This window comes from Pelagovum pacificum (assembly GCF_016134045.1).
Classification (GTDB): Bacteria; Pseudomonadota; Alphaproteobacteria; order Rhodobacterales; family Rhodobacteraceae; genus Oceanicola; species Oceanicola pacificus_A.
On the sequence record NZ_CP065915.1, the window covers coordinates 3,649,894 to 3,761,335 of the forward strand.

Sequence of the window (111,442 nt, forward strand, 5' to 3'; positions counted from 1 at the left end):
TCAAAGGTCAAAGACGCAAACACCAGACGGAGCCATTCGATGATCCTCCCCCTCATTCTCGCCACCGCCTCCCTGCTTGCGGCGACGCAGGCGAGCGCGCTGTCCTGCCTTCGCCCCGATCCGGCCACCGCCTTCCAGCGGGCCGCCGATGCGTCGGAGGAGTACGTCGTGCTGAACGGCACCTTCACCTTCGACGAGACGGCAATGCCCGGCGACGTGACGCCCGACGGGCCGGAGGCGCCGCCAGCCCATGTCCCCGCGACCTTCAGCGGCAATTACCTGACGGCGGACGGCTTCGTTGAGACCTACGAGGGGCCGCTGACGCTCGCCCCCGTCTGCGCCGGTCCGTGGTGCGGCTCGCTCGACGCGCCGGCCGACATGCTGGCCTTCGCCCTGCTTCAGGATGGTGCGATGACGGTCGAAATCTCACCCTGCTACGACATGGTCTTCACCGATCCCTCGCGCGAGGCACTGATGAAAGTCGTGTCCTGCATGCAGGGCGGCGACTGTTCGCCGCTTGAGTGAAGGCACTTCCCTAACGGCCCGGGGCACAGTATCCGGGCCGGTATGGCAAAAGAGAAACTTGATACGCGTGCGATCGGCCTCGACGTCGGGCTGAGCCTGATGAAATGGCTCACCGGGTCGGAGAACCTGCATTACGGCGACTGGACCGGCCTGGAGGTCAACGCCAGCAACGTGCTGGCCGCGCAGGAGGCCTATACCGCGCGGCTGTTCTCGCTGCTGCCGACGGAGCCGAGCCGCATCCTCGACATCGGTGGCGGTGCGGGCGTTACCGCGCGGAAGCTGACCGATCTCGGCCACACGGTCGAGATCGTCGTGCCTTCGGCCTTCCTTGCCGAGCGCTGCCGCGTGAACGCGCCCGACGCCATCGTGCACGAGGCGACGTTCGAGGCGGCGGAGCTGTCCGGCAAGTTCGACCTCTGCCTGTTTTCCGAAAGCTTCCAGTATGTCGCGCTCGACGAGGGGCTGGCGAAGTGCCTCACCCTGCTTGCCGACGGCGGATCCATCGTGCTGGCCGACTGCTTCCGTCCCGAGGGTTTCCAGCTCGAGAAGATGCGCGCCAAGGTCGGCGGGGGTCATCGGATGGAACGGTTCCGCGCGGAGCTGGCGAAGCTGCCGCTCGAGATCGTCGCGGAAGAGGACATCACCGAGGCCGTCGCGCCCTCTGTCGAAATCGAGCAGGGGCTGTTCAACGTGGTCGGCCATGCCGTGACCCGGATCGACGAAGAGCTGTCCGCCAAGCGCAAGGGCATCCGCCGGACCATCGGGTTGGTGCTGAAGGCGGTGATGAGCAAGCGCTCCCGCTCGCGCATGTCGCAGCGGCTGATGGAGCAGACCCGCAACCGCGAGACCTTCGCCGAGAACAACCGCTACCTCGTGATGAAGCTCCGCCCCACGGGCTGAGTCGTCAGCCCTCGCGCAGCCGGTCGAGCAGCGCGGTCGACGGGTAGCCGTCAGGTGTCAGACCGACGGCCTGCTGGTAGGCACGGATCGCGCCGATCGTGTTCGGCCCGATCTTGCCGTCGACGCCACGTGTGGAAAACCCTGCCCCGGTCAGCCGTTCCTGCAGTTCGAACCGTTCCTCGTTGGTGAGCGCCCGGCTGTCGCGCGGCCACTCGGCCACGAACGGATCGCCGCCGGTCAGTCGGTCGGACAGGTGTCCGACGGCGATCACGTAGGCGTCCGCCGCGTTGTAGCGCTCGATCACCGCGTAATTGTCGAAGATCATGAAGGCCGCCCCCTCCGCGCCGGCGGGCAGCAGGATCGACGCTTCGCCGTGGTCGGGCACCGGCGCGCCGTCCATGCCCATGACACCGATCTCGGCCCATTGTCCCGGTAGCCGCTCGACGCTTCTGTCTGCGAGGCGATAGTCGAAGCCCTCGGGCAGCGTCACCTCGACGCCCCAGGGTTGGCCGGGGATCCACCCGAACCGGGCGAGGTAGGCGGCCGTGGAGGCGAGCGCATCGGTCGGATCGTCCGCCCAGATGTCGCGCCGCCCGTCGCCATCGTAATCCACCGCGTAGGCGAGGAATGACGTCGGCATGAACTGGGTATGCCCCATCGCGCCGGCCCAGCTTCCGGTCATGTTCGCCGGAGACGTGTCCCCGTTCTGCAGGATGCGCAACGCGGCGAGGAGCTGGCCCTCGAAGAACGCGCCTCGACGCGAGTCGAAGGACAGAGAGGCGAGCGCCGGGATGATCGGTGTCTCGCCGCGGAAGGTGCCGAAGTGACTCTCCAGCCCCCAGATCGCCACGACCACGTCGCGGTCGACGCCGTAGCGCTGTTCGAGCGCGGCGAGCAGATCGGCCTGCGCGGCCATCGCCGCACGGCCCTCGGTCACCCGGTTGGCGGAGACGGCAGTGTCGAGATACTCCCAGATCGGCCGAACGAACTCCGCCTGGTTGCGGTCGCGGTCGATGATCTCGGGCTGGTAGCTGATCCCGTCGAGCGCGGCGTCGAGCGTTTCGGCAGTGATCCCGCGGTCGCGTGCCCTCGCACGGAAACCGTTCAGCCAGTCTGCGAAACCTTCGGACTCGGACGACTGGATCAGGACCATGGGCACCTCGGTTAACCGCAACGCTCCAACTTCAATCGCCGAAGCTCCGCCTGCGGGCAACCCGCCTGCCGTCACGTCACAGGCCAGTCCCAGCAGGGTCAGCGTCGCTGCTGCGGCAGCTCTCGTCGGCACCTGTTGTCCCCTCACCCGTCGCTGCTGACCCTCTCAGCGTACCCGCTGGCGAGAGCCGGACAACCGTGCATTCCCGGCGGTGCGGATTACCGCCGGGTCCGCTTCACCTTGCGTGCTGTCTTTGCGGCCTTCTTCTTCGCCGCGCCGACCTTGCGGCGCGGTGGCTTGCCTCGTCCGCGCGGGGCGCCGCCTCCGCCGCCGTGCCCCTTCGGCATCTTCTGATCCTCGAGCGACAGAAGCTCCACGATCAGGCCACCAGTGACGGGCGCGGCCTCCACCAGCTTCACGGTCACGCGCTGGCCCAGCCGGATGACGGTGCCGCTGTCGGCCCCCATCAGAGACTGGCTGTCGCGGTCGTAGTGAAAGAACTCCGCCCCGAGGGTACGGATCGGGATCATGCCGTCGGCGCCTGTCTCGTCCAGCTTCACGAAGACGCCGAACTTGGCGACGCCGCTGATGCGGCCGCCCATCTCGGCGCCGATCCGGTCGGAGAGGTAAGCGGCGAGGTAGCGGTCCGTCGTGTCCCGCTCCGCTGTCATCGACCGGCGCTCGGTGTCGGAGATATGCTGCGCCGTGTCCTGCAGGCGCTCGATCTCCTCCGGTGACAGCCCGTCCTTGCCCCAGCCATGCGCGGTGATGAGCGCGCGGTGGACGATCAGGTCGGAATAGCGCCGGATCGGCGAGGTGAAGTGCGCGTAGTTCTTCAGGGCGAGGCCGAAGTGGCCGAAGTTCTCCGGGTTGTAGTAGGCCTGCGTCATCGACCGCAGCGTCGCCATGTTGATGAGCTCCGCCTCGTCGCTGCCTTCGGCGGCCTTGAGCAGTCGGTTGAGGTGGGCGGTCTTGAGCACCTGCCCCTTGGCGAGCGTCAGGCCCGCGGCCTGCGCCGTCTCACGCAGCGCGTCGAGCTTGTCGGCGTCGGGCTCCTCGTGGACGCGGAACAGGAGCGGCGTGCGTTTCGCGATCAGGGTCTCGGCGGCGGCGACGTTGGCCAGCACCATGAATTCCTCGATCAGCCGGTGCGCGTCGAGCCGTTCCTTGTAGTCGATCGACGTGACCTCGCCCTCCTCGGACAGGACGATCTGCCGCTCCGGCAGGTCGAGCTCGAGCGGCTGACGTTCCGCCCGCGCCGTTCGCAATGCGTGGTAGGCGGCATAGAGCGGCTTGATCACGTCCTCCATATAGGGCGCGACCTTGTCGTTCGGGTCACCGTCCATGCCCGCCTGCACGTCCTCATAGTTCAGCGAGGCAGGGGAGCGCATGAGCCCCCGGTGGAACGTGTGGTCGATCTTGTGCCCGCTCGCGTCGATCCGCATCCGAACGGCAAGGACGGCGCGTGGCACGCCTTCGTGGAGCGAGCAGAGGTCGCCCGACAGCCGGTCCGGCAGCATCGGTACGACGCGGTCGGGGAAATAGGTGGAGTTGCCGCGCTTGCGTGCCTCGCGGTCGAGCTGCGAGCCGGGCCGCACATAGTAGGCGACATCGGCGATCGCGACCCAGATGACGTGGCCGCCTTCGTTCTTCGGATCGTCGTCGGCCTCGGCGAAGACGGCATCGTCGTGGTCGCGGGCATCCCACGGGTCGATGGTGATGAGCGGCACGTCCCGCAGATCCTCGCGGCCGGTGAGGCCGGCCGGCTTGGCGCGGTCGGCCTCGGCCACGACGTCGTCCGGGAACTGGTCGGGAATGCCGTGCTGATGGATCGCGATGAGGCTGACGGCGCGGGGTTCGGTCGGGTCGCCGAGGCGCGACGTGATCCGCGCTTTCGGCAGGCCGAGCCGGCCTTTCGGTCCGGCCTGCTCCGCCTCCACCAGCTCCCCATCCTTCGCGCCGTGTTCGTTGCCGGCGGGGACGACCCATTGCTTGTCCGAGCCCTTGTCGATCGGCATGATCCGACCGCCTTCGGACCCTTTTCGAAAGATGCCGAGCACGTGGATCGGGTTCGATCCGATCCGGCGGATCAGCCGGGCGGTGTAAGCGTGATCTTCGCCCTTCACCTCCGTCAGGCGGGCGAGGATGCGGTCGCCGCGCCCGAGCGCCGGATCGCTCTCGCGCGGCTGCAGAAGAACGCGCGGCTCCTCGCCCTCGCCGTGCCATTCGAGCGGGCGCGCGAAGAGATCGCCGTCGCCGTCCGGTTCCTGCACCTGCAGGATCGAGACGGGCGGCAGGCGGTCGGGGTCGCGATAGCTTTTCTTGCGTTTCTCGAGGTGCCCCTCGTCCTCCAGCTCCCGCAGGAGCCGCTTGAGGTCGATACGCTGCGCGCCCTTGAGGCCGAAGGCCTTGGCGATGTCGCGCTTTGCGGTCTGGGTCGGATTGTCGGAGATCCACTGCAGGATCTCGTCCTTGGACGGGATACGGGCCATGCGACCGGCGTAACACGGGCCTCGGGGCGCGTCATCGACAAACGCAGGCGTCAGCAACAGAGCGCGGGAGGCCTCCGGCGGGAGGTATTTGGAGCCGGATGACGCGGACGCGTTAAGGTTAACGCGCGACCCGCTCTTTCATCTGGCCGAAAATACCTCCGGGGGGAGCCGCCGCAGGCGGCGGGGGGCAGCGCCCCCCTCAGCTCCGATCGTAGAAGACCCGGAAGCCGGTATTGCTGGCCCCGCTGTCGGCCGCAACGGCGGAGCGGGCGGCGATCCGGTACCGATAGCAGTAGCTGATATGGCACAGGAAGCTGCCGCCCTTCATCAGCCGCAGGTTCTGCGTCTGCGCCGCCGCGTTGCGGGCCTTCGCCGTGCGGGAGGGGGAGCGGATGCGGAACGGCTCGGCGGTCCATTCCCAGACGTTGCCGGCCATGTCATGGATGCCTGCCCCGTTCGGCGCGAAGGCGTTGACGGGGGACGTGCCGACGTAGCCGTCCCGGGCGCTGTTGTCGGTCGGGAACGTGCCCTGCCAGATGTTGCAGGGCTGGAAGTCGGTATCGTCGGGCTCGTCCTCGCCCCACGGGAAACGCGGATCGTCGAGACCGCCGCGCGCGGCATGTTCCCACTCCGCCTCGCTCGGCAGGTGACCACCCGCCCAATCGGCGTAGGCGCGCGCATCGGCGTAGGACACGTGAACCACCGGATGATCCTCGCGCCCGGCGAGGGCCGTACCCTCGCCTTCCGGCGTGTGCCAGCAGGCGCCGTCGATCATCACCCACCAGGGCGTCGAGGATCGTGACGGCGCGACCGCGTCGGGATCGCTCAAAAGGCCCCGGAAGACGACGCCCCACCCGATACGCTCGGCCTCCGTCCGGTAGCCGGTGTCGGACACGAAGGCGGCGAAGCGGCGGTTGGTGACGAGGGTCGTGTCGCAGGCGAAGGGTTTCAGCCGGACCTGACGCACGACGGCTTCGCCGTCCTCCCGGATCTCGGGGCGGCGGGTGCCGGTGAAGCTCTTGCCACCCGTGAAAGTCGCGACGGGCGCGGGCGTCGGCTCGGCGATGTCGGACACATGACCGGGAAGCGGGCGCAGGTCGCCAGCCTTACTCTCACCGGCGAAGGTCGTTCGTGAACCGCAGCAGGCCATCGTCCCTCCTCAGGCTCCGGCGACGCGATCCTCGGCGGTCGCTTCGGAGCGCATGATGCCCTGCACCATCCGATGCAGCATCGCCGCCTTCAACCCCCCGGCGTCCGGATCGTCCCACAGGTTGTTCACCTCTAACGGATCGGCATCGAGGTCGAAGAGCTCTCCCCACGGGCCGTGCCGGTAGGTCGTGATCTTGTGGCGCGCCTCGACGTAGGTCATCGCGTGCGGCATCTCGGGATTGTGGCGGTTCTCGCAGATGGCAAAGTCGCGGGCCGGTTCACCGCCCGCCCAGCAGTCGAGCTGGGACACGCCCTGCATCGCGCCGACCCCGGGTGCGCCGGCGGCGGCGAGGAACGACGGCGCGAGGTCGACGAGGCTCTGGATCGCGTCGCTGGTCTCTCCTGCCGGAACATGGCCGGGCCATGCAACGATGAAGGGGAGGCGCAGCATGTCCTCGTAGTGGAACGGTCCCTTCGCGACGAGACCGTGCTGGCCGAGGAAATGACCGTGGTCCGTGGTGAAGACGATCAGCGTGTTGTCGGTCAGGCCCAGCGCGTCGAGCTTGTCGAGGATGCGGCCGACCTCGGCGTCGATAAAGCTCATCATGCCGTAGTAGACCGCCATGTCCTTCTTCAACTCTTCCTCGGGGTAGAGGTGACTCTCACAGCCATGCGCGTTGAAGGGGCTGTGCCAGTCGCCGAAGTCGGGCTCCTGCTCCTGCGTCTTGGCGAAGTGCGGCGGATTGCGATCGTGCTCTCCCGGCGCGACGCGGCCCGGCTCCATCTCGGCGGGGTCGTACATGGAGGCCCAGGGTTCGGGCACCGTATAGGGCGGGTGCGGGTCGTGGAAACTGGCCCAGAGGAAGAACGGCTGGTCGCCAGTCTCCTCGATGAAAGCGGCGCTGCGCTCGCCGGTCCAGCGTGTGTAATGAAGATCGTCCGGCAGGGCCCAGGCGCGGTCCTTGCGCGCCCAGTAGTGGCCGCTGTCGGACAGGCGCGGGGCCTTGACGGCCGTGTCACCCGGCAGCGGCTGGAAGTAGTCGCGCCAGTCGGCGAGGCCCTTCTCTTCCATCCAGATCGCGTAGTGCTGGCCGACGTGGCTTTCATCGGCATGGTTGCGAGCGAGCTCGATATGCTGAAAGCCATACCAGGGGCCGTTGAAACCCCGCCAGAACTCAAGATCGCGGAGTTTCGGCTGACTCTCCAGCGACGGCGGGGCGAGGGGCTGGAAGTGCGCCTTGCCTATCAGGCCAGTACGATAGCCCTGCGCGGCGAGATGGTCGCCGAGGAACTCCCGATCCTCGGGCAGCGAGACGCCGATGGTCCAGGCCCCGTGTCGCGACGGATACTCCCCCGTGATGATCGAGGCGCGGGACGGCGTACAGACCGGGCTCGGGCAATAGGCCCGATCGAAGCGGGTCCCCGCCGCACAGAGCCGGTCGAGGTTCGGCGTGCTGATCCGGTCGTTGACCGCGCCCAGCACGGTGAAGTGCTGCTGATCGGTCGTGATGAGCAGGATGTTCGGTCGGTTGGTCATCCTCAGCCCCGGCGAGCCGAAGCGCTGTCATGTTCGGGCACATCGCCGATTGCGATCATCTTGGCGTCCAGCTTCGAAAGCATGGTGTCGAAAACCTCCGCGTAGGAGGGATCGCCGGCGACGTTCTTCAGCTCATAGGGATCTTCCTGACAGTCGAAGAGCTCCCACTCGGGCGGGCCGCCGCCGGGGCGGGCGCCGAGCTGGCCGAGGTCGTCGTTGTACCAGTAGATCAGCTTGTAGCGCTGGTCGCGCACACCGTAGTGGGCCCATGCCTCGTGGATGATGTCGTTGTGCATCCAGTAGCGGTGATAGGCGAGCTGATCCCAGTCGTCCGGGGTCTTCCCCTCCAGGACCGGGCGCATCGAGGTGCCCTGCATGTAGCTCGGCACGGGAAGGCCGGCGTAGTCGAGGAAGGTCGGCGCGAAGTCGACGTTGCAGGCGATGTCCTTCGAGGTGCTGCCTGCCGGGATCGCCGCCGGATACCGGCAGAGGAACGGCATCTGGTAGCTTTCCTCGTACATGAAGCGCTTGTCGAACCAGCCATGCTCGCCAAGAAAGAAGCCTTGGTCGGAGGTGTAGATGACGATGGTGTTCTCGGCGAGGCCGAGAGCATCGAGCGTGTCGAGCATACGGCCCACACCGTCGTCGATGGCCTGAACGGTTCGCAGGTAGCGGGACATGTAGCGCTGATACTTGAATTCGGCGAAGGCCTGCGGATCGTCGAAGGTGAAGTTATTGCCCGTTTCAGAGCAGATGACGGTGATCTCCTCGCCCGGCTGAAGCTCGGGGATTTTGCGCATCGGCCAGGGGTCGACCATCATTTCGCCCGCCACGCCGGCCGGCCCTTCGGGCTGGACCAGTGCGAGGTCCTCCCACAGCAGATCCGACTTCACGCGCATCTTGGCGGCCTCGGCGGCGGCGGCGCGGTTCTGGTAGTCGTCGCGGAACGTCTCTGGCAGCGGGATGCTTCCGGGCTCGTGCAGGTCGCGATAGCGCGGGTGATACTGCCAGTTCCGGTGCGGCGCCTTGTGGTGGCACATCAGGAAGAACGGCCGATCCTTGTGGCGCTCGATGAAGTCGACGGACTTGTCTGTGATGATGTCGGTCGCGTAGCCGCTGATCCGCTCGCGCCCCTCCGGGCCGATGAAGGCCGGGTCCCAGTAATCGCCCTGCCCCGGCACGACGGACCATTCGTCGAAGCCCGTCGGTTCGTGCTGCGGCCCTTCGCCGAGGTGCCATTTGCCGAAGATCGCGGTTCGGTAGCCGCCGGCCCTCAGGTGCTTGGCGACGTTGGGCCAGCGGTTGTCGATGTGCGTGTCGAGCGTCGTGACACAGTTCACGTGGTTATGGGTCCCGGTCAGGATCGCCGCACGCGACGGCGTGCAGATCGAGTTCGTCACATAGGTCGCGTCGTGGCGCATCCCCTCAGTCGCGAGCCGGTCGAGGTTCGGCGTTCGGTTCAGACCGCCGCCATAGGCCGAAATCGCGCGCGATGCGTGGTCGTCCGACATGATGAAGATGATGTTGGGGCGCATGGGATCACTCCTCTTCAGGCGGGAACAGGGTGCGGCGCGGCGGCCTGCGCCTTGCCGTTGGCATCGAACAGGTGGGTCCGGCCCGCGAAGGTGAAGCGGATCGGCTCGCCGACCCGGGCGGTGCTTCCGGGGTCGAAGCGGGCGACCATCTCCTGCCCCCAATCGGTGCGGAAGTGGACCAGCACGCTGTCGCCCAACTGTTCGACGACGGTGACGGTGCCGACGAGATCGCCCTCGTCGGACGTCGGCTTCAGCGCGTCGGCCCGCACGCCGAGCGTCCGGGCATGGCCAACGCCGGGGAGGGACACCGTGCGGCCGTCAGGCATCTTCGCGGCTTCGCCGTCCGGGGTCAGTTCGATGAAGTTCATCTTTGGCGAACCTATGAAGCCGGCCACGAACAGATTGTCGGGCCTCTCGTAGAGGTCCATCGGAGCGCCGATCTGTTCGACCCGACCATCGCGGAGCACGACGATCTTGTCGGCCAGCGTCATCGCCTCGACCTGATCGTGGGTGACGTAGATCATCGTCGCCCGCTCCATCGAGTTGTGCAGCTTCGCGATCTCGAGGCGGGTGGCGACGCGCAGCTCGGCGTCGAGATTGGACAGAGGTTCGTCGAACAGGAACACTTCGGGGTCACGCACGATGGCGCGGCCGATGGCGACGCGCTGGCGCTGGCCGCCCGACAGGGCCTTTGGCTTGCGCTGCAGGTAGGGTTCGAGCTGCAGGATGCGCGCGGCCTCGTCAGTGCGTTTCTTCACCTCGGCCTTGGGCATCCCGTTCATCAGCAGGCCGAAGCCCATGTTCCGCTCCACCGTCATGTGCGGGTAGAGCGCGTAGGTCTGGAACACCATCGCCGCGCCACGGTCGGCCGGGTCGAGGTCGTTGACCCGCCGCCCGCCGATCTGGACTTCGCCGCTGGTGATCTCCTCCAGCCCCGCGATCATCCGCAGCAGCGTGGACTTGCCGCAGCCTGAGGGGCCGACAAAGACGCAGAACTCGCCCTCGTCGATGGTGATGTCGACGCCCTTGATGACTTCGACCGCGCCGTAGCGCTTCTTGACGTTGTTCAGGATGACTCCCGACATCTGGGACTCCCCTCGGATCAGCCCTTCACCGCGCCGGCGAGGCCGTCGATGAAGTAGCGTTGCAGGAACAGGAACAGGATGATGACCGGCACGATCGTGATCGCCGACGCCGCGGTCATGCCGCCCCAATCGATGAAGTGCTCGCCCCGGAAGGAGTAGACGCCGACCGACAGCGTGCGCATCGACGGGTTCGCCAGCGTGACGACCAGCGGCAGGAGGAAGTCGTTCCACGCCTGCAGCGTCTGCATCACGATGACGGTCACGATGATCGGCTTCGACAGCGGCAGCATCACGTACCAGAAGGTCTTCACCGGGCCGACGCCATCCATGCGTGACGCCTCCTCCAGCTCGTTCGGAAGCTGGGTGAAGTAGCCCGCGAAGAGCAGCGTGAAGATCACAATGGAATGGCCGCATGTCGCCAGCATCAGCCCCCAGAGCGACTGGCCGAGGCCGAGCGACGTCAGCAGTTCGAACACCGGGATGATCGTGTAGCCCTGCGGTATGAAGAGGGTGAAGACCATCAGCCCCATCAGTACCGCCTTCCCCGGGATCGGCCTGCGGCCCAGCACATAGCCCATCAGCGCCGCCGCGATCGTGGTGACCATCACGGAGCCGACCGTGACGAAGAGCGTGTTGAAGAAGTAGCGCCCGATGTTCGCCTCGACCCAGGCGTTGGTGTAATTCTCGAACGTCGGATTGTCCGGGATCAGGCCCGTGGAGGCGAAGATCTCGTTGTTGGACTTGAACGAGGCCGAGATCATCCAGACCAGCGGGTAGACCCAGACCACGCAGACCGCGGCCAGCACGACCGACGTGATCTGCCGCCTCAGACGCGGTCCGAAGCGGGAGGTGCGCCGCCGGACGGCGGGCGCGCGACCGAGCGTTGCGTCAGACATTGGACGGGTCCTTCCTGCGAGCGTGGCGCACGGCGAGGATCTGGAAGATCGTCAGCACCATGATCGCGAGGCCGAAGAGCACGCCTGCCGCGCTCGCGTAGCCGAGGCGCGGGAACACGCCGGGCGACGGGGCGAAGGCGGTGCGGAAAATGAAGACCTCCATCACCTCGGAGGCGAAGAACGGCCCGCCCTGCGTCGTCGCCTGGATCAGCGGGAAGACGTTCAGCGCCGCGATGGCGGAGATCAGACCGATGACCACCGCGAACGGCGCGACGATCGGCAGGATCACGAAGATCGTTGTCTGCCAGCCTTTCACGCCATCGAGCTTCGCCGCCTCGTACAACTCGTCCGGCACGGTCTGAAGCGCGGCGAGCCAGTAGATCAGCGTCACGCCAGACCACTTCCACACGAAGATCGCCGCCAGCGACCAGAGGACCAGCTGCGGCGAGCCGAGGAAGTCGATCGCGCGCGGGATCAGCCCCCCTTCAAGCAGCAGCCCGTTGATCGGCCCGTTGAAGGGCGACAGCATCAGCGCCATGACGATGGCGATCACCGCGACCGGCGTGACCACCGGCAGGAAGATCATCGTCCGGAACAGCGTCGACAGCTTCAGCAGCTTGTTGTTGAGGATGATGGCGAGCACGAGGCTCAGCACCATCTGCAGCGGCACGGTCGCCAGCGTGAACAGCATCGAGCGCCAGAAGGCGGCGATGAAGAACTCGTCCTGCAGAAGCTCGCGGTAGTTGTCGAGCCCGACGAACACCCGGTTCGCATCGAAACCGGACCAGTCCAGCAGCGAGAAATATTGCGACGCGATCATCGGCCAGAGGATGAAGGCGCCGAAGACGATCAGCCCCGGCACGAGGAACAGGTAGTCGATCCGGTGTGCCCAGATCCTCTGCCCCAGTCCCTTGCGCGGCGGCGTGTCCGGGCGTCCCGGATCGAGATTGCCAGCGGAAGCGGCCATGTTTGTTCCTTGTCAGGTGGTGGCCGGCCCGGCGTGCGGGCCGGCCTGGATCGGGACGGCTCAGCCGTAGTCCTGCATCGGATCCCAGTCCTCGAAGACGAGCATGTCGCGAGTAACCTCGGCACCGTTGCCGTTCGCCTCTTCGATGGCGGCATCGAGCGCCGCGCTCATCGCGTCGTTCACCTTGGTGAGGGTCTCCTGAACGCCCTGAAGCTGACCGGAGAACAACCCCTGAACCGTCTGCGCGAGGTTCGGCGTCGGCTCGATGAAGACCCGGGCGACCTCTACGAAGCCGGTGCTGGCCGAGTAGGGCACCGGCGTCGCGCGGACCTGCTCCTCCTGGATGGCGAGGACCTGGCGCGAGCGCTCGGACAGATCTGCCTGGTTGTTCGCCTCGGGGAAGATTGCCGGGTCGGCAGGGCCGACCACGTTGGCCCATGCCGTCTGGCCCTCGAGCGTGCCCATGATGCGGAACACGTCGGCCGCGTATTCCGGGTTCTTCGAGGCTGCGTTGAGGAACATCATGTTCGCCGTCGCCGGCAGCGAGTCGGTGTAGGTCTTGCCGTTCGCCCCTTCCGGTGCGGGCGTCATCGCCATGCCGAAGTCGAAGTCGGGGTTGTTGGCTTCCCAGATCGGGACGTTCCACGGGCCTTGCAGGATCATGCCCGCGTTGCCCTGCGCCACGAAGGCGCGGGCCTGCGGCGCGTTGAGGCTCATCAGGCCGGGGAAGGTCGACCCGTCGTCCCGCATGGCGAGCAGCAATTCGACCGCGCCGACGAACTCCTCACTGTCGATCACGTATTCCCCGGTCGTGTAGTCGAAGCCGGTGACGAAGCCCGAGGTGCCGCAATGGGCGCCCGCACGCGTGGCGAGGTGGATGGTCGCGTCGCGCCAGCGGTTCACCTGCGCGCCCCCGATGATGAAGCCCGGCGTACGGCCGCCCGAGTTCTCTGTGATCTGCCGTGCGGCGGTGCGGAATTCTTCCCACGTCAGCGGGTTGTCGGGGCCCGGCTGGAAGTCGGTGAGGGACATCGCCTCCTGCCCGAACAACAGCAGGCAGGACGACCGGCGGTCGGAGGTGAAGGGCAGGCCATAGGTCTGGCCGTCCATCATGTTGACGCCCTCGATGAAGGAGCCCGTCGGGAAGCCGGCTTTCCACTCTTCGATGTCGGGGATCAGCGGATCGAGCGGCTGCACCCACCCTTCCGAGATGGCGACGGCGGGCGGCATGTCGAGCGGCAGCGTGAAGGCATCCGGCGCGGTGCCATTGCGCACGCCGAGCGGCACGACGGTCGCGATCTCGCTCCACGGCAGGCCGTCATAGACGACGTCGATACCGTTCTGATTCTTGTATTCCTCAAGAAAGGCCTCGAAAAAGACGGCTTTCTGGTCGCCACTGTCAAGCCAGCGCAGTGGGCCGTCCGGCGCGGGCAGGTCGATCGGCGAATCACCGATGCCGTATTGCTGTGCGACGACGGGTCCGGCGACGGCGGCGAGGCCGGCGGCACTTGCGGTGCCCAGAAACTCGCGGCGCGACAGGCCACGTGGGGTTCGTATCATCTCGTTTCTCCTCCCATTGCCGGTCTCGGCACCCTCTCCCGGGGTTGCGACCAGCCGATGCCCCGGACTTTAGTGATTGCCGGGATGCATACAAAATGCATAATCCGGCAGGAGCGATGCAAGAACTTTATCACTCATGATCGACTTGATGACCCACCTCTTCCGACTCCAGGCCATCGTGGAGGAAGGAAGCCTGCGCCGCGCCGCGCTTCGGCTGAACGTCACCCAGCCTGCCTTGTCGCGCTCTGTCGCGCAGATCGAGGAGCGGCTTGGCCAACCCCTGCTGGAGCGGCACGCGCGTGGCGTTCTGCCGACGCCGTTCGGGGAAAAGGTGCTGACCTCGGTCATGCGCCTGTCGCGGCAATGGGAGCTGGCGGAAGAAGAGCTTCTGTCGACCTCCGTCGATCCGAAGGGCAAGATCAGCATCGACGCCGGTCCGCTCTGGCGGACGGTGGTGCTGCCGCAGCTGTTCGACCCGCTCCAGAAGGCGCATCCCAACCTCGAGATCGACCTGACGAATCTCGCGCAGGGGTCTGGGGTGGAGAAGCTGCTCGACGGGCGCATCGACGCCCTGTTCGGCGGGCTGCAGTTCGCGTCCGATCTGCCACCGCGGCTGGTCGCGCGCGCCTTTACCACCTTCCACGACCGGGTCGTCGCGCGTGAGGATCACCCGATCCTGTCGCTGAGGGGCGACGACGGCGAAATCCCCGTAGAGGCGCTGCTCGACTATCCCTGGCTCGTCTACACCGCGGACCCGATTTACGAGATCGAGACGGTTCACGCCGCGAACGAGCGGCTTGGCCGGACTCCCGACATCCGCATCACGACGCAGTCGCTGATGTCGGCGATCAACATTTTGCAGCGGTCCGACTGCGTGAGCATCCTGCCGGACGCGGCCGTCACCAACACCGTGAACCCGAGCGTGATCGCCCTGCCCGTCGCGCTTGGCCGGCGCACCGCGAAGTCCGGCGTGATATTCCGGGAGGAGATGGCCGAGTGGCCGCCGCTGGTCACGCTGCTCGACCTTTGCGAAGCCCATTTCGGCGGAGCGTCCGCCGCCGTTCAGGCCTGAGGAGCCCTCCATGACGACGCCCCAAGGCCGTCCGCATATCTTCCTCGTGATGACCGACCAGCAGCGGTTCGACACGATCCGCGAGACCGGCGCGAGCTGGATGCATACCCCGACGCTCGACAGGTTGGCACGCGAAGGAGTGGTGTTCGATAATTGTTTCGTCAACGCACCATCCTGCGTGCCGTCGCGTGCCGCGCTGTTTTCCGGCGTCGAACCTCATTGTTCGGGCGTCCTGCGCAACGGTCAGTCTTGGCAGCGGACCTGGGTACCGGCGATGGCCGAAGCCGGCTATCACTGCGTCTCTGTCGGCAAGATGCACACCATCCCCTACGACGCTGACGCCGGGTTTCACGAACGCTTCGTCGTGGAGAACAAGGACCGCTTCTACGAGGGCCGCTGGTTCGCCGACGAGCTCGACAAGGCGATCGCCGCGCACAAGCTGGAGAAGCCCTCCCGCGCCGGCTACCGGACGTTGCCCGACTACCGCGACCGGCTTGGCGCGGTGGACTGGACATTGCCCCGTCACCTGCACCCCGACGTCTTCGTCGCGGAGACCGCCCGCTGGTGGTTGTCGACCCGGCCCCGTCCGGACCGCCTGTTCATGCAGATCGGCCTGCCGGGACCGCACCCGCCCTACGACCCGACCCCCGACGAGGTCGCGCGTTACGAGGCGATGGAGGACCTGCCGCTGCCTGAGGTCACGGAGGACGAACTCGCGTCCCTGCCCGCCTACCTGAAGGAAAAGCGCCGCCACGATGTGGAGGTCGACCACGACGCCGTCGCGTGGAAGCTGGAGCCGACCGAGGCGGAGCTGCGCAGGTTGCGCGCGCATTACTACGCGAATGTCACGATGATCGACGACGAAGTCGGCAAGCTGATCGCGACCCTGGAGGAATCCGGCTACCTCGAGAATTCCGTGATCATCTTCATGTCCGACCACGGCGACGCATTGGGCGATCACGGGCTCAGCCAGAAGTGGTCGATGTATGAGCCGGTTACGAAGGTCCCCGCGATCGTCTGGGCGCCGGGCCGGTGCGCGCCGCGCCGGCTCGACGGTTTGTGCCAGCTGTTCGACTTCGGGCCGACGATCCTCGACCTTGCCGGAGCGAAGCAACCTGTGCCCTGCCATGCACAGAGCTTGCTGCGCGCCTTGAAGGGTGAGCCGTGGGAGGGCCGCGATTTCGTGGTCTGCGAACAGGCAGGCGACGTGTCGATGACCGGAGCTCGGCTGGTCAGCATGATCCGCGACGACCGCTGGAAAGCGGTGTTCATCGAAGGTGCGGAGGATGGACAGTTGTTCGACCTCGCTACCGATCCGGAGGAGAGGCGGAATCTCTGGTCCGATCCCGATCATGCCGAAGAGTTGCGCCGCCTCCGCGATGAGTTCGCGGCATGGCGTACCCGCACGATGCTGGAGGCGATGGACCTGTTCGCCGACGCCCGCTGAAGCTCAGGCGAAGTAGCTGTCGAGTATCCGCCGGTAGACGGCTTTCAAGGTGACGATCTGGTCCGTCGGCACGCGCTCGTCGACGGCATGCATCGTCTTTCCGACGAGACCGAACTCCACCACCGGGCAGTGATCCTTCACGAACCGCGCGTCGGACGTTCCGCCGCTGGTCGACAGTTCCGGCGTGACGCCGGTCTCTGCCTCGACGGCCGCCGCGACGAGATCGGACAGCGGGCCGGGCGGTGTCAGGAAAGCTTCACCGGAAATCTTGGCGTCCATCTCGATCGTCACGCCGTAGGCGTCGGCGACTTTCTCGGCCTCGGACTGCAACAAACGGGTCAGGCTGCTGCCGGTGTGCGTGTCGTTGAAGCGGATGTTCACGGTGGCCCGGCACGTGGCCGGGATCACGTTCGTCGTCGGATTTCCGGTGTCGACCGTCACCACCGCCAGCGTCGACGCGTCGAAATGGTCGGTCCCCTCGTCCAGTCGCATCGACGCCAGCCGGTCCAGCAACCGCACCATCGGCGGCAGTGGGTTGTTGGCCCGGTGCGGATAGGCGGAGTGGCCCTGCGTGCCCTTCACCGTGAACCAAGCGGACATCGAGCCGCGCCGCCCGATCTTGATCATCTCGCCCATGCGATCGGGGCAGGTCGGCTCCCCCACCAGGCAGACGCTCATCCGCTCGCCCGCCTCGTCCATCCACTCGAGCAGCGCGCGGGTGCCGTCGACCGACGGCCCCTCCTCGTCACCGGTGATGGCAAGGATCACCGCGCCGTCAGGCGGCGTCTCGCGAACGAAATCGACGGCGGCGGCCGCGAAAGCGGCGACGCCGGACTTCATGTCGACCGCGCCGCGCCCCCACAGAACGCCGTCCCGCACCTCTGCCCCGAAGGGATCGACGGACCAGTCGGTCACATCGCCGACCGGCACGACATCGGTGTGACCGTTGAAGCCGAAGGACCGCTCCGCCCCTTTCGCGCCCCACCGGGCATAGAGGTTCGCAACACCGTTCCGGTCCACGCGAGTGCAGTCGAAACCGGCGTCCGACAGCAGGTCGGACAGCAGTCCGAGCGCGCCACCCTCTTCCGGTGTCACGGAGGGACAGCGCACGAGCGCGGCTGTCAGATCGACCGGGTTCTGGGGGTCCGACATTGAAGTCTCCTTCGAGGTCAGGGGCTACCGGGGATTCATATCAAAGGCAACGAACTGCGGTCGAACGGTGCCGGCCGGCGGTCGATGTCGGCCGTCACAGCCGGAAGGCCGCGTCGAGATAGCAGGTCGGGCAGCCGACCGGACTCGCCCGCCGCGCGGCCTGACAATCAGTCGAAGAAAGGCGTCATCTGCGCAACGATCACGCTGTTCTCGTCCAGCGCCCGCTGCATCAGCTCGCGCTCTTCGTCGGGGATGTCGTGGCCTTCGTCCAGCCGCTCTTCCAGCGTGCCGTAGCCGGAAACGTCGAGCGGCGCGAGATCGGCCTGTTTCAGGATCGCGACCGTCTCACGCACGGCTTCCGCCTCGTCCACGCCGCTCGCGTAGCACATCAGGGCCGCGCCGGTGCTGTCCTTCGGCAGACCGTCGTCGGGTCGGCGACCGACCTGAACGAGAAGGGTGTAAACGGATTGCTTGGACATCGGACGGCTCCGGCTTCTGATCCGGCTATCCGTTTCCCAGCAAGACCGGCCCGTCAAGCCCGGCGTGTCACGCGCCGAGGCGCCGGACACTCCAGATCAGGGCAGCGGCGCCCAGGGCCGCGATGATTATCTTGAGGAGGTAGGCACTGTCCGCGGGCACTCCGAAAACGCGCAGCAGCGCGCAGCAGACAAGGCCGGCCATGATGCCGAGGACGGTGTTGAGAACTGTTTCTGACCGGTCTCCGGTCACGAGGCTGGTAAACCATCCGACGGCGCCGCCGGCGATAATCGCGAGAATCGGGCCCATTTTGTTCCCCCTCGGGGATTATAAACAGAAAAGCCCGCCACCCGTGCAAGGTGGCGGGCTGAATTGTCGTCACGCGGTGTCCGCGTGTCTCGCGTCAGGTCGAGCGTCGCAGCATTCGACCGATCCAGATCAGCAGACATGCACCGATGAAGCCGATGATGAGCTGCCCGAGCCAGCCGCCGAGCGTTTCGCCGACGATGGCCATGAGAATGGCGTTGAGGATCAGCGCGCCGCCGATGCCGAGGATGATGTTCATGAGAAGGCCCATGTGGGACTTCATGAACTGTTCCGCGAGCCACCCGGCGATGGCGCCGATGATAATGGCCGCAAGCCAGCCGATACCTGTCATGATTTCCGTCCTTTATTGTCGGGTACCGGACATTCGTCCGGCGTCTGGATCCTTAACGACAAAAGGACGCAGCGGTTCCCGAAGGTCAGCACCGGAAATCGGACATCAGTCGCGCAGCAGCTCGTTGATCCCGGTCTTGGAGCGGGTTTTCTCGTCCACGCGCTTCACGATCACGGCGCAGTAGAGGTTCACTCCGTTCTTGGACGGCATGGAGCCGGAGACCACCACGGAATAGGGCGGCACTTCGCCATACATGACCTCTCCCGTCTCACGGTCGACGATCTTGGTGGACTGGCCGATGTAGACTCCCATGCCGAGGACGGAGCCCTCGCGCACGATCACCCCCTCGACCACTTCCGAGCGCGCGCCGATGAAGCAGTTGTCCTCGATGATCGTCGGGCCGGCCTGCATCGGTTCGAGCACGCCGCCGATCCCGACGCCGCCGGACAGGTGTACGCCCTTGCCGATCTGGGCACAGGAGCCGACCGTTGCCCAGGTGTCGACCATCGTGCCCTCGTCGACATAGGCGCCGAGGTTCACGAAGGACGGCATCAGCACCACGCCGGGCGCGATGTAGGCGGACTTGCGCACGACGCAGTTCGGCACGGCACGGAAGCCGGCGGCACGCCAGGCGTTCTCGCCCCAGCCGGCGAACTTGCTGTCTACCTTGTCCCACCAGCCGCCACCCTGCGGACCGCCGTGCTGGATTTCCATGTCCTTGATGCGGAAGCCGAGCAATACAGCCTTCTTCGCCCACTGGTTCACGTGCCAGTCGTCGCCACGCTTCTCCGCGACGCGAAGCTGGCCGCTGTCGAGCGCGTTGAGCGTGTCCTCGATCGCTTCGCGCACCTCACCACCAGTGGAGGGAGTGATTTCGGCGCGGTTCTCCCACGCGGACCCGATGGCGGTTTCGAGCTGTTCGTTGGACATGTGATACTCCTCGGCGTTCGGTCAGGGGGCTTTTGCCCATTTTGGCCGGAGCGCGCAATCCGAAGAACCTTTCGACAAATTCTCGGTAAGGGCCATGGCTCCGCCGTGTTTGGCCCCCACGGGAGACCGGCAGGGCAGGTTTCGTCTGCGGTATCGAGATACCGGGAGACACGAAATGAGACGAACCGCCACTTTCGCACTGGCCGCCCTGCTGACGATCCTGCCACTAGCGGGTCCGGCGGTCGCACAATCCCTGCGCCAGCCGGTCGGCGGCGCCGTGCGGCAGGGCCCGCCAATGAGCTACGGCGCGCGCTACTGGACCGACCCCGCGACGGGCTGCTCCTACTCGCGCGCGCAGGCGCCGGGCTACGCGCCGACGTGGCACCTGATCATCAACGGCACCGAAATCGGCCTGACCGATGCGCACCGCGGGTGCCCGGGGATGCTGGTCTCCGGCGGGTAGGCGTCAGCCGAAGGGACCGGGCGCCGGGTTCGCGCCACAGACGATGACGGCGAGCCGTTCGCCGGAGGCGGGCGTGTAGGCGCCGGACATGATCGCAGCGAGTGCGGCGGCGGCGGCGGGTTCCACCCACTGTCGCAGCCCGCTCCAGAGTGCGACCTGCGCGTCCGCGATCGCGTCGTCCGGCACCAGCAGGCTGTCGATCTTCCGGCTGGAGGCGAGGTCGTAGCAGATCGACCCGATCCGCCGCGCGCCCAGCGCATTCGCGGCGATGCCGCTGACCTCGACATCAACGGGGCCGCCGGCCTCGAGCGCAGCGTTGAGCGTCGGCGCGGTCTCGGGCTCGACAGCGATGATCTTGCGGCTGTCGCCGAACCACGACATCGCGCCGGAGATCAGGCCGCCACCGCCCACGGCGACCAGCACCGTATCGCAGTCGAGGCCCTGATCTTCCCACTCGGCGAAGGCGGTGCCCTGCCCTTCCACCGTCCGGAAGCCATCGTAGGCGTGGATCTGCATCGCGCCGGTCCTGGCCTCATGCTCCAGCGCGGCCTCGAGCGCGTTGGCGTAGGCACCGGGCACGACGGTCAGGTCCGCGCCGGTCGACTGAATGACGCCGATCTTCGACGGGCCCGCCATCTCTGGCACGAAGATTTTGGCGGGGATATCCAGTCGCGTCGCGGCCAGCGCGACGGCGGCGCCGTGGTTGCCGCCTGACGCCGCGACGACCCCGGCCTCCGGCACATCGGCGGACAGCAGGGAGTTGAACGCGCCGCGCACCTTGAAGGAGCCGCTTTTCTGCATGTGCTCCAGCTTCAGGGAAAGCGGCACCCCCGGCACGGCCTCAGTCGTCTCGATAACGGGCGTGCGGTGGATGTAGGGCCGGATGCGGTCCCAAGCTTCGCCGATCTGCGCCGAGTCCGGTGCCTGTGCCATGTGTCTCACCTCGTTGGACAACTTGCGCGGAGCCTGCCATCAAAAGCGCCACGGGAACAAGGAGCCGCCCATGACCGACCGACGCCTCGGCCGACCCTTTCGCAACAGCCGCCAGGACCGCGTCGCGGCCGAACAGAAGCCGAGCATTCCGCAAACGGAATCGCCGACCTACCGGCTCGCCTTCGACGATCCCGACTTCATGCTGCGCGAGGATCTGCGCCCGGTCCGGCTGCAGCTGGAGCTTCTGAAGCCCGAACTCGCGATGAACGAAGCCGGCGTCGAAAGCACCGTCGTGCTGTTTGGTGGCGCGCGCATCCCCTCGCCCGACAAGAAGGACACCGCCCGGACCGAGACGCTGGCGAACCTGTCGGAACACTATGCCGAGGCCCGCAAGTTCGCCCGGATCGTGACCGAGCGGTCGATGAAGAACGGCGGCACGGAAGAAGTCATCGTCACCGGCGGCGGCCCCGGCGTGATGGAGGCCGGCAACCGGGGCGCGGCGGATGCCGGCGGGCGGTCCATCGGGCTCAACATCGTGCTGCCGCACGAGCAGCACCCGAACGAGTACGTCTCGCCCGAGCTGTGCTTCAACTTCCACTACTTCGCGATCCGCAAGATGCATTTCCTGATGCGCGCCTGCGCGATCTGCGTGTTTCCCGGTGGCTTCGGGACGCTCGACGAGATGTTCGAGGCGCTGACGCTGATCCAGACCGGCCGGATGCAGAAGGTGCCGTTCCTGCTGTTCGGACGCGACTTCTGGACGACCATCGTCAACTGGGACGCGCTGAAGGAGGCCGGCACGATCTCTCCCGCTGACCTCGACCTGTTCCGCTTCGTCGAGACCGCGGAAGAGGCGCTGGAGGCGATCGACACCTGGGAGGGCGCCGGCGAGCGTCGGCAGGTCATCCCGGGACGCGAATGATGCAGCGCGCCGTACTGGTCATGGGCACCGCCGGTTCCGGCAAGTCGACGCTTGGCGAACTGCTGGCCGACGGGCTGGGGGCGACGTTCCTGGAAGGGGACTCCTTTCATCCGAAAGAGAACGTGGATCACATGGCCAAGGGCCTGCCGCTGACGGACGAGATGCGCTGGCCGTGGCTCGACAGGCTCGGCAGTGCCGCGGCGGAGGTTCGCGAGACGGGCCCAGTGGTCCTGGCGTGCTCCGCGCTGAAGCGGGTCTACCGCGACCGGCTGCGCGACAACTTGCCGGGCTTGGTCACAGTCTATCCCGAGGCCCCGAAGGAACTGGTGGCGGAGCGCATGGGCAATCGTAAGGGGCACTTCATGCCGCTGTCTCTTCTCGACAGCCAGTTCGCCACGCTCGAGGTGCCCGGCGGTGACGAGGACGTGCTGGTGGTGTCCGCGCGGCAGACTCCGCCGGAGATGGCGGACGAGGTTCTGGCGAGACTGCTGGGCAGCTGACCGTTACCCGTCAAACCACCTCTATCAGACATTCGTAGCGCACGATTAAGCCGTCCGAGGTCCACGCGGACGGCTTAATCACTACTGGATTAGGCAGAGAACCAGCCAGCTTTGAACCGCATCCGCGCGGAACCAAGCCGAAGGCGCCGCGCGAGTGTCGGCCCGTTCCGGTCCGGCGCTCACTCGGCTGATGGCTGAGTTGATGGAGGGGTATCCCGACTGACGTCGGGAGCGGTATGCCCGACCCCGCACCGTGACGGCGGGGGCCGGAACGTTTGTCAGCGAGACACCCAGGTGCCGCCGTTCTTGCTGGACTCGATGCAGGCCTCGATGAACCAGATGCCTTCCATCCCGGCGTCGATGCCCGGCAGAAGCGCACCATCGGACTTGCCCTGAATCAGATCGGCGGCGTCCGTGTAGACGTTGGCAAAGCCTTCGAGGTAGCCCTCCGGATGGCCCGGCGGAATGCGCGTCCAATCACCTGCACCGCCGCCGAGACCGGCGCCGCCACGGGTGATGATCTGCTTTGGCTCACCGAATTTGGTAAAGGTCATCCGGTTCGGATTCTCCTGCGCCCATTCGATGCCGCCCGTCTCACCGTAGACCCGCAGGGTGAGGCTGTTCTCGGAACCGACCGCCACTTGCGAGCACCACAGCATCCCTTTGGCGCCACCCGACAGACGCAGCAGAACGTGCGCGTTGTCATCGACCTGGCGACCGTCGACGAAACTGTCGAGATCGGCCAGCAGCGCCTCGGGGCTCAGCCCGCTCACGAACGTGGCGAGGTTCAGCGCGTGGGTTCCGATGTCGCCGATCGCGCCGCCGCCGCCCGAGCGCGCCGGATCGGTGCGCCACGCAGCCTGCTTGTTGTCGGGATCGGGGACGTCGGCCATCCAGTCCTGCGCATACTCGGCCTGGATCAGGCGAATCTTGCCGAGATCACCGTTGGCGATCATCTGCCGCGCCTGCCGGATCAGCGGGTAGCCCGTGTAGTTGTGCGTCAGGATGAATTTCGCGGACGACTTCTCGATCGCCGCCTTCATCTTGGCGGCCTCTTCCGAGTTCACCGTGAGGGGCTTGTCGCAGATCACGTTGATCCCGGCCTCGAGAAACGCGATGGCCGGACCAGCATGCATGTGGTTCGGCGTCACGATGGACACGGCGTCGATCCCGTCGTCGCGGGCTGCTTCGGCCTTGGCCATTTCCTCGTAGGTGCCATAGGCGCGGTCGTCGGCGACGCCGAGCTCCTTCGCGCTGGCCTTCGACTTCTCCGGGGTGGAGCTGAACGCCCCAGCCACCAGTTCGAAGCGGTCGTCGATGCGGCTGGCGATTCGGTGCACGGCGCCGATGAAGGCGCCCTGGCCGCCGCCGACCATTCCAAGTTTCACACGGTTCATAGTCCCAGCATTCCCTTGATCTGTGCTTCGTCGCGCTCACCGCCGGCGAAATCGTCGAACGCCCGCGCGGGCGCCTCGATCAGGTGGCTGGCGATGAAGGGTGCGCCCTCGGCTGCGCCCTGTTCGGCGGACTTGATGCAGCATTCCCATTCCAGAACGGCCCAGCTGTCGTAGCCGTACTGCGTCAGCTTCGAGAAGATCGCGCTGAAGTCGACCTGGCCGTCGCCGAGCGACCGGAACCGGCCGGCGCGCTGTGTCCAGCCCTGGAAACCAGAGTAGACGCCCTGACGACCGTCCGGATTGAACTCGGCGTCCTTCACGTGGAACGCGTTGATGCGCTCGTGGTAGATGTCGATGAAGGCGAGGTAGTCGAGCTGCTGCAGGATGAAGTGGCTCGGATCGTAGTTGATCATGCAGGCTTTGTGGTTGTCCACGCGCTCGAGCAGCATCTCGAAGGTGGCGCCGTCGAACAGGTCCTCACCGGGGTGCAGTTCGAAGCCGATGTCCTGCCCGTGCTCTTCGTAATGGTCGAAGATCGGACGCCAGCGGCGGGCGAGCTCGTCGAACGCCTCGTCGATCAGCCCCGGCGGACGCTGCGGCCACGGGTAGAGGAACGGCCACGCCAGCGCGCCCGAGAAGGACACCGTGTGGCTGAGGCCGAGGTTCTTCGACGCGACGGCGCATTTCTTCAGCTGATCGACCGCCCATTCCTGACGGGCCTTCGGGTTGCCGTGCACCTTGGCCGGCGCGAAGGCGTCGAAAGCGGTGTCATAGACCGGGTTCGAGGCGATGAGCTGACCCTGAAGGTGAGTCGACAGCTCGGTGATCTCGACACCGTTGCCTTCGCAGATGCCCTTCACCTCGTCGCAGTAGTCCTTGCTCTCCGCGGCCTTGTCGAGGTCGAACAGCGACCCGACGAAGGTCGGGATCTGAACGCCCTTGTAGCCCAGGCCGGCGGCCCACTTGGTGATGTTGTCGAGCGAGTCGTAGGGGGCCTCGTCCCCGGCAAACTGAGCCAGGAAAAGGGCGGGACCCTTGATTTGCGTCGCCATGCGCATTCCTCCCTTGTAAACGTTTTCGGTCCGCACCCTCGCCCTAACCGCTTGGGATGTCGAGACCCTGCATCGGCGGCTCTTCGGGATGAAGAATCGCCTGGAGAACGGCTCGGGCGAGAAACGCCCCTGCCATCGTGACGTTCTCGGACACGGCGATGATCCGTGGCCGGAACAGCGTGAGGATCGGCAGTGATTCCTTGCCGACCACATCGACTTCGATACCGAGTTCACGGCCTTCCGCCTCGAGCGCGGCAACCGCGACCATCGCGCCGGAGGCGCTCGACGAGATGATCGCGTCCGTGTTCGGCGCGATCGCGAGGTGCTCATGTACCGCGCTTTGGATGACGTCGTGCGGGCTGTTTGTTGTTGCGCCGTCGATCACCCGGACCGTCGCGCCGGCGGGCTCCGCGATGTCACGGGTGCCGCTGACGATATGCTGAGCGTAGGTCTGGTCTAGCGGCGGAGCGAGGACAGCGATGTTGCGGCGCCCCCGCTCCAGCAGCTTGCGCGTACCGATTCGACCGTAGGCGAGGTTATCGAAATCGAAGTAGGGATGCGCGTTCGGCGTCTCGGTCCGGCCGTGCGTCGCGAACGGGAAGGCACGGTCCCTGAGATACTGAACGCGCGGGTCCCTCGGCTGAATCTGGTTGAGGATGATCCCGTCGGCGAGGCCGTTCTCGACCACGTGACGCACCGGCTTCATCGGGTCGTCCTCGGGGAAATAGGGCGTGACGTTGAGGTGAAAGGGCGTCTCGCGGAGCGCCCCGGCGATGGATGAGATCATCCGCGCGGTGTGATTCATGATCTCGTGTTCGGTCGAGATGATGAGCGAGATGACCTGTGTCCGCCCGGTTCGAAGTCGGACACCTGCCCGATTCGGAACGTAGCCGATCTTGTCGGCGACCTCGCGGACAAGCTTCTTTGTCTGCATCCCGATATCGGGTGCATCGTTGAGCGCGCGACTCACCGTGGGCACGGCGAGGCCGGTCAGTTCGGCGATGGTCTTCAGTGTCGGCTTCGCCGTCACACCATCGACACCCGACAGCTTTGTCGTCTTCAATTTGACTCACTTGCCCGAAGCGTTCAGGCGCCCCGGACCTCCTCCCTCAAGCCCCCGCGTTCAAATGTTCCGGAAACCCGGTCCGTGGAGACAGAAAAAATCTTGTCAGTCATTTCTAAATCGTTATAGCGTCGCCGACAACGATTTAGAGCCAGGGAGGAGTAAATCGTGAAACTGACCACGAAGCTGATGGCGGTGACCGCCATCGTGAGCGCAAGCGCGGCCGGTGCAGAGGACATGGAGGTCATGCACTGGTGGACGTCCGGCGGTGAAGCCGCCGCTGTCGCCGAGTTCGCCAATGCGCTGAACGAGAACACCGAGCACACCTGGGTCGACGGCGCGATCGCCGGCGGCGGTGACGTGGCCCGGCCCGTCATGGTGTCCCGAATCATCGGTGGCGACCCGCCGGCCGCGTTCCAATTCAACCACGGCCTGCAGGCCCAGGAACTGATCGAAGCCGGGCTCATGCTCGACCTCACCGACGTCGCCGAAGCCGAAGGCTGGGCGGACGTCGTGAACCCGCCGTCGCTGCTGGATGCCTGCACCTACGAGGGCCGCATCTACTGCGCTCCGGTGAACATCCACTCCTGGCAGTGGATGTGGCTGTCGAACCAGGCGTTCGAAGATGCCGGCGTCGAAGTGCCGACGTCCTGGACCGAGTTCGTCGAAGTGGCCCCGGCCCTTCGTGAAGCCGGCAAGGTTCCGCTGGCCGTCGGTGGCCAGGCCTGGCAGCAGAACGGCATGTTCGGCGTCATGGCCATCGCGCTCGCCGGCCAGGAAGACTGGCTCGCGGTGAACCGCGACAAGAATGCCGACGTTGCCCGTGGCGAAAGCTACGCCCGCGTCTTCCAGGCATTCGCCGAAGCACGTGAGATGGCCGAAGGCCTCGACGTCCAGGACTGGAACCAGGCGACCAACGCCGTGATCACCGGCGAAGCCGGCGCGCAGATCATGGGCGACTGGGCGCAGGGTGAATTCGCCATCGCCGACATGGTCGCTGGCGAAGACTATTCCTGTCTGCCCGGCCTCGGTGAGGTTGCGGTTCTCGACACCGGTGGGGACGCCTTCTACTTCCCCGTGACCGGCGACGCCGATCTCGAGGCAGCCCAGAAGGAGCTGGCGGCTCTTCTCGTCGCTCCGGAAACCCAGGTGGCCTTCAACTCCAAGAAGGGCTCGCTGCCGATCCGTGGCGACGTCGACCTGGAGTCGGTGAACGAGTGCACGCAGAAAGGTCTCGACCTGCTGGCCGAAGGCGCAACGCTGCCGTCCGGCAACGAGCTTCTGACGCCCGACACCATCAACCAGGCCAACGACCTGATGACGGAATTCTGGAACACGCCCTCGATGACCGCGGAAGACGCCCAGGAGCGTTACGCCCAGATCATCGAACAAGCTGGCTGATCCAGGGATCATCACTCTGACGGATGGGCCCCTCTCGAGGGGCCCATTCCATAACAAAGCATGCCATTGTGACCTTGGGTCACATCGTGGGAGGAGAGCATGGCTTTAGCAGACGAGGCACGTTCGGTCGGCGGTGCGCGGAGCACGTCCACACCGAAAAAGCCCATCCGGCTATTCAGGAATCTCTGGTCCAAGGTCGCCCTTGTTCCGATGATCGCCACCGCGGTGATCGCGTTCTTCGGCGGCACGATCTGGACCGTGGTCTATTCCTTCACGAGTTCCGGGCTCCTGCCGAAACTCGACTGGGTCGGTCTCGACCAGTACGACCGTCTCTGGAACACGACCAAGTGGATCGTGTCGATCAAGAACCTCGCGTTGTACGGGGCCTTCAGTCTGGTCTTCACGCTGGTCATCGGGTTCGTGCTCGCCGCGCTGCTCGACCGCAAGATCAGGTTCGAGGATACGTTCCGGACGATCTTCCTCTATCCATTCGCGTTGAGCTTCATCGTCACCGGCCTTGTCTGGCAGTGGATCCTGAACCCCGAGTTCGGTGTGCAGGGCGTCGTGCGCTCGATGGGCTGGACCAGCTTCACCTTCAACCCGCTGAACGATCCCGACATCGTCATGTTCGGCCTGCTGATCGCGGGCCTGTGGCAGGGCACCGGGCTTATCATGTGCATCATGCTGGCCGGCCTGCGCGGCATCGACGATGACATCTGGAAGGCATCCCGCGTGGACGGCATCCCGTCATGGAAGACCTACGTGCAGATCATCATCCCCATGATGCGGCCGGTCTTCATCACGGCGGTCGTGCTCATCACCAGCGGCATCATCAAGCTTTACGACCTTGTCGTGGCGCAGACGTCGGGCGGTCCGGGCATCAGTTCCGAAGTGCCGGCCAAGTACGTCATGCAGTCCATGTTCGGCGGTCAGAACCTCGGCCAGGGCTTCGCGGCCTCGACCATGATGCTGGTCTCCGTCGTCATCATCCTCGTGCCATGGGCACTTCTCGAGTTCGGAGGTCGCAAGCGTGGCTAATCCCGGAACCATCGCAACCACCCTCGCCGCCGAGGAGCCCGTGCGTGACCGTCTGGACGCGTCCGGCCCGCGCGGCACGAAACCCAAGAAGGTGTTCAGCCGCCGCAACATCGTCCTCTACGGGACGCTGCTGATCGTCGCGGTCTATTACCTGCTGCCGCTCTACGTGATGCTCGTCACCTCGCTGAAGGACATGACCGAGATCCGGATGGGCAACGTCTTTGCCCCGCCGACGGAGATCACGTTCCAGCCGTGGGTCAAGGCGTGGTCCGAGGCCTGTACCGGCGTGAACTGCGACGGTCTCAGCCGCGGCTTCTGGAACTCCGTGCGGATCCTGATCCCCTCGGTGATCCTGTCCATCTCGGTCGCGCTCGTCTCCGGCTACGCGCTGTCGAAGTGGAAGTTCAAAGGCTCCGAGCTGTTCTTCACCATGCTGCTGGTCGGCGCGTTCATCCCCTACCAGGTGATGCTCTACCCGATCGTCATCATGCTGCGCGAAACCGGCATGTTCCTGTCGAACTTCGATCCGCTGACCTGGACCCGGCAGGGTGTCTGCTTCGCGCTGGGTCCGCTTTCGGAGTGTGACGGCACCGGCCGCATCCAGCTGTTCGGGTCCATCTCCGGCCTGGTGATCGTGCACACGATCTTCGGGATGCCGATCAACGTTCTGCTGTTCCGCAACTACTTCGCCTCCATCCCGGAGGAGCTGTTCAAGGCGGCGCGCGTCGACGGTGCGGGCTTCTGGGGGATCCTGTTCCGGATCATCCTGCCGATGTCCCTGCCGATCCTCGTCGTGGCGATGATCATCCAGGTCACGGGTATCTGGAACGACTTCCTGTTCGGCGTCGTCTACACCCGGGCCGAGCAGTACCCGATGACCGTTCAGCTGAACAACATCGTCAACTCGGTACAGGGCGTGAAGGAATACAACGTCAACATGGCGGCGACCCTTCTCACCGGCCTCGTGCCTCTCACCATCTACTTCTTCTCCGGCAAGCTGTTCGTCCGCGGCATCGCGGCCGGCGCCGTCAAGGGATAAACCCATGAACGACATGACGAACGTCAGCGAAAAGCACTCCGTCGAGATCCGGCATCTCGACCTCCACTTCGGCGCGGTGAAGGTCCTTCAGGACCTGAACCTCGACATCCACGAGGGCGAGTTCCTTGTCCTTCTGGGGTCGTCCGGCTGCGGCAAGTCCACGCTGCTCAACTGCATCGCGGGCCTGCTGGAGATCACCGACGGGCAGATCTTCATCAAGGACAAGAACGTCACCTGGGCCGAGCCGTCCGATCGGGGCATCGGCATGGTGTTCCAGAGCTACGCGCTCTATCCGCAGATGACGGTCGAGGGTAACCTCTCGTTCGGGCTGAAGAACGCCCGCCTGCCGAAGGACGAGATCCGGCGCCGGGTCGCCAGAGCCGCAGAAATCCTGCAGATCGAGCCGCTGCTGAAGCGCAAGCCGGGCGCCCTGTCCGGCGGTCAGCGCCAGCGTGTCGCCATCGGCCGCGCACTGGTGCGGGACGTGGACGTGTTCCTGTTCGACGAGCCGCTGTCCAACCTCGACGCAAAGCTGCGCGCCGACCTTCGGGTGGAGCTCAAGACGCTGCACAACCAGCTGAAGAACACGATGATCTACGTCACCCACGACCAGGTCGAGGCAATGACCCTGGCCGACCGGATCGCGATCATGCGGGGCGGCAAGATCATGCAGCTGGCGAGCCCGGCCGAGATCTACAACAAGCCGCAGAACAAGTACGTTGCGGACTTCATCGGCTCGCCGTCGATGAACTTCCTCGACGGGCAGGTGACGAACGGCGTGTTCAGCGTCGGCGAACTGCGCCTGCCGCTCGAGGGGTACGAGTTCTCTTCCGACAAGAGCCCCGAGGGTCCCGCGATCCTCGGCATCCGGCCCGAGCACGTGGTGACGGGGGAACTCGTCCCCTCCGCGCCCGTGCAGAGCGAAGTCGTGGTCGAACTGGTGGAGCCGATGGGTTCGGACACGCTGGTCTATACCGAAGTGGCCGGCACGCGGTTCCGGATCAGAATGGACGGTCAGGCCGTGGTGAACCCGGGCGACCGGTTGCCGGTCGGCTTCGTTCCTGCGAAGGCTTCGCTGTTCGACAAATCATCCGAGGTCCGCTTGTGACATCCGACACTATTCCCGGGGCGCTCGATCTTTCGGGCCCCTGGGACCTCACCGACGACGCCGGTGAGTATCGCTGCAAGGCTTCCATGCCGGGCGACGTGATTTCCGCGCTTCATGCGAACGGCAAGATCGTCGACCCCTACTGGGGCCGGAACGAATACGACCTGCGCTGGATCGCCGAACGGGAATGGACCATTCGGCGCCAGGTCGATCTCGATCATTCCGATTTCGAGCTCGTCGTCGACGGGCTCGACACGGTTTGCACCGTGAAATGGAACGACACGATCGTCCTAGAGACGCAGAACAGCTTCCGCACCTACCGGGTGGACCTGTCGGACGTGGCCACGACGGCTGCGAACGAGATCGAGATCACGTTTCACTCGAACCTGAAGGCCGCGAACGAGAAGCAGGAGGCGCAGCCCTTCTATATCCCGTCCGTGACCGATCATCCGGTGATGGGCGCGCAATGCCCGATCCCGAACGGCAACATGCTGCGCAAGACGGCCTGCGATTTCGGCTGGGACTGGAACATCGCGCTTGCGCCGATGGGCCTGAACGGGTCGATTTCTCTCCGCCCCACCGCCGTGCCGAAGATCGGCCGGCTGGAGGTGTCGCAGGACCACGGGGCGGACGGCACCGTCAGCCTGACCGTCGCCGCGCACCTAGAGAATGCCGTCGGTCAGAAGTTCGAGATGAGCTTCGCCGGGCAGAGCCTGACCGGCACCGTAGAGAACGGCCTGATCGACGCGGTGTTCGACATCCAGAACCCCGCCCTCTGGTGGCCCGCCGGTCAGGGCGACCAGCGGCTTCACGACCTTTCCATCACAGTCGGCGAGACCAAGAAGGTCCGCCGCATCGGCCTGCGCAAGGTCGAGCTTCTGACCGACGAGGACGAGGTGGGCAGCCGCTTCGCCTTCCGCGTCAACGGTCGCGAGATCTTCATGAAGGGGGCCAACTGGATCCCCGCCGACGCGTTGTCGGGCCGCATCCGCGAAGAGGAGGTGCGCGAGCTTCTCCAGTCCGCGGTCGACGCCAACATGAACATGATCCGCATCTGGGGCGGCGGCCGCTACGAGGCGGACTGGTTCTACGACATCTGCGACGAGCTGGGGCTGATGGTTTGGCAGGACTTCATGTTCTCCTGCAACCTCTACCCTTCGACGCCAGAGTTCCTTGACGAGGTGAAGGCCGAGGTTCGCGAGAACGTCGCCCGGATGCACCATCATGCCTGTCTCGCGCTCTGGTGCGGCGACAACGAACTGGTCGGTGCGCTGACGTGGTTCCCCGCGTCCGTGAAGGACCGCGACCGCTACCTCGTGAACTACGACCGGCTGAACCGCACGATCGAGGAAGAGCTCAAGGCGACCGATCCGACTGCGATCTGGTGGCCCTCGTCCCCCTGCCCCGGCCCGATGAACTTCGGCGACAGCTGGCACGACGATTCCTCGGGCGACATGCATTTCTGGTCGGTCTGGCACGAAAGCAAGGACTTCGAGCATTACCGGGACGTCTCGCCCCGCTTCTGCTCAGAGTTCGGCTTCCAGTCCTATCCGTCGATGGAGGCGATCAAGCGCTTCGCCGAGCCACGCGACTGGAACATCGCCGCGCCGGTGTTCGAAAGCCACCAGAAGAACCCCGGTGGCAACGAGCGGATCGCGGGCACCATGTTCCGCTACTTCCGTTTCCCGCGCCGGTTCCAGGATTTTGTCTGGCTCTCGCAGATCCAGCAGGGCATCGCGATCAAGACCGCGGTCGAGCACTGGCGGAGCCTCAAGCCGCACTGCATGGGCACGCTCTACTGGCAGCTCAACGACACGTGGCCGGTCTGTTCCTGGGCCTCGCTCGATCACGGCGGCAACTGGAAGATGCTGCACCACATGGCGAAGGACTTCTTCGCACCGGTGCATGTCGTCGTCCGGCCCGAGGCCGACGCGCTCGAGATCGTCGGGATCAACGACACGGTCAGCGAGGTCGAAGTCGACATCACCCTGATCGCGGCGAAGATCTCGGGAGAGACCCGCGACCTGCTGACGATCCAAGAAAAGATCGGCAGCGAGTCCGAGATCCTGGCCGAGGTCGATTACGACGCGCTCGCCGACGACGAAGTGCTCGGCTTTTTCTGGACGGCCAGCGACGGCTCGTCCGGCGGGGACATCTACGCGCCGAAGCCGTGGAAGTCCTACGATCTGCTCGCCCCCGCCCACAAGTTCGAGGTGGCGCGGGATGGCGACGACTGGGTCATCACCCTGATCGGCGGCAAGGCGCCCGCCTTCTTCGTGACGGTGGAAGCCGACCAGCCCGGTCGCTTCAGCCAGGGCCCTTCAACCCTGTTCCCCGGCTACTCGGCCGAGGTGCGTTTCACTCCGCGGGATCCGGACGTCGAGCCGGTTTTCACCACGCGGGATCTCCACTCCGCCACTATGGCGTGACAACTTCGAGGTTCGATACATGACGACCATTTCCTACCAGCTCTACTGCTCGCGCAACTTCCCGCCGCTCGAGGACACGCTGTCCATGCTGGCCGGGCTCGGCTTCAAGGAAGTCGAAGGCTGGGGCGGCCAGTACGACGATCCGGTCCGGCTTCGCGAACTGTGCGACGCAGCCGGCGTGACGATGACGACCGGTCACATGGGTCTCGCCATGCTCGAGGATACTCCCGAGAAAGCCGTGACCACCGCCAAGACGATGGGCATGAAGGCCGTCATGGTCCCCGCCATCGGGCCGGACGAGCGCAACATGGACGCCGCCGGCTGGGAAGCCTTCGGCAAGCGCCTCGCCGAGGCCGGCAAGCCGATCCTCGACGCCGGGCTGAAGTTCGGCTGGCACAACCATGATTTCGAGTTCAAGGACCTCGGCGGCTCCGACCTGCCGCTGGACCTGATCGCCGCCGGCAGTGACGATATCTCGCTCGAGCTCGACCTCGGCTGGACGAAGCGTGCCGGCAAGGACCCGATCGAGTGGATCGACAAGTATGCCGACCGGATCATCGCGGTTCACGTCAAGGACATCGCCCCCGAGGGCGAGAACGCGGACGAGGACGGCTGGGCCGACGTCGGGCACGGCGTCATGGACTGGGCGGCGCTGAACAAGCACCTGCAGTCCAAGGGCATCACCCACTACGTGCTCGAACATGACAATCCCTCCGACCACGAGCGGTTCGCCCGCCGGTCGATGGAAACCCTCAAGTCCCTCTGAAGGAAGCAGACCATGGATAAGCTAGGAGTCGGCATCATCGGCGCCGGCAACATCTCCGGTGCGTACCTGCGGCTTGGTCCGCTGTTCAAGGCGCTCGAGATGAAGGCGGTAGCCGACATCAACACCGACGCGGCCGCCGCCAAGGCGGAAGAATACGGGGTCGAGGCGCTCTCGGTCGAGGACATGCTGGCGCGCGACGACATCCATGTCGTCGTGAACCTCACGATCCCGGCCGTGCACTACCAGGTGAGCCACAACATCCTCGCCGCCGGCAAGCATGCCTATTCGGAGAAGCCGCTGGTCCTCACGCTCGAGGAAGGCGAGGCTCTGAAGAAGTTCGCCGCCGAGCAGGGCCTGCGGGTCGGCTCCGCGCCGGACACGTTCCTCGGCGGGGCGCACCAGCTGGCCCGTGCGGCGATCGACGAGGGCCTCGTCGGTCGCATCGTGGGCGGCACGGCGCATGTCATGTCGCACGGCATGGAAGCGTGGCACCCCAACCCTGACTTCTTCTTCCAACCGGGCGCCGGTCCGGTGCTGGACGTCGGTCCCTACTATGTCACCAACCTGATCCAGCTGATCGGGCCGGTGAAGCGGGTCACCGCTTTCGCCTCCGCGACCTTCCCGACGCGCACCATCGGCTCCGGCCCGCGCGAGGGGGAGACGGTGCCGGTCGACACGCCGACGAACATCCACTCCGTTCTGGAGTTCGAGAACGGTGCGATCGTCAGCCACGGCGCCAGCTGGGACGTCTGGTCCCACGGCCATTCGCCGATGGAGCTTTATGGCGAGAACGGCTCGATCTACGTGCCCGACCCGAACTTCTTCGGCGGCGCGGTCGAGGTCACGGGTCCCGACAAGGATCGCCGGGTTCTGGAAGAGCGCGGCCACCCGTTCGGCATCCCGAACCAGGAAGAGCGCGCGAACTATCGCTGCGCGGGTCTCGCCGACATGGCGCAGGGCATCGCGGACGGGCGCAAGCACCGCTGCGACATCGACCTTGCCGTGCATGCCGTGGATGTCATGACGTCGATTCTGAAGGCGGCCGAGAGCGGTGAAGTCATCACACTGTCGACGACCTGCGAGCGTCCCGCCGCACTGTCGCCGGAAGAAGCCACCGCGCTCATGGCGTGACCTATCGATGACCTCGGCCCATACGGGCCGAGGTCACTTGCCGAGTGCGTCCCACTCGGCCTGGAACACCCGGAGCTTCGCGCTCAGGTTCTTGCGGGCGACGTCGCCGCCGGGACCCTGCGGTAGGGCTGCGAGCGCCTGCCGCGATTCCGAAATCCGCTGTGCCAGCGCGGTCCGCCGCACGCCCCGGTTCGCATCCGATCGGGACGGTACGAAGAAGGTCGGCTGCATTGTCCGCAGTCGCGGATCGGCTTCGAAGATCCGATCGAGCGCGTCCTGATCGTGGATCGCCCGGATCTCGCTGTGAAACAGGACTCGGTTTGGCAGGCAGAGGTAACCGGCAAGGTCTTCCGTACGGTTGCGCAACAGAACGACCGAAAAATCGAGGTGATGGCGGACGACGTAGCTCGTCGCTTCCTGCAGCGGCGCAAAGCTTTCGAGCGGGAGGGTCTTGTGCGGCAGGTTCACCAGCCGCGACACCCCGGCGAGCACCTGGTTGATGTCGTCGGCGCCAGTGGCGGTGATGAAACGGCTCGCCATGTTGCGGGTCGCCGCCTCATTGCGGTTCAGCACACCGTTGGAAGACGCTTTGGAGACGAAGAAGATCAGCGCGTTCGGCAGCGGGATGGCGCCCTTGTCGGTCGCCTGCGCCAGCATCCGACCTTCAGTGCCGTTCCATGACCAAAGATCGCGATCCGCTTCCTTCGCGAAGAGCGGGTCGCGCATCACTGCGGTGACCGTCATTTCCGGGACCGGATGTACTTCAAATTCGACCGCGCCGATCTTCAGTCTGCCTGCCATCGCGTATTCCCCGCCTGTCGAAGCCTTTCAGCCCCGATAGCCGCTATCGTGGGAAACGAAAAGCGCTGTCAGGCGCTGCGCAGCTCGGAGTCGGATTTCAGCACTTCGTCGCCGTCGTCCTGCTTGATGAGGTAGGCGGGGCTGCCCTCGCTGGCGTTCCGCGTGATCTCGCTGCCGTTGATCTTGCGGGTAATTTTCCGGGTGTAGACCTTCTCGACCTTGCCCGTGCCTTCGCCGTCGCCCCACTTCCAGGCGACGGTCTGACCTTGCTTGTACGACATGATGCGTCTTCCTTTCGACTACATCACGACAACCCGACCTCTTACGGCGCGGTTCCGGCCTCGGCGCGGGGTCGGCGGGCCTTGCGTTCACGTTCGCTTGCAGACTTGAGCTGACCGCAGGCGGCCGAGATATCCTCACCCCGGGGGGTGCGGATCGGGGAGGCGTAGCCGGCCTTGTAGACGATGTCGGCGAACGCCTTGATCCGCTTCCAGTCGGAGCGTTCGTACGGAGCGCCGGGCCATTCGTTGAAGGGGATCAGGTTGATCTTGGCGGGGATGCCCTCGATCAGCTTCACGAGCCGGCGCGCGTCTGCGTCGCTGTCGTTGATGTCCTTCAGCATCACGTATTCGAACGTGATCCGTTCGGAGTTGGACACCTTCGGATAGGTGCGCAGCGCATCGAGAAGATCGGCGATCGGCCATTTCTTGTTGATCGGGACCAGCTTGTTGCGCACCTCGTCCGTTGTTGCGTGGAACGACACGGCGAGCATGCAGCCGATCTCTTCGGCACAGCGGGCGATTTCCGGCACGACGCCGGAGGTCGACAGCGTGATCCGACGGCGCGACAAGGCGATGCCCTCACCGTCCATCGCGATCTTCATGGCGTCGCGCACAGCGTCGAAATTGTAGAGCGGCTCGCCCATGCCCATCAGGACGATGTTGGACAGCAGGCGTGTCTCGTCCTTGGGCGCCTTCTGCTTCGGCCATTCGCCGAGGTCGTCGCGCACCAGCATGACCTGCCCGACGATCTCGCCCGGTGTCAGGTTGCGGACGAGCCGCTGTGTGCCGGTGTGACAGAAGGAACAGGTGAGCGTGCAGCCGACCTGGCTCGAGATGCAGAGCGTGCCGCGATCCTCTTCGGGGATGTAGACCGTCTCGACCTCGTGGCCGCCGGCGATCCGGACGAGGTACTTGCGCGTGCCGTCGTTGGAGACCTGCTTGCTGACCACGGTGGGCAGCTCGATGCAGAACTTCTCGGCCAGCATGGCGCGGTAGTCCTTGGCGAGGTTCGTCATCTCGGCGAAGTCGCGGACGCCCCAGTAATAGACCCACTGCCAGAGCTGGTTCAGGCGCATCTTCACCTGCTTCTCCGGCGTGCCGGCTTCGAGCAGGGCCGCCTTCATCTGGTCCCGCGTCAGTCCGACGAGGTTCACACGACCATCCTCCCCTTCCGGCAGCTTGCGCGGAATGGTCAGAACGTCCTGGGTGATGGGTGCCTCGGCAGCCATGGTCTCTCCAACGGGTAAGGGGTCAGACCGGGCTCATATAGGAATTCGGCCCGAACTCAAAAGGAATCCGGGACCGAAAAGCCTGATTCAGCCTTGAATCAGCCGCCGCAGCGGCTTGCCGCCTCGTCCACGGCCGGCCCGAACCCGGCGAGCGAGAAGAAATGGACGACCACCGTCCCGCGGGACGAGCTCGACGACAGCCGGAGCTCGTCGGCGCCGCGCATGGCCGAGACGAGCGCCGCGTCGGCGTCCGGATCGGCGGGCCAGGCCCAGATGTCATCGGTGAAGAGCTGCGACTGGCTGTTGCCGACGGTCGCCTCGACCGTGCCGTCTTCCTCGAACGGGAACCCGCCGAGGTAAGCGACCTGCCCCTCCGCGCCTTCGCCGGGGCGATAGACGACGGTGAGGTAGGGCTCGTCCGTGTTGGCCGTGACCTCCGTCCCGTCACGGAAGTACTGCGCGCGGGTGGGGGAGGAGATCGCCATGCACTCGCTCTCGTCGTCGGCGACGTAGACGAACCAGTCGGTGTCCGCGGCCTCCTGAGCGAAGGCCGGGGTCGAAAGGGTCATTGCGGCAAGCGCGGCCGCATGCAGGGCGATCTTCATGGTCGTTGTGTCCTCTGACGTGTTCAGCTGCAGCGGCGCTGCGCCTCGTCCACGGCGGCGGTGAAGCCGAGCAGCGAGAACTGGTCGACCGTCTGGTTGCCGCGACCGGAGCGCGCGCGAAGCGTCGCCTCGGCACCGCGCTTCATGGCCGCGATGATGCGCGCATCGTCATCCGGCGTCGCCGGCCATGCCCATTCGCCTTCGGTGAACAGCTCGAACGCCGTATCGCCGATGCTGAGGGTGACTGTCGACCCGCCCGCGAAGGGGTAACCGCCGGTGAAGGTCACCTGGCCGTTCACGCCAGCACCGGGCCGGTAGAATACGAACAAAAGAATATCGCCACGGCGACCGTCGGTCGCGTTGCCGTTGCTGTCGAGGAGAGCGGTCTCTTTCGGGGCCGAGACGCCCCAGCACTCTCTCGGGTCGTCCTCAACGAACACACTCCAGTCGGTGTCCGCTGCAACCCGGTTCGACGATTCCTGAGCCCATGCCGACGACGCGGCCAATGCGGCCACGGTCAGGCACGCGCCACGCAGAAATCCTGAAATCATTCCTGCAGCCTCCTAGCTGTCCTTGCCTCTGGGTTTCCCGCCGCTCCGAAGGCGCGTTCTTGCGGCACCTTTTCGGCTGGCAGGCATCGGTTCAAGCCGATAGCCATGAACCTAGCAATAAATCGCCAAGGTGGAAAAGCCCCGAACGCTCACGCTGTCGTGGGCCATTTCCACCTGAAAACAGGAAAATGCGACATGGTCGGCGACGAAACGCTTGTCGAACTCACACGTGGCGGGCGCCTCGAGAGCGCGCATCGCGGGCATGCGGTGGTCGTGGATGCCTCGGGACAGATCATCGAATCCTGGGGCGATCCGGAGTTGCTGATGTATCCCCGGTCCTCCTGCAAGATGATCCAGGCCCTGCCCCTCGCCGAAAGCGGCGTTTCCCTGACCACCGAGCAATTCGCCCTGTCCTGCGCGAGTCACCGGGGCGCCGCGATCCACACCGAGCGGGTGAATCGCTGGCTCGACGAGCTCGGCATGAGCGACGACGATTTCCGCTGCGGGCCGCAAATGCCGAACGACCGGGATGCGCGTTACGCGATCATCCGCTCAGGCGAGCAGCCGTGCCAGGTTCACAACAACTGCTCCGGGAAGCACGCCGGGTTCCTGACCATGACGAAGCACATCGGTGCAGGCCCGGAATACGTGGAGCCCGATCATCCGCTGCAGCGCGCGATCCGCACCGCGTTCGAGGAGGTGACGAAAGAGGTGACGCCGGGCTACGGGATCGACGGCTGCTCTGCCCCGAACTTCGCCTGCACCCTCACCGGGCTGGCCCGCGCCATGGCGACTTTTGCCGCCGCCGGCACGGGAAGCAGCGCGCGCGACAAGGCCATGGTCACGCTGCGAGAGGCGATGATGACGCACCCCGAGCTGATCTCGGGCGAAGACGGGGCCTGCACCGCCCTGATGCGCGCCGCCGCTGGCAAGGCCGCGATCAAGGACGGCGCGGAAGGGGTCTACACCGCGATCTTGCCGGAAAAGGGTATCGGCATCGCGCTGAAGATCACCGACGGTGCCGGGCGCGCCGCGGAGTGCGCGATTGCCGCGATCCTCGCGCGGCATGGGGTCATCCCGGACACCCACCCGCTGATCTCGCAAACCCTGACGAACCGCCGGGATATCGACGTCGGAACACTGCGGGCGGTCATCTGACCTGATGCTCCCCGTCTTTCTGGAGACGCTGCCGTTCTTCGCGGTCATCGCGCTCGGCTACCTGTCGGGACGGAGCGGCTTCTTCTCGCCCGAGGCGACGGCCTACCTCACCAAGTTCGTCTTCTACTTCGCGCTGTCGGCGATGCTGCTGCGCTTTTCGGTGAACCTGAAACTGGGCGAAGTCTTTTCGTGGGACTTCGTGATCGCCTACCTGGTCGGGAGCGTCTTCGTCTACGTGGTTGCCACGGTGGTCGCGATGCTGCGCAACCGCGGGATCGAGGAGGCGGCCGTGGAGTCGCAATGTGCCGTGATCGGCAACGTCGGCTTCCTGGGCATCCCCATGCTGGCGATGCTGATGGGCGAGGATGCCGTTGGCTACATCATGCTCGTGCTCGCGGTCGACCTCATCATTTTCGGGTCGCTGATCGTCATCCTCATCACCGGGGCTAGGGACGGGCGGATGTCTCCGGCGATCCTCGGGACGGTCGGACTCGGGCTGCTGAAGAACCCGATGATCGTGTCGATCGCGATCGGGCTATCGGTCTCCGGGTTCGGCCTTCCGGTGCCGGCGCCGGTAAACTCCTTCCTTGTGCTGCTCGGCTCCGCTGCGACGCCGGGGGCACTGTTCGCCATCGGCGCCTCGCTCGCCACCAAGTCGGCGGAGCGGCTGGCCGTCGCCGGCTGGCTGAGCTTCGCCAAGCTCGTCCTGCATCCCGCCGCCGTCACCGTCTGCGCGCTGTTCCTGTTCGACGTGCCGCCTTACGGTGCCGCGGTGATGATCGCCGCGGCGAGCCTGCCGGTCGCCGGCAACGTCTACATCCTCGCCCAGCATTACGGGGTCGCACCGCAGCGGGTCTCGGCCTCCATCCTGATCTCGACGGCGGTCAGCGTGGTCACGGTCTCTGCCGTGATCGCGTGGGTGATGCAGATGACCTGACCGGGCCGCATTGCCCCCACTCCCACCGTTCGGCATGGTGCCGGCGACCTGAACCGGAGGACCGACATGGAAACCAAGTCCGAGAACCGCTGTTTCGGCGGCCTGCAGGGGGTCTATTCGCACCCCTCCAAGTCCACCGGGACCGAAATGACCTTCGGCCTGTTCCTGCCGGAGGAGGCGAACGACGGCCCGGTGCCGGTGCTGTGGTTCCTGTCGGGGCTGACTTGCACGCACGAGAACGCGATGACCAAGGCGGGCGCGCAGGCGTTTGCCTCGGAATACGGGATTGCGCTTTGCTTTCCAGACACCTCGCCGCGCGGTGACGACGTGGCGGATGACGAGGCCTACGACCTGGGAAAGGGCGCGGGCTTCTACGTGAACGCGACCGAAAAGCCTTGGGCCCCGCACTTCCGCATGTGGGACTACGTCGCCGAGGAACTGCCGGAACTGCTGGGCAAGTCCTTCCCGATCGACCTCGACCGGCAGGCGATCACCGGGCATTCGATGGGCGGCCATGGCGCGCTGACGCTGGCGATGGGCCTGCCGGGGCGGTTCCGCTCGGTCTCGGCCTTCGCGCCGATCTGCAGCCCGACGCAAAGTGACTGGGGCACCAAGCAGCTGGGCGCCTACCTCGGGCCGGACAAGTCGACCTGGGCTGCCCACGACGCGACCCTGCTGATGCAGGATCGTGGCCTCGACGCGCCGCTGTTGATCGACACCGGGACCGACGACCAGTTCGGCGACCTGCTGAAGACCGAGGCGCTGGCCTCCGCCATCGCGACGCGGCGCCAGCCGGCGACGTTGCGGATGCAGAAGGGCTACGATCACAGCTACTTCTTCGTCTCGACCTTCATTCCCGACCACCTCGACTTCCACGCCGAAGCGCTGTTCGCATGAGGCCGCAGCGGTGATCTACGTCGATGCCGACGCCTGCCCGGTGAAGACCGAGGTGGAGAAGGTCGCCACCCGCCACCGGGCGAAGGTCGCGGTCGTGTCGAACGGCGGCATCCGGCCCTCCGCCAATCCGCTGCTCGAGACGGTGATCGTGCCCGACGGCCCCGACGAGGCCGACAAGTGGATCGCCGAACGGGCCGGGCCGGGCGACGTGGTCATCACCGGCGACATTCCCCTCGCCGCGAAGGTGGTGGAAGCCGGCGCGCGCGTGCTGAAGCACAATGGCGAGGCGCTGACGGCAGCCAACATCGGCAACGTCCTCGCCACGCGCGATCTGATGGCCGACCTGCGCGCCGCCGATCCGTTCCGGCAGGGCGGCGGAAAGGGCTTCTCCAAGGCCGACCGGTCCCGATTCCTCGACGCGCTGGAGCGCGTGCTGCAATCCCTCAAGAGAGAAACGCCATGAGTGTGAACGCCGTCATCTTCGACATCGGCAACGTGCTGATCGAATGGAACCCGGAACGCTACTTCGACCGGGCCGTGGGCGAGGCCCGGCGCCGCGAGATGTTCGAGGCGCTCGACCTGCACGGGATGAACGACAAGGTCGACATGGGGCAGAACTTCACCGACACGGTGACGGCCTTCGCCGAGGAGAACCCGGCGTTCGCCGAAGAGATCATGCTCTGGCACGACAACTGGATCGAGATGGCTTCCCCGGCCATCGACCACTCCGTCCGGCTTCTGCGCGCGCTCCGGCGGCGCAAGGTGCCGGTGTTCGCACTGTCGAACTTCGGTGTGCAGACCTTCGAGATCGGGGAGCTGCACTACCCGTTCCTCGAGGAATTCGACAAACGCTTCATCTCGGGCCACATGGGCGTCATCAAGCCCGATCCCCGCATCTACGAGATGGTCGAAGAGGACGCCGGCTTCGCACCGGGCACGCTTCTGTTCACTGACGACCGCCCCGACAACATCGCCGCCGCGCGGGCGCGTGACTGGCAGGTTCACCTGTTCGACGGCCCCGCCGGCCTTGCCGCGCGGCTGGTCGAGGAGAGACTGCTGACCGAGGGGGAAGCCGCATGAGCCGGGTCATTTCGTTCGATGAGGGCGACCGCGCGCTCGACTGGCTCGCCCTGACGGACGCGCTGGCGGCGGGGCACAAGCTACCGCGCGCCGAGATCGAGGACGTGTTCCTGTACCGCGATCCGGACACGCTGCTGAACCGCTCCGCCTGGATCGAGGGGCTGGGGCTACTGGTCAAATGCGCGACGATCTTCCCAGGCAACCCGGCGAAGGGCACGCCGATGATCAATGGCGCGGTGAACCTGTTCTCGGACGGGGACGGCACGCTGCTGGCCGTGGTCGATTTCCACCTCGTGACGAAGTGGAAGACGGCGGGCGACTCACTGCTCGCCGCGCGCCGCCTCGCCCCGCCGAAGGTGGCGGACATCCTGATCGTCGGCGCCGGAACGGTTGGGCACAGCCTGCGCGCCGCCTATGGCGCGGCGTTCCCCGATGCGCGCTTCACGGTCTGGAACCGCACAAGCGACAAGGCGGAGGCCTTCGCGGCGGAGCATGATGACACGCACGCGGTCACCGACCTCGCCGACGCGGTGCACGCCGCCGACATCGTGACCTCGGCGACCATGTCCTCCGAGCCAATCATTAAGGGGGAGTGGCTGCGCCCGGGGCAGCACCTCGATCTTATCGGGGCCTACCGGCCCGACATGCGGGAAGCCGACGACGCGGCGCTTACGCGGGCGCGGATTTTCGTCGATAGCCGAGAAACGGTCGTCTCGCACATCGGAGAGTTGAAGGACCCGATCGCCCGCGGCGTGATCGCAGACGGCGATGTGGTCGCCGATTACTATGAGCTCGACAACTTCCGCCGCGACCCTGATGACATCACGTTGTTCAAGAACGGCGGGGGTGCGCACCTCGACCTGATGACGGCGCGGCACATCCTCGACTCGGTCGGTTAGGCGGGAACGGCAACCGGCGTCCGGTTCTCGCGGATCGGCAGGTGGACGATCGCCGAGAAGGCTCCGACCGCGACGCCGACCCACCAGACGGCGTTGTAAGAGCCGTAGAGGTCGTACATCCGGCCGCCGAGCCAGACGCCGAGGAACCCGCCGATCTGGTGCGACAGGAACACGATGCCGTAGAGCGTCCCCATGTAGCGGATGCCATAGAGGTGCGCGACGAGGCCGCTGGTCAGCGGAACAGTGGCGAGCCACAGCGAGCCCATCACGACGGAAAAGATCAGCACGCTCGTCGGCGTCATCGGCAGCAGGATGAAGGCCGAGGCGGCGATGGTCCGGGCGGTGTAGATGCCGGCCAGCAGGTACTTCTTGGTGAAGCGCTTGCCGGCCCATCCGGCCGTGAGCGTGCCGGCGATGTTGGCGAGGCCGATCACCGCGATCGCGACGGCGCCGAGCGCGCTGGTCGTCGTGACCCCGAGCGAGTGCAGCAGGCTCCCGGACGCGATGTTGCCGCAGGCCTCTGCCACGAAGGCGGGGAAGTGCGCGGTGATGAAGGCCAGCTGATAACCGCAGGAGAAGAAACCGACGAAGATGAAGGTATAGGACGGATCGCGGAGGGCGCGGCGCAGGATGGTGCCCATGCTCTCTTCCAGTTCCGCCTTGCTGACGGCGGGCGCGCGCATCATCGGCAGTACGAGCAGCGTGGCGAGGATGGACGCGGCGAAGACCATGAAGACGCCCTGCCATGACATCATGCCGAGCAGGTATTCCGCGACCGGCGGGCCGAAGACCTGCCCCGCCGAGCCGGCGGCGGTCACGATGGCCAGCGACATGGAGCGGTTCTCGGCGCTTGCCGCGCGGCCGACGACGGCCAGGATCACGCCGAAACCGGTGCCCGCAATGCCGAAGCCGACGAGCACCTCGTAGACCTGATGGGCGAGGGGGCTGGTCGCGCCGGCCGACAGGATGAGGCCGGCGGCATACATGAGCGCGCCCATGACGATCGCCTTGCGATCGCCGATCTTCTCGGCGATGGCGCCGAAGATCGGCTGACCGATCCCCCAGGCGAGGTTCTGGATCGCGATGGCGAGGCTGAACTCTGCGCGCGGCCAGCCGAATTCCTCGGCGATCGGGATCTGGAAAACACCAAAGGCGGCCCGGATCGAGAACCCGATCATGATGACGAGACAACCGGCGACGAGAACCGGGGTGATCAGGCGTGACTGGCTCATGGACAGGTTTTGCGCCCGGTCCGACGTGCGGTCAATCGCGTTGGCGTGATGTCAGGTATTTCCGGTGGTGATGGCGGGTGCGCATCGAGCGCGCACCCTACGCGCGGTGATAGGGAGAGCCGGCGAGGATCGTGGCGGCGCGATAGAGCTGTTCGGTCAGCATCACGCGGGCCAACATATGCGGCCAGACCATCTTGCCGAACGACAGGGCCGCGTCGGCGTCCGCCCTGAGGCCCGGGTCGATGCCGTCGGCCCCGCCGATCACGAAGGCCACCTCGGGCCGGCCCTCGTCCCGCCAGCCAGCCAGCCGCTCGGCGAAGGCGGGCGACGTCATCACCTTGCCGCGCTCGTCGAGGCAGCAGATCACGGCACCGTCGGTAATGGATTTGCGGAGCAGAGCCGCCTCGGCGGACATGCCGCCGCCCTTGCGGTCATCGACTTCCCGAAGGTCGCACGGACCGAGGCCGAGAGGCCGGCCCGTCCGGTCGAACCGTTTCAGGTAATCGTCGACAAGCTCGCGCTCGGGACCGGCGCGCAGCCGGCCCACGGCGCAGACGGAAACGCGCAAGAGTCTAGTTGCCGGTAACCGTGGACCGCCCGGCGGGCGCCCACATCTTCTCCAGTTGGTAGAACTCACGCACTTCGGGGCGGAAGACATGGACGATCACGTCGCCCGTGTCGATTAGCACCCAGTCGCCGCTCTCCTTGCCTTCGACCTTGCTGTGGACACCCTGGTCCTGCTTCAGCCGGTCTGTCAGCTTCTCGGCGATCGACGCGACCTGGCGGCTGGACCGGCCCGTGGCGATCACCATCCAGTCGCCCATTTCGGAGCGACCGCGAAGGTCGATCTTCACGACGTCTTCGGCCTTGTCGTCATCCAGAGAAGAAAGGATCGCCGCGAGGATCGAGTCGCTCGTCGGCTGTGAACGCGCAGTCTTCACGCCTGCGCTTTCAGGAGCGGCTGTCGCCGCCATTGCAGTGAAAGACAGATCATTGTCCTCCGTTGGCATTGCGCCTGGACAGCCCCGGCGCCGGGCACGCCATCAATGTAGCAGCCGGAAGGTCTCATTTCAATCTGGGGGCGAAAGACGGTCCGAACGCGGTGCCCCGCCCGCTCAGTCGGCGTCGTCCTCGATCGGCTCGAACGTGCCGACAGACATGCCCGACATCCACCAGCGGTTCTCCTCGAGCCGGAACAGAAGGTCGAAACTGACGTGTTCAGGCTGAAGCGGGAAGTAGCCGGTGAGCTGAAGCTCCCGGTTCTCGTTGCCGAGCTCCGCCTTCAGGATCACCGGGTCGATGGCAAGCGTCTGAAGGAGGTCGATCCCCGTCTGCCGCAGTGGCGCGAGCGCGGCCGCGACCTCGGTCGGGTCGTTGTCGGCCCCGAAGGACGGCGCGGCGTAGTCCCGCAGCACCGTGTAGTTGCCGGTGACGTTGCCGTGATTGATCGCCGTCATCAGGTCGCGAACGAGCGCTTCGGCGAAGCTGCGCTCGATGGTGAGGTCGTCCTGTTGGGCCAGCGCGGGCGTTGCGCCGAGGCCCAACAGCACGAAGGCCGCCGCGCATGCGCGCAGCGGCCTCCGCGTTATGATTCCGGTGATGCTCACCAGTTGTAGGACACGCCGAGCCGGCCACCGACGTCACCCGAGTCGGACCCGAAAGTCATGCCGGCGTCGAACTGGGTATTGGCGTCCATGCGGTAGGCTCCCGAAATCGCGAATGCGGTCGAGCCGCCGTACATCCCGAGACCGGACGACACGGCGAACTGGCTGTCCACCGGAACATAGGGCGCATCGAGGGCCATGGCCATGGCGATGCCTTCCCGGTTGCGATCGATGTCGTCGGCGAGGTCGTCCATGCCGCGCGACAGGCTCGCGATGTCGGACGGACCGTAGCTCGACGTGGCGAGGTTGCCCGCGCGGTCGGAAGTCACGAAGTTGGTCGACCCGCTCTGTGCTGCACGGCTGGCGGACGAAGCGATGCCCGGTGCCGTGTAGGTGTTGCGCGAGTTACCCAGCGTGAACTGGTTCGCCCGCGTCGCGGTGGCGCCGTTACCGATCGCGGCGGAGTTGGTCGCCGTCGCGCTGGCGAGGTTACCGAAGGACAGCGATTCGCGGCCCGATGCCGTCGCGCCTTCACCGACTGCGGTGGAGCGGACGCCCGACGCGGTGGCGAGGTGACCGAAGGCCTGCGCACGCTCGGCCGTCGCGGCGGACTGCCAGCCGATGGCGGTCGCACCCGGACCCATCGCCATGCTCTCACCACCCACGGACGTGGTGGACGGACCAGTGGCGGCGGCCGCGTCACCGATGGCGAGCGCGTCGATACCGTTGGCCGCGGCGAGGTTGCCGATGGCCGTGGAGTTGTCGGAGGACGCGGTCGCGGCCTCACCCACGGCAAGCGAACGCACACCGGATGCGGTGGCGAGGTGACCGAACGCCTGCGCGCGTTCCGCCGTGGCAGCGGACTGCCAGCCGATGGCGGTCGAGCCGGGGCCGTTCGTCACGGATTCGCCGCCGATGGAAGTGGTCGAGGGACCGGTTGCCGAAGCACCCGCACCCAGCGCGATGGCATCGATGCCGTCGGCACTTGCGCCGGCACCTGCGTCGGCCACGCCGTCACCGTCGGAATCGTTATTGCCGCCGATCGCGATCGCACCCAGCTGCGAGGCGGAGGAATCCTCACCGATGGCGATGGATTCAGCGCCCGAAGCGGAGGACTGGTGGCCCAGCGCGTTCGAGAAGGCGCCGGTCGCCATGGACTGCCAGCCGAGCGCGGTGTTGCCGGGTTGGTTCGCGACGCTTTCGCCACCGATGGCCGTCGTCGAGTTGCCGGTCGCGGTCGCGCCGTTGCCGTCCTCGTCGCCACCGATCGCCACGGCATCCACGCCATTGGCGGAAGAGTTGTTACCGACCGCAACGGAGCTGTCGCCCGGCGCTTCCGAGTTCGGACCAAGCGCAACGGCGTTCGAGCCGGTCGCGCTGCCGCCACCGTCGCCATACGCCTGCGCAAACGCCCCGCCCGCGGTCACGCCGAGGGCAAGCACGGCTGCGCCTGAACGGAGGGCGATCAGGTTTTTCCTGGTAATCATATGAGGGGAACTCCCGTTGGATTTATTGCAGTCAGTGCCGCAGACACGACCCCCACGGAAGAAAGTTGCACCCGGGTAATGTTTTCTTGCCTGCTGGACCGGCGGCGCGAGAGCGGCTAGCATCTTTAGATCAGACAGGAGGCGGCCACATGCAGTTTCGCATGGACCCACATCGCACTCGCGGACCTGTCCCTGCCCTGCGGATCCGTTCGCAGGGCTGACGGGACAGACAAGCGCTCTTCCCGGTCAGCCCGGGTCGTCCCGCACGGGACGGCTACCCCGTACCTGACTGACTGCATGAGACCGCGATGTCCCTACTGACCCTGAAATCCCTGTCCCTGACCCTTGGCGCACCGCTGTTCGCCAACCTCGACCTGACGCTGAACGCCTCTGACCGGCTCGGCCTCGTCGCCGCCAACGGGCGCGGCAAATCCTCGCTGCTTCGGTTGATCGCGGAGGGTGGCGAGCCGACCTCTGGCGAGATCACCACTGCCCGCGGCCTGAAGACCGCTCTGCTGGAACAGGATGTGCCCGAAGGCCTGCTCGCCGGCACCGTCCGAGAGGCAGCCTGCGCCCGGCTCGACCCCGAGACGCTGGATTACGAGAGCTGGCGCGCGGAGATCGCGCTCGACGACATGGGCGTCCCGGAGGAGATGCGCGACAGGCCGCTCGGGTCGTTGTCGGGGGGCTGGCAGCGGCTCGTGATGCTCGCCGGGGCCGCCGTGGTCGAGCCGGACCTGCTCCTCCTCGACGAGCCGACCAACCACCTCGACCTCGCGCGGATCGGCCAGCTCGAGGCGTGGATGGCGACGCGTCCGAAGGGGATGGCCGTCATCGTCACCAGTCACGACCGCGCATTCCTGGACGCCGTGACGACCCGAACGCTGTTCCTGCGCCCCGAGGCGAGCCGCGACTTCGCGCTGCCATACACGCCCGCCCGCGCCGCTTTGGAAGAAGCCGACGCCGCGGACGAACGCCAGCATGCGGGCGAGATGAAGCGCGCCAAGCAGCTGCGAAAGCAGGCCGCCAAGCTGAAGAACGTCGGGATCAATTCCGGCTCGGATCTTCTGACGGTGAAGAGCAAGCAGCTCCGCGAGCGGGCGGAGAAGATGGAGGATGCCGCCCGGCCGGCCCATCGCGAAGCCTCTGCCGGTGCGATCCGGCTCGACAGCAGCGGCACCCATGCACGGGCCCTCGTGTCTTTCGAGGCGGGTGAGATCACGACTCCCGACGGGCGCGTGCTCTACAAGATGCCGAAGGCGTGGATCGAGCCGGGCGACCGGGTGGTCCTGCTGGGTCCCAACGGCGCGGGGAAGTCCCGCCTGATCGAGGCGGTGCGCGCCGCCGTACGGGGCGAGGGGCCGGGCATCCGGACTGCCGCCACCCTGCTGCCGGGGGAGATGGGGCAGTCGCTGGACCAACTCGCGGCGTTCCGCACCCCGATGGATGCCGTGACGCGAACGTCGAGCGCAGGAGACGCGCGAGCGCGCGCCGCGCTGGCCGGGGCGGGCATCGCCATCGACCTGCAAACCGCGCCGATGAGCTCGCTCTCCGGCGGGCAGCGGTCGCGGCTGGCGCTGCTGCTTCTCCGGCTTACAGGACCGAACTTCTACCTGCTGGACGAACCGACCAACCACCTCGACATCGAGGGGCAGGATGCGTTGCAGGACGAGTTGCTTGCGCAGGACGCGGGCTGCCTGCTCGTCAGCCACGACCGCGCCTTCGTGCGGGCCGTGGCGACGCGGACGTGGTCCATCGAAGCCGGGAAGCTGGTCGAGCGTGACGATCCCGGACCGGTGCTCGAGGCACTGGCCCGGGGGTAGGCTCAGCTACCGGGGATCAGGCTACCAAGGGCGCGATTTTCAAAAGTCGCGCCCCGCTCCGCCCCGAAGTCGTAGCGGGCGCCGAGCGCGAGGAACGCCTCTTCGCCGCTGTAGCCGCCGATCGAGCCACCGCCCTGTCCGTACTGGCCGGAGAAGGTGATCGCGCCAAAGTCGTACTCGGCGCCGATCGCCGTCCGGTCGAGCTCCAGCCCTCCACCGAAATCGCCATAGGCAGTTTCCAAGGTAAGGCGAATACTCGGGCGGACGCTGAACGCGGCCATCACGCCGGCGATGTCGCCATCGGTATCTTCGTATTCGCCGGTGGCATAGAAGGCCTCGACCTCGCCCCGACCGAATTCCAGGCCGCCCTCGATCCCGTAGAAATCGACGCCGTCGCCCTCGACCTCTTCGCGGCCAGTGTAGACCCCGAACGAGGCGACATCGTTGATGTGATAGATGCCGTGCAGGATAACACTGCTGCCGTCGAGATCGGAAAACCCGTAGTTGTGGAAGGCGAGATCGCCCTGCACCGCGAAGCTGCGGCCGAAGCCGACTTCGACCGCGCCGGACAGGGTGCGCCGATCGAACCGCCGCCCGTCGTAGTCGTCATATTCGGGATCGCCCGGGGAAAACCCGTCCGCCTCTGCGTCATAGGGCGTGTCGAAGCGCGAATAGGTAAGTTCTACCGAGCCCCCGTTCAGTTGCTGCGCGACTGCCGGGTTGGACGACAGGAGTACGGTGGCCAGTACGGCCCCGATCCAGGGTTGTTTCATGACTGCTCCGCCTTTTGGGTCGATGCACCGGTTGATCCGGCACTTGTGGATTATTTTAAGCGACCCACGGCAGCTCAGTCCAATGCTTTCGTGGAAAGCTCCGACCCCTCAAGCACCCGCACTTCGCGCTGCGGGAACGGAATGGAGATACCGTTCTCCTGAAAAGCATCCCACAGGGCGAGGTAGACATTGCCGCGGATGTTGGTCAGCCCGCCGCGCGGATCGTCGATCCAGAACCGCAGGATGTAGTCGACCGAGGAATCTCCGAAGCCGACGATGTGGCAGACCGGAGCGCGGCTGACGAGGACGCGCTCGACCCCCTGCGCCGCTTCGACCGCGATGCGCCGGACAAGGTGAGGATCGTCGCCGTAGGCGGTGCCGAAATAGATGTCGAGCCGGACGAAGTCGTTTGCGTGGGACCAGTTCACCACCTGCCCGGTGATGAGGTCCTCGTTCGGGATCAGGTACTCTTTACCATCTCGCGTCGTGATCGACACGTAGCGCGCACCGAGCGTGGTGATCCAGCCGAAGGTCTCTCCGAGTGATATGACGTCCCCCGGCTTGATCGACTTGTCGAGCAGCAGGATCACGCCCGAGACGAGGTTCGACACAACCTTTTGCAGACCGAAGCCGAGCCCGACACCGATCGCACCCGACAGCACCGCAAGCCCGGTGAGATCGACCCCGACCGTCTTGAGCCCGACGAAGAAGGCCGCGCCGTAAAGCACCGTCTGCAGTGCCTTGGTGGCGAGCACCTGCATGGAGGGGCTGATGTCCTCGTTCGACTGGATGCGAACCGAGCTCTGCGTCGCAAGGAAGCGGGCAATGATGAAGAGCACGCCGATGATGAGGCACGCCTGCAAGACGATCAGCAGCGAGATCCGGGTCGACCCGAGCTCGAACGCCACGCCGTCGAGCAGACTGGCGAATTCTTCCGTCAGTCCGAGGATGCGAAGCGTGATCCAGACCCATGCGCCGTAGCGGACAACCGTCCTCAGGACAGGGTTCTGGATCAGCCGCGTCGTCAGCGCCACGATCAGCCAGGCGAGTGCGAGGTTCGCCACGATGCCGAGGATGTAGGACCGCGAGGGCCAAGTGACCTCGCGCATGATCCAGACGACGATCCAGATCAGGGTCACGAAGAAGATCATCCGCAGTCGGCGCTGCACGACGACCATCACGCGCAACCGCCACTTCGGCCAGCCTTCCCGCGTGTGCATCCAGTGCCGGATACGCGGTGCGAGCGCGATGTTCAGAAGATGGGCCGCGAACAGAAGCGCGAGCACGATCAGGATCTGATACGCGTTCCAGGGGCGCAACAGCGATCCGAGGAAGACCAGCGTCTGCGACCATAGCCCCGCGATCATCTGTATGAATGTGTCGAACTGGTCGCTGATGGGACGGCCTCCCTGCCCTGCCACTGCGTTGAATCATACGTCGCCCGCGGGTCTCGGCAAGCGTGGCTTGCGAGGTCCCCGCACGGGCGTTACCGGGATGGCATGTCACCGCCACGCATTTCGCTGCTGCGCCAGCCCGACCTTCCCGAGGCGGCACGGCTCGTGGCCCTGACGCTTCGGGTCTCCAACCAACCGGACTATGGCGCCGCGAATGTCGAACGGGTTGCGAGCAACTTCCGGGTCGTGCCGCTGTCCCGGCGGTTGCGGCGCGTCTCCCACTTCGGAGCCTGGGAGCGGCGGCGCCTCGTGGGCATGGTGTCTCTGGCGCCTGACGGCGGCGTCGGTGCGTTCTTCGTGCATCCTGCCCGACAGGGGTGCGGGCTGGGCCATCGGCTCCTGTCGACGGTGATCAGGGAAGCGAAGGGCGCTGGCATCCCCGCCTTGACGCTGCGGTCCTCGCTGGCGGCGGAGCGGTTCTACCTCGCTCATGGCTTCGTGGCCGGAGACGATATCTGGCACGGCGACGAACGGACGATCGCGATGCGGCTCGACCTCGCCCCTGCGGCGCTCAAGCCGGCGCGCGCCCGGGCTCGACTCTCTTGAATGAGTCCGAAGACAGGCGTATGTGACCGAGCCATGAAACGCATCTTCGATATGGACGACCGTGCGCGCCTTCCCTGGCGCTTCTACGGTGCGACTCTCTCGATCCTCGCCCGGCTATGAGCCGTCGCGCACGTGTCTGTGCGCCGCGAACCGTTTCACTATTCATGCCAGCTACGGAGAGGACCGATGTCCCCCAAGACGCTCTATGACAAGATCTGGGATGCCCACCTGGCCCACGAGGCCGAAGACGGCACGTCCCTGCTCTATATCGACCGCCACCTCGTCCACGAGGTCACCAGCCCACAGGCCTTCGAAGGTCTGCGCATGGCCAACCGCACCGTTCGGGCCCCCGGCAAGACCATCGCGGTGCCGGACCACAACGTGCCGACAACCGCCGACCGGGTGAACGGGATCACCAACGAGGAATCCCGTATTCAGGTCGACGCGCTCGACAAAAACGCCAAGGACTTCGGGATCAACTACTATCCCGTGTCCGACATCCGGCAGGGCATCGTCCACATCGTCGGACCCGAGCAGGGCTGGACCCTGCCAGGCATGACCGTCGTCTGCGGCGACAGCCACACCGCGACCCACGGGGCCTTCGGTGCGCTCGCTCACGGGATCGGCACGTCGGAGGTCGAGCACGTGCTCGCCACGCAGACCCTGATCCAGAAGAAGTCCAAGAACATGAAGGTCGAGATCACCGGGCAGCTCGCGCCCGGCGTCACGGCCAAGGACATCACCCTGTCCGTCATCGGTCGCACCGGCACAGCCGGCGGCACCGGCTACGTCATCGAATATTGCGGCGAAGCGATCCGCTCCCTGTCGATGGAAGGCCGGATGACCGTCTGCAACATGGCGATCGAAGGCGGCGCGCGCGCCGGCCTGATCGCGCCGGACGAGACGACGTTCGAGTACGTGAAAGGCCGCCCCCACGCCCCGAAGGGCGCGCAGTGGGACGCGGCGATGGCCTGGTGGAAGACGCTGTTCTCCGACGAGGACGCGCACTGGGACAAGGTCGTCACGATCCGTGGCGAGGACATCGCGCCGGTCGTCACCTGGGGCACCTCGCCCGAGGACGTCCTGCCGATCACCGCGACCGTCCCCGCGCCCGAGGACTTCCAGGGCGGCAAGGTCGCAGGTGCCAAGCGCGCGCTTGAGTACATGGGCCTGAAGCCCGGCACGCCGCTTTCGGAGATCGAGATCGACACGGTCTTCATCGGGTCCTGCACCAACGGCCGGATCGAGGATCTGCGCGCCGCGGCCGCGATCCTCAAGGGCAAGAAGGTGAAGGACGGGCTCCGTGCGATGGTCGTGCCGGGCTCCGGCCTCGTCCGCGCCCAGGCCGAGGAAGAGGGCCTCGCCCAGATCTTCCAAGACGCCGGGTTCGAATGGCGTCTGGCGGGCTGCTCCATGTGCCTCGCGATGAACCCCGACCAGCTCGCACCGGGCGAGCGATGCGCCGCGACCTCGAACCGCAACTTCGAGGGGCGGCAGGGCCGTGGCGGCCGGACGCACCTCATGTCGCCGCAGATGGCGGCCGCAGCGGCGATCACCGGTCGCCTGACCGACGTGCGCGACATGATGAAGGAGCCGGAGCCTGCGTAGGATGGGTTCGAAACCCATCCTACCTTCCCAAGGACAGAGACCATGGAAAAATTCGAGACCTTGACCGGCATCGCCGCCCCGCTCCCCATCATCAATGTCGACACCGACATGATCATCCCCAAGCAATTCCTGAAGACGATCAAGCGCTCCGGCCTTGGCGTGAACCTCTTCGACGAGATGCGCTATGACGACGACGGCAAGGAAGTGCCCGATTTCGTGCTGAACCAGCCCGCCTACCGTGACGCGGAGATCCTCGTCGCCGGCGACAACTTCGGCTGCGGCTCGTCGCGCGAGCATGCGCCGTGGGCAATCAAGGATTTCGGCATCCGCTGCGTCATCGCGCCCAGCTTCGCCGACATCTTCTTCAACAACTGCTTCAAGAACGGCATCCTGCCGATCCCGCTCCCGCAGGAGCAGGTCGACATCCTGATGAAGGACGCCGAAAAGGGCGCCAACGCCCGGATGACCGTCGACCTCGAGAAGCAGGAGATCACGACCTCCGACGGCCAGATCATCAAGTTCGAAGTCGACAGCTTCCGGAAGCACTGCCTCCTGAACGGCCTCGACGATATCGGCCTGACGATGGAGAAGGCCGCGGCGATCGATTCTTTCGAAGCCGAGGCGGCGCAATCGCGTCCGTGGGTCTGAGAGAGCCCAAGTTTCCCGATTAGAGACAATTGTCACTATTTGGGGTCGGGTGTCCAAGGCGACATATTTGGAGGGAGGGGCCGCTATATATTGTAGTGGCCCCTTTCTTCATTGCCGCATTTCGGCCCCGAATTAACCCTGTCACTGAGCAGATCCGAAAAGGTTGCAGTTCCGCACCAGTAGCGCCCCAAAAGCGCCAGCTTTGAAATGCCATATATTCCAGACTCTTGATGGGCGAACTGGATGTGGGCAAAACTATGGCAAGATTGAGGCGACCGGCCATGATTGGCCGGCAACAAACTGGAACAAGCGCGCGGCAACGTATCGTGTGCGACCGGGTTGGGGTTTAGAGCAGTGATTCCACGGCTCACAGGTGCGCTTGTCCGCGCGGTGATGGTTGTGTTGCTGATTGCAACGCCCTCTGCGCTGCTGCCCGGCACCCACGCGGAGACGACCCAGATCGTCGCGCTGGTCTCGCTCCTCGCCGCCATCTTCACACTCATCGAATACAACTCGCACTATCCGAGCCTCGTCGAATTCCGGGAAGCGCCGCCGTTCAACCGGCTCCGCTTCTTCGCCCTGTTCGCCGGTGTCTTCCTGCTGTCCGTAATCGCACGCGGACAGGTCTATCCCACGACGATCACCGACTTCTTCACCGTCATCGGACGGCGGGTCGGCGACGTGATCGACTTCCCCTACTCCCCGGTCCGCCTCGTCGTGCTGATGATGCCGGACGAGGCGAGCCGGGCGCTCATCGACTCGGTCCGCACGGCGGCCGGGCTGAGCTACCTGATCTCCATCCTGTCGCTGTCGATCTTCGTCCTGATCCTGCGCCTGCACCACTGGCCGGCCCGTCATGGCGGCTTCAATGTCTGGGTCAACCTGCCGACCTTCGACCCGACCGCAGGCGGTGACGTCGTGGAGCGGCTCAACAGAGACGCGCAAGTTAACCTGATATTGGGATTCCTTCTGCCATTCATGATCCCGGCAATCGTGAAACTGGCGTCGGATCTGCTGAACCCCATCAGCCTCGAGAATCCGCACACGCTGATCTGGATGGTGACAGCATGGGCGTTCCTTCCCGCGTCCCTTTTCATGCGCGGCATCGCGCTGAGCCGGGTCGCACAGATGGTGTCGAACCAGCGCCGCCGCGCCTACGCGGCCGCGCAGGAAGAAGGCATGGCCACCGCCTGATCCTGCTGCTTCTGCTGTTGTGGCCGTTCTCGGCTTCTGCCGACAGCATCCGTCTTGCCGTGTTCGCCGCGCCACTGTCGCGCGATGGCCCCGGTCTTCTTCTTCGCGACATTCTCGATCAGGATCCGCAGGCCGCTGGAGCCGCCCGGATCGTGGCGGAGGCCTCGCCCGACATCCTGTTGCTGACCGACTTCGATTACGATTCAGGACTCGCCGCCCTCTCCGCGTTCGCAGAAGTCGCTGGCGGGTTTGAACATGGGTTCGCCCTGCTGCCGAATGCCGGGATGGCCACGGATCTGGACCTCGACGGCGACGGCCGGGTCGATGCGCGGGATGCCCAGGGGTACGGACGGTTTGCCGGGGATGGTGGTCTGGCAATCCTGTCCCGCTGGCCCATCGACCGCAGCCGGGTGCAGGATTTCTCGGCCCTGCTCTGGCGCGACCTCCCCGGCGCGACGCTTCCGCAGGTTGGTGAAGATCCGTTTCCGTCCGAAGCGGCGCAGACGATCCAGCGCCTGTCCTCCACCGGCCACTGGGTCGTCTCGATAGAGGTGCCGGGCGGGCTGCTTCATCTACTGGTTCACAGCGCGACTCCACCAGTCTTCGACGGACCCGAGGACCGGAATGGTCTCAGGAATCGCGACGAACTCCGACTCTGGACGCATTTCCTGGACGGTGCGCTTGGCCCTCCACCAGGAGATCGCTTCGTGATCATGGCGAACACCAACCTCGACCCCGAAAATGGCGATGGCCGGAGAGAGGCGATGCAATCCATGCTTTCGGATCCCCGGCTGCAAGACCCCCGGCCGCGCAGTGCGGGCGGCGCAGCACTGGCTGATCCGGACCATGCCGGCGACCCGGCGCTCGACACGGCGGACTGGGATGACGACGGCGCGGGCAACCTTCGCGTTGTTTACATCATGCCGTCCCGCGACATGACGGTCCTGAATTCCGAAGTGCGATGGTCTCCGCCCGGAACGCCCGAGGCCGCAGTAGAGGCCGTCGCCGGCCCCCACCGACTTGTTCTCATGGATGTGGAGGTCAGCCCTGACATGACAAACTGACCTCCCGTTGCGCGTCGGATGCGCGGCGCGATAAGTCCTGCGCCAACCGTCAACTCACGCGAAAGTCGCCTTCGCCTTCGAGCTCATGACAGCATCCGGCAGCAGGCTGCGCAGCATGGTGTCCTGCGGCGTCGGCTCGAAGTCGGGCAGCAGCTCGTTGAACAGCCTGTCGTCGAGGCGGTGATCCGTTTCGAACAGGTATCGCATCTCGTTCATCTCGCGAGCGAATTCCCAGAACGGTGAGGCGACCCGAAATATCCACCACGGGAACCCGACGATGCGGAGGCTTCGGCCGGTCAACCGCTGCAGCGCATCGCGGAATTGCCGGGTCGTGAAGGGATGTCCCGGAAAGGGCACATCGACGAAGGCGGGAAGCGTCGCGCGCTTGCGGGCCAGCTGCTCTGCCGCACGCGCCCAGTCGGGGAGGTAGCAGTAGGGCTGCATCACATCCGGACCGCCCGGGCTGGTGATGGTGCCCCGCTTGAACCCGCGCAGCAGGACCAGACCCGCAGCGTCGTCATCCCGATCGGGGTCGAGGAAATTGCCTGCCCGCAGGATGATCGTCTGCACGCCGGAAGCCCGGTAGCTCGCCTCCATCTCCACACGAATCTTGCCCTTCTTCGCGACCGGTCGATGTGGGGTATGCTCCGACCAGACACCCGGGCGGTTGCCGAAGTTGTAGACGTTGCCGGGAATGATAACCGTCGCGCCGGAGGCATGCGCCGCTGCTATGACCTCCGCCGTGATCTGCGGGACGAGGCGATCCCACGCGTGGTAGCTCGGCGGGTTCATGGCGTTGACGATGACATCCACGCCGGACGCGGCGGCGGTCATGTCGGTCCCGCGCGTGAAACGGCGAACGGTCCATCCCGCTGTTTCGAAGGCCCGGGCCGCGTGCGAGCCGACCTTGCCGGACGCACCGAGGATGAGGGCAGTTCCAATTGTCATATCGAACTCCATCGCTGATGACTTGCTCACATCTGGTCGATACATCGCCCTAAAGGAATTGCATGGAATCGGTGGTCAGCTATTCATTATTGAATGGCACTGCCCGGCGATCTCGATTGGACCTTGTTGCGCACCTTCCTTGCCGTGGGCGAGGCGGGCAGCCTGTCGGAAGCGGCACGTCGGCTAGGGTCCAGTCAGCCGACCGTCGGTCGCCAGATCAGGACGCTCGAGGATCAGGTCGGCTCGGAGTTGTTTCATCGGCAATCACGCGGGCTCGTCCTGACGGAAGCCGGCGCCGCGCTTATCGGTCCGGCGCGCAGGATGGGAGACGCCTCTCGCGAGATCGCCCTGAGTGCCGCCGGTCGGGAGGCCCGTCTCGCCGGGCCGGTTCGGATCACGGCCTCGCACGCGATCAGCTACTATCACCTCGGCCCGATCCTCGCGCGGTTCCGGGTTGCAGAGCCCGACATCTCGATCGATCTCGTGCCGTCGGACGCGCCCTCCAACCTGCTGTTTCGAGAGGCAGACATCGCCGTCCGGATGTTCCGGCCGACGCAGCTGGACCTCGTCACCCGGCACATCGGCGATGTGGAGCTGTCGGCCTTCGCCGCCAAGAGCTACGTCGCGCGGCGCGGCCTGCCCGAGTCCCAGCGCGACATGCTCGACCACGACTTCGTCGGGTTCGACCGTAATCCACAGATCATCGAAGGCTTCATCGCGGCCGGTCTCAAGGTCGATCGGGACTTTTTCGCCACGCGGGTCGACGACAACCTCGCCAACTGGGCGATGACGCGGGGCGGCTGCGGCATCGGCTTCCAGCAGGCGAAGGTCGGACGGGCCGACCCGGAGGTCGTCGAGGTCAAGCTCGACTTCCCGCTGCCGACCCTGCCGATCTGGCTCACCGCGCACGAGGCGATGCGCGGCACGCCCCGGATCCGGCGCACGTGGGACGCGCTGGCGGAGGGCCTCGCGGCCGTCGTTCGCTGACGCCCGGGACCCGCTCTGCCCTTGAACCTGCCCCGGGGTCGGGCTACCGCAACGCCGACGCGATCAGACACAGGACCGGACCCATGGCGAACCCTTCCCTGCTCATTCTCCCCGGCGACGGCATCGGCCCCGAAGTCATGACCGAGGTGCGCAAGGTCATCGACTGGTACGGCACGCAAGGCTTCCCCTTCGACGTGAGCGAGGACCTCGTCGGCGGGGCCGCCTATGACGCTCATGGCGCCCCGCTGTCGGACGAGACGATGGAGAAGGCCCAACAGGTCGATGCCGTGCTGCTCGGCGCCGTCGGAGGTCCCAAGTACGACACGCTCGACTTCTCGGTGAAGCCGGAGCGGGGCCTGCTGCGCCTCCGCAAGGAGATGGACCTGTTCGCGAACCTCCGTCCGGCACAATGTTTCGACGCGCTGGCCGACTTTTCCTCGCTGAAGAAGGACGTTGTTGCCGGGCTCGACATCATGATCGTGCGCGAGCTGACCTCCGGTGTCTATTTCGGCGAGCCGCGCGGCATCATCACCGAGAACAACGAGCGCGTGGGCATCAACACCCAGCGCTACACCGAGTCCGAGATCGACCGCGTCGCGCGGTCGGCGTTCGACCTGGCCATGAAGCGGGGCAAGAAGCTCTGTTCGATGGAAAAGGCCAACGTCATGGAGTCGGGCATCCTGTGGCGCGACGTCGTGACCGAAGTCGGCAAGGATTATCCCGAGGTCGAGCTGACGCACATGTATGCCGACGCCGGCGCCATGCAGCTGACCCGCTGGCCGAAGCAGTTCGACGTGATCGTCACCGACAACCTGTTCGGCGACCTCTTGTCCGACCTCGCCGCGATGCTGACCGGCTCTCTCGGGATGCTGCCCTCCGCTTCGCTCGGCCTGCCGATGGCCAACGGTCGCCCCAAGGCGATGTATGAGCCAGTGCACGGCTCCGCACCCGACATCGCGGGCCAGGGCAAGGCGAACCCGATCGCCTGCATCCTCTCCTTCGCGATGGCGCTGCGCTACAGCTTCGACCTCGGCACGCAGGCCGATCAGCTGGAAGCCGCCGTCGAGAAAGTGCTCGCCGACGGGCTGCGAACCGCCGATCTGCTGGGCGAAGAAGGGCGCGACCCGGTCAGCACCTCCGAGATGGGGGATGCAATCGTCGCCGCGCTCGAGGACAGTATTTGACGTTCCTGCCAAGCTGACCGATCAAAGGGGCGAAGCCGCCCCGTCGGCCGCCTGAAAGGTCTTACATGTCCCCCAATGTCCGCGGCGCCCTGCTTGCGCTGATCGCCTTCGGTATTTTTTCGACCAGCGACGTGATCGTGAAGACGCTCGGCGCGTACTACGCGCCGGTGCAGCTCGTGTTCTTCTCGACGTTGCTTGGCTTCCCGCTCGCCACGATGATGCTGATGCGCGACCCGACGCCGGGGACGCTGAAGCCGGCGAACCCCTGGTGGATCGCTGCGCGCGTCGTCGCGACGGTCTTTACCGGGCTCTGCGGGTTCTATGCCTTCTCGGCACTGCCGCTGGCGCAGACCTACGCGATCATCTTCGCCTCGCCCCTGCTTATCACGGTCCTGTCGATCCCGATTCTGGGCGAAAAGGTCCGCATGCGCCGCTGGGCGGCCGTCATCGTCGGCCTGATCGGTGTCGCGGTCGTTCTGCGCCCCGGCTCTGCCGAGCTCGGCCTCGGGCACCTCGCTGCGCTTGGCGCGGCCACCGGCAACGCGGTCGCCTCGATCATCGCCCGCAAGATCGGCACGCAGGAACGGACCGTCGTGATGGCGATCTATCCCTTGATGGGGAACTTCCTGTTCATGGGAGCCGGCCTCGCCTTCTTCTACGAGCCGATGGCGGGCGCGCACTTCGGTCTGGTGGCGCTGATGTCCACGATGGGCTTCATCGCGAGCGTTCTCGTGGTCATGGCCTACAGCACCGGAGAGGCCACTGTGGTTGCCCCGATGCAATATTCCCAGATCATCTGGGCCACCTTCTACGGCTACATCTTCTTCAGCGAGACCATCGACTTCTACACGGCCCTCGGCGCCGCGATCATCATCGCCAGCGGCCTCTACATCGTATTCCGCGAGAGCCGGGCGTCGGAAAATACCCCGGTCCTCAGATCGCGCAGCCGACCGTCGCTCGCGCTCTTCCGTGTCGGCGCATGGGTCCGGCTCGAGCGATCCCGCCAGCAGGCAAAATGATCCTTGCAAACCGGCCGTGGTGGGGCTAGTGCACCCGCCACGGTCGGAGTGTAGCTCAGCCTGGTAGAGCACTGTCTTCGGGAGGCAGGGGTCGGAGGTTCGAATCCTCTCACTCCGACCAATAAATCCAGGCATTCGGTAGTTTCTGAAACGAAAGTTCGAGGTTCTTGAACCTCGGATTAGCGTTCTCTTGGCATTCCGAAGCAGCCCCCCCGGCGCGTGTCACGAGGATGCACCCCGGCCGGGCCACATGCTGGCGAAGACGCCATCCTTCAGCACGACCGCATGAAACAGCGCTGCGCCGATGTGCATCAGGACCAAGGGGATCAGCGCGAAACGCGTGATGGCGTGGATCGACTTGGCCGTCTCCGCCAGCGCTTCGTTAGCGGGGACGAGGGGCGGGACGCCGAGACGGTCCAGAAACTCGATCGGGAAATCGCCCGCGACCACCCGGACATAGCCCGACAGCGCCATCACCAGCAGCGCGGCATAGAGGAGCCAGTGCGTCGCGACCGCGACACGCTGCTGCAGCGGCGGGACGCTGTCTGGCAGTGGCGGTGGCGGGTTGGCGAGGCGATAGGCCAGCCGGACCAGCACGAGGATCAGGATCAGGACGCCGACGTGCTTGTGGTAGATGAACAGTGCGTCCTGAAGGCCCCGGCCGATCCCGTCCTGCACCATGACAAGGCCAGCCGGGATCGTCGACACAACCAGAAGCGCGACGATCCAGTGCAGCGCCTTGGCGGGGCCACGGTAACTGCGCATCCGGTCAGACATCGGTGGACCCCTTTTTCGTTGATCTTGGGAAAGCCTGCGCCATCGGCTGGTGCCAAGTCAAAGACCACGGGCGTGTCATGGCGATTTTGCTTTGGCGGAGGGGCAGTCGGCACGTTTGCAGCACGACTTCCGAAACTTAAGCACCATTCGCCATTGCCGCGATGGGCCGGATCGAACAAGTCGGACCGCCTGCGGACATCCGCGCGAAGCCGGCCAGCGAGTTCGTGCGGGAACTTACGGCAGTCTAGGCTCTACGGTGCACTATTGGTCGCCCGGCAGGCCTGGGCGACCTACCCGGCTCGGGACTCAACGATTGCCGCGACGGACCAGGTCCAGGAACGCCGAGAACCCGGCCGACGGATTGCGACGTCCGGGATAATAGAGGCTGAACCCGGGCCGCTGCGGCGTCCAGTCCTCAAGGAGGCGGATCAGCCGGCCCTCGGCGAGGTCCGCGGCAACATCCTGTTCGATGAAATACCCGATCCCGGTCCCTGCCAGTACTGCGGATCGGGCGATAGCAGGCTCGTCGATGGTCAGGCGGCCCCTGGCGTCGATCAGGACGACGTCGCCGTTTTTCTCGAACTGCCATCGGTACAGGGCACCGTCAGGCAGGCGTACCCGGATGCACGCGTCCACGGGCAGGTCCGCCGGGCTCCTCGGGGTCGCGTTGTGTGTCAGCCATTCGGGAGAGGCCACAACCGCATGTCGCTGCGGCACGCCGATTGGCAGGGCGATCATGTCCCGGGGCACGAGGTCGGCGGATCGAAGGCCAAGATCGAAGCCCTCGGCCACGATATCCACCAGCCGCCCTTCGGTGACGACATCGACCTGCATTTCGGGATACCGGCCGAGGAATTCGACCACCAACGGCGCAAGCGCACGCCCTCCCTGAACGGAGGCATTGATGCGCAGCACACCCGCCGGTGTTTCGCGTTGAGAGCGCGCGGACTCCAGCGCGGCGCCGATCTCCGAAAGCGCGGGAGTGATCGCCTCGACAAACTCGCGGCCCGCGTCGGTCAGGGACACGCTACGAGTGGTTCGGTTGAACAGCCGAACGCCAAGGTCACTCTCGAGTCGTCCGACAGCGTGTGACAGCGCCGAAGTCGACATCTCGAGCTCCCGCGCGGCGACCCGGAACGAACCGTGCCGCGCGACGGCCAGAACCGCCTTGAGACTTCTGAGCCCGGTATTTGTCATTGTCCTGTTTTTGTCATCGTCAGATGCCATTTTATCCCGATTATCAGGACACATGTCGATTTCTATCTGTTGGGCAGTCAACAAGAGGATGACATGAATGAACCTGCCAGCCCCGATTCAAACCTACTTCGCGGCCCGACCTCCGGGCGATTCATCGAAACTTGCGGCGGCCTTCGCTCCTGACGCCGTCGTTCAGGACGAGGGGCAAACATTGCATAGCCCCGGACAGATCGCACCCTGGTGGGAAGCCGCGAAGCAGAAGTACGACCATACCGCCGAGCCGCTAGAGATGGCTGAGGACGCAGGCACCACGATCGTCCGCGCCAGGGTCACCGGCAATTTCCCGGGTAGTCCGGCCGTGCTCACGTTCCGCTTCACACTGGACGGGGAACGGATCTCAAGATTGGCGATCGGTTGACCCTGCAAGGTCGATGGGCGCGCTGAAGTGTGACGGCGAACCGCAGTTTACCGCGCGCCCATCGACCGCCAGGAAATTTTGAAACACCCCAAAGAAAACCTTTGCCTTGGCTCTGTCCTTCCCTCCCGCTCCTGTGCAAATGTCGCTCAACGGAAAGAGGGAGGAGACATGCCGCGCATCCTGCGTGAAACCGGGGCGTTCCCGGACTGGTGCCAGTTGAGCGCCTTCGAAATTCTGCACCCCGACAGTGCCGGCACACGGCTGCAGCCAAAGGCGGCGCGCGAGCGGATCGTCGCGGTGACGGGTGGAATAAACGTCCGCTTCGGGACGGAAGGGACGGTCCTGTCACCGGGCCAGTTTCTCGACCTCCCGCCCGACCTGGATGACATCGAGATCGCCGCGCTGACCGACGGCGCCTGCGCCGTCCGGCTTTCGGGGACGTGGAGCGGACCGTTGGGGGGCTGCGGCGTGTTTCGGGCGGCCGATACCGACTCGCCCTCCGACAAGGGCGACCCGGTCGACTACGAGAAGACCACGAACATCGACAGCCATTACCACGACTGCGACGAATACTGGATCGTGGTCGAGGGGCGCGGAACCGTCGTCGTCGACGGCGAAGCCGCCGAAATGGGGCCCGGCGATTGCCTTTGCATCGGCATGGGCCATCACCACGACATGTCGCGGGCGCCGGAGCCGGTCACCGCAGTCTATTTCGAGACCAGCCTCGAGCGGCAGCAGCGCATCGGGCATCTCTGGGAACATACGCACGGGGCCGCCGAGCCGGCCGAGGGGAGAGATTGATGACCAAGCGAGTCATTCACGTGGGCGTGGGCAGCTTTGGCCGCCGCTGGTGCAGCGAGTTCCTGACCCGCAACATCGCGGACGGCACGATCGAAGTCGTCGCCATCGCAGATGTCGACGCGGAGGCAGTCGCGCTTGGCCAGAAGACGCTCGGCCTGCCCGACAGCGCCTGCCACACCTCGATCGAGGAAGCCTTCGCCACGCACGAGGCGGACTTCTGCACCATCGTCGTGCCGCCGGAATTCCACGAGGCGGTGGTCGACGTCGCCATCGCGCACGGCGTCGACATCCTGTGTGAAAAGCCGATCGCCGCCACGATGGAAGCCTCGGTGCGCATCGCACGCAAGGTGCGCGAGGCGGGGCGCAAGATGGCCGTCACGATGAGCCACCGTTTCGATCAGGACAAGACGACGCTGCGGCAGGTCATCCGGTCCGGCAAGCTCGGCAAGGTCAGCCAGGTGAGCTGCCGCTACTTCTCGGACATGCGCGGGCACATGGAATGGGGCGCCCTGTTCCGGCACACGATGCAGGACCCGCTGTTGATCGAGGGCGCGGTACACCACCTCGATCTGGTCGCGGACTTCGCAGGCGCGAAGTGCAAGACGCTGTTCGCCACCACGTGGAAGCCCGACTGGGCCGAATATGCCGGGGACACCGACGGGATCGTCACGATGGTGTTCGAGAACGGCGTGCGCGGCGTCTACGAAGGCTCATCAAGCTCTGCCACCGGCCTGAACGACTGGACGATGGAATACGTCCGGGTCGAGTGCGAGAACGGCACGGCGATCCTGAACAACCGCGAGATCGAGGTCTTTACCCGACAGGACATCTTCCACCAGCGCTACCGCGAAGGCATGGGCCAGAAGCTGCCCCTGCTTCAGCAGCCGAAATGGCTGAACACCTGGCTGATCGAGAAGTTCTGCAACTGGCTCGACGGCGGGCCGGAGATGGAAACGATCGTCGAGAAGAACGTGCAGGCCAGCGCCCTGATCTTCGCCTCGATCGAGAGCGTTCGCACCAATAGCGCTATCGAAGTGCAGGACTACGTCGGAAGCTTCTCGTAAAGCCGTCTGCCTGACGCGTTCGGGCCGGTGTCACGACAGGCACCGGCCCGAACCCTGATCCAGGTCGCTCCGCTCAACCGACCCGGTCGGCGATGGCGCGGATCCCGGCCGCAAAGGTGTTGCGACCTACGCGTTCACGGATGTCGGCCTCGTCCTCGGGCGACACGTCGAAATCGGCCCACCATTCCACAAAGCTACGGTCGCCTTCGGTGATCGGCGTCACGCGCCACGTGGCGACGTAATTCTCGATCGGCATCGGGCTTTCGAGGATCGTGTAGGTGAAGGTCCGGTCCGTGTCCGAAAAGGCGATCAGCCGCTCCCGCAGGAAGCCGCCGTCGGACACGGTGAAAGCCCGGACGCAGCCGACCTGGTCGGACGGCCTGCCCTCTTCGATCTCGCTCTTCTCGATGATCGGATGCCAGTCGCCGTGCCCGTTGTAGTCGCGGGTGAAGGCCCAGACCTTTTCGGCCGGGGCATCGATGACGTCGCTCACATAGACGTGGGCCATGTTGGCTCCTCCTCAGTTCGCCGGGCGGCGTATGGCGCCGAAGGCGCGGATCTGGTCAGTGATGGCGATCTCGGTCGGCAGCCGCTCCATGCTGCTCGCCCCGTAGAAGCCGTCACATTCGGGAACGTTCGCCAGCACGTGCGCCGCGTCGTCCGGCATCGCGATCGGCCCGCCGTGGCACAGCACCATCACGTCGCTGCGCACGGACCGGGCCGCGCGGGCGATGTCGCCAACAAGGCTGCTGGCGTCGTCCAGCGTCATGGCGGTCTCGGCCCCGATGGCGCCGCCCGTGGTCAGGCCCATGTGGGCCACCACGATGTCCGCGCCGGCCTCCGTCATCGCGCGCGCCTGATCGACGTCGAAGACATAGGGCGTCGTCAGCATGTCCTTCGAATGGGCGAGCGCGATCATCTCGACCTCGAGATCGTAGCCCATGCCGGTCTCTTCGAGGTTCTGGCGGAAAACGCCATCGATCAGCCCGACCGTCGGGAAATTCTGGACACCGGCGAAGCCCTCGGCCTGCACGCGATCAAGGAACGTGTCAAAGTTGCAGAACGGGTCTGTCCCGTTGACTCCGGCCAGCACCGGCGTGTGACGCACCACCGGCAGCACTTCGCGCGCCATCTCCATGACGATGTCGTTGGCGTTGCCGTAGGCCAGCACACCGGCCAGCGATCCGCGTCCCGCCATGCGGAACCGTCCGGAGTTGTAGATGACGATAAGGTCAATCCCTCCGTCTTCCTCGCACTTCGCCGACAGACCGGTCCCGGCGCCGCCGCCGATCAGGGGCAGTCCACTGTCGATCTTGTCGCGGAAGCGTTTCAGCAGGGTCTGCCGGTCGTATCGGGTCATGTCGTCTTCTCTTCCATCATCTTGCGGAGCGCATCGGCCGCCGCATCGGCAAAGGCCGGGTCGTTGATATTGTGGGGCAGCCGCCGGACCCGGCGACTCCCGGTCGTCTCTACGGTCTGCTCGATCGCCGCGAAGAGCGCCTCGCGCGCCTCGGGATCATCGAAAGGCTGTCCGGCGGAGTCGAGCGCCGAGACGCCGCCCTCCGGCAGCAGGAACTCGACGGGTCCTTCGAAGCGATTCAGGCTCTCCCCGATTTCGCGCCCGAGCGCCGCGCTTTCATCGACCGTAGTGCGCATCAGGGTAATCTGTGGGTTGTGGTGGTAGAAGGTGCGATCCGCATAGCGCTCCGGCACAGTTTCCGGCGCGCCGAAGTTCACCATGTCGAGCGCCCCGACAGAGCCGACATATGGCAGGCCGAGCGACGCCAGCCGGTCGATCCGGTCGGGACCGGCGGGCATGATGCCACCGGCCAGCCGGTCGCAAAGCTCGGTCGTCGTCAGGTCGAGGATCCCGTCGAGCCGACCTTGCACGGCGAGGTCCTCCATCGAACGGCCGCCGGTCCCGGTGGCATGGAAGACGATGCAGTCGAAGTCGTCCGACAGCGCTTCGGTCGCGGCGGTCACGCAGGCGGTCGTTACGCCGAACATGGTGCAGCCGATGGCGGGGCGGTCCGCCTCCGCCGCGACGGGCTCGGCACGGACCATGCCGACGATCGCGGCGGCAGCGTTGGCAAGGATCGGGCGCGAGACCCGGTTGAGGCCGCCGATGTCCGTGACGGACGGCGCGAGGATCAAGTCGGACGTGTCGATGTAGGGCGCGGTATTTCCCGCCGCGACGGTCGAGACGATCAGCTTCGGAACCCCGAGCGGCAGGGACCGCAGCGCCGGTGCGATCAGGGCCGTTCCACCGGACCCGCCGAGGCCGATCGCACCCGCGACATGTTGCGTGCCGATCCAGTGCTTCAGCGCATCGGCCATAGCCGATACTGCGCTCCCCCGTTCGCCGGTGAAGACCGCGTCGGCGCCTTTCGGGTGGCAGGCGGCGATGTCGCTGGCGCCGATGTCCGCGCCTCCCCCCTTGGCCGAGGTGGAGACGTCGACAATGCGAACCGTCTCTCCCGCTGCGGCGATGCGGTCGCGGACGAAGGTGAGCTCCGCCGCTTTCGTGTCCATCGTGCCAATGACGAGAATGTCGCCTCGTTCGGTCATCGCAGCGCCCCTCCCCTGGCGTCGTTCAGATCGGCGCGGTCGACCCGAGGGCGCGACCGCCTGTTCCGGCGTAACCTGTTGAGATGATAGTGCGCGTGGTCCCGGATGACCATCGCGATGCCGCCCGGATCGGCGTGGAACCACCGCCGGACCGCGCTGCCGGGCGGAGGCTGATCCTCCGCCCGACGGGATCACTCAGACCAGCAGGTCCTGGATGCGGATCGGGAAGCGGCGAATGCGCTTGCCGGTCGCATGATAAATCGCGTTCGCGATCGCCCCGACGGTGCCGGTGATGCCGATCTCGCCCACACCCTTGATGCCGAGCACGTTGACGTAGGGATCGTCCTCGTGAACGTGGATCACCTCCAGCCCGTGCACGTCGGCGTTCACCGGAACCTGGTAGCCGGCGAGGTCGCTGTTCATGATCCGCCCGGTCCGCGTGTCGTACTTCGCTTCCTCGTGGAGCGCGAAGGACGTGCCCCAGATCATGCCACCCATCAGCTGGCTCTCGGCCAACCTCGGGTTGATGATCCGGCCCGCGGCAAAGGCTCCGACCAGCCGCGTCACGCGAAGCTGGCAGAGGTCCGGGTCCACCTTTACCTCGGCGAAGACGGCGCCGTGGCTGCTCATCGCGTGGCGCTGCGCGTCCTCCGGGTTGCGGGCGGCGTTGCCGTTGCCGACGATCTCCGCCCCGCCGGAGCGGGCGAAGATCTCGGCGAATGTCTCGCCCCGCGACTCATCGTTGTCGAGGAAGATGCGCCCGTCCCGCGCGACGAAGCTGGCGTTTCCAGCACCATGCAACGGCGAATCCGGATCAGCGGCGGCGAGCTCTCCAAGCTGGCGGATCACGTCGCTACCCGCGGCGTGGAGGGCGCCGCCCGCCGTCGCCGTATGACCGGACCCGCCGGCGACACCCCCGTCAGGCAGTGCCGAGTCGCCGGCCCGGAACTCGACCTTGTCGAGCGGCAGGCCAAGACTGTCCGCCGCGATCTGGGCAAGCGCGGTCCAGGCGCCCTGCCCCATGTCGGCGGCGGAGGTTTCCACCAAAGCAGTGCCGTCGGACCGCAGCGTCGCGCGCGCCTCGGCCTGGAACATCGGACAGCCGAACAGCGCGGTCCCCACGCCCCAGCCGACAAGAAGCCCGTTCTCGTCCATCATTTGCCGCGGCTCTCTCGGTCGGGAAGCCCAACCGAACCGCTCCGCCCCCTGCTCGTAACACTCCCGCAGCTTCTTGGAGGAGAACGGCTTGCCCGTCCCCGGCTCCGTCTCGGAGTAGTTGGCGAGCCGGAAGTCGAGCGGGTCCATCCCCGCTGCCTCTGCCATCTCGTCCATTGCGCACTCGAGCGCGGCCGACCCCGACGCTTCGCCCGGCGCGCGCATCGGACCCGGCGTGCCGATGTCGAGCCGGACCCCGCTGTGGGTCGAGCTGAGCGCGGGCGCGGCATACAGCCCCTGTGTCGCGTTCGGAGCAGCCTCCAGGAAGTCGTCGAAGCTCGACGTCGCGGCGATCCCCTGGTGGTCGATGACGGTCAGTGCGCCGCCCGACGCTGTCCCCAGCCGGAGCCTTTGACGCGTGGTGCCCCGATGCCCGACCGGGCCGAACATCTGCTGCCGGGTCAGCGACAGCTTCACCGGACGCCCCGTCGCGCGCGCGGCGAGGATGCCGAGCACGATCGGACCGACAGCGAACGCCTTCGACCCGAAGCCCCCACCAAGGTACGGGCTGCGGATGGTGACGTTCTCCGCCGGGATCCCGAAGAAGTAGGCATAGGCCGCGCAGGACATCGTCAGCGCCTGCGTCGGTGTATCGAGCTCCAGCCGGTCACCCGTCCATTTCGCGACGACTGAATGAGTTTCCATCGCATTGTGAAACTGGCCCGGCGTCTCGTAGGTCACGTCGATGGCGAGGTCGGCGGCGGCATGGCCCGCTTCGATGTCACCGTAGATCGTGGGGCCGGGCTGGCCGAACGCTTGCCCCGTGATCTCGAACGTCTCGTTGTCGTCGATCTTCGTGCGGGGCGGCTGCAGGTCGTAGCGCGGGTCGAGCAGCCGAGCGCCCTCGGTCGCGGCCTCGATCGTCTCCGCGATGACGAGGGCGATCGGCTGACCGGCGTAGCGCACGATGTCGTTCTGCAGCACTTCGATCCGGTTCGAGAACATGGTCGGCTTCTCGTCGGGATCGCCCTGAAGCTCCGGCCGGTTCTCGTGGGTGAAGACACGGACCACGCCGGGATGGGCTTCGGCTGCGGCGGTATCCAGCGTAGCGACCCGGCCCCGCGCGATGGTCGCGGCAGCGTAGACGGCATAGAGCATGTTGTCGGGGTGATTGTCCGCAGCGTAGGTCGCGGTCCCGGTCACCTTGGCCACGCCGTCACGGCGGGTCGCGGGCTGGCCGGAATTCGATCCGAACCGGATCTGGGGGGAGAGGGTGTCAGGCATTCTGCGTCACTCCGGCTGAAGGTCCGAACGGCGAGGCGGGCAAGGCGGGCATCCGTACCGGTGTCCCGGCCGCCGCCATGTTTAGCGCACGCGCCGCCGTGCGGCGGGCAAGCTCGATCTTCCAGGCGTTGTCGTTGGAGGCCGCCGCCCCCGCCAGCGCGGCTGCGGCGGCGCGGTCGAACAGGTCGGCGTCCGGCACCTGGCCGATCAGCAACTCCTCCGCTTCGGCGACGCGCCACGGCTTCGCCGCGACCGCACCCAGCGCCAGCCGGGCCCTGCCGATCCGGTCGCCGTCCATCCTCAGCGCGGCAGCGGCAGAGGCGATTGCGAAGGCATAGGACGTCCGTTCGCGCACCTTCAGATACCGCCCGTTGGCCGCGAAGTCGGACACGTCCGCCGGCAGTCGAACGGCAAGAATGAGCTCGCCGGGCGACAGCGCCGTCGTGACCGAAGGATCGTCACCGGGCAGCAGGTGGAAGTCGACAAGCGGGATGTCGCGTGCCCCATCGGGGCCGAGCACTTCGACGATCGCGCCGAGCGCCGCCAGCGGCACGGCGAAGTCGGACGGCATCGTCGCGATGCATCCGGCGCTGAAGCCGAGGATGGCGAGGTTCTCTTCCGCCCCACCTTGTGCGGCACAACCGGAGCCGGGCGTGCGACGGTTGCAGTCGGACTCGGGAGTCTGGAAATAGGGGCAGCGGGTCTTCTGCATCAGGTTGCCACCCACGGTGGCGGCGTTCCGCAGTTGGCCGGAGGCGCCCGAAAGCAGCGCCTCCGCCACCATCGGCGCATGGGCGAGGATCAGCGGATCGTCGGCGACGTCGGAATTGCGGGCAAGCGCACCAATCCTGATCGCGCCGTCCGCCAGCCGCTCGACGGCGTCGAGGCCCGGAAGCCGGCTGATGTCGATGACCGTCGACGGTGCCATCGCACCGGTCTTCATCAGGTCGACGAGGTTCGTGCCCCCGCCGAGCCACGCAGCACCGTCTGTCCATGCGGACAGGGCCTCTTCCGTGGTCTTCGGTTGCAGGAAGTCGAAAATCTTCATGCCGCGTCTCCCTTCTCTTCCGCCTCGACCCGTCGGGTCGCGTCCTGCACGGCAAGCGTGATCCCGTGGTAGGCGGCGCAGCGGCAGATGTTTCCGCTCATCCCCTCGCGGATCCGCTCGGGATCGTCACCGGCGCGGCCCTCGGCGATCAGCCCGACAGCGCTCATGATCTGGCCGGGCGTGCAGTATCCGCACTGGAAGCCGTCGTTTTCGATGAAGGCGGCCTGAACCGGATGAAGCCGGTCGCCATCGGCGAGGCCCTCGATCGTGGTGACCTCCGCGCCGTCGAGCGTCGCGGCGAGCGTCAGGCAGGAATTGGTGCGGCGGCCGTCGATCAGGACCGTGCAGGCCCCGCACTGGCCGCGATCGCAGCCTTTCTTGGTCCCCGGCAGCGCGAGCCGCTCGCGTAGCAGGTCGAGAAGCGTGACCCTCGGATCTTCGAGCGTGACGTCTCGGGCCGTTCCATTGATGGTGAGGCTTACTGAGAGTGCCATTCGGTCTCCCCTGATGATGCATCTGGAAGGTGGGGCTCTCGCGCCTCGACGGAGAACCGACTAGGTAGGCTGCAAGCGCGGTGCGCTCAGGCGACAATATGCGGAGGCCGCCTCCGTTTTCAAGTGCGAGGTTCAGATTTGGGAGATACGCCCCGTCGAAAAGTCCGCTCCGACGCGCTTCGCAACCGTGAGCGTCTGCTCGAAGCGGCGCGGGACGTGCTCGGAAAGGGTGGTCCCGGTGCGAGTCTCGAGGAAGTCGCGCGGCGTGCCGATGTCGGCATCGGGACGCTCTACCGCCACTTCCCGGACCGCGAAGCGCTGTTCGATGCAGTCTACAGCCGCAGTTTCGAGGAGCTGGCCGACCTCACCGAGGGGCTGGAGGCGCGCGACGATCCCGTCGCCGCGCTGCGCGAGTGGCTGGCGGCGATCGTCTCGATGGTCGAGACGAAGCGCGGGATGCTCGGCGCCTTGTCGATCGTGATGACCGAAGAGAACAAACGCACGTACGACGATGCGTTCAAGCGGGTCTCAGAAGCGACCGAGCAGTTGATCCGACGGGGCATCGAGGCCGGGCGCATCCGGCACGACATCACCGCCGATGACGTCATCCAGACGATCTTCGCGCTTTGCTATTCCCGCCCTCCGGGACCGGAGTGGCGGGAACATGTGCTGCGACTTCTGAACATCTTCGTCGACGGGCTGGCCCGTTAGGCCAGCCGCCGTCCGTTCGCATCGAACAGCAGGACTTTCGAGGGATCGAAGGTCAGCCCGACACGATCGCCCATCGCCACCGGCGCCTCCGGCGGCAGCACCGTCATCAGGCGCTTGCCGCCTGGGGTGTGCAGCTCGGTGATGGTCTGGTCGCCCAGCCGTTCGACGAGGCTGACTTCGCCGGTCAGCATCTCCGTTCCCGGCTCGGCGAGCGCGAACGCCTGCGGTCGGATGCCCACCGTGATTTCCGTTCCCGGAGGCGGAAGCTGCGCTTCAATCGCGGGGCCGGCCTTCAGGTCCGGCGAGTCGAGCCCGTCGCGCCCCGACGACACCGTCGCATCGAAGAAGTTCATCTTCGGTGAGCCGATGAAGCCGGCAACGAACAGGTTCGCGGGATTGCCGTAGAGCTCCAGCGGCGAGCCGACCTGCTGAACCTCGCCGTCCTTCAGGACGACGATCTTGTCGGCCATCGTCATCGCTTCGACCTGATCGTGCGTGACGTAGATCATCGTCGCGCCAAGCTCGGCGTGCAGCTTCGACAGCTCCATCCGCATGTCGACGCGCAGCGCCGCGTCGAGGTTGGACAGCGGCTCGTCAAACAGGAAGACGCGCGGCTGACGGATGATGGCGCGGCCGATGGCGACCCGCTGGCGCTGACCGCCGGAGAGTTCGCTCGGCTTGCGGTCGAGCAGGTGCTCCATCTGGAGGACCTTCGCCACACGCTCCACCCGCTCGCGGATTTCGGCCTTTGGTGTGCGGCTCAGCTTCAGGCCGAACCCCATGTTCCCGGCCACCGTCATATGCGGATAGAGCGCGTAGGACTGGAACACCATCGCGGTGCCACGCTCGCGCGGCTCCACGTTGTTGCACTTGCGGCCCCCGATACGGAGTTCGCCGCTCGTGATGTCTTCCAGCCCCGCGATCATCCGCAGCAGCGTGGACTTGCCGCAACCGGAGGGGCCGACGAAGACGACAAACTCCCCCTCCTCGACGGAGAGGTTGAAGTTGCGGATGACTTCGACGGCTCCGAAGCTCTTGCCGACGTTTTCGAGTTCGAGTTCGGCCATGGCCCCTCCCCCTTCGTTCAGGACAGATCGATCACGATGGCCGCGACCGAAGCCGGGGGCAGCGTGACGGAGGACGCATCGGCGACCTCGCGGGTTTCGACGGCGAAGACGTCGAGGTTGGTGCTGTCGATGTAGGCGTCGAGCTTGCCCGGCGCGATCTGATGGACCGTGCCCTTGCCGGTAACCCCGGTCGACAGCGTCTTCTCGGCCTCGAAGTCGAGGTTCGCGACATGCAGGAACAGCTTGTCCCCTTCGCGCGTGGCGGACACGCAGAGGTCAGCGTCGTCGCTTTCCACCTCGACCCCGTGAGTGCCGACGTGGTGCGCGAACAGACGCATGACGTGACCGACCGGCAGCAGGTAGGGCTGCTCTGCCGGGGAGCCGAGAAGCACGGCGTTCACGAGCCAGCTCTGCCCCGCGAAGTCGGCCAGCGTCACGATGTCGAGGATGTCGGAGTGCCGCTCATAAAGCGTCAGCGTTCGGGCGTGGAACAGGCCCGTAATCCACTCGCGCAGCACTTCGTTCTTGTTGTGCGGCTGGATCGACAGGTGCCCCTCAGTGATGGCGAGCCGGATCTTCGGGTTGATGCCCTCGATCGTCTCGCGCGCGCCGATCAGCTTGGATTCGACCGACTGGTACTGCTCGGTCAGCGCGTCCCACGTCTTGGTGTAGTCGTCGCGGTACTTGCGACCGCGCAGGGGGGTGTCCGGGTCCTTCGGGTTCTGGTGCATCATGTGGATGGCGACCATGTCGATAGTTTCGCCGGCAGCCTCCAGCAGCGTGGGTGTCCAGGATTCGTTGGTATCCCGCTCGAGGTCGCCCCAGCCGATCAGCGTGATCGACGGATCGCGCTCGCGCATCGCCTTGGCAAAGGCAACATACTGCTCGGCGTTCTCGTGCCGGTCGAACCGCTCACCCGCCTTCGGGTAGGAAGTCTCGTTCCCGATCTGCCAGGTGCGGACGTTCCACGGCTTGTCGCGTCCGTTCGCCTTGCGCTCCGCATGGTCGGGGTCGTTGCAGTAGGACACGAGGTCGGCGGCCTCTTCCGGCGTTCCGGCCCGCTTTTCGCCCAGCGCGGTCTCGATATATTCGGGCCGTCCGTCCCCGGCGAAATTGATGCCCATGATGGGCTCGGCACCGACCATCTCGCAGAAGTCCAGGAACTCGTGGACGCCGACGCGGTTCGTCTCGACCCCGCCCCAGAGGTAGTTGACCATCGGAACCCGGTCCTTCGGATCACCCACGCCTTCGCGCCATTTCCAGAAGCCGGTGAGGATCCCGCCCCAGCGGATGGACGACGGTTTCAGGTCGCTGACGACCTCGACGAAATCGTCACGCCACTTGTCCTCGAGCACGTTCCAGCAGGCCGCGACGGAGCTGTCCGTATGGCCCAGAGGCTCCATGAACTGCATGTAGAAGCGGGGCGAGAACTCGTGCTTGGGGGTGGTGTCGATCTTAAGGGAAGACATTGAAACTCCTGTCATTTGATGCCCGAGGTCGGGCGCATGCCCTGCACGATCCACCGCTGTCCGAAGAGGAAGAGGATGATCATGGGGAGCGATGTGAAGAAGGCCGCGGCGAGGATGACGGTGTAGTTGAGCACCGCGCTCGTATCCGCGCTGAGGTAGGACACCGCGACCGGCACCGTCATGGAGCCCGGCGTGTTGGTGATGACCAGCGGCCAGAGGAAGTTGTTCCAGCTGTAGAGCGCGGTGATGATCGCGACCGTGGTGATCGCGGGCGCCGCGAGCGGCACCATGATGCGCAGGAACACCTGGAAATTGGTAGCGCCGTCCATGCGGGCGGCTTCCTCCAGCTCTTTCGGGACCTGCCGGAAGAACTGTCGGAGGATGAAGATGCCGATAACGCGGGCAAGGCCGGGCAGGATCACACCCATCCTCGTGTCGACGAGGCCCATCCCGGACATCATCTCGTAGAGCGAGATGATCTCGAGAATGCCAGGCATCATCAGCGTCAGCAGCGTGGCGAAGAAGAACAGGTCACGGCCCCAGAACCGCAGCCGTGCGAAGGCGTAGGCGGCGGGCACGTCCAGCAGCAGCACGCCGATGACCTGCACCAGCATGATCACCGTGCTGTTCCACATGGCCTGCGGGATCGAGACGCCCCGCCCGGCATCGGTCACGACCTTCTCGTAGTTGCCGAACGTCCAGTCGCTCGGGATGATCCCGCCGGACAGGACTTCGGCCGGGGGCGCGAAGGAGAACAGGATCAGCGACGCGACCGGCAGGATCCACAGAAGGGAAATGACGAGCAGCGCTGTCCAGCGAAGGGTCTGTTTGCGGCGCATCGGTTACCTCTGCCGGAAGACGCGGAACTGGATGAAGGACAGGGCCGCGATGATGATCGTTATGATGACGCCGATCGCGGCGGCCCGGCCGAGCGCGAAGTCGCGGAAACCTTCCTCGTAGAGCAGCATGGTCAGGACCGTCGTGCTGCCGAAGGGACCGCCGTTGGTCATGATGAGCACCTCGCCGAAGACCTGGAAGGCGTGGACGATCGACAGCACCATGACGATCAGCATGATCGGCAATAGCAGCGGGATCGTGATGTAGATCAGGTCCTGGAAGGCGTTCGACCCGTCGAGGCGCGCGGCCTCGTAAAGGTCGTCGGGGATGTTCTCTAGCCCGGCGAGCAGGATGATGACCATGAAGCCGAGGTTGATCCAAAGCGTCACGAGGCTGACGGTGAACAGGGCCCAGCCCGGTCGGCTCAGCCATTCCTGACCCGGCAGACCCAGCGCGTCGAGTACGGCGTTGATCGTGCCGACTTCCGGCTGGAAGAGCCAGTTGAAGGCGATGGCGGCCACGGCGACGTTCACCACCAGCGGAAAGAAGATCACCGTCCGGAAGATGGAGATGCCCGGCAGCGCGCGGTGCAACAGGACCGCGATGACGACCGAGAGGATCATCACCATCGGCACGTACATCAGCGCGAAGGTGCCGGTGATGAAGAACGAGGCCCAGAAGCGGTCATCGGTGAACAGGTCGATGTAGTTCGCGAGGCCGACGAACTCGTTCGGGCCGAAGATGCCCCAGTCGAACAGGCTGATCCAGACGGCGCGCAGGATCGGGTAGCCGAGGAATACGCCGAAGGTCAGCAGGTAGGGGGCGACCATCAGGTACGGGAATAGCCGGTTGTTCTTCATCTCGCCTGCCGCTTTAGGGTCAAGGGGAGACAGGCCCCGGGCTGTTGGGGCCTGCCTGTCTGCAATGTGAGAGGTCTTAGAGTTCGCTGGCGATGCCGCGAACGAGGTTCTGCACCGTCTGATCCACGTCGGCACGGCCGGCATAGAACGCTTCCATCGCCTCGCGCACGACACGGTCGACGTCGGGCTGCGCCACGATGGACGGCGGGAAGTGGATCGTGTCGCGGATATCGGCGATCGTCACGAGGTCTTCCTCGGCCTGGAACCGCTCCTCCTCGAACACGGCGAGCTGCGACGGCACCTTGCCGGTCATCGCCCATTCGAAGCCACGCGCGCCGACCCATTCGATGAAGGTAAGGGCGGCGGCACGATCCTCTGCGGACGCCCCGCGCGGGATCAGGAACTCGTGCGCCATCGCGAAGGTCGCGGGCTCGTTGCCGTAGACCGGGAACGGCGCGACGCCGTACTCGACGCCCTGGTTCTCGGCCGCGGCCTTGTAGAGGTTGAGGTCCGTGATCTGGCTGAACACGATACCGACCTTGTTCTGCGCGAACAGCTGGCCGGGATCGTCCACTTCGTTTTCCGGCGAGACATCCGCGTCGATCATCGCCTGAATGTCGTTCAGGACGTTGGTCGCCGCTTCCTCGAACCCATCGGAGACGTCGGTCATGTCCTCGTTGTAAAGGTCCGGATTGTACTGCCAGTAGCGGCTGTAGAAGTCGCGGAACGCACCGCTGCCGGACTTGGCGAAGATCATGCCGTGGACATCGTCGCCCAGCGCCTCGATCGCCTCGGCGGCGGCGAGCACTTCTTCACCCGTGGTGGGCGGGCTTTCGGGATCGAGGCCGGCCTGCTCGAACAGCGCCTTGTTGTAGTAGATGTGGCGCGGGAACATGCCGAGCGGCACGCCGTACTGCTCTCCCTCGAACATGCCGGCGTCCCAAGACGCGGCGATGTAGTCGTCCTTGTTGATCCCGGCAGTCTCGAGCTCTTCCGCCGTGAAGGCTTCGAGCGCGCCTTGATTGGCGTAGATCGGAACGCGGTCCGAGTTCACGATCGTCAGCGCCGGCGCCTGGCCGGATGCCATGGAGACGGAAAGCTTCGTGTTGAAGTCGTCCCACGGAATGACGAGCAGGTTCACCTCGACGTCGGCGTCTGCGCCGGCGGACTCGTTGAACTCGGCGACCATGTCGCTGATCGCCTCCCCGTCGGGTCCGGTGAACAAGGTCCAGAAGTCGATGGACTGAGCCGACGCTGGCGTTGCGACTGCCATGAGGGCGGCAATGCAACTGGCACCAGAGATGCCAAGTATCGAATTTTTCATGATTTCCTCCCTAGACGCGAAATGCGATCTGGTCAGGACGCTACTGTTATAATAGTATATCAGTCAAGGGGTGCACCGGCATCTCGGCCAAAAGAGTGAACAAGGACCTGCATTTTCAGATGAACGAGCGCGTGACAGAGGACGGAAGAACCCACCGGCGACCGCCGAGGAACCGCTCGGTCGAACGGCCGACGCCGACATGGCGGCACATCTACAACCAGCTGCGCGAACGGATCGTCACGCTCGACCTGCAACCGGGGGAAACGCTGAATGAGAAGGAGATCGCGGAGGAGTACGGCGTCAGCCGGACACCCGTCCGGGAAGCGACGTTAAGGCTTGCGGATGAAGGGCTTATCGAGGTCTTTCCGCAGTCCGGCACCTTCATCGCCCGCATCCCCTATGACGAGCTGCCCGAGGCGATGGTGATTCGCGAAGCGCTCGAAACGAAGTCGGTGCAGCTCGCCACCGACGCCGCGACGCGCAGCGACATCATGGTCCTGCGCACCATCGTCGAACGCCAGCGCGAGGCCGACCTCGCGCAGGACCAGGCGGCTTTCCACGCAGCGGACGAGTCCTTCCACGCCGAGATCGCCCGGATTGCCGGTCACGAGGGTCTGTGGAAGCTGGTCCTGTCGGTCAAACTCCAGGTCGACCGCTACCGCAGAACGACCCTGTTCCAGCCCAACCGCATGAAGAAAGTCATCGAGGATCACGAGGCGATCATCGAGGGCATGACCTCCGGCGACCCGTCGCAGGCGGTCGAGGCCCTGATACGGCACCTCAACAACGTGTTGCCTGACGAGCTTCCGTCGAAGACCTGACCCATCGTGATACAGACCAGCATACCGCGGCCGCTATCGGCCGCTGCCGCTGACCACGGCATGAACTGTTCGAAAGATCAGCCGAAGGTCGAGCGCGAACGAGAGCCGCTCGGCATAGAGCCGGTCGAGCGCGATCCGGTCCCGGTAACTGAGGTCGTTCCGACCCGAAACCTGCCAAAGTCCGGTCAGCCCCGGCACGACCGACAGGTAAGCGCCGCGTGCCGCGCCGTAGCGGGCAAGTTCCTCGTGGACGACGGGGCGCGGCCCAACGAGGCTCATGTCTCCACGCAGGACATTGAACAGTTGCGGCAGTTCATCGAGGCTCGACCGTCGAAGCCAATAGCCGATGCGCGTGATCCTCGGATCGACCCTGAGCTTGCGCGATCGCGCCCATTCCTCGGCCAGCGCCGGGTCCTCGAGGTGACGGCGCAGGACCGCATCGGCATTTGGCACCATCGTCCTGATCTTGCAGCAGGCGAACTCCCGGCCGTTCCGTCCGACGCGGCGATGCCGGTAGAAGCCCGGCCCGCCGTCCAGCCGGACGATCGCCGCCAGAAGCAGGATCAGCGGCACCGACAGTGGCGCGGACAGAGCGACCAGGACAAGGTCGAGGCACCGCTTTCCGACCCGGCGATAGACACTGCCGGCGGGCCGCGCCTCATAAAGGATGAAGGGAATCGGGTCGGCTCTGTTCTGCATGGCATCCTCCGGGACTCTGGCGCATTCCGGACGCTCGCACCTGATGCTCAACGAGCGCTTAACGACACCGCGCTGGCGGCGGTGCGACGGCGCCTTTCACGGACGCCTGTCCACCGTTCCGGGAACGTTCCGCGCCTCTTGCAACGCTTGCCACTTCCGGACCGCGCTGGTTGTTTGCGCGCGCGGTCAAAGGGACCGGCGAGGAGGGCAGGACAGACATGACATCGGGTCGATTCGTCAGCATCGGAGAAGCGATGCTCGAACTCTCGGAGGGCGCTTCGGACGGCTGGGCGCTCAACGTTGCGGGGGATACGCTGAACACGGCGTGGTACCTGCGCAAGCGGCTCGGCCCGGAGTGGGAGGTCGATTACGTCACCCGGGTCGGGACGGACGCATTTTCCGACAGGATCGTCTCGTTCCTCGGTCAGTCGGGACTCGGCGCCGGGCATGTCGCGCGCGATCCGGACCGGGGGCCGGGGCTCTACGCCATTTCGCTGACGGAAGGGGAGCGCAGCTTTACCTACTGGCGCAGCCAGTCCGCCGCCCGGCACCTGGCCGACGACGAAGAGGCGCTCGACGCCGCGATGTCGGGCGCGACCATGCTCTATCTCAGCGCGATCACGCTGGCGATCCTTGCGCCCGAGCGGCGCGAGGCGCTGCTCGACCGTGCTGCCGCGTCCGGCGTGCCGCTGGCCTACGACCCGAATTTCCGGCCCCGGCTTTGGGAGTCCCCCGACGCCGCACGGGACTGGACGACGCTTGCCGCGCGCCAGTCGCAGATCGTGCTGCCCTCCGCCGACGATGAGGCCGCCTGCTTCGGTGATGCCTCCCCCGAAGCGACGGCGGACCGGTACGAAGCGCTCGGCACGGCCGAGGTCGTGGTGAAGACCGGCGGCGGCCCGGTTCTGGTGCGCGGGACCGAACGGGCCGAAGTCACAGACCTGCCGAGGGTTACCCCCGTCGACACGACCGGCGCCGGGGACAGTTTCAACGCCGGCTATCTTGCCGCCCGCCTGATGGGCCAGTCGCCGATCGAAGCGGTGCGCGCCGGGCACGACGTCGCATCGCGCGTGGTGCAGGGACGCGGGGCGCTTGTCCCGCTGGACAGCCCGCCCTGAGGCACAATGAATGAGGAGGACACCATGACGCTGCTACATCCAGACCGCCTTTTCCCCGCAGAACCGGGGACCCGGGCCATTGCCCGAGAGCTGTACGAGGCGGTGAAGGACGCGCCGATCATCTCGCCCCACGGCCATTGTGAGCCGAAATGGTTCGCCGAGAACGCGCCCTTCCCGGATCCGGCGCGGCTGTTCGTGGTGCCCGACCATTACATCTTCCGGATGCTCGTCAGCCAGGGCGTGCCGATGACCGACCTCGGCGTGCCACGCGTCGACGGTGGCGAGACCAGTCAGGACGCGCGCCGGATCTGGCGCTTGTTCGCGGAGCACTACCACCTGTTCCGGGGCACCCCGACGCGGATGTGGGTCGACCACGCGTTCGAGACGGTCTTCGGCGTGACCGAACGGCTGACCGCCGACAATGCCGACCGGATTTACGACCAGATCGCCGAGCGGCTCACCGACGATGACTACCGGCCCCGCGCCCTGTTCGACCGGTTCAACATCCAGCTCCTCGCCACGACGGACGGCGCGCTCGACGACCTGACGCACCACAAAACGATCCGCGAGAGCGGCTGGGGCGGGAACGTCGTGCCGACCTACCGGCCCGACGCGGTGATGGACCCGGAGTACGAAGGTTTCGCGGAAAACGTCGAACAACTCGGCCGGCTGACCGGCGAGGACACGGCGACGTGGGACGGCTACCTCGCCGCGCATCGCAAGCGCCGCGCCTACTTCCAGGAGTTCGGCGCGACCGCGACGGACCACGGCCACCTGACCGCGCGGACAGAGAACCTGCCTCCCGACCAGTGCGGCGTGCTGTTCGAGAAGTGCGTATCGGGCCGGGCCACCGCCGACGAGGCCGACGCCTTCCGCGCGCAGATGCTGACGGAGATGGCGCGCATGTCGGTCGAGGACGGCATGACGCTGCAGATCCACGCCGGATCGGTGCGCAACCACTCCGCCGATGTCATGGCGAAACATGGCCGCGACAAGGGCTTCGACATCCCGCAACGGACCGACTACGTCCATGCGCTTCGCCCGCTGCTGGACGCGGTGGGGATGGAGCCGAACCTGACCGTGATCCCCTTCACGCTGGATGAAACGGTCTATTCCCGTGAGCTTGCCCCGCTGGCCGGGGTCTACCCTGCCCTGACGCTCGGACCGCCCTGGTGGTTCTACGACAGTTTCGAGGGCATGATGCGGTTCAGGGAGCAGACGGGCGAGACGGCTGGCATCTACAACACCGCCGGCTTCAACGACGACACGCGCGCCTTCTGCTCGATCCCCGCGCGACATGACGTGGCGCGTCGGGCAGACTGTCACTGGCTCTCGACGCTGGTGGCCGACCATCGCATCGGCAAGGACGAGGCGCACGAGATGGCCGCCGCCCTGACCAACGGACTCGTGAAGAAGGCATACAATCTATGACCAGACTGCACCGCAACGGCGAACCGCCCGCCCCCGGCATCGTTCACCTTGGCCTCGGCGCCTTTTTCCGGGCGCACGGCGCGGTCTACATCCAGGAGGCGATGGCGAAGTCCGGCGGCAACTGGGGTATCACCGGTGTTTCGCTGAAAAGTCCCGGGACGCGTGACAAACTCGCACCGCAGGGTGAGGTGTACCATGCGGTCGAGCTTGCGCCGGACGGCGTGCATCCCCGGCTCGTCACCTCCATCCGCGAAGTGCTCGTCGCGAAGGAAGACCCGCAGGCCGTGCTCGACGTGATGGAACGGGCCCGGATCGTGACGCTGACGATCACGGAGAAGGGCTATTGCCATGTCCCCTCGACCGGACGGCTCGACCCGAAACACCCCGATATCGAGGCCGATCTCGTCTCGTCCCATCCGGTATCGGCGCTCGGCTACATCGTGCGGGCGCTGGAGCACCGGATGCACATGGGGGCGGAGCCCTTCACCGTCGTGTCCTGCGACAACATTCCGGACAACGGTCACCTGCTGCGGCGGCTCGTCCTCGACCTCGCGACGCTGATCGATGACAAGCTCGCCAGGTGGATCGAGGCACACGGCAAGTTCCCCTGCACCATGATCGACCGGATCGTGCCCGCGACCACGGACGAGGACGTGGCCCGCGTCGAGGAGATGACCGGCTACCACGACGCCGCGCCGGTGATGCACGAACCGTTCCGGCAGTGGGTCGTTCAGGATGATTTCGTCAACGGCGACCGGCCCGATCTTGCCGCCGTCGGTGTCGAGATGGTCGAGGACGTGGCGCCCTACGAGCACATGAAGCTCCGGATGCTGAACGGCACACACTCATCACTGGCCTACCTCGGCTACCTGTCGGGCTGCGAGACGATCGCCGAAACGATGCAGAGCAAGGCGCTCGCCGCGTTCGCCGACCATATGTGGGCAAGCGAGATCGCGCCGGTTCTGACCCCGCCGCCCGGCGTGTCGCTCGCCGACTACGCCGGAGCCCTGCACCTGCGGTATGAGAACCCGGCGATCCGGCACCGCACGTGGCAGATCGCGATGGACGGCAGTCAGAAACTGCCGCAACGCCTGCTCGGCACACTGAAGGAGGGTCTGGACAAGGGGATGCCGCAGAAGGGCGTGCTGCTCGCCGTTGCGGCCTGGATGCAATACACCTCCGGCAAGACCCTGTCGGGCGACGCGATCGACGTGAAGGATCCGCTCGCCGCCGACCTCGCCGCCTACTGGGACACGGACGATGTCGTGGGCGCCTACCTCGCCGACAGCCGGGTGTTCCCGCCTGAGCTCGCGGCGCGGGATGGCCTCAAGGATGCCTTGACCGAGGCTCTATCTACCCTGAAAGACCACGGTGCGGACGCGGCCGCCGGACTTATCGCAGGGGTGAAAGCCTAGACCATGCCAACGATCCACATCCTCAACGGACCCAACCTCAACCTGCTCGGCCAACGCCAGCCGGAGGTCTACGGGGCAGAGACTCTCGCCGATGTCGAGGCGTCGTGCCGCAAGCTGGGCAAAGAGTTGGGCGTCGAGATCGGCTTCTTCCAGTCGAACCACGAGGGCGAGATCGTGGATCAGGTCCACACCGCGCGGACCGAGGCGCAGGCGATCATCATCAACGCTGGCGCCTACACCCACACCTCCATCGCGATCGCCGACGCCCTGCGGGCCTTCGACGGGCCCTTCATCGAAGTGCACATCTCGAACGTCCACGCGCGGGAGGCCTTTCGCCATCACTCCTACCTGTCGGAGATCGCCACCGGCGTGATCGTCGGTTGCGGGACGGAAGGCTACCTGCTGGCGCTGCGGCACCTGGTCGGCAAGCTGGGCTGATCGTCACAACATCAGCCTACAGACACTAAAAAGGGGGGCGACGCCGAAGCACCGCCCCGAAGTTGCGACGGACCGGGAAGTTTGGTCCGTCGATCCCCTTGTCCCTATTGGCCCCCGCCAAGCTGGTGGACATAGGCCGCCGCCGCGTTGATCTCCGCATCGGTCAGGCCGGGCGAACGGAATTCCTCCGACCAGGCCGGCATGACGCCGAAACGCGCATTGTTCACCGTCTCCGTGATCGCCGCCTCGCTGCCGCCATAGAGCCAGATCGCGTCCGTCAGGTTCGGCGCACCCATCGTCTGGTCGCCGGTTCCGTCGTCCGAGTGACAGGCCACGCAATTGTCGGCGAAGACGGTGGCCCCGGCTTCAGCCAGTTCGGCGTCATGCTCCTGCCCGGAGATGGCAAGCACATGCTGGACGACGGCGCTCACCTGCTCGCGGTCGAGCAGGCCGTCGCGCCCGAAGGCCGGCATCTCGGACCAGCGGGCGGCGGGCGAATCCTCGTTGCGGACACCGTTGGCGATCGTCTCGGCGATCTCGGTGATCTGACCGCCCCAGAGCCAGGCATCGTCGTTCAGGTTCGGAAAACCGACGGCCCCGCCGGCTCCCGAGCCGTGACATTGCGAGCATTTCGACCGGAAGACGGCAGCACCCATGTTGACCGCGAAACCGTGTAGATCGCCGTTCTCGGCGAGCGTGGTGAGGTCGGCCTCGGACAGCGCGGCAACAAGGTCGGCGTTGCGTTCGTCCACTGTCGCGATCTGTTCGGCCACCAGGTTGCGGGTCGAATAGTCCAGCAGGCCGCCCGTGGCGCGGTTCACCAGCGGCCAGGCCGGATAGAGGATCGTGTAGATGATCCCCCATACGATGGTCGCGTAGAAGATCCACAGCCACCAGCGCGGCAGCGGGTTGTCGAATTCCTTGATCCCGTCCCACTCGTGGCCGGTGGTATCCGGATCGTTCTCGTAGATGTCGACCTTGTCGCTCATTCCCGGACCTCCTTGCTGTCCGTGGCCGGCGCGTCCTCGTTGCGGAACGGGAGTTGCGCGGCATCGTCGTGGATCGGTCGGGCACCGGGGCGGAACACCCACAACCCGGCACCGACAAAGAAGCAGAACAGGGCCAGCAGCACCCAGCTGTCGGCGATCTGCCTCAGGATCGAATATGTATCCATGATCCGGTCCTCAGCGGCTGGCGTCGGGCGTGAAGGTCGAGAAATCGACCAGCGTCCCGAGCATCTGGAGGTAGGCGATCAGGGCATCCATCTCGGAGATGCCCGGTCGCCCGTCGAAGTTGCGGACCTGCGCGCCGGGGTAGCGTTCGACCAGCCCGTCCCAGTCGCCCATCGGGTCGACCTGAACGGTGAAGTCGGCAGAAGCACTCTCGATCATCTCCTCGGTGTAGGGGACGCCGACGAGAGCGTGCGTCTCCATCAAGTCCTGGATGTGATCGGGATGCAGCAGGCGATCCGACAGGAAGCCGTACTTGGGCATCACCGATTCCGGCACCACGGACTGCGGATCGGTCAGGTGACGGACGTGCCACTCGTCGGAATAGACGCCACCGACGCGTGCAAGGTCCGGCCCCGTCCGCTTCGACCCCCACTGGAACGGGTGGTCGAACATCGACTCCGCCGCCAGCGAGTAGTGGCCGTAGCGCTCCACCTCGTCGCGCATCGGGCGGATCATCTGGCTGTGGCAGACGTAGCAGCCCTCACGGATGTAGACCTCCCGCCCCTGCAGCTCGAGCGGCGAGTAGGGGCGCATGCCCTCGACCTCTTCGATCGTGTTCTCGAGGTAGAAGAGCGGAGCGATCTCGACGATGCCGCCGATGGTGACCACGCCGAGGCCGCAGACCAGCAGCAGTGTGGCGTTCTTTTCGAGTATCCTGTGTTTTTCGAGGATCGACATTCCGGCCCCTCCTTATTCGGCCGGGACGGCGGCGCTGGCAGGCTGTTGCTTGCCAAACGCTGTCATCCAGAGGTTGAAGGCCATGATCAGCGCGCCGACGAGGTAGAGCACCCCTCCGAGGCCGCGGACCACGTACATGGGGAACTTGGCGGCGACGGTGTCGGCGAAGCTGTTCACGAGGAAGCCCTGCGCGTCGACTTCACGCCACATCAGGCCCTCCATGATCCCGGTGACCCACATCGAGGCCGCGTAGAGAACGATCCCGATGGTGGCGAGCCAGAAGTGCCAGCTGACGAGCGCCGTCGAGTAGAGCGCCGGACGGTTCCACAGCCGGGGCGTCAGGAAATAGAGCGCCGCGAAGGTGATCATGCCGTTCCAGCCCAGCGCGCCGGAGTGGACGTGGCCGATGGTCCAGTCGGTGTAATGCGACAGCGAGTTGACCGCGCGGATCGACATCATCGGGCCTTCGAAGGTCGACATGCCGTAGAAGCCGATCGAGATGACCATCATGCGAATGATCGGGTCGGTGCGGATCTTGTCCCATGCGCCCTGCAGCGTCATCAGGCCGTTGATCATGCCACCCCAGCTGGGCATCCACAGGATCACCGAGAACACCATGCCGAGCGTCGAGGCCCAGTCGGGCAGCGCGGTGTAGTGCAGGTGGTGCGGGCCGGCCCAGATATACAGGAAGATCAGCGCCCAGAAGTGGATGATCGACAGCTTGTAGCTGAAGACCGGACGCTCGGCCTGCTTCGGCACGAAGTAGTACATCATGCCGAGGAAGCCCGCCGTCAGGAAGAAGCCGACCGCGTTGTGGCCGTACCACCACTGGGTCATCGCATCCTGCACACCGGCGAACAGCTGTACCGACCGCGAGCCCCAGAAGGAGACCGGGATCGACAGGTTATTGACCACGTGCAGCATCGCGATCGTCACGATGAAGGCGAGGAAGAACCAGTTCGCCACGTAGATGTGGGGCTCTTTCCGCTTGATGATCGTGCCGAGGAACACGGCGAGATAGCAGACCCACACGATGGTCAGCCACAGGTCGACGTACCACTCGGGCTCCGCGTATTCCTTCGACTGGGTCGCGCCGAGCAGGTAGCCCGTGGCGGCCAGCACGATGAACAGATTGTAGCCCCAGAAGACGAACCAGGCGAGGTTGCCGCCCCAAAGCCGGGCCGCCGTGGTGCGCTGCACGATGTAGAAGGACGTGCAGATGAGTGCGTTGCCGCCGAAGGCGAAGATCACCGCGCTCGTGTGGAGTGGGCGCAGTCGGCCGAAATTGATATAGCCCTGCCCCCATTCGAAGTTCAGCGCCGGGAATGCGAGCTGAAATGCGATGAAGACGCCGACCAGGAAACCGGCGAGTCCCCAGAAAGTTGTGGCGATGACGCCGGCGCGGATCACACCGTCGCTGTAGCCCGTCTCCACCGGCGGCTTCTCTTCGTCAACCTGCCGGACGGTATGGATGAACATGCCGGCGGCGACCGCGAAAACTATGAAGGCATGGACCTGGTAGGCCAGGTCCCGCGCCCAGTTGGTCGCCACCGCGGCGACAAGCGCGACGATCCCGTAGATCGCCAACTTAATCCAATCCCACATATCTGCACTTCCCTTGTCCCGGATCGCGCGCCGCCGTCGGGCACGCGATATCCTTTTCTGCGGAGTAGGCCGGTCATGGCGGGAGTCGCATTGATCTACGTCAACGGACGCTCGGCGCCTGGATTGACACAGGTCAAGTCGCCGGCGGGCGGCGGGCGCTAATGTCCGCGGGTCGCCGGCACGACCGGCAGGCCAACAATGCGCCAGACAAAGCTCGGCGCGACTTTCGGGAAGAAACGAATATGGACTTCAGGACGATCTCGGCGGTGGTCGCCGACAAGACCACCGACGCCAAGGCGCTCGCTGTCGCGACCGCGATGGCCCGGCGACATCGGGCCGCGCTCAACATCTTCTGCATCGGGGTGGACCAGATGCAGTTCGAACCGATGAGCGCAGGTTCCACGTCGCTTCTCGTGACTCCCGGCCCGACCGACGCGGTCGCACGGGCGGAAGAGCTCGAGGCCTGGGTCCATACAGTGGTGGATTTCCATGTGCCCGAGATCTCGGTCGAGCGGGTCATCCTGCCGCATATCGGACTCGAGACCGGTGTCGGACAGCTGGTGCGGTTCTCCGACCTCGTTATCGTCTCGCGGCCCTACGGCACCGAAATCGACAGTCTCCAGAGCGATGTCCTGTGTTCCGCGCTCTACAGCGGAGGCGCGCCCGCGCTCGTCGTCGCGCCGAACATGATCTCCGCCCTGCAGGCCTCCACCGTGATGATCGCTTGGGACGAAAGTGATGCCTGCCTGTCGGCGGTCCGCAAGGCGCTGCCGTTCCTGCGCACCGCATCCAGCGTGCAGATCGTAATGGTCGAGCCGCCCTTCGCCCGGAACCCTGAGACCGGGTCGGCCCTGCGCCTGTCAGAGATGTTGAGCCGGCACAGGGTCGAGTCCGAAGTGCGGATCGTGCCGCGAACGCTACCCCGCATCAGCGAGTGCCTGAGCCGATACATGGCTGAAAACAAATGCGATCTCGTCGTCATGGGCGGTCACCAGCCGCAGGCGCGGTTCCGTGACGTGCTTCTCGGCGGGCCGACACGCGACATGCTCGAACTGACGACCACGCCACTGTTCATGGCCAGCTGACGGGAGGGGATGATGTCGACGGCGCCCGATATGACACCTGACCACGGCCCCCTCGGGCCGTCAGGCGATCACGCCGCCGTCGATGTCGTCGCCCGTCTCGCGCTGAAGCAGCTCCATGTCGGGGACCTCGATCCGGCGCTTGCCGTCCAGGACGATGACCTTGTCCCGCTTCAGCGCGCTGATCTGCCGGCTGACGGTCTCAAGCGTGAGGCCGAGGTAATCGGCCATGGCTTCGCGCGTCAGGGGCAGGTCGATGATGATCGTGCCCTCGAACGTGCCGAGGTCCATCGCCGCTTCGCGCCGCGCGAGGATCGCGAACAGGCTCGCGATTTTCTCTCGCGCGGTCTTGCGACCGAGGATCAGCATCCATTCCCGCGCGGCGTCGAGCTCATCCAGCGTCATGTCGAGCAGGCGCTGCCCGATGTGGGGGGTGCGCTGCATCAGCTGCTCGAACGGTTTGCGGCGGAAGCAGCAGAGCACGACCTCGCTGACCGCGACCGTGTCGTAGGGCGACGTCTCGCGCCCCGGACGGCCAATGAAATCGGACGACAGAAGAAGGCCAACCATCTGTTTCCGGCCGTCTTCCATCGTCTGGCTGATGCTTGCGGCGCCCCGGACGACGGACCCGACAAAGCTCATCTCGTCCCCGGCCCAGCAGATCGTCTCGCCCGATTTGAAGGTGCGGTAGAACTTGATCCGCTCAAGCGTGTCGAGCTCATCGGAATCGCAACGCGCACACACGGCGTTGTGGCGGATCGGGCAATCTCCGCAATCGCTCTCGTGCGCGGCCAGTTTCATCCCGTGCGAACTCCCTTTGGGAAAGCAGGGCTTACTAAACCAATTCATCCTGACTCGAAAGATGTGAGATGGAAAGAAATCACGCACTGAAGCGCCTCGGTCTCTTCGAAGCGCGTGCCCCGAGATACACCTCCTACCCGCCGGCGAACCATTTCTCAGAGCAGGTGGACGCCGGAACGACCGAAGACTGGCTGCGATCGGTGCAGCCGGGCTCCCAAGTCTCGCTATATCTGCATATTCCCTATTGCAGACGGCTTTGCTGGTTCTGCGCCTGCCGCACGCAGGGGACCGCGACCAACCGGCCGCTGGTGCCCTACCTGAAGCGGCTGAAGCGCGAGATCGCGATGGTGTCCGCGCTTCTCCCCGAAGACGTGACCATCGGTCGCGTCCATCTCGGGGGCGGCACGCCGACGATCCTGCCGCCCGACATGCTTGAAGACCTTGTCGGTGCCCTGAAGCAGATGCGCCCCTGGTCCGACCTCGCCGAGTTCTCGGTCGAGATCGACCCGACAGAGATCGACGCAGCGCGAGTCGACGCGCTCGCCCGGCTGGGAATGACCCGCGCCTCGATCGGGGTGCAGGATTTCGATCCCGTGGTGCAGGGTGCGATCGGCCGCTTGCAGGGCTTCGACATCACGCAGCAGGTCGTCACGATGCTCCGCGAGGCCGGCGTCGAGTCGCTGAACCTCGATGTCCTCTACGGGCTGCCGCACCAGACCCTCGCCCGGATGACCGACAGCATTCAGCATGTTCTCGCGCTCGATCCCGACCGGGTCGCCTTTTACGGCTACGCGCATGTGCCGTGGATGGCGCGGCGGCAGGCGATGATACCGACGGCCGCGCTGCCCGGGCCGGAAGAGCGGTACGAACTGTTCATGTCCGCGCGCAGCATTCTGACGTGGGATTCCTATCGCGAGATCGGCATCGACCACTTCGCACGGGAAAGCGACAGCCTCGCCACTGCTGATCGGCTCGGTCGTCTTCGGCGCAACTTCCAGGGTTACACGGACGATCAGTCGAAGGTCCTCATTGGATTGGGCGCCTCCGCGATCTCTCGCTATCCGCAGGGTTTTGCACAGAACCACTCGACCTCGTCCAAATATGCCGACGCGATCGACCATGGTGGCCTCGGCACAGTACGCGGGCACCGGTTCTCGAACGACGACCTCGTGCGCTCCGCCATGATCGAGGCGATCATGTGCAACTTCGCCATCGACCTGCAGGCCCTTGCCGCCGAAACCGGGGCGCCCGTCGCGGCACTGCGCAAGATCGCCGACCCGCTGTTGCAGCAATTTCCGGATCATGTCGTGTCGCGCGGCGATCGGATCGAGATCGCACGCGACGGCTTCCTCATCGCAAGGCTTGTTGCGCAGCATATCGATGCCTATTCCCTTCCGGAGGGTCGGCACAGTCAGGCCTTGTGACGGCAAGGAACGGAGGGTTGTCTCCTGCAACGCGACACGCAACCGACCTATGGCAACGCGCTGTATGAAGAGCTGTTCGGTATCCACGCCGGCAAGGCGGCAACCTTTGTGGAGACTCCCGACGGTGTGGTGATCAGCTACAGCCGGTTCCTGTCGCGCGCGTCGACGCTTGCGCATGCGCTGACCCGCCTCGGCCTGAAACCGGGAGACCGGGTAGCTGTCCAGCTCGACAAGTCGGTCGAGATGCTGGCGCTTTATGCGGCCTGCGTGCAGGCGGGCTTCGTCTTCCTGCCGCTCAACACGGCCTATACGGCGACCGAGCTGTCCTACTTTCTGGAAAACTCTGGCGCGCGCGTCTTCCTCACGCCGAGCCGGGTCGAAGAAGCAAAGCTCGACGCCGCGATCAAGCTGGGAACGGAACATTGCACTCTCGACGCTGACGGGACCGGGACCCTGGGCGAACTTGCCCGCGGTCAGTCGAGCCATTTCGAGACGGTGCCCCGCGGCCCCGATGATCTTGCCGCCATCCTCTATACCTCCGGTACGACAGGCCGGTCGAAAGGCGCGATGCTGTCGCAGCAGAACCTGTTGTCGAACGCGCGGACCCTGGTCGATGCGTGGCGCTTCACGAGCGGCGACCGGCTTTTGCATGCCCTGCCGATCTTCCACACCCATGGTCTTTTCGTCGGAACCAACGTGACGCTGCTTGCCGGCGGATCGATGCTGTTTCTTCCCCGCTTCGATCTGGACAGCATGATCGCGATGCTGCCACGGTCGACCGTGATGATGGGTGTGCCGACCTATTACACCCGTCTCCTCGCCGACGACCGCTTCACCGCTGCCCTTGTCGAGGACATGCGTCTCTTCATTTCCGGGTCCGCCCCGCTCCTGTCGGAGACGCACGAGGCCTTCGCGACCCGCACAGGTCACCGAATCCTCGAACGCTACGGCATGACGGAAACCAACATGACCTGCTCCAATCCCTACGAGGGGGAGCGCCGTGCCGGTACGGTCGGGCCGCCCCTTCCCGGGATCGAGGTCCGTGTTCGAGACGCTGCCGGGAAGCCGCTTGCGACCGACGAGATCGGCGTTCTCGAAGTGCGTGGTCCGAACGTCTTCAAAGGTTACTGGCAGATGCCGGAGAAGACGGCTGAAGAGATGCGCGACGATGGCTTCTTCATCACCGGCGACCTCGCGTCGATCTCCGGAGACGGCTACGTCACCATCGTCGGTCGAAGTCGCGACCTCGTTATTTCCGGAGGGTTCAACGTCTATCCGAAGGAAGTGGAAGTGCTTCTGGACCGGCTCGACGGCGTGGTCGAAAGCGCCGTGATCGGCGTGCCTCACCCCGATCTTGGTGAAGCGGTGGTTGCCGTGATTGCCACGGGCCATGCCGTTGCACCCGATCCGAACCATCTTTCTGAGGCGTTGGCAGACCAACTCGCCGCCTTCAAGAAACCGAAACACTATGCCTTCGTGGAGGAGCTGCCGCGCAATACGATGGGCAAGGTTCAGAAAGCCGCGCTGCGGGCGCAGTTCGACGGTCTTTTCAGCGAGCCTTAGCGGCTGCGCGGCGCCTGCTCTCCAAAGACCGGCGGATTCTGCGCTTCCTCGTGGCTGCTTTGCCGGACGAGGATCAGACGCGCCACCACCTGACCAAACCCGGAGGACAAAAGGCGCGAGCTCATGAACCTGAACTTGTGGTAAACCGTCATACAATCGCGTTGACCGCTTGTCCTGCCGGCGCCGAACCCCAGCTTTCCCTTTGCCATTGACGCACAGGTGCCTTATCAGGCGCGCGTCCTGAACAGGAGCTTCACTATGGGCTACAAAGTCGCCATTGCGGGTGCCACCGGTAACGTGGGCCGCGAAATGCTGAACATCCTCGCCGAGCGCGAGTTTCCCGTCGACGAGATCGCCGCGCTGGCGTCGCGCCGGTCGCTCGGCACAGAGGTCAGCTTCGGCGACAAGACCCTCAAGACACAGGACCTCGATACGTTCGACTTCACGGGCTGGGACATCGCGCTGTTTGCGATCGGTTCCGACGCGACGAAGACCTATGCGCCGAAGGCCGCGGCAGCGGGATGTATCGTGATCGATAACTCTTCGCTCTACCGCTACGACCCGGACGTTCCGCTTGTCGTGCCGGAAGTGAATGCCGATGCGGTCATGGGCTATTCCAAGAAGAACATCATCGCGAACCCGAACTGCTCGACCGCCCAGATGGTCGTCGCGCTGAAGCCGCTGCACGACCGCGCCAGGATCAAGCGGGTCGTCGTTTCCACTTACCAGTCGGTCTCCGGCTCCGGGAAGGAAGCGATCGACGAGCTCTGGAACCAGACCAAGGGCCTCTACGTCCCTGGTCAGGAGGTCGAACCGTCGGTCTATCCCAAGCAGATCGCCTTCAACGTCATCCCGCATATCGACGTCTTCATGGAAGACGGCTCCACGAAGGAAGAGTGGAAGATGGTCGCGGAGACCAAGAAGATCGTCGATCCCTCGATCAAGGTGACCGCGACCTGTGCGCGGGTACCGGTGTTCGTCGGACACTCCGAAGCCATCAACATCGAGTTCGAGGAATTCCTCGACGAGGATGAGGCGCGCGACATTCTGCGCGAGGCGCCGGGCGTCATGGTCGTCGATAAGCGCGAAGACGGCGGCTACGTTACGCCAGTCGAGTGCGTCGGTGATTTTGCGACATTCATCAGCCGGATCCGCCAGGATTCCACGATCGACAACGGCCTGAATATCTGGGTCGTCTCGGACAACCTGCGGAAGGGTGCCGCGCTTAACGCGGTCCAGATCGCCGAGGTTCTCGGGTCCCGGGTGCTGAAGAAGGGCTGAAGGACGACCGTGATCAATGATCGCTCCGTGGAAACGCGGGGCGGTCATGCGTCGACCCGCAAGGCACTGCCAGATCGCTATCGCTACGCCGACGATCATCAAGGCAAGTGCCTCCCCGCACCGCCTGAGCGGTAAATATCTATCGAACGATAAACTCGGCATGAAGCGCGCCGGCTGCCTTGATGCTCTTGAGGATGTCGATCATGTCGCGCGGTGCGACGCCCAAGGCGTTCAGGCCCGCAACGACCTCGGACAATGACGTCCCGCCATCCACTTCGGCAAGGCCGATGCCTGGCTCTTCCTGTATTGCGGCATTCGTGCGGGGCACGACCACTGTCTCACCCTCCGCGAACGGGTTTGGCTGTACGACCAGCGGCGCTTCTTCGATGCGAAGGGTCAAATTGCCTTGGCTGACAGCGACGCGTGAAATCCGGACATCTTCACCCATAACGATCGTTCCGGAGCGCTGGTCGACCACGACGCGCGCACGACGCTCCGGTTCGACCAATATGTTCTCGATACGCCCGATGGCGTGCGCAGGCGAGTTCGTCCCCGCCGCGGAGACATCGATCTCAACCGTGCCAGCGTCGATCATCAGCGCGACCCGATGGCCATAGGCCTCGTTGATCGCAGACTCGATCCGGATCGCAGTGGTGAAATCAGGAGTCCGAAGGGCCATGCGGAGCCGTTCCAGCCCGGCGAACTGAAAATCCACCTCCCGTTCGACGGTCGCGCCAGACGGTATGACACCGGAGGTCGGCACGCCCTGAATGACCTGAGCAGCCTCACCTTCCGCGCTGGCACCGCCGGCGATAATTGTGCCCTGAGCGACCGCGTAGATCTGGCCGTCCGCTGCATTCAGCGGCGTCATGATGAGTGTGCCGCCAAGCAGGCTGTCCGCGTCGCCAATAGCGGAGACGGTGATGTCGACGCGGCTGCCCGCTCTCGAAAATGGTGGGAGCTCGGCAGTTACCAGCACCGCGGCGACGTTGGTCGGCCTGAACTGTTCGCCCGTGACGTTTACGCCGAGCCGCTCAAGGATGTTGCTCATGATTTCTTCTGTGAAGGGCGAGTTCCGCAGGCCATCGCCGGTCCCGTTCAGCCCCACGACGAGGCCATAGCCGACCAGATCGTTCGATCGCACACCGTCGAATTCGACGAGATCCTTCAGCCGCACGGGTGACGCGGCGCTTCCGGCGGCCCAGATCGTCAGACAGATAGCGAGGATGAGACGCATCAACGCAGGTACTCCATCAACGAAAGTCGCGAGAGCCGCGCAGTGACGGAATAATTCATCTCGAGTTGCAACTCGACGGCTTGCAGGCTGGAGGCAGTTTCGTATGGATCGGCCGATGTCAGATCATTGCGGACAATGGACAGGCTGGTCCGTTCGGCGGCGAGGCGCGCGGTCGCGCCATCGACGAGCGCCTCCATCCGCCCGATCCGACCCTGAAGGAGGCTCAGCGGCTGGCTGCTGGTAATCATGCCGTCGAGCCCGATCTTCAGCGCGTCCTTGATCATATCCTCAGACAGCGCCGGGGAGATATCGGGAAGCACGGCAATCAACGCGGTCGACTTCAGGTAGCCGCGAATGGCGTCATCGTTTGCGGTGACGTCGATCTCAGTCGTTGTTCCGTCACCCAGCGGTCTGGATTGATAGCCCGTAGAAGAGCCGCGATAGCCCATCGTCGCGAACCCGCCCGATGGATCATCGAACCAGGCATCGAGCCGTGCCGTCAGGTCGTCGATATCCGTTGCTGCGGACAGGCTGGTCGCGAGATTGGACAGCATGTCGCCGGGCGCGGCGAGAGACGGAGTGCCAGTCGCATCTCCCGAGAAGAGGGCCCGGCCACCCACTTGGAAATTGAGATCGCCGACGGACGTGAAAAAAGTCGTCCGGGCAGCCGAGATCGCACCTTCGCGGAGCGCGGCCGACGGGTTGTCCGGCAGGGACAGCAACTCTTGCGTCAGGGCAGTTCTGCGCTCACCGAGGTTGGACACGGTCAGTTGCATCTGACTGAGCATCGTCGCCGTTTCGGTGTTTGCCGTGATGTGGCTGGTTGTCAGATCGATTCGATGATCGACCTGCGCGACCTGTGCCGTGTCGCCACGAAGACGTCTGCCGATGTCAGCGACGCGACCGGAGCCGAGCTCATGGGACAGGGTATTGAGACGCGTCTTAACGCTTGAGATACGGCGACTTGCCAGGAAATGGGCGCCGAGATCGCCAGTGCCGATTGTGGTCATGGGTCAGATCTCCAACAGGCGTTTGGTGAGGGTGTCGATCGTTTCGAGCACGCGCGCGTTGGCGGCGTAGGACTGTTCGATCAGCATGAGCGACTGCATTTCTTCGTCGGTGTCGACACCCTTGGAGAGCTCCGCGCTCTTGAGGGATTCCCACTTTGCCGACTGGAACGCGAGGTCAGTGTCGATCGTGAAACGACGGGTGCCGACATCGGAATAGAAGGCCGACAGGTGTCCGGCGACCGACCGTTCCTCGATCCCGAGGTGAGTCGCGCGTGGCGCCTGAAAGCGGTCGATCAGCCGCTCGATCTGGGTGCTGCTCCCGACGGGACCAACAGTTGCCGCATTCAGACCGTCGCGGATCCGGCTGACCGAACCGCCGCTTGCCGGGTCGATCAGGGCGTTCACCGAAATACGCCCAGAGAGCCCGTCGGTGTCGAGCGGATCGAACGCACCGCCAGCGTCGGTAAACAGACCGGTATCGCCCGGAAGCAGGGTGGGATCCGCGGCGGGGTCGGAGAAGCGTTCGACAAGATCGCGCGCGAAAGCGTCGAGTTCGGACTGGATGGCCGGGAGCGTGTCGTCCCGAAGGCTCAGGGCACCGCCGAGCGTGCCACCGGCGAGTTTGCCGGCGGCACCTCCTCCGGCAACGGGGTCGCCGTCTATGGTCAGGCCCGACAGGGCGCCAGAGGCAAAGGTCATATCGGCGACGATGGTCGTCACCGGTGTGAAGCCGACTTCAACAGCCTGCATGTCCAGCAGCATCTGTCCGGATGGCGTCATCAGGGCGACGCGGCCTTCGCCGCGGTTGAGCTCCCTCACCGGTACGATGGAAGAGATCGCGTCGACGGAGATCTGGCGGAGGTCGAACAGGCTGGAGGGGTCGATGCCGTTGTTGCGGAAGGCCTGGATATCACTGTTGATCTTCGCGACGCGCTGCAGCTCTTCGTTGAGGGTCTCGACCTGGTCGGCAACCATCTGGTCGACTTCTGCCCGCATGGCCTGAATCCCATCCGAGGTCGTGCGCACGGCGCCCGTCAGGCGCTTCATCTCATCGAGCACCGTCGTGAGCCGAGAGTCGGACGACGGGTCGGCGGAGGCCTGAACCAGCGCCTTTTCAACCCCGGTCAACATCGAGGTCAGGCTTCCGGTCTCCCCGACTTCGCCGATCAGGCGGTTCAGCCGGTCAAGGAAGCCGGCGGATTGTTCGGAGGCGGACATGTCGGCCTCTGCGAGGCGGCGATCGCTGACGATCCCCATGTCCATATGCCGCACGACCCCGGCCGCACGAACACCGCCGAGTTGCGCCCCGACAACCACCAGGGAGCGGCGACCGTAACCGTCCGTCTGGGCATTGGCGACGTTGCTGGACACGACTTCGGCGCGTTTGGCAGCCACGCTCAGGCCGCTGAGCGCGGCGTTGATACTTCCTGCGAAACTCATGTCTCAGGCCTCCGAAGTCGTTTGGGTCAGCGTTTGATGTTGGTCGTTTCCTGCAGCATCTCGTCGACGGTCTGGATCACCTTCGCGTTCGACGAGTAGGCGCGTTGTGTCTGGATCAGCTCGGTCAGTTCGCCGGCGACATCGGTGGCGGACTCCTCGAGCGCGTAGCTGAGAAGATCGCCGGTCGGACCGTCCCCGGCATCCCAGAGGAAGTAGCTGCCGCTTTCCGGCGTTGCCCGATAGGTTTGCTGATCGAGCGTTTCGAGCCCGTTGACGTTGCTCACGTCGACAAGCGGGATCTGGTAGATGACCTTGCTGATCCCGGTGTCGAAAGAGGCCCTGATAAAGCCATTCGGGTCGATCTCGATCGAGTTGAGGTTGCCGACCGCGTTGCCGTCCTTCTGGATAGAGACGGGGGAGAAACTGTCCGAAAGTTGAGTCAGGCCGCCCGGCTCGCCGAGGAACCCGATGCCGACATCCAGCGGGCCGCCATCGACGGTGATCGAGACGCGGCCGGTCAGGGGATCGTAGGGGTTGCCGATGTTGTCGACCACGGAGAGCAGAGTGCCGCCCGCACCACGCGTATCGTCGAATGTCAGCGTGTAGTTTCCGACGACGGCCCCGCCGGAGGCGCTGTCGGTGATCTCCATCTCCCACTCGTTGGTGGAGCCTGCAGCCGGCACGTTCGGCGTGAAGGTGATCGACAGGTTCTCGGACGTGCCGAGGTTGTCGTAATAGGCGACCGTCAGTTCTTCGACTTCGCCGTCGGAGGTGAATTCCGTCGAGGTTGCGGGCAGGTTCAGCCCGACATCGACATAGGTCGTTGCCTCCCCCGCGGAGAGGTTGGCGTTGATCCGCACGGGTGTCAGGCCATCGGCCGTGTCACGGGGAAAGGCGGGAACAGACCCGTCGACGCCTGCTGGCCATCCCATCAGGATCAGCCCGCTTTCACTGGTCAGGTAGCCCTGATCGTCCGGCCGGAAGGAGGCCGTGGTGGTCAGAAGGAACTGGCTGGCCGTGTTGCCGACCCCCAGTGCCGCCTCTGTCGTGACCGGCATCATGCCACGACCCCGCACCGCCAGGTCCGTCACGTTGTCGGTCGACACGATGGAGCCGCGTTCGTCGATCAGCCGGTTGGTGGTGACCCGAACGCCGCCCGCCGAATAGGACCCCTGCGAGGTGTTCAGCACCATCGAATGGAAGTCCGTCACGGCCCGCTTGTACCCGAAGGTCGAACTGTTCGAGATATTGTCCGCGATGGTCGCAAGACGGCTGGCGTTGGCGCTGAGGCCGGCGACGCTGGCATTCAGCGAGGAAGAGATCGTCATGCGGTGCCTTTCCACTTCGATATCAGTCTTTCGATCCCTCCTAGATCTGCCGGCTTAAGATGCCGCTAATGTCTCGGATTCTATCTATTGGTCCGACCGCAGTAGGATGATCTCGATCCGGTTGTTCCTGACCGAGACGAGATCGGCATCGGCCGGTTGCCGGTCTGCATGACCGGTGACGCGGGCGACGCGGGCCGGGTCCAGCCCGCCCTCCTCAAGTAGTTCATGCAGCTGTGCGGCCCGGTCCGAAGACAGCGACCAGACCGGGTTGTCGACGACTACGGCGGGCCGGGCGCGCACGTGGCCTTCGACGGCGACGGCGTTCTCGACCATGCGGAAGACACGCGCGAACGACCGGGCGAGCTCGACCGTCACGGGGGCGGGATCTGCCGTTCCCGGCTCGAACAGGCGGCCATCGTCGATGTCGAAGATCTCGATGATGAGGCCTTCGTCCGTTACGCGGGTGATGACGTGGCGCAGGGCCTCGTCGGACAACATGCTCTCCCCGCCGCGGCCGAGCAGTTCGCTCTCGACCTCGCGCAGCGCGGCCACCTGGGCGTCCTCGTCACGTTCGGGATCGCCGCCGTCTTCGAGGGCGAAAGTCGTCTCCTCCCCCTTCGAATCGACGATCGCCACCTGTCCGTTGTCCGCCAGCGTGTCATCGGTGAAGATCGAGCTGCCGCCGAACGTGCCGCTGCCGCCACCCGACATCCGGTTGATCGGAATCGTCGGAGAGAAGTAATCCGCGATACCCTTCCGCTGTTGCTCCGTGGTGGCGTTCAGCAGCCACATGAGCATGAAGAAGGCCATCATCGCGGTGACGAAATCGGCGTAGGCGACCTTCCAGGCGCCGCCGTGGTGTCCGTCTCCGGCGACGACTTTCTTCCGCTTGATGATGATTGGTGCGTTCGTAGCGGCCATGTCCTGCCCCCGGTTTCACGTATCCCGCAGGAGGTCTTGCGACGAAGCGGGACAGCCGAAGGGCGCAATGATGGCGAAACGGTCCAGATTCGGACTTTCAGAGTTAACCGGCCGGCCTTTTACGGTAAACGTCGTCCGGACCGCAGAATTCGATCAGCTCGTAGCCGTTGTCGCGCATGATTTCGGGGATGCGCTTGCTGGCGGAATTGTTCTCGATCGACCAGATTTTCACGTCGTGCTGCGCGAAGGGAAACGCCTCGAGCGCGGTGATCTCCCCTCCTTCGATGTCGAGCGAGACGAAGTCGGGATCGGGCAGACCGCTCGTGATCATGATGTCCGACAGCGTCCGGGTCTCGACCTTCAGCACCTGTTCCTTGTGGCGCGGATCGTCGCGGACGGTCTTAAGAAGTCCCTCGTCGTAGGACTGGGCAAGGCCGCTCATCTGGGTGTAGCCCTCCTGAACCTCGATGAAGTCCGCTTCGCCGGAGGTCGGCGCGACGGCGACCTGAAGGCACTGGCACCGGCGCACGGCAGAGGCCTTCTCGAATTGCGCAGGCACGGGTTCGACGAGCACGCCGGTCCAGCCGCGATACTGCTCGAGGAACAGGGTGTTCGAGCCGGAAACGCCGTCATACCCCCCGATGTCGAGGAAGGTGCCGCCGGTGCGATGGTTCATCAGCCGGTCGACGACGGCATCCTGCCCGGCCTGCGAGCTATAGAGATACTGCGGCACCAGCATCTGCGTCACTTCGTGAAGCTGCCGGTTCAGCTCGCCCCGCTTGCGGGACCGCTCATCCTTCAGCGTCCCGATCAGGTCCTTGCGCAGCTCCACCAGGTCCGCCCGGATAGAGCGCAGGCGATCCTGCGGCGTCATGCGCCGTTCCCGTAGTCGGCATAGGATTTCTCTTCGACCAGCGCGGAGCCGAGCAGCAGATTGATCCGCTTCTTCACGTCCGCCCGCCGGTCATTCGTGACATAGACCGCGCGGGCGAGCGCGATGAAGGTCTCGCCGAAGTTGCCGGCGCGTTCACAGTCGCGGATGTCATCCTCGATCTCCCAGAGCTCGACGTTGATGTCGTAGAGTGCGTCCCACAACTCGGTCAGCTGTCCGCTATCGGGCAGGTGTCGGGCGGCGGTGGCGTCCAGCGTCGCCTTCTCGTGCCGGATGTTGGCGAGTTTGCCGGCATCGGAGATCCGCTCCGTCTTGATCCGCAGGATGGTCAGCTTGTCGATCAGCTCCCCCGGCGAGGTCGGGACAAGGATGTCATCCAACGGCGGCTTCCTTCTTGCGTTCGGTGGCCATCGCCTCGAGCTCCGTGCGCACGCGGGCGAGCGGCTCCTCCCAGTTCCGGGGCTCGGGCTGCCGGAACAGCCGCATGGAGGGATACCAGGGCGTCGTCTCACCGTGGTGCGAATAGACCCAGAAACTGTCCCAATGCAGCACGACCCATGTGGGGATGCCGAGCGATCCGGCGATGTGCGCGGTGGCCGTGTCGGAGGTGACGATGAGGTCCATCTCCATCATCGTCGCGGCGCAGTCGGCGAAGTCCCGGTCGCTGCTGGCCGTGTCGAGGATGAAAGCCTCCGACCCGTCGCCACGGTAAGGCTCCAGGAACGGACCCTTGTAGAGCGAGAAGAGCTGAACACCCGGCACGTCGGACAGGGGCAGAAGGTCGGTGTGACTGAAGGAGCGGAACGCGTTGCCCTTGTAGGTGGCGGACCCACTCCACACGACACCGACGCGCAGCACGTCGCGGTAGGGGCCGACGAAGCCGCGCGCCCGGGACCGGCTGTCCTGGTGCAGCGCCAGCTTTGCGGGGGCCGGAACGTCCGCGCGGGACGTCAGGCCAAGCTTCGGCAGGTCCATGTAGGGAATTCGGAAGTCGAACGGCTCCGTCCGCGAGATCTGAAGCTCGATCCGGTCGGCGCCCTCAAGCTCGGCAAACAGCCGGTGCATCGGCCGCTCGACCAGAACCCCGACCTCGGCCCCGCGCGCCTTGAGCGCCGGCAGGAAGCGGAGCGTCAGGACCGCATCGCCGAACCCCTGCTCGGGCACCACGAGGACACGCTTGCCGGCAAGATCCTCGCCGTCCCACTTGGGATAGGGGTAGTCGACCTTCTTCATCTCGTCGCTGCGCCAGCGGGCGTCGTAGCGCCGGAAACCCTCTTCGTAGTCCCCGCGCCCGAGCAGCGCGAAGGCGAGCTGAAGCTCGAGCTCACTCTCTTCGGGATGCTCCGCCATGCAGCGCCGCAACCAGTCGATCGCGGCGTCGTAGTCGCCCTTGCCGCGCATCGCGCGACCGACCAGCGCCTTCTGGTTTGCGTCGTCCGGGGACAGCGCGAGAAACCGGTGCCGCACGTTGATCGACTCGTCGTAGAGGCCGACATCGTTCAGCGTGTTGGCGAAATTGTTGAGGACAGAGGTCGCTTCCGGCTTCAGCCGCGCTGCCCGGCGATGCGCACGAAGAGACTGTTCATAACGCTGATTGACGCGGTGCAGGACGCCGAGGTTCGACCACATGGTGCCGTCGTCGGGATTGCCCGACAGATACTGCGCATAGAGCCGTAGCGCCTTGGCATCGTCGCCCGACCGGTGCGCGGCCAGCGCCGCCTCCCTGAGATCGCTGGCCGTCAGTCCCGCCATCACTCTCCGCCCTGGCGCCGCTTCACTGGTGACAGCAACGTCTCCGGTCGACGCTTCTCCGCCTCTTCGAAGAGAGAGAACGTCTGGTTCACATAGTTCACCGCGCCCGAGATCAGCTCCATGTAGTCGAGCAGCTCCGGCGTGCGTTCGACTTCGGTCACCGTGACGCTGCGGTCCGGTGAGGGGCCCTCGAACCCGGCATAGAACCAAGGGTCGCCCCGGTTGATCTTCAGCGGCTTGTCGAGGTCGTGCCACTCGAACGCCCACATGAGAGGTCTCGGCCAGACGTTGATCGGGAAGCGCCCGCCGAAGATCGTGCCGGGGATCGGCGTCTTTGTGTAATGCATGAACGGCGAGAGCTGGGTCATGTAGACCGGCTCATCGCTGATGAAGACGTAGGGCGTCTCCACCTGGATCGTCGGAACACCCGCATAACGCCATTCGTGTTCGGCGGTGACATGGACCTTCTCGCGCAGCTTGTTGCCGCGGATGCCGGACAGGTTGCCGTTGAGGTTGCGCAGAGCCGGTTTGCCGTCCTTGTCACGCACGAACTCGAGATTCAGGTCGAACGGACAGCGGATCAGGAAATACCGGCTTTCCATGTTGATGACGGCGGGGCAGCGGCTCGCGCTCTTGGCGTGGGTGCGGTTGCGCTCGGCGCCGCGGACACGCTCGGGCGCGGAATAGATCACGCCGCCCTTCTGGCTGTTGAGGAACCAGCCCACCTGCACCGCCCCGCCCTTCGCCGGCGCAGCCTCGGTGTTTTCGAAATGAACGGAAAGCCTCATCTGCCGTCTCCTGCTGATACCGTTGTGCCCGGTATCCATTGCCCGGGTTGAGACAATCTCAATGATCCCGCCAAGTCAAAGACTTCAAGGTCGCGGACTGGTCTCCGGCAGGGCCAGCGCGCCGAACTTGGCAAGCAGCAGGCAGGCGGGAATGACCCCCGTGAGCGGCACGCGCAGGCGCCCGGCAAGGGTCGAAACCTCCATCGGGCCGGATTGCGACAGAACCGCCTGCACCGCCTGCAGCACGTCGTCTGAGATGATCTTGCGCTTGTAGAGCTTGCGTCCGTTCACCTCGTCCAGCGCGTCCATCGCCGCGCGGTCGATCGGGCTTACGAGCCGGACGACATCCGTCGGTTTCAGGACATCCGTCGGATAGTCGGAATATAGATCGAAAGGATCGACCTCCAGCGGGCCGGCAGGCCCGGATGCCAGTTTCGGCGTCGTCGGGTGCGCGCCCTTCCGGCGCTCGGCCAGGTCATCGGCGAGGGCGAGGTACTGCGGGATGACCGCCGACCAGTCGAACCGCTGCTTCACGTGCCGGACAGCCGCCGCGCCCATTTGTCGCCGCAGCCCCTCATCCCCGGCGAGCGCGGTCAGCGCGGCCTCGTATGCGCCTTGGTCGATCGCGGTGTGCTGTTGGACAACAGACAGGTGTCGGAGGTAGTCGTCCGTCCCCTCGGCGAAGCGTTCGGCGACGCGTGTCCCGTATCCCGGCGGCGCCATGCGTGTCGGGATCAGGAAACCCGTCTCGTCATGCAGAACCGTGTCGCGGAAGCCGTTCCAGTCCGGCATGACGACCGGAAGACCGGCGGCCATCGCCTCGACCGGGACAAGGCCGAACGTCTCCTGAATATTATCGACGGGAAGCGAGAACACATCGGCCGCGGACCAGATCCGGCGCCGCACGTCGGGGTCCTGCCCGTCGATGATCCGAACGGTGACATTCGGCGCGACGTCCTTCGCCGCACGTTCGTGCAGGGCCTTTTCCGTGTCCCGGCTCGCCCAGCCGGCCATCCAGAAGTGGATCGGCCGCCCGATCTTTCCGGACATACGTTCGAGAACCTGCAACAGCGGCACCATGTTGGCCTTCTCGACGGAAGTCAGCCGCCCCATCGACAGCACGACGAAGCCGTCTTCCGAGACATCATAGCGCTGACGGAAGCCGGCCCGCGCCCGGTCGTCCCGCGTGAAATCCGCCGCGTTGACGCCAAGCGGGATGAGCGGCAGGCGCGGCATCGGCACACGAGAGGCCCCGAAGCGCTGGCGATAATACTCCGCCTCGAGGTCGAACTGCCGGCGCACCACGGACTGAACGGCGCGCGACGTGCAGATCAGCGCGTCCCATGGCTCGACCGGCTCCGCCAGCAGGTTGTGCAGCCCCTCCATCACCCGCCGGGTGGAAACGGTGTGCGTGATCCCGACCAGCGAGCAGGCCTGCGGTGCGAAATGCTGCCGCCGCCATGCCGCGTTCATGTAGCCGGGAGCCGGAAAGAAGATCGTACCGAAGGCGGTGAAGTCGGTCGGCCCGCGCAGGGTGCGGATGTCGAGCGGGCGAGTCTCGCCCATCTCGCGGAGCAGCTTTTCCAGTTCACGCGAGGCGTTGGCATGTTCGGTGACGAGCGACAGCCGCTCCGCCCCGCAATGGGCGAGCCAGCCTTTAAGGAACGACTGCCCGGCAGAGCGCCGACCGACGACACCTTTCCCTACCGACTCGATGGCGTCGGGATGGAAGAAGATCGCGGGATCTGGGTGGGGCATGTCGGTCTCGCTGGCGGTCCGGGCGTTTGTGGCGACCGGACCGCCCGCTGGCAAGCGCGACTGCTCAGACGGCGAGCGCCATGCCCCCAGCCGTGTCGGACTCGACAGCCCTGTCGAGAACCTTCTGCAGGTCTGCACCGCGCCGGAAGTCGGGCCGTACCTGCTGGCCCGACCGGATCGCGGCGATGAAGCGCGCGTAGTTCGTCGGAACCTCGGGCGTCGCGACCTCGCGCCAGGTGCCGGTGGGCATGTCGGGACCGATGCAGGCCGTCAGCTTGCTCTTGCCGTCCTCGAGCCGCACGTCGAGTCCCCCCTTCGTCCCGAACAGCCGCAGGCTGAGGTCGTTCAGGTGGCCACTGGCGAAGCGGCTGGCATGGACCACGCCGATCGCCCCGGTCTCGAGCGCGACGTGCATCGCGAAACTGTCGTTGGCGTCCAGCACGTATTCCCCGATCCGGTTCTCCGGCGCCTTGTCGAAGGTCGTCAGCCGGCAGGACACGTCGCGCACCGGGATGCGCCCGGTCGCGAAGGTGGCGAAGTCGAGGATATGCACCCCGATGTCGCCCAGCACGCCCATCGAGCCGTGCCTGGTCGACAGCCGCCAGAGCCACTGCTCTTCCTTGTCCCACTCGCCCCACGCGGGCTGGGTCAGCCAGCTTTGCAGGTAGGCGGCCTCGAAGTGCCGGACCTCGCCGATCTCGCCCGCCTCGACCATCGCGTGCGCCTGCATCAGGGAGGGCACGTTGCGGTAGCTGAGGTTCACCATGTTGACGACGCCCGCCACCTCGGCGGCGTGGGCCATCTCCTCGGCGTCGGTCGCGTTGGTGGCCAGCGGTTTCTCGCAGAGAACATGCTTGCCGACCGCCAGAAGCGTCATGGTCGTGGCGTGGTGCACCGGGTCCGGCGTGACGTTCGACACAGCATCGAACTCCCCCCAGGCGATCGCGTCGGCGAGCGAGGTGAAGCCATGCTCCAGCCGGTGCCGCGCGTTGAACTCCGCGAGGCGACCGGGGTTGGTATCGACACCGCCGACGACCTTGGCACCCGGAATCGAGGCGAAGGCCTCGGCATGGGTATTCGCCATCCCGCCGGTGCCGAGGATCAGGACACGGACCTCGTCGCTCAACGGAAGCCCTCCTCACCCTCTTCGTGCAGGGTCGCGCCGCGTTGCTCGATCGGCTCGAGCGCCTCGGAGACAGGCACGTTCGGGGCGGCGTCGACATCCTGCACATCCTGTGCACGCCCGGTGCACGCCCAGTGCACGGCGTTCGTCAGCACCTTCAGTACGTTGTCGTCGTGATAGGTCGGATAGGTTTCGTGACCCGGACGGAAATAGAACACCTTCCCCGCGCCCCGCTTCCACGTCGCGCCCGAGCGGAACACCTCGCCCCCCTGGAACCAGCTGATGAAGACGGTTTCATCCGGTTCGGGAATGCCGAACGGCTCTCCGTACATTTCTTCGTTTTCGAGCTCGAAATGCTCGGGCAGGCCCTTCGCGATCGGATGGTTGCGGTTCACCGACCAGATGCGCTCCCGCTCCCCGGCCTCGCGCCAGTAGAGGTTGCAGGGCGTGCCCATAAGCCGCTTGAAGACCTTGGCGAAGTGACCCGAGTGCAGGACCAGAAGGCCCATGCCGGCCCAGACGTGGCGCACGACACGCTCGACGACCTCGTCCTCGACGTCGCCATGGGCGGCGTGTCCCCACCAGAGCAGAACGTCCGTCTGCGCAAGACGCTCCTCGGTGAGGCCGTGGTCCGGCTCCTGCAGGGTCGCGGTCGTCGCACTGATGCCGGCGTCCGCGTTCAGACCCTTGGCGATCGCGCCGTGCAGGCCTTCGGGATAAAGGTCGGAGACCGTCTTGTTCGTCTGCTCATGGACGTTTTCGCCCCAGACCACGGCATTGATCGCCATATCGAAATCCTCTGCTGTCCTGCGCCTGCGCTACCATACCGGCACACCTGCGCAAGCCCGTCCAAGGTATCCACACACCGAGATGTCAGAAGCCCTTCCCTTGATTTCATGGCTCCGGTCGCGGCATATGGGTAGACTTTTTAGGTTCGAGACCACACCAAGGAGCCCGCACTTAATGGCGAGCGTGTTTTCCCGGATCACCGGACGGAAGGACAGCAATTTCCCGCCGCCCGAACCGGAAGAAAAGATCCAGGTCGTCGGCGACATCCACGGACGGTTCGACCTGCTGGAGTCGCTGTCGAACAAGCTCGATCCGTTGGCGCCCATCATCCTCGTCGGTGACTATATCGACCGCGGCGACAACAGCGCGGACGTGCTTCGCGGCTGCATGCAGGTGAGCCGCGAAACCAATTTCCGCCTGACCTGCCTGACCGGCAACCATGAATCGATGTTGTTGAAATTCATCGAAGATCCGCGCTCCGTCGCGTCGATGTGGTTGAACAACGGCGGCCAGCAGACGCTGGCGAGCTTCGGCGTCCGGCTCGTCTCCGACCGGGTCGAGGACGCGGTGCTCGATGATGCGCGCGACCAGCTCGTCGATGCGATGGGCGGCGCGCTGATCTCGTGGCTGGAGGACCTGCCGATCTCGTTCCGCTCGGGCAATGTCGCGGTCGTCCATGCCGGCGCGGATCCGGCCCTGCCGCTCGAAGATCAGAGCCGTCGCTGCATGATCTGGGGCCATCCCGATTTCGACCGGGTCGACCGGAGCGACGGCAACTGGATCGCGCATGGCCATACCATCGTCGACCAGCCGGGATTCGCACGGGGCCGGATTTCCGTCGACACGGGCGCCTACGCCACCGGCCGCCTGACCGCCGCCGTGATCGAGGATGGCGAGGTCGAGTTCATCACGACCTGAAGCGCCGCGATTTCCTGCCGCGCTTCCGCAAGCCCGTGCTAGCTTTTGCGCATGGCGACCGTCACGACACTCTTCGCGCGCACCCTCGCGCGGGCCGCCGGGCTGGATATGACCGAGGACGGCGCGCTGCTCTCGGATGGTGAGGTCGTCTACAAGGTCCGCCCTCGCGATGACGAACGGATCACCGACGCCGACTACTTCGCGCTGATCGAGTGGATTCGCGACCAGACACCGGACGAGACGGCCCTCGCCTTCGCCTATGCCGAAACACTGGAGTTCGAGGGACTCGGCGTTCTCGGGCTCGCCTTCAAATCCGCGCCGACCCTGCGTGACAGCCTGCGCCGGTTCGAGCGCTATTTTCAGCTGGTCACCGACAGCGTGGCCTATCGGCTCGACGAGAGCGAGACGCCCGCCCGCTTCCTGATCGCCCGCCGCACTGCGCCGAACCCGGTGCTGGCGTTCCGCAATACCTGCGCGCTCGTCACCATCGTCAGCCGCATGAGGAGCTTCGCCGGCTCCGGCCTCCGGATCGAGGCGGTCACCTTCCGGCACCCATGCCCCGACGATCCAGCGCGGTACGAAGCGAACCTCGGCTGTCCCGTCCGGTTCGAGGCGGCGCATGACGCGATCCACCTCGCGCCGGAGGTGCTCGATACGCCCAATCGCATCGGCGACGCCGGGATCTCGGATTTTCTGACGGCGCATCTGGACCAGCAGGTCGGCGCGCTCGCCACCGAGTCGGGGATCGAGGCGGAGCTGTCACGCTACCTTGCCGGGGCGCTCAGCGACGGGATGCCACGGGCGAGCGAGGCAGCGCGCGCCCTCGGGATGAGCGAACGCACGCTGTTCCGCCGCCTGTCCGACGCGGGCGAGACGTACCAGGGCGTCGTGCAGCGTGCGCGCATGGCGCTGGCGGAAGACCTGCTGCTGTCGCGCGACTGCTCCATCGCGGAGGTCGCCTTCCTGACCGGCTTCTCCGAGCAGAGCAGCTTTACCCGCGCCTTCAAGCGCTGGGCGGGCACGCCGCCGGCCAGCTACCGTCGCGAGGCCCGCCCGGCCTGATTGGCAGGACCGGCCAAAAGGCTGGCAGGGCCGGCCAATATTCGCGCCCGCCCCTCCCCTAGACCTTCTGTCAGGCCCGGCACTCCCGCCGGCACGACAGGAGGTTCACCATGAAGAAAGTCTGCATCATCGGCGTGTCCGGCAAGCTCGGCATCCTGATGGCTCAACACGCGCTCGCCCGCGGTTACGCGGTCCGGGGTCTGTGCCGCGCCGGGAGCGCGGAGAAACTCTCCGGCCTCGAGGGGTCGGTCGAGATCGTCACCGGCGACACCAGCGACCCCGATACGATCCGCACCACCGTCGCCGGTTGCGATGGCGTGCTGACGGTCCTTGTCCCTTGGGGCACCGATGGCATGGCGACCCGGACGGCCCGCGCCGTGCTCGATCATGCGGACCAGGGCGCCCGGCTGGTCTTCTCGACCGGCTGGCACGCGACCCGGGACGCGCGGGACCGCTACCCGCTGGCGGAGCGGCTCAAGACGTCGCTCATCGGGGCTGCCGTCCGGGTCCTGCGGCTGGCGGACATCAACGACCACAAGCGCGCGGCACGGCTGGTCTACCAGTCCGACCGCGACTGGACGGTCGTGCGCTGCTCCGACATCGAAGAGGGCCCGTCCGAGGGCCTGCCAATCTGGGCGCCCCATGTCGGCGACCCGAGGCTCGCGGCCAACCGCACGCGGCGCACCGACTTCGCGCTCTTCATGGTTCACGCCCTGACCGACCGGGCGCTGCATCAGCAGGCCCCGGCCATCGTCAGCCGAGCCCGCGTTCCGGCCACCGCCGGGGCCCGACCCACCCAACTTGCCTGAGTTCCGAGAGAGGAGACAACGATGAATGCCAACCCCCAGACCGCCCGCCTTGCCGGGCTGCTCTACCTCACAATCATCATCTGCGGCATCAGCGCCGAGGCCGCGTTGCGGGGGCCGCTGATCGATCTCGGCGATGCGTCGGCCACGGCCTCCGCCATCCGGGAATCGATCGGGACGTTCCGGCTCGCCTTCGCCGCCGACGTCATCATGGCCATCTCGGACGCCGCGCTCGCCGTGCTGCTCTTCGTCATGTTCCGTCCGGTCGCGCCGACGCTGGCGCTGGCCGCGATGATCTTCCGGCTGGTGCAGGCGGTCCTGATCGCCGCGAACCTGCTCAACATGCAGGCCGCGTGGCTGCTGTTCTCCGCCGGGCAGGACATGGCCGGACTGGCCCCGGAACAGGCCAACGCAGTGGCGATGATGTTCCTGAACCTGCACGCGCACGGCTACGACCTCGGGCTCGTGTTCTTCGGAATCAACAGCCTGATGACCGGTGCGCTGATCCGGCAATCCGGCATGTTCCCTCGCCTGCTCGGCACCGGACTGGCGGCGGCGGGCCTCGTCTACCTGACCGGCAGCGCGCTGCGCTTCCTCGCCCCCGGCCTCTGGGAGATGGTCCTGCCGGCCTATGGCCTCACGGTTCTCGCCGAAGGGGCGTTCTGCATCGCGCTGCTGATGAAGAAGGACGGCACGCGACAGCAGGCAGTCGCCTGACAAACGCGGCCTCCCCCTTGCGGGGAGGCCTCGACCGTTCGCCCGAGGCGCAGGATTTCCAAGAAGTTTGGAGTGTGGTGCCGCTGAAGGGACTCGAACCCCCGACCCCATCATTACGAATGACGTGCTCTACCAGCTGAGCTACAGCGGCCACGGCGCGCCTATTAGCACCGAGGTCGGCGGGGTGAAAGCGCAATTTGACCTTCCACCGCACCGAAAATCAAAGACGCCGGGATCAGGTCTTAGGCGCCTCTTCCGTCGAGGGCTCCACCACGACCTCTTCTTGCGGGGGCGGGGTGGGATCGACGATTGTCTCGGGCTCCGGCTCGGGCTTGCCGATCTGGCCGACGATCAGCGGCAGCATCTCCACGCCGCGCGGCATCGCGACCTCGGACTGCGGCGGCGTCTTCCAGGCCAGCGTGTCGAAGCTCTGGCAGTTCGGACAGACCGGCTGCCACTCGGCCGCGATGTTGTGACAATTGTCGCAAATCCACTGCGGGCCGCGCGGCGCCGTCAGGGCCTTGGTCAGCCAGCCACGAACGATCGCGTCGTCGGCGCCTTCGCCACGCTCGATCGCCGCCATGAGCGTGAGAACACGCGCGGTCGGCTTCTTCTCCGGCAGATCGCCGAGCGAGCGTTTCGCCTCGGGGAAATCTTCCGCCGCGACGTGAAGCTCGGCCAGGAGCATCTTGGTTTCCGGATCCTCGGGATGGACACGGGTCAGGTCGCGGAACCGCTTGATCCGTTCCGCCGGTGCCTCGGTCGGCCGGATTTCGGCATAGGCCGCGGCAAGATCGGGATGCGGGCGCACTTCCCACGCCTTGCGCAACACGCGCGAGGCGGAGCGCTGGTTGTTGTTCTCCATGTAGGCACGGGCTGCCATAATCGCGGCCGGGATCAGGTCCGGCGACAGGCGGTTCGCCTCGATCGCCGCCTCGCGGGCCTCGATCGTCTTGCCTTCGGCCATGACGTCCTTCGCCTCGGACAGGGCGAGCACGGCATCGCGGCGACGGTGCACGTCGCGCGGCAGGGCGCCTGCCTTCAGCTTGGCGCCAAGCGTCTTGCGCGCACCGGCCCAGTCTTCCTGTTCGGCCTGAAGACGCAGCAGCGTGTCGGCGACACCGTCGTGCTTGGGCCGCAGGGCGAATGCCTTCTCCGCCAGCTTCATCGCGGTCTCGGTATCGCCGGCCTCGAGCTTCTGGCGCATCAGGCCGTGCACACCGACAAAGCGCGTGCGGTTGTCGTTCAGCAGGACCTTGTAGGTCTCCTCCGCCTTCTTGCGATCACCGGCGAGTTCGGCGGCCTGCGCCGTCAGAAGGTTCGTCAGTTCGGGCCGGTTCAGGTAGCGGTCGGCCTTGTCGGCCTTGATCAGTGCCAGCCGGCCGTCCCCGGCCGCAAGCGCCATCATACCGTCGGCGAGCGCGTCGAAACCGCGCCGCTCGGTGCGCTTGTT

General features: G+C 65.6%; 110 protein-coding genes and 2 tRNA genes (1 of these 112 cut by a window edge). 47 read left to right on the forward strand and 65 right to left on the reverse strand.

What is annotated here, in order from left to right:
• Positions 1–39 precede the first annotated feature (39 nt).
• Together I8N54_RS17965 and I8N54_RS17970 are read left to right on the forward strand one after the other, a co-directional pair.
• Positions 40–525, forward strand: coding sequence for a hypothetical protein (locus tag I8N54_RS17965; protein ID WP_140195354.1), 486 nt, complete (start codon positions 40–42; stop codon positions 523–525).
• Positions 526–567: 42 nt separating this feature from the next.
• Positions 568–1,425, forward strand: a complete 858-nt coding sequence (locus I8N54_RS17970) for a class I SAM-dependent methyltransferase (RefSeq protein WP_140195352.1) — start codon at positions 568–570, stop codon at positions 1,423–1,425.
• Positions 1,426–1,429: 4 nt separating this feature from the next.
• Here I8N54_RS17970 and I8N54_RS17975 read toward each other — a convergent pair whose 3' ends face one another.
• The 9 genes from I8N54_RS17975 to I8N54_RS18015 all read right to left on the reverse strand — a co-directional run bounded on the left by I8N54_RS17975 (position 1,430) and on the right by I8N54_RS18015 (position 13,799).
• Complete coding sequence (locus I8N54_RS17975; RefSeq protein WP_140195350.1) at positions 1,430–2,578, reverse strand: lytic murein transglycosylase; 1,149 nt, start codon at positions 2,576–2,578, stop codon at positions 1,430–1,432.
• 218 nt (positions 2,579–2,796) lie between these two features.
• On the reverse strand, positions 2,797–5,070 hold the full coding sequence (gene rnr, locus I8N54_RS17980; RefSeq protein ID WP_140195348.1) for a ribonuclease R: 2,274 nt from the start codon (positions 5,068–5,070) through the stop codon (positions 2,797–2,799).
• Between the two features lie 199 nt (positions 5,071–5,269).
• Complete coding sequence (locus tag I8N54_RS17985) at positions 5,270–6,220, reverse strand: formylglycine-generating enzyme family protein (RefSeq protein ID WP_140195346.1); 951 nt, start codon at positions 6,218–6,220, stop codon at positions 5,270–5,272.
• Between the two features lie 9 nt (positions 6,221–6,229).
• Positions 6,230–7,756 carry a sulfatase family protein gene (locus tag I8N54_RS17990; protein WP_140195344.1) on the reverse strand — a complete coding sequence of 509 codons (1,527 nt, stop codon included), beginning with the start codon at positions 7,754–7,756 and terminating at the stop codon, positions 6,230–6,232.
• 2 nt (positions 7,757–7,758) lie between these two features.
• Positions 7,759–9,291 carry a sulfatase family protein gene (locus I8N54_RS17995; protein WP_140195342.1) on the reverse strand — a complete coding sequence of 511 codons (1,533 nt, stop codon included), beginning with the start codon at positions 9,289–9,291 and terminating at the stop codon, positions 7,759–7,761.
• A gap of 14 nt (positions 9,292–9,305) precedes the next feature.
• The gene (locus I8N54_RS18000) at positions 9,306–10,376 is read right to left on the reverse strand and encodes an ABC transporter ATP-binding protein (RefSeq protein ID WP_140195340.1); all 1,071 of its coding nucleotides are present in this window, start codon (positions 10,374–10,376) and stop codon (positions 9,306–9,308) included.
• 17 nt (positions 10,377–10,393) lie between these two features.
• Positions 10,394–11,272: a carbohydrate ABC transporter permease gene (locus I8N54_RS18005; protein ID WP_140195338.1), complete on the reverse strand. Its 879-nt coding sequence runs from the start codon at positions 11,270–11,272 to the stop codon at positions 10,394–10,396.
• Positions 11,265–12,239, reverse strand: a complete 975-nt coding sequence (locus I8N54_RS18010; protein ID WP_140195336.1) for a carbohydrate ABC transporter permease — start codon at positions 12,237–12,239, stop codon at positions 11,265–11,267. Before I8N54_RS18010 ends, I8N54_RS18005 begins: the two co-directional genes overlap by 8 nt.
• 60 nt (positions 12,240–12,299) lie before the next feature.
• The gene (locus tag I8N54_RS18015; RefSeq protein ID WP_140195335.1) at positions 12,300–13,799 is read right to left on the reverse strand and encodes an ABC transporter substrate-binding protein; all 1,500 of its coding nucleotides are present in this window, start codon (positions 13,797–13,799) and stop codon (positions 12,300–12,302) included.
• 148 nt (positions 13,800–13,947) lie between these two features.
• Here I8N54_RS18015 and I8N54_RS18020 point away from each other — a divergent pair, with 148 nt between their 5' ends.
• Together I8N54_RS18020 and I8N54_RS18025 are read left to right on the forward strand one after the other, a co-directional pair.
• On the forward strand, positions 13,948–14,871 hold the full coding sequence (locus I8N54_RS18020; RefSeq protein ID WP_198571736.1) for a LysR family transcriptional regulator: 924 nt from the start codon (positions 13,948–13,950) through the stop codon (positions 14,869–14,871).
• Between the two features lie 10 nt (positions 14,872–14,881).
• A complete protein-coding gene (locus I8N54_RS18025) occupies positions 14,882–16,318 on the forward strand; it encodes a sulfatase family protein (protein WP_140195331.1) in 1,437 nt (478 codons plus the stop codon).
• Positions 16,319–16,321: 3 nt separating this feature from the next.
• On the opposite strand, the gene dapE is transcribed toward I8N54_RS18025, so the two are convergent.
• The 5 genes from dapE to dapD all read right to left on the reverse strand — a co-directional run bounded on the left by dapE (position 16,322) and on the right by dapD (position 19,535).
• The gene (gene dapE / locus I8N54_RS18030) at positions 16,322–17,470 is read right to left on the reverse strand and encodes a succinyl-diaminopimelate desuccinylase (protein ID WP_140195329.1); all 1,149 of its coding nucleotides are present in this window, start codon (positions 17,468–17,470) and stop codon (positions 16,322–16,324) included.
• Between the two features lie 167 nt (positions 17,471–17,637).
• Positions 17,638–17,949, reverse strand: a complete 312-nt coding sequence (locus I8N54_RS18035; RefSeq protein WP_140195327.1) for a hypothetical protein — start codon at positions 17,947–17,949, stop codon at positions 17,638–17,640.
• A gap of 67 nt (positions 17,950–18,016) precedes the next feature.
• Positions 18,017–18,256, reverse strand: a complete 240-nt coding sequence (locus I8N54_RS18040; RefSeq protein WP_140195325.1) for a hypothetical protein — start codon at positions 18,254–18,256, stop codon at positions 18,017–18,019.
• 94 nt (positions 18,257–18,350) lie between these two features.
• Complete coding sequence (locus tag I8N54_RS18045; protein WP_140195323.1) at positions 18,351–18,605, reverse strand: GlsB/YeaQ/YmgE family stress response membrane protein; 255 nt, start codon at positions 18,603–18,605, stop codon at positions 18,351–18,353.
• Between the two features lie 105 nt (positions 18,606–18,710).
• Positions 18,711–19,535 carry a 2,3,4,5-tetrahydropyridine-2,6-dicarboxylate N-succinyltransferase gene (gene dapD / locus I8N54_RS18050; RefSeq protein ID WP_140195321.1) on the reverse strand — a complete coding sequence of 275 codons (825 nt, stop codon included), beginning with the start codon at positions 19,533–19,535 and terminating at the stop codon, positions 18,711–18,713.
• Between the two features lie 175 nt (positions 19,536–19,710).
• Between dapD and I8N54_RS18055 the strand changes: the two genes are divergently transcribed.
• Positions 19,711–19,998, forward strand: coding sequence for a hypothetical protein (locus I8N54_RS18055; RefSeq protein WP_140195319.1), 288 nt, complete (start codon positions 19,711–19,713; stop codon positions 19,996–19,998).
• A gap of 3 nt (positions 19,999–20,001) precedes the next feature.
• Here the strand turns inward: I8N54_RS18055 and I8N54_RS18060 are convergent, their stop codons facing one another.
• On the reverse strand, positions 20,002–20,931 hold the full coding sequence (locus I8N54_RS18060) for a threonine/serine dehydratase (RefSeq protein ID WP_140195317.1): 930 nt from the start codon (positions 20,929–20,931) through the stop codon (positions 20,002–20,004).
• A 70-nt stretch (positions 20,932–21,001) separates the two neighbouring features.
• Here I8N54_RS18060 and I8N54_RS18065 point away from each other — a divergent pair, with 70 nt between their 5' ends.
• Positions 21,002–21,853, forward strand: a complete 852-nt coding sequence (locus tag I8N54_RS18065; protein ID WP_140195315.1) for an LOG family protein — start codon at positions 21,002–21,004, stop codon at positions 21,851–21,853.
• Complete coding sequence (locus I8N54_RS18070) at positions 21,850–22,353, forward strand: gluconokinase (RefSeq protein WP_197097583.1); 504 nt, start codon at positions 21,850–21,852, stop codon at positions 22,351–22,353. The genes I8N54_RS18065 and I8N54_RS18070 overlap by 4 nt, the downstream gene beginning before the upstream one ends.
• 278 nt (positions 22,354–22,631) lie before the next feature.
• Here I8N54_RS18070 and I8N54_RS18075 read toward each other — a convergent pair whose 3' ends face one another.
• Genes I8N54_RS18075 through I8N54_RS18085 form a run of 3 tightly spaced genes read right to left on the reverse strand, consistent with a single transcriptional unit; the run spans position 22,632 to position 25,865 of the window.
• The gene (locus I8N54_RS18075) at positions 22,632–23,750 is read right to left on the reverse strand and encodes a Gfo/Idh/MocA family protein (RefSeq protein ID WP_197097582.1); all 1,119 of its coding nucleotides are present in this window, start codon (positions 23,748–23,750) and stop codon (positions 22,632–22,634) included.
• Entirely contained in the window at positions 23,747–24,802 is a 1,056-nt protein-coding gene (locus I8N54_RS18080) for a sugar phosphate isomerase/epimerase family protein (RefSeq protein WP_140195313.1), read from the reverse strand. The genes I8N54_RS18075 and I8N54_RS18080 overlap by 4 nt, the downstream gene beginning before the upstream one ends.
• Positions 24,803–24,845: 43 nt before the next feature.
• Complete coding sequence (locus I8N54_RS18085; RefSeq protein ID WP_231592606.1) at positions 24,846–25,865, reverse strand: LacI family transcriptional regulator; 1,020 nt, start codon at positions 25,863–25,865, stop codon at positions 24,846–24,848.
• 168 nt (positions 25,866–26,033) lie between these two features.
• Here I8N54_RS18085 and I8N54_RS18090 point away from each other — a divergent pair, with 168 nt between their 5' ends.
• The 7 genes from I8N54_RS18090 (at position 26,034) to I8N54_RS18120 (ending at position 34,777) form a co-directional block, all read left to right on the forward strand.
• Positions 26,034–27,266 carry an ABC transporter substrate-binding protein gene (locus I8N54_RS18090; RefSeq protein ID WP_231592604.1) on the forward strand — a complete coding sequence of 411 codons (1,233 nt, stop codon included), beginning with the start codon at positions 26,034–26,036 and terminating at the stop codon, positions 27,264–27,266.
• Between the two features lie 210 nt (positions 27,267–27,476).
• Positions 27,477–28,304, forward strand: a complete 828-nt coding sequence (locus tag I8N54_RS18095) for a carbohydrate ABC transporter permease (protein ID WP_232790409.1) — start codon at positions 27,477–27,479, stop codon at positions 28,302–28,304.
• Positions 28,305–28,344: 40 nt separating this feature from the next.
• On the forward strand, positions 28,345–29,343 hold the full coding sequence (locus I8N54_RS18100) for a carbohydrate ABC transporter permease (protein ID WP_231592665.1): 999 nt from the start codon (positions 28,345–28,347) through the stop codon (positions 29,341–29,343).
• Between the two features lie 4 nt (positions 29,344–29,347).
• The gene (locus I8N54_RS18105) at positions 29,348–30,451 is read left to right on the forward strand and encodes an ABC transporter ATP-binding protein (protein WP_140195307.1); all 1,104 of its coding nucleotides are present in this window, start codon (positions 29,348–29,350) and stop codon (positions 30,449–30,451) included.
• Positions 30,448–32,880, forward strand: coding sequence for a glycoside hydrolase family 2 protein (locus I8N54_RS18110; protein WP_231592601.1), 2,433 nt, complete (start codon positions 30,448–30,450; stop codon positions 32,878–32,880). Before I8N54_RS18105 ends, I8N54_RS18110 begins: the two co-directional genes overlap by 4 nt.
• A 19-nt stretch (positions 32,881–32,899) precedes the next feature.
• Complete coding sequence (locus I8N54_RS18115; RefSeq protein ID WP_140195305.1) at positions 32,900–33,646, forward strand: sugar phosphate isomerase/epimerase family protein; 747 nt, start codon at positions 32,900–32,902, stop codon at positions 33,644–33,646.
• Between the two features lie 12 nt (positions 33,647–33,658).
• Positions 33,659–34,777: a Gfo/Idh/MocA family protein gene (locus tag I8N54_RS18120; protein WP_140195303.1), complete on the forward strand. Its 1,119-nt coding sequence runs from the start codon at positions 33,659–33,661 to the stop codon at positions 34,775–34,777.
• 33 nt (positions 34,778–34,810) lie between these two features.
• On the opposite strand, the gene I8N54_RS18125 is transcribed toward I8N54_RS18120, so the two are convergent.
• The 5 genes from I8N54_RS18125 to I8N54_RS18145 form a co-directional block, all read right to left on the reverse strand.
• A complete protein-coding gene (locus tag I8N54_RS18125) occupies positions 34,811–35,578 on the reverse strand; it encodes a hypothetical protein (protein ID WP_197097581.1) in 768 nt (255 codons plus the stop codon).
• 68 nt (positions 35,579–35,646) lie between these two features.
• On the reverse strand, positions 35,647–35,859 hold the full coding sequence (locus I8N54_RS18130; protein WP_140195299.1) for a hypervirulence associated TUDOR domain-containing protein: 213 nt from the start codon (positions 35,857–35,859) through the stop codon (positions 35,647–35,649).
• Between the two features lie 41 nt (positions 35,860–35,900).
• A complete protein-coding gene (rlmN, locus tag I8N54_RS18135; protein ID WP_140195297.1) occupies positions 35,901–37,088 on the reverse strand; it encodes a 23S rRNA (adenine(2503)-C(2))-methyltransferase RlmN in 1,188 nt (395 codons plus the stop codon).
• A 98-nt stretch (positions 37,089–37,186) separates the two neighbouring features.
• Positions 37,187–37,693 carry a hypothetical protein gene (locus I8N54_RS18140; RefSeq protein ID WP_140195295.1) on the reverse strand — a complete coding sequence of 169 codons (507 nt, stop codon included), beginning with the start codon at positions 37,691–37,693 and terminating at the stop codon, positions 37,187–37,189.
• Positions 37,694–37,716: 23 nt separating this feature from the next.
• A complete protein-coding gene (locus I8N54_RS18145) occupies positions 37,717–38,244 on the reverse strand; it encodes an invasion associated locus B family protein (protein WP_140195293.1) in 528 nt (175 codons plus the stop codon).
• Between the two features lie 195 nt (positions 38,245–38,439).
• Between I8N54_RS18145 and I8N54_RS18150 the strand changes: the two genes are divergently transcribed.
• The 6 genes from I8N54_RS18150 (at position 38,440) to I8N54_RS18175 (ending at position 43,215) form a co-directional block, all read left to right on the forward strand.
• Complete coding sequence (locus I8N54_RS18150) at positions 38,440–39,402, forward strand: asparaginase (RefSeq protein WP_140195291.1); 963 nt, start codon at positions 38,440–38,442, stop codon at positions 39,400–39,402.
• Between the two features lie 4 nt (positions 39,403–39,406).
• Positions 39,407–40,339 carry an AEC family transporter gene (locus I8N54_RS18155; RefSeq protein WP_140195289.1) on the forward strand — a complete coding sequence of 311 codons (933 nt, stop codon included), beginning with the start codon at positions 39,407–39,409 and terminating at the stop codon, positions 40,337–40,339.
• A 66-nt stretch (positions 40,340–40,405) separates the two neighbouring features.
• Complete coding sequence (gene fghA / locus I8N54_RS18160; protein ID WP_140195287.1) at positions 40,406–41,236, forward strand: S-formylglutathione hydrolase; 831 nt, start codon at positions 40,406–40,408, stop codon at positions 41,234–41,236.
• A gap of 10 nt (positions 41,237–41,246) precedes the next feature.
• A complete protein-coding gene (locus I8N54_RS18165; protein ID WP_140195285.1) occupies positions 41,247–41,699 on the forward strand; it encodes a YaiI/YqxD family protein in 453 nt (150 codons plus the stop codon).
• Positions 41,696–42,316 (forward strand): HAD-IA family hydrolase, encoded by a 621-nt coding sequence (locus tag I8N54_RS18170; RefSeq protein ID WP_140195283.1) that lies wholly within the window; start codon positions 41,696–41,698, stop codon positions 42,314–42,316. The genes I8N54_RS18165 and I8N54_RS18170 overlap by 4 nt, the downstream gene beginning before the upstream one ends.
• Positions 42,313–43,215, forward strand: coding sequence for an ornithine cyclodeaminase family protein (locus I8N54_RS18175; protein WP_140195281.1), 903 nt, complete (start codon positions 42,313–42,315; stop codon positions 43,213–43,215). Before I8N54_RS18170 ends, I8N54_RS18175 begins: the two co-directional genes overlap by 4 nt.
• Here I8N54_RS18175 and I8N54_RS18180 read toward each other — a convergent pair.
• The 5 genes from I8N54_RS18180 to I8N54_RS18200 form a co-directional block, all read right to left on the reverse strand.
• A complete protein-coding gene (locus tag I8N54_RS18180) occupies positions 43,212–44,447 on the reverse strand; it encodes an MFS transporter (RefSeq protein WP_140195279.1) in 1,236 nt (411 codons plus the stop codon). The two genes, I8N54_RS18175 and I8N54_RS18180, sit on opposite strands and share 4 nt — an antisense overlap.
• Before the next feature lie 97 nt (positions 44,448–44,544).
• Entirely contained in the window at positions 44,545–45,015 is a 471-nt protein-coding gene (rlmH, locus tag I8N54_RS18185; protein WP_140195277.1) for a 23S rRNA (pseudouridine(1915)-N(3))-methyltransferase RlmH, read from the reverse strand.
• Positions 45,016–45,019: 4 nt separating this feature from the next.
• The gene (rsfS, locus tag I8N54_RS18190; RefSeq protein WP_140195275.1) at positions 45,020–45,421 is read right to left on the reverse strand and encodes a ribosome silencing factor; all 402 of its coding nucleotides are present in this window, start codon (positions 45,419–45,421) and stop codon (positions 45,020–45,022) included.
• Positions 45,422–45,562: 141 nt separating this feature from the next.
• A complete protein-coding gene (locus tag I8N54_RS18195; protein ID WP_140195273.1) occupies positions 45,563–46,054 on the reverse strand; it encodes a hypothetical protein in 492 nt (163 codons plus the stop codon).
• Positions 46,051–47,538, reverse strand: a complete 1,488-nt coding sequence (locus I8N54_RS18200) for a YadA-like family protein (protein ID WP_197097580.1) — start codon at positions 47,536–47,538, stop codon at positions 46,051–46,053. Before I8N54_RS18200 ends, I8N54_RS18195 begins: the two co-directional genes overlap by 4 nt.
• 308 nt (positions 47,539–47,846) lie before the next feature.
• Here I8N54_RS18200 and I8N54_RS18205 point away from each other — a divergent pair, with 308 nt between their 5' ends.
• Complete coding sequence (locus tag I8N54_RS18205; RefSeq protein WP_140195269.1) at positions 47,847–49,361, forward strand: ATP-binding cassette domain-containing protein; 1,515 nt, start codon at positions 47,847–47,849, stop codon at positions 49,359–49,361.
• A gap of 2 nt (positions 49,362–49,363) precedes the next feature.
• Here the strand turns inward: I8N54_RS18205 and I8N54_RS18210 are convergent, their stop codons facing one another.
• Both I8N54_RS18210 and I8N54_RS18215 read right to left on the reverse strand, forming a co-directional pair.
• Complete coding sequence (locus I8N54_RS18210; RefSeq protein WP_140195267.1) at positions 49,364–50,134, reverse strand: hypothetical protein; 771 nt, start codon at positions 50,132–50,134, stop codon at positions 49,364–49,366.
• Between the two features lie 74 nt (positions 50,135–50,208).
• Entirely contained in the window at positions 50,209–51,501 is a 1,293-nt protein-coding gene (locus tag I8N54_RS18215) for a mechanosensitive ion channel family protein (RefSeq protein ID WP_140195746.1), read from the reverse strand.
• Positions 51,502–51,633: 132 nt separating this feature from the next.
• Between I8N54_RS18215 and I8N54_RS18220 the strand changes: the two genes are divergently transcribed.
• The 5 genes from I8N54_RS18220 (at position 51,634) to I8N54_RS18240 (ending at position 56,648) form a co-directional block, all read left to right on the forward strand.
• On the forward strand, positions 51,634–52,134 hold the full coding sequence (locus I8N54_RS18220; protein ID WP_140195265.1) for a GNAT family N-acetyltransferase: 501 nt from the start codon (positions 51,634–51,636) through the stop codon (positions 52,132–52,134).
• A 186-nt stretch (positions 52,135–52,320) separates the two neighbouring features.
• Positions 52,321–53,742 (forward strand): 3-isopropylmalate dehydratase large subunit, encoded by a 1,422-nt coding sequence (gene leuC / locus I8N54_RS18225; RefSeq protein ID WP_140195263.1) that lies wholly within the window; start codon positions 52,321–52,323, stop codon positions 53,740–53,742.
• Positions 53,743–53,784: 42 nt separating this feature from the next.
• The gene (leuD, locus tag I8N54_RS18230) at positions 53,785–54,390 is read left to right on the forward strand and encodes a 3-isopropylmalate dehydratase small subunit (RefSeq protein WP_140195261.1); all 606 of its coding nucleotides are present in this window, start codon (positions 53,785–53,787) and stop codon (positions 54,388–54,390) included.
• 354 nt (positions 54,391–54,744) lie between these two features.
• Complete coding sequence (locus I8N54_RS18235) at positions 54,745–55,584, forward strand: hypothetical protein (RefSeq protein WP_140195259.1); 840 nt, start codon at positions 54,745–54,747, stop codon at positions 55,582–55,584.
• Positions 55,585–55,601: 17 nt separating this feature from the next.
• Positions 55,602–56,648 (forward strand): endonuclease/exonuclease/phosphatase family protein, encoded by a 1,047-nt coding sequence (locus tag I8N54_RS18240; RefSeq protein WP_331459718.1) that lies wholly within the window; start codon positions 55,602–55,604, stop codon positions 56,646–56,648.
• Positions 56,649–56,702: 54 nt separating this feature from the next.
• Here I8N54_RS18240 and I8N54_RS18245 read toward each other — a convergent pair whose 3' ends face one another.
• A complete protein-coding gene (locus I8N54_RS18245) occupies positions 56,703–57,596 on the reverse strand; it encodes a Rossmann-fold NAD(P)-binding domain-containing protein (protein ID WP_140195257.1) in 894 nt (297 codons plus the stop codon).
• A gap of 93 nt (positions 57,597–57,689) precedes the next feature.
• Here I8N54_RS18245 and I8N54_RS18250 point away from each other — a divergent pair, with 93 nt between their 5' ends.
• The 4 genes from I8N54_RS18250 (at position 57,690) to I8N54_RS18265 (ending at position 60,907) form a co-directional block, all read left to right on the forward strand.
• Entirely contained in the window at positions 57,690–58,583 is an 894-nt protein-coding gene (locus I8N54_RS18250) for a LysR family transcriptional regulator (protein ID WP_140195255.1), read from the forward strand.
• 83 nt (positions 58,584–58,666) lie between these two features.
• Positions 58,667–59,767, forward strand: a complete 1,101-nt coding sequence (gene leuB / locus I8N54_RS18255) for a 3-isopropylmalate dehydrogenase (protein WP_140195253.1) — start codon at positions 58,667–58,669, stop codon at positions 59,765–59,767.
• Positions 59,768–59,832: 65 nt separating this feature from the next.
• Positions 59,833–60,786 carry a DMT family transporter gene (locus I8N54_RS18260; protein ID WP_140195251.1) on the forward strand — a complete coding sequence of 318 codons (954 nt, stop codon included), beginning with the start codon at positions 59,833–59,835 and terminating at the stop codon, positions 60,784–60,786.
• A 44-nt stretch (positions 60,787–60,830) separates the two neighbouring features.
• Positions 60,831–60,907: transfer RNA gene (locus I8N54_RS18265), tRNA-Pro, on the forward strand.
• A gap of 101 nt (positions 60,908–61,008) precedes the next feature.
• Here the strand turns inward: I8N54_RS18265 and I8N54_RS18270 are convergent.
• The gene (locus I8N54_RS18270) at positions 61,009–61,563 is read right to left on the reverse strand and encodes a cytochrome b (RefSeq protein ID WP_140195249.1); all 555 of its coding nucleotides are present in this window, start codon (positions 61,561–61,563) and stop codon (positions 61,009–61,011) included.
• Positions 61,564–61,869: 306 nt separating this feature from the next.
• Entirely contained in the window at positions 61,870–62,760 is an 891-nt protein-coding gene (locus I8N54_RS18275; protein WP_140195740.1) for a LysR substrate-binding domain-containing protein, read from the reverse strand.
• A 97-nt stretch (positions 62,761–62,857) separates the two neighbouring features.
• Between I8N54_RS18275 and I8N54_RS18280 the strand changes: the two genes are divergently transcribed.
• From I8N54_RS18280 to I8N54_RS18290, 3 genes are all read left to right on the forward strand, one after another.
• The gene (locus I8N54_RS18280) at positions 62,858–63,178 is read left to right on the forward strand and encodes a nuclear transport factor 2 family protein (protein ID WP_140195247.1); all 321 of its coding nucleotides are present in this window, start codon (positions 62,858–62,860) and stop codon (positions 63,176–63,178) included.
• Between the two features lie 168 nt (positions 63,179–63,346).
• Positions 63,347–63,979, forward strand: coding sequence for a cupin domain-containing protein (locus I8N54_RS18285; protein ID WP_140195245.1), 633 nt, complete (start codon positions 63,347–63,349; stop codon positions 63,977–63,979).
• Entirely contained in the window at positions 63,979–65,043 is a 1,065-nt protein-coding gene (locus tag I8N54_RS18290) for a Gfo/Idh/MocA family protein (protein WP_140195243.1), read from the forward strand. The genes I8N54_RS18285 and I8N54_RS18290 overlap by 1 nt, the downstream gene beginning before the upstream one ends.
• Positions 65,044–65,116: 73 nt before the next feature.
• Here the strand turns inward: I8N54_RS18290 and I8N54_RS18295 are convergent, their stop codons facing one another.
• From I8N54_RS18295 to I8N54_RS18320, 6 genes are all read right to left on the reverse strand, one after another.
• On the reverse strand, positions 65,117–65,551 hold the full coding sequence (locus I8N54_RS18295) for an SRPBCC family protein (RefSeq protein ID WP_140195241.1): 435 nt from the start codon (positions 65,549–65,551) through the stop codon (positions 65,117–65,119).
• A gap of 12 nt (positions 65,552–65,563) precedes the next feature.
• The gene (locus I8N54_RS18300) at positions 65,564–66,403 is read right to left on the reverse strand and encodes a phosphoenolpyruvate hydrolase family protein (protein WP_140195240.1); all 840 of its coding nucleotides are present in this window, start codon (positions 66,401–66,403) and stop codon (positions 65,564–65,566) included.
• A complete protein-coding gene (locus tag I8N54_RS18305) occupies positions 66,400–67,611 on the reverse strand; it encodes a Tm-1-like ATP-binding domain-containing protein (protein WP_140195238.1) in 1,212 nt (403 codons plus the stop codon). The genes I8N54_RS18300 and I8N54_RS18305 overlap by 4 nt, the downstream gene beginning before the upstream one ends.
• 195 nt (positions 67,612–67,806) lie before the next feature.
• Positions 67,807–70,050 carry a xanthine dehydrogenase family protein molybdopterin-binding subunit gene (locus I8N54_RS18310; protein WP_140195236.1) on the reverse strand — a complete coding sequence of 748 codons (2,244 nt, stop codon included), beginning with the start codon at positions 70,048–70,050 and terminating at the stop codon, positions 67,807–67,809.
• Positions 70,043–71,098, reverse strand: a complete 1,056-nt coding sequence (locus I8N54_RS18315) for an FAD binding domain-containing protein (RefSeq protein ID WP_140195234.1) — start codon at positions 71,096–71,098, stop codon at positions 70,043–70,045. Before I8N54_RS18315 ends, I8N54_RS18310 begins: the two co-directional genes overlap by 8 nt.
• Positions 71,095–71,592, reverse strand: a complete 498-nt coding sequence (locus I8N54_RS18320; protein ID WP_140195232.1) for a (2Fe-2S)-binding protein — start codon at positions 71,590–71,592, stop codon at positions 71,095–71,097. The genes I8N54_RS18315 and I8N54_RS18320 overlap by 4 nt, the downstream gene beginning before the upstream one ends.
• 138 nt (positions 71,593–71,730) lie before the next feature.
• On the opposite strand from I8N54_RS18320, the gene I8N54_RS18325 reads away from it, so the two are divergent.
• Positions 71,731–72,303: a TetR/AcrR family transcriptional regulator gene (locus I8N54_RS18325; protein WP_140195230.1), complete on the forward strand. Its 573-nt coding sequence runs from the start codon at positions 71,731–71,733 to the stop codon at positions 72,301–72,303.
• Here I8N54_RS18325 and I8N54_RS18330 read toward each other — a convergent pair.
• The 5 genes from I8N54_RS18330 to I8N54_RS18350 all read right to left on the reverse strand — a co-directional run bounded on the left by I8N54_RS18330 (position 72,300) and on the right by I8N54_RS18350 (position 77,860).
• Positions 72,300–73,370: an ABC transporter ATP-binding protein gene (locus tag I8N54_RS18330; RefSeq protein WP_140195228.1), complete on the reverse strand. Its 1,071-nt coding sequence runs from the start codon at positions 73,368–73,370 to the stop codon at positions 72,300–72,302. The two genes, I8N54_RS18325 and I8N54_RS18330, sit on opposite strands and share 4 nt — an antisense overlap.
• A 17-nt stretch (positions 73,371–73,387) precedes the next feature.
• Positions 73,388–74,839, reverse strand: a complete 1,452-nt coding sequence (locus tag I8N54_RS18335) for an alpha-L-arabinofuranosidase (protein WP_140195226.1) — start codon at positions 74,837–74,839, stop codon at positions 73,388–73,390.
• 11 nt (positions 74,840–74,850) lie between these two features.
• Positions 74,851–75,678: a carbohydrate ABC transporter permease gene (locus I8N54_RS18340; protein ID WP_140195224.1), complete on the reverse strand. Its 828-nt coding sequence runs from the start codon at positions 75,676–75,678 to the stop codon at positions 74,851–74,853.
• A 3-nt stretch (positions 75,679–75,681) separates the two neighbouring features.
• The gene (locus tag I8N54_RS18345; RefSeq protein WP_197097578.1) at positions 75,682–76,536 is read right to left on the reverse strand and encodes a carbohydrate ABC transporter permease; all 855 of its coding nucleotides are present in this window, start codon (positions 76,534–76,536) and stop codon (positions 75,682–75,684) included.
• A gap of 76 nt (positions 76,537–76,612) precedes the next feature.
• A complete protein-coding gene (locus I8N54_RS18350) occupies positions 76,613–77,860 on the reverse strand; it encodes an extracellular solute-binding protein (protein ID WP_140195220.1) in 1,248 nt (415 codons plus the stop codon).
• A gap of 119 nt (positions 77,861–77,979) precedes the next feature.
• Between I8N54_RS18350 and I8N54_RS18355 the strand changes: the two genes are divergently transcribed.
• A complete protein-coding gene (locus I8N54_RS18355; RefSeq protein WP_140195738.1) occupies positions 77,980–78,681 on the forward strand; it encodes a GntR family transcriptional regulator in 702 nt (233 codons plus the stop codon).
• A 33-nt stretch (positions 78,682–78,714) separates the two neighbouring features.
• Here I8N54_RS18355 and I8N54_RS18360 read toward each other — a convergent pair whose 3' ends face one another.
• Entirely contained in the window at positions 78,715–79,380 is a 666-nt protein-coding gene (locus tag I8N54_RS18360; RefSeq protein WP_140195218.1) for a sugar transferase, read from the reverse strand.
• 218 nt (positions 79,381–79,598) lie between these two features.
• Between I8N54_RS18360 and I8N54_RS18365 the strand changes: the two genes are divergently transcribed.
• The 4 genes from I8N54_RS18365 to aroQ are packed head-to-tail and all read left to right on the forward strand — an operon-like array spanning position 79,599 to position 83,782.
• The gene (locus I8N54_RS18365) at positions 79,599–80,498 is read left to right on the forward strand and encodes a sugar kinase (protein ID WP_140195216.1); all 900 of its coding nucleotides are present in this window, start codon (positions 79,599–79,601) and stop codon (positions 80,496–80,498) included.
• Positions 80,499–80,522: 24 nt separating this feature from the next.
• On the forward strand, positions 80,523–81,929 hold the full coding sequence (uxaC, locus tag I8N54_RS18370; protein ID WP_140195214.1) for a glucuronate isomerase: 1,407 nt from the start codon (positions 80,523–80,525) through the stop codon (positions 81,927–81,929).
• The gene (locus I8N54_RS18375; protein ID WP_140195212.1) at positions 81,926–83,344 is read left to right on the forward strand and encodes a mannitol dehydrogenase family protein; all 1,419 of its coding nucleotides are present in this window, start codon (positions 81,926–81,928) and stop codon (positions 83,342–83,344) included. The genes uxaC and I8N54_RS18375 overlap by 4 nt, the downstream gene beginning before the upstream one ends.
• A 3-nt stretch (positions 83,345–83,347) precedes the next feature.
• Positions 83,348–83,782 carry a type II 3-dehydroquinate dehydratase gene (gene aroQ / locus I8N54_RS18380; RefSeq protein ID WP_140195209.1) on the forward strand — a complete coding sequence of 145 codons (435 nt, stop codon included), beginning with the start codon at positions 83,348–83,350 and terminating at the stop codon, positions 83,780–83,782.
• Between the two features lie 104 nt (positions 83,783–83,886).
• Here aroQ and ccoP read toward each other — a convergent pair whose 3' ends face one another.
• From ccoP to ccoN, 4 genes are read right to left on the reverse strand one after another with little or no spacing between them, the layout of a single operon-like run.
• Entirely contained in the window at positions 83,887–84,771 is an 885-nt protein-coding gene (gene ccoP, locus I8N54_RS18385; protein ID WP_140195207.1) for a cytochrome-c oxidase, cbb3-type subunit III, read from the reverse strand.
• Positions 84,768–84,956: a cbb3-type cytochrome c oxidase subunit 3 gene (locus I8N54_RS18390; protein ID WP_140195205.1), complete on the reverse strand. Its 189-nt coding sequence runs from the start codon at positions 84,954–84,956 to the stop codon at positions 84,768–84,770. Before I8N54_RS18390 ends, ccoP begins: the two co-directional genes overlap by 4 nt.
• Before the next feature lie 10 nt (positions 84,957–84,966).
• Entirely contained in the window at positions 84,967–85,692 is a 726-nt protein-coding gene (ccoO, locus tag I8N54_RS18395) for a cytochrome-c oxidase, cbb3-type subunit II (protein WP_140195203.1), read from the reverse strand.
• 12 nt (positions 85,693–85,704) lie between these two features.
• Positions 85,705–87,297, reverse strand: a complete 1,593-nt coding sequence (gene ccoN / locus I8N54_RS18400; protein WP_140195201.1) for a cytochrome-c oxidase, cbb3-type subunit I — start codon at positions 87,295–87,297, stop codon at positions 85,705–85,707.
• Positions 87,298–87,539: 242 nt separating this feature from the next.
• On the opposite strand from ccoN, the gene I8N54_RS18405 reads away from it, so the two are divergent.
• A complete protein-coding gene (locus I8N54_RS18405; RefSeq protein WP_197097577.1) occupies positions 87,540–88,382 on the forward strand; it encodes a universal stress protein in 843 nt (280 codons plus the stop codon).
• A 60-nt stretch (positions 88,383–88,442) separates the two neighbouring features.
• Here the strand turns inward: I8N54_RS18405 and fnrL are convergent, their stop codons facing one another.
• Positions 88,443–89,180: a transcriptional regulator FnrL gene (gene fnrL / locus I8N54_RS18410; RefSeq protein WP_140195197.1), complete on the reverse strand. Its 738-nt coding sequence runs from the start codon at positions 89,178–89,180 to the stop codon at positions 88,443–88,445.
• A gap of 68 nt (positions 89,181–89,248) precedes the next feature.
• Between fnrL and hemN the strand changes: the two genes are divergently transcribed.
• Both hemN and I8N54_RS18420 read left to right on the forward strand, forming a co-directional pair.
• Entirely contained in the window at positions 89,249–90,604 is a 1,356-nt protein-coding gene (gene hemN, locus I8N54_RS18415; protein WP_140195195.1) for an oxygen-independent coproporphyrinogen III oxidase, read from the forward strand.
• A 24-nt stretch (positions 90,605–90,628) separates the two neighbouring features.
• The gene (locus I8N54_RS18420; RefSeq protein ID WP_140195193.1) at positions 90,629–92,167 is read left to right on the forward strand and encodes a malonate--CoA ligase; all 1,539 of its coding nucleotides are present in this window, start codon (positions 90,629–90,631) and stop codon (positions 92,165–92,167) included.
• Here the strand turns inward: I8N54_RS18420 and I8N54_RS20310 are convergent.
• Positions 92,164–92,292 carry a hypothetical protein gene (locus tag I8N54_RS20310; protein WP_269802034.1) on the reverse strand — a complete coding sequence of 43 codons (129 nt, stop codon included), beginning with the start codon at positions 92,290–92,292 and terminating at the stop codon, positions 92,164–92,166. The two genes, I8N54_RS18420 and I8N54_RS20310, sit on opposite strands and share 4 nt — an antisense overlap.
• 133 nt (positions 92,293–92,425) lie before the next feature.
• Here I8N54_RS20310 and I8N54_RS18425 point away from each other — a divergent pair, with 133 nt between their 5' ends.
• Positions 92,426–93,448: an aspartate-semialdehyde dehydrogenase gene (locus I8N54_RS18425; RefSeq protein WP_140195192.1), complete on the forward strand. Its 1,023-nt coding sequence runs from the start codon at positions 92,426–92,428 to the stop codon at positions 93,446–93,448.
• Between the two features lie 139 nt (positions 93,449–93,587).
• On the opposite strand, the gene I8N54_RS18430 is transcribed toward I8N54_RS18425, so the two are convergent.
• The 12 genes from I8N54_RS18430 to I8N54_RS18485 all read right to left on the reverse strand — a co-directional run bounded on the left by I8N54_RS18430 (position 93,588) and on the right by I8N54_RS18485 (position 106,485).
• A complete protein-coding gene (locus I8N54_RS18430) occupies positions 93,588–94,685 on the reverse strand; it encodes a flagellar basal body P-ring protein FlgI (protein WP_140195736.1) in 1,098 nt (365 codons plus the stop codon).
• A complete protein-coding gene (locus I8N54_RS18435) occupies positions 94,685–95,695 on the reverse strand; it encodes a flagellin (protein WP_140195190.1) in 1,011 nt (336 codons plus the stop codon). The genes I8N54_RS18430 and I8N54_RS18435 overlap by 1 nt, the downstream gene beginning before the upstream one ends.
• A gap of 3 nt (positions 95,696–95,698) precedes the next feature.
• Entirely contained in the window at positions 95,699–97,135 is a 1,437-nt protein-coding gene (gene flgK, locus I8N54_RS18440; RefSeq protein ID WP_140195188.1) for a flagellar hook-associated protein FlgK, read from the reverse strand.
• Between the two features lie 26 nt (positions 97,136–97,161).
• Positions 97,162–98,463 carry a flagellar hook protein FlgE gene (locus I8N54_RS18445; protein WP_140195186.1) on the reverse strand — a complete coding sequence of 434 codons (1,302 nt, stop codon included), beginning with the start codon at positions 98,461–98,463 and terminating at the stop codon, positions 97,162–97,164.
• An 84-nt stretch (positions 98,464–98,547) separates the two neighbouring features.
• Positions 98,548–99,384 (reverse strand): flagellar motor protein MotB, encoded by an 837-nt coding sequence (locus tag I8N54_RS18450; protein WP_140195184.1) that lies wholly within the window; start codon positions 99,382–99,384, stop codon positions 98,548–98,550.
• Between the two features lie 103 nt (positions 99,385–99,487).
• Positions 99,488–100,258, reverse strand: a complete 771-nt coding sequence (locus I8N54_RS18455; protein ID WP_140195182.1) for an FkbM family methyltransferase — start codon at positions 100,256–100,258, stop codon at positions 99,488–99,490.
• Positions 100,255–100,656: a DUF6165 family protein gene (locus I8N54_RS18460; RefSeq protein ID WP_140195180.1), complete on the reverse strand. Its 402-nt coding sequence runs from the start codon at positions 100,654–100,656 to the stop codon at positions 100,255–100,257. The genes I8N54_RS18455 and I8N54_RS18460 overlap by 4 nt, the downstream gene beginning before the upstream one ends.
• A complete protein-coding gene (locus I8N54_RS18465; RefSeq protein WP_140195178.1) occupies positions 100,649–102,028 on the reverse strand; it encodes a tetratricopeptide repeat-containing glycosyltransferase family protein in 1,380 nt (459 codons plus the stop codon). The genes I8N54_RS18460 and I8N54_RS18465 overlap by 8 nt, the downstream gene beginning before the upstream one ends.
• Positions 102,028–102,816, reverse strand: a complete 789-nt coding sequence (locus tag I8N54_RS18470; protein ID WP_140195176.1) for a hypothetical protein — start codon at positions 102,814–102,816, stop codon at positions 102,028–102,030. Before I8N54_RS18470 ends, I8N54_RS18465 begins: the two co-directional genes overlap by 1 nt.
• A gap of 84 nt (positions 102,817–102,900) precedes the next feature.
• Positions 102,901–104,574: a glycosyltransferase family 4 protein gene (locus I8N54_RS18475; RefSeq protein ID WP_140195174.1), complete on the reverse strand. Its 1,674-nt coding sequence runs from the start codon at positions 104,572–104,574 to the stop codon at positions 102,901–102,903.
• Positions 104,575–104,638: 64 nt separating this feature from the next.
• On the reverse strand, positions 104,639–105,700 hold the full coding sequence (locus tag I8N54_RS18480; protein ID WP_140195172.1) for a Gfo/Idh/MocA family protein: 1,062 nt from the start codon (positions 105,698–105,700) through the stop codon (positions 104,639–104,641).
• Positions 105,697–106,485 (reverse strand): ThuA domain-containing protein, encoded by a 789-nt coding sequence (locus I8N54_RS18485; protein WP_140195170.1) that lies wholly within the window; start codon positions 106,483–106,485, stop codon positions 105,697–105,699. Before I8N54_RS18485 ends, I8N54_RS18480 begins: the two co-directional genes overlap by 4 nt.
• A 175-nt stretch (positions 106,486–106,660) precedes the next feature.
• On the opposite strand from I8N54_RS18485, the gene I8N54_RS18490 reads away from it, so the two are divergent.
• From I8N54_RS18490 to I8N54_RS18505, 4 genes are all read left to right on the forward strand, one after another.
• Positions 106,661–107,404: a metallophosphoesterase gene (locus I8N54_RS18490; protein WP_140195168.1), complete on the forward strand. Its 744-nt coding sequence runs from the start codon at positions 106,661–106,663 to the stop codon at positions 107,402–107,404.
• 51 nt (positions 107,405–107,455) lie between these two features.
• A complete protein-coding gene (locus I8N54_RS18495; RefSeq protein WP_140195166.1) occupies positions 107,456–108,466 on the forward strand; it encodes an AraC family transcriptional regulator in 1,011 nt (336 codons plus the stop codon).
• Between the two features lie 110 nt (positions 108,467–108,576).
• Positions 108,577–109,275: an NAD(P)-dependent oxidoreductase gene (locus tag I8N54_RS18500; RefSeq protein ID WP_140195164.1), complete on the forward strand. Its 699-nt coding sequence runs from the start codon at positions 108,577–108,579 to the stop codon at positions 109,273–109,275.
• Between the two features lie 21 nt (positions 109,276–109,296).
• Positions 109,297–109,989, forward strand: a complete 693-nt coding sequence (locus tag I8N54_RS18505; protein ID WP_140195162.1) for a DUF4386 domain-containing protein — start codon at positions 109,297–109,299, stop codon at positions 109,987–109,989.
• A 75-nt stretch (positions 109,990–110,064) separates the two neighbouring features.
• Here the strand turns inward: I8N54_RS18505 and I8N54_RS18510 are convergent.
• Both I8N54_RS18510 and I8N54_RS18515 read right to left on the reverse strand, forming a co-directional pair.
• Positions 110,065–110,140 (reverse strand) — tRNA-Thr (locus I8N54_RS18510).
• A gap of 84 nt (positions 110,141–110,224) precedes the next feature.
• Positions 110,225–111,442, reverse strand: partial view of a heme biosynthesis protein HemY gene (locus I8N54_RS18515; RefSeq protein WP_140195160.1) — the 3' portion only. It continues 261 nt past the right edge of the window; 1,218 of the gene's 1,479 nt are visible here — the last part of the coding sequence; the start codon falls outside the window, past its right edge; it ends in the stop codon at positions 110,225–110,227.

Bases quoted from the DNA above. Each gene is read 5' to 3' on its own strand.
- I8N54_RS17965 (WP_140195354.1), top strand. From the start codon at position 40: ATGATCCTCCCCCTCATTCTCGCCACCGCCTCCCTGCTTGCGGCGACG.
- I8N54_RS17970 (WP_140195352.1), top strand. From the start codon at position 568: ATGGCAAAAGAGAAACTTGATACGCGTGCGATCGGCCTCGACGTCGGG.
- I8N54_RS17975 (WP_140195350.1), bottom strand. From the start codon at position 2,578: ATGGTCCTGATCCAGTCGTCCGAGTCCGAAGGTTTCGCAGACTGGCTG.
- rnr (WP_140195348.1), bottom strand. From the start codon at position 5,070: ATGGCCCGTATCCCGTCCAAGGACGAGATCCTGCAGTGGATCTCCGAC.
- I8N54_RS17985 (WP_140195346.1), bottom strand. From the start codon at position 6,220: ATGGCCTGCTGCGGTTCACGAACGACCTTCGCCGGTGAGAGTAAGGCT.
- I8N54_RS17990 (WP_140195344.1), bottom strand. From the start codon at position 7,756: ATGACCAACCGACCGAACATCCTGCTCATCACGACCGATCAGCAGCAC.
- I8N54_RS17995 (WP_140195342.1), bottom strand. From the start codon at position 9,291: ATGCGCCCCAACATCATCTTCATCATGTCGGACGACCACGCATCGCGC.
- I8N54_RS18000 (WP_140195340.1), bottom strand. From the start codon at position 10,376: ATGTCGGGAGTCATCCTGAACAACGTCAAGAAGCGCTACGGCGCGGTC.
- I8N54_RS18005 (WP_140195338.1), bottom strand. From the start codon at position 11,272: ATGTCTGACGCAACGCTCGGTCGCGCGCCCGCCGTCCGGCGGCGCACC.
- I8N54_RS18010 (WP_140195336.1), bottom strand. From the start codon at position 12,239: ATGGCCGCTTCCGCTGGCAATCTCGATCCGGGACGCCCGGACACGCCG.
- I8N54_RS18015 (WP_140195335.1), bottom strand. From the start codon at position 13,799: ATGATACGAACCCCACGTGGCCTGTCGCGCCGCGAGTTTCTGGGCACC.
- I8N54_RS18020 (WP_198571736.1), top strand. From the start codon at position 13,948: ATGACCCACCTCTTCCGACTCCAGGCCATCGTGGAGGAAGGAAGCCTG.
- I8N54_RS18025 (WP_140195331.1), top strand. From the start codon at position 14,882: ATGACGACGCCCCAAGGCCGTCCGCATATCTTCCTCGTGATGACCGAC.
- dapE (WP_140195329.1), bottom strand. From the start codon at position 17,470: ATGTCGGACCCCCAGAACCCGGTCGATCTGACAGCCGCGCTCGTGCGC.
- I8N54_RS18035 (WP_140195327.1), bottom strand. From the start codon at position 17,949: ATGTCCAAGCAATCCGTTTACACCCTTCTCGTTCAGGTCGGTCGCCGA.
- I8N54_RS18040 (WP_140195325.1), bottom strand. From the start codon at position 18,256: ATGGGCCCGATTCTCGCGATTATCGCCGGCGGCGCCGTCGGATGGTTT.
- I8N54_RS18045 (WP_140195323.1), bottom strand. From the start codon at position 18,605: ATGACAGGTATCGGCTGGCTTGCGGCCATTATCATCGGCGCCATCGCC.
- dapD (WP_140195321.1), bottom strand. From the start codon at position 19,535: ATGTCCAACGAACAGCTCGAAACCGCCATCGGGTCCGCGTGGGAGAAC.
- I8N54_RS18055 (WP_140195319.1), top strand. From the start codon at position 19,711: ATGAGACGAACCGCCACTTTCGCACTGGCCGCCCTGCTGACGATCCTG.
- I8N54_RS18060 (WP_140195317.1), bottom strand. From the start codon at position 20,931: ATGGCACAGGCACCGGACTCGGCGCAGATCGGCGAAGCTTGGGACCGC.
- I8N54_RS18065 (WP_140195315.1), top strand. From the start codon at position 21,002: ATGACCGACCGACGCCTCGGCCGACCCTTTCGCAACAGCCGCCAGGAC.
- I8N54_RS18070 (WP_197097583.1), top strand. From the start codon at position 21,850: ATGATGCAGCGCGCCGTACTGGTCATGGGCACCGCCGGTTCCGGCAAG.
- I8N54_RS18075 (WP_197097582.1), bottom strand. From the start codon at position 23,750: ATGAACCGTGTGAAACTTGGAATGGTCGGCGGCGGCCAGGGCGCCTTC.
- I8N54_RS18080 (WP_140195313.1), bottom strand. From the start codon at position 24,802: ATGGCGACGCAAATCAAGGGTCCCGCCCTTTTCCTGGCTCAGTTTGCC.
- I8N54_RS18095 (WP_232790409.1), top strand. From the start codon at position 27,477: ATGATCGCCACCGCGGTGATCGCGTTCTTCGGCGGCACGATCTGGACC.
- I8N54_RS18105 (WP_140195307.1), top strand. From the start codon at position 29,348: ATGAACGACATGACGAACGTCAGCGAAAAGCACTCCGTCGAGATCCGG.
- I8N54_RS18115 (WP_140195305.1), top strand. From the start codon at position 32,900: ATGACGACCATTTCCTACCAGCTCTACTGCTCGCGCAACTTCCCGCCG.
- I8N54_RS18120 (WP_140195303.1), top strand. From the start codon at position 33,659: ATGGATAAGCTAGGAGTCGGCATCATCGGCGCCGGCAACATCTCCGGT.
- I8N54_RS18125 (WP_197097581.1), bottom strand. From the start codon at position 35,578: ATGGCAGGCAGACTGAAGATCGGCGCGGTCGAATTTGAAGTACATCCG.
- I8N54_RS18130 (WP_140195299.1), bottom strand. From the start codon at position 35,859: ATGTCGTACAAGCAAGGTCAGACCGTCGCCTGGAAGTGGGGCGACGGC.
- rlmN (WP_140195297.1), bottom strand. From the start codon at position 37,088: ATGGCTGCCGAGGCACCCATCACCCAGGACGTTCTGACCATTCCGCGC.
- I8N54_RS18140 (WP_140195295.1), bottom strand. From the start codon at position 37,693: ATGAAGATCGCCCTGCATGCGGCCGCGCTTGCCGCAATGACCCTTTCG.
- I8N54_RS18145 (WP_140195293.1), bottom strand. From the start codon at position 38,244: ATGATTTCAGGATTTCTGCGTGGCGCGTGCCTGACCGTGGCCGCATTG.
- I8N54_RS18150 (WP_140195291.1), top strand. From the start codon at position 38,440: ATGGTCGGCGACGAAACGCTTGTCGAACTCACACGTGGCGGGCGCCTC.
- I8N54_RS18155 (WP_140195289.1), top strand. From the start codon at position 39,407: ATGCTCCCCGTCTTTCTGGAGACGCTGCCGTTCTTCGCGGTCATCGCG.
- fghA (WP_140195287.1), top strand. From the start codon at position 40,406: ATGGAAACCAAGTCCGAGAACCGCTGTTTCGGCGGCCTGCAGGGGGTC.
- I8N54_RS18170 (WP_140195283.1), top strand. From the start codon at position 41,696: ATGAGTGTGAACGCCGTCATCTTCGACATCGGCAACGTGCTGATCGAA.
- I8N54_RS18175 (WP_140195281.1), top strand. From the start codon at position 42,313: ATGAGCCGGGTCATTTCGTTCGATGAGGGCGACCGCGCGCTCGACTGG.
- I8N54_RS18180 (WP_140195279.1), bottom strand. From the start codon at position 44,447: ATGAGCCAGTCACGCCTGATCACCCCGGTTCTCGTCGCCGGTTGTCTC.
- rsfS (WP_140195275.1), bottom strand. From the start codon at position 45,421: ATGGCGGCGACAGCCGCTCCTGAAAGCGCAGGCGTGAAGACTGCGCGT.
- I8N54_RS18200 (WP_197097580.1), bottom strand. From the start codon at position 47,538: ATGATTACCAGGAAAAACCTGATCGCCCTCCGTTCAGGCGCAGCCGTG.
- I8N54_RS18205 (WP_140195269.1), top strand. From the start codon at position 47,847: ATGTCCCTACTGACCCTGAAATCCCTGTCCCTGACCCTTGGCGCACCG.
- I8N54_RS18210 (WP_140195267.1), bottom strand. From the start codon at position 50,134: ATGAAACAACCCTGGATCGGGGCCGTACTGGCCACCGTACTCCTGTCG.
- I8N54_RS18215 (WP_140195746.1), bottom strand. From the start codon at position 51,501: ATGATCGCGGGGCTATGGTCGCAGACGCTGGTCTTCCTCGGATCGCTG.
- I8N54_RS18220 (WP_140195265.1), top strand. From the start codon at position 51,634: ATGTCACCGCCACGCATTTCGCTGCTGCGCCAGCCCGACCTTCCCGAG.
- leuC (WP_140195263.1), top strand. From the start codon at position 52,321: ATGTCCCCCAAGACGCTCTATGACAAGATCTGGGATGCCCACCTGGCC.
- leuD (WP_140195261.1), top strand. From the start codon at position 53,785: ATGGAAAAATTCGAGACCTTGACCGGCATCGCCGCCCCGCTCCCCATC.
- I8N54_RS18245 (WP_140195257.1), bottom strand. From the start codon at position 57,596: ATGACAATTGGAACTGCCCTCATCCTCGGTGCGTCCGGCAAGGTCGGC.
- I8N54_RS18250 (WP_140195255.1), top strand. From the start codon at position 57,690: ATGGCACTGCCCGGCGATCTCGATTGGACCTTGTTGCGCACCTTCCTT.
- leuB (WP_140195253.1), top strand. From the start codon at position 58,667: ATGGCGAACCCTTCCCTGCTCATTCTCCCCGGCGACGGCATCGGCCCC.
- I8N54_RS18260 (WP_140195251.1), top strand. From the start codon at position 59,833: ATGTCCCCCAATGTCCGCGGCGCCCTGCTTGCGCTGATCGCCTTCGGT.
- I8N54_RS18270 (WP_140195249.1), bottom strand. From the start codon at position 61,563: ATGTCTGACCGGATGCGCAGTTACCGTGGCCCCGCCAAGGCGCTGCAC.
- I8N54_RS18275 (WP_140195740.1), bottom strand. From the start codon at position 62,760: ATGACAAATACCGGGCTCAGAAGTCTCAAGGCGGTTCTGGCCGTCGCG.
- I8N54_RS18280 (WP_140195247.1), top strand. From the start codon at position 62,858: ATGAACCTGCCAGCCCCGATTCAAACCTACTTCGCGGCCCGACCTCCG.
- I8N54_RS18285 (WP_140195245.1), top strand. From the start codon at position 63,347: ATGCCGCGCATCCTGCGTGAAACCGGGGCGTTCCCGGACTGGTGCCAG.
- I8N54_RS18290 (WP_140195243.1), top strand. From the start codon at position 63,979: ATGACCAAGCGAGTCATTCACGTGGGCGTGGGCAGCTTTGGCCGCCGC.
- I8N54_RS18295 (WP_140195241.1), bottom strand. From the start codon at position 65,551: ATGGCCCACGTCTATGTGAGCGACGTCATCGATGCCCCGGCCGAAAAG.
- I8N54_RS18300 (WP_140195240.1), bottom strand. From the start codon at position 66,403: ATGACCCGATACGACCGGCAGACCCTGCTGAAACGCTTCCGCGACAAG.
- I8N54_RS18305 (WP_140195238.1), bottom strand. From the start codon at position 67,611: ATGACCGAACGAGGCGACATTCTCGTCATTGGCACGATGGACACGAAA.
- I8N54_RS18310 (WP_140195236.1), bottom strand. From the start codon at position 70,050: ATGCCTGACACCCTCTCCCCCCAGATCCGGTTCGGATCGAATTCCGGC.
- I8N54_RS18315 (WP_140195234.1), bottom strand. From the start codon at position 71,098: ATGAAGATTTTCGACTTCCTGCAACCGAAGACCACGGAAGAGGCCCTG.
- I8N54_RS18320 (WP_140195232.1), bottom strand. From the start codon at position 71,592: ATGGCACTCTCAGTAAGCCTCACCATCAATGGAACGGCCCGAGACGTC.
- I8N54_RS18330 (WP_140195228.1), bottom strand. From the start codon at position 73,370: ATGGCCGAACTCGAACTCGAAAACGTCGGCAAGAGCTTCGGAGCCGTC.
- I8N54_RS18335 (WP_140195226.1), bottom strand. From the start codon at position 74,839: ATGTCTTCCCTTAAGATCGACACCACCCCCAAGCACGAGTTCTCGCCC.
- I8N54_RS18340 (WP_140195224.1), bottom strand. From the start codon at position 75,678: ATGCGCCGCAAACAGACCCTTCGCTGGACAGCGCTGCTCGTCATTTCC.
- I8N54_RS18345 (WP_197097578.1), bottom strand. From the start codon at position 76,536: ATGAAGAACAACCGGCTATTCCCGTACCTGATGGTCGCCCCCTACCTG.
- I8N54_RS18350 (WP_140195220.1), bottom strand. From the start codon at position 77,860: ATGAAAAATTCGATACTTGGCATCTCTGGTGCCAGTTGCATTGCCGCC.
- I8N54_RS18355 (WP_140195738.1), top strand. From the start codon at position 77,980: ATGAACGAGCGCGTGACAGAGGACGGAAGAACCCACCGGCGACCGCCG.
- I8N54_RS18360 (WP_140195218.1), bottom strand. From the start codon at position 79,380: ATGCAGAACAGAGCCGACCCGATTCCCTTCATCCTTTATGAGGCGCGG.
- I8N54_RS18365 (WP_140195216.1), top strand. From the start codon at position 79,599: ATGACATCGGGTCGATTCGTCAGCATCGGAGAAGCGATGCTCGAACTC.
- uxaC (WP_140195214.1), top strand. From the start codon at position 80,523: ATGACGCTGCTACATCCAGACCGCCTTTTCCCCGCAGAACCGGGGACC.
- I8N54_RS18375 (WP_140195212.1), top strand. From the start codon at position 81,926: ATGACCAGACTGCACCGCAACGGCGAACCGCCCGCCCCCGGCATCGTT.
- aroQ (WP_140195209.1), top strand. From the start codon at position 83,348: ATGCCAACGATCCACATCCTCAACGGACCCAACCTCAACCTGCTCGGC.
- ccoP (WP_140195207.1), bottom strand. From the start codon at position 84,771: ATGAGCGACAAGGTCGACATCTACGAGAACGATCCGGATACCACCGGC.
- I8N54_RS18390 (WP_140195205.1), bottom strand. From the start codon at position 84,956: ATGGATACATATTCGATCCTGAGGCAGATCGCCGACAGCTGGGTGCTG.
- ccoO (WP_140195203.1), bottom strand. From the start codon at position 85,692: ATGTCGATCCTCGAAAAACACAGGATACTCGAAAAGAACGCCACACTG.
- ccoN (WP_140195201.1), bottom strand. From the start codon at position 87,297: ATGTGGGATTGGATTAAGTTGGCGATCTACGGGATCGTCGCGCTTGTC.
- I8N54_RS18405 (WP_197097577.1), top strand. From the start codon at position 87,540: ATGGACTTCAGGACGATCTCGGCGGTGGTCGCCGACAAGACCACCGAC.
- fnrL (WP_140195197.1), bottom strand. From the start codon at position 89,180: ATGAAACTGGCCGCGCACGAGAGCGATTGCGGAGATTGCCCGATCCGC.
- hemN (WP_140195195.1), top strand. From the start codon at position 89,249: ATGGAAAGAAATCACGCACTGAAGCGCCTCGGTCTCTTCGAAGCGCGT.
- I8N54_RS20310 (WP_269802034.1), bottom strand. From the start codon at position 92,292: ATGAGCTCGCGCCTTTTGTCCTCCGGGTTTGGTCAGGTGGTGGCGCGT.
- I8N54_RS18425 (WP_140195192.1), top strand. From the start codon at position 92,426: ATGGGCTACAAAGTCGCCATTGCGGGTGCCACCGGTAACGTGGGCCGC.
- I8N54_RS18430 (WP_140195736.1), bottom strand. From the start codon at position 94,685: ATGCGTCTCATCCTCGCTATCTGTCTGACGATCTGGGCCGCCGGAAGC.
- I8N54_RS18435 (WP_140195190.1), bottom strand. From the start codon at position 95,695: ATGACCACAATCGGCACTGGCGATCTCGGCGCCCATTTCCTGGCAAGT.
- flgK (WP_140195188.1), bottom strand. From the start codon at position 97,135: ATGAGTTTCGCAGGAAGTATCAACGCCGCGCTCAGCGGCCTGAGCGTG.
- I8N54_RS18445 (WP_140195186.1), bottom strand. From the start codon at position 98,463: ATGACGATCTCTTCCTCGCTGAATGCCAGCGTCGCCGGCCTCAGCGCC.
- I8N54_RS18450 (WP_140195184.1), bottom strand. From the start codon at position 99,384: ATGGCCGCTACGAACGCACCAATCATCATCAAGCGGAAGAAAGTCGTC.
- I8N54_RS18455 (WP_140195182.1), bottom strand. From the start codon at position 100,258: ATGACGCCGCAGGATCGCCTGCGCTCTATCCGGGCGGACCTGGTGGAG.
- I8N54_RS18465 (WP_140195178.1), bottom strand. From the start codon at position 102,028: ATGGCGGGACTGACGGCCAGCGATCTCAGGGAGGCGGCGCTGGCCGCG.
- I8N54_RS18470 (WP_140195176.1), bottom strand. From the start codon at position 102,816: ATGAGGCTTTCCGTTCATTTCGAAAACACCGAGGCTGCGCCGGCGAAG.
- I8N54_RS18475 (WP_140195174.1), bottom strand. From the start codon at position 104,574: ATGCCCCACCCAGATCCCGCGATCTTCTTCCATCCCGACGCCATCGAG.
- I8N54_RS18485 (WP_140195170.1), bottom strand. From the start codon at position 106,485: ATGGCGATCAATGCCGTGGTCTGGGGCGAAAACGTCCATGAGCAGACG.
- I8N54_RS18490 (WP_140195168.1), top strand. From the start codon at position 106,661: ATGGCGAGCGTGTTTTCCCGGATCACCGGACGGAAGGACAGCAATTTC.
- I8N54_RS18495 (WP_140195166.1), top strand. From the start codon at position 107,456: ATGGCGACCGTCACGACACTCTTCGCGCGCACCCTCGCGCGGGCCGCC.
- I8N54_RS18500 (WP_140195164.1), top strand. From the start codon at position 108,577: ATGAAGAAAGTCTGCATCATCGGCGTGTCCGGCAAGCTCGGCATCCTG.
- I8N54_RS18505 (WP_140195162.1), top strand. From the start codon at position 109,297: ATGAATGCCAACCCCCAGACCGCCCGCCTTGCCGGGCTGCTCTACCTC.